A 112345-nucleotide genomic window follows, 5' to 3' on the forward strand; every position below is an offset into this window, starting at 1 on the left:
ACGGCCGACCTTTCGGTCGGCGCCGGGGCGGTGGGGGTGAGCGGGGAATCGCAGTGGTTCTCGGTGACCATCAGTGTCCTCACGGCAGTACCGGTGGATGCGGTCGACACCACGTCGTGTGCGTCCGGTGCAGGGATGCTGCGTACTTGCTGATCTGTCACATATTCGAGGACACCGACCCGCTTGGATCGGCCTGCTAAGTGAAAACTTCGACCAGTGCCGCAACCCTCGTGACTCCACGCCCCACGAGCTCTTCGAGACACCGGGCGCTGCGATGGTTCAGGTTTGCCACCTGTGCTGGTGTGCCATGATCGCGAAGGTGGACAGTGTCGATGATTCCGCTTCTGCGCGCGCCGAGTTCGATCGTCTCGTCGGCCCGCTGCGCGCGGAATTGCATGTGCACTGCTATCGGTTCCTCGGCTCGGTGCACGACGCCGACGACGCGTTGCAGGAGGCATTGCTGCGCGCGTGGCGCTCGCGCGAGAATCTCACCGATACGCACAAGTTCCGGCCGTGGCTGTACAAGATCGCCACGAATCGGTGCCTGACCATGCTCGAGCGGCGCGGCCGTCGCGAATTGCCCATGGACATCGCAGCGGATTCACCTGCGGCCGAACGAGTCTGGCTCGAACCTTATCCGGGCGTCGGTGTCGGCGAGCCAGGACCGGAAGCCCGCTACACGGCGCGCGAGTCTGTCGAATTGGCGTTCGTGGCGATGGTCCAGCAGCTACCGGGAGTGCAGCGCGGTGCGTTGCTGTTGCGTGACGTTCTCGGCTTCACGGCGAGCGAGACCGCCGAATTGCTCGATGTGACCGTGGCGGCGGCCAACAGCGCCTTGCAACGCGCACGTGCCCGCATCGAACAGAGCGTGCCATCGCAGGCGCCCGACGATCCGCGGGCTCGTCTACTTGCCCAGCGCTACGCCGCTGCCTGGGAGGACGCCGACGTGGACGGCATCGTCGCCCTGCTCGCCGCCGACGCCCGATACGCCATGCCGCCGCTGCCCGAATGGTATGCCGGGCACGCCGCCATCAAGGACTTCCTGGTGACCGGCCCGTTGCACTGGCGTTGGCGTTTTCTGCCGACCGTGGCGAACGGGCGACTCGCGTTCGGCACCTACTGGTGGGATGCCGAGCGCTCGTTGTTCGCCGCGATGGCGCTCGACGTACTGACACTGCGTGACGGTGCGATCACCGAGGTCGTGTCGTTTCTCGACCCGACGCTCTTTCCCCGTTTCGCGCTGCCCGACACCGTGGCCGACTGATTTTCCGCCCGACGATTATTTCGGCCCACATCGCTGGGTCATATCGGTAGTGGGATGTTCCCACCTGCCGAGACCCGATCTCGGCACACCGAAGGGAGACCGTCATGTCGCACGACGAGACCCAGATCCGCACCCTGATCCACGAGTGGACCGCCGCCATCCGTGTGGGTGACCTCAAGGCGGTGCTCGCAGACCACACCGCCGACATCGTCATGTTCGATGTGCCGCCACCGCAGAACGGCGTCCGCGGCATCGACGCCTACCGCAAGAGTTGGCCGCCGTTCTTCACCTGGCTCGCCGGCGGTGCGGTTTTCGAGATCGTCGAACTGGAGGTGACGGCCGGGCCCGACGTGGCCTTCGCGCACGCGCTGCTCCGTTGCGGTTTGCCGGAAGACCTTGCCGCACAGCCGGATACACGCCTGCGCCTCACCCTGGGCCTGCGCAAGGACGGTGAACGGTGGGTGATCGCCCACGAACACCATTCGTTCGCGGATACGACCGTCGCAGACCCGACAGCGGCGGCGCGCGTCCAACCGTAAGTGGTGCGGCCCGTCGGTTGCTTCCCCCTTCTACTGTATACACGATTTCGGGCCCTCATGAGGCGCGGATCTGTGGTCCATAATCGCTCGCGAAGACCGAAACCACCAGGTGAGGAGTAGCGGGATGGCCTATGTGCTCGGGTTCGATGAGGTCGATTCGACCCAGGTCGCGGTCGTGGGTGGGAAGGGGGCGAACCTCGGTGAGTTGGCGCGCATAGGCGGTGTCGAGGTGCCGGGAGGGTTCTGTGTGACGACAGAGGCCTTCGCGCGGACGGTGGCGGGGGTGGCGTCGCTCGAGGATCGGCTCGACGAGTTGTCGCGTCTCGAGCCGGGGGACCGGACCGCGATTTCCGTGCTGAGCGCGCAGGTGCGGCGCACGGTCGAGGAATCGGTCGTTCCCGACGATGTGGCGGCCGCGATCCTCGCCGCGCATGCCCGGCTGGGAGTCGAGGGTGCCTATGCCGTGCGGTCGAGTGCGACGGCCGAGGATCTACCGACCGCGTCGTTCGCCGGTCAACAGGACACCTACCTCAACGTCATGGGACCGGCCGCGATCCTCGAGCATGTGCGTCGGTGCTGGGGTTCGCTGTTCACCGAGCGGGCCGTTACCTATCGACTGCGAAATGGCTTCGACCAGAAGAAGATTCAGATGGGCGTGGTGGTGCAGCGGATGGTGTTCGCGCGCGCCGCGGGCATTCTGATGACCGCCGACCCCGTCACCTCCGATCGCACCGCGGTGACCATCGACGCTGGTTACGGACTCGGCGAGGCGCTCGTGTCCGGCCTCGTGAACGCCGATCTCTACCAGGTCCGCGACGGTCACATCACCACCAAGACGATCGCCACGAAGAAGCTCGCCGTCGAGCCGATATCGACGGGTGGAACACAGGTGCGCGACATCGCGGTGGAGCGACGGAACGAGCCGGTGCTCTCCGACGACGAGGTATTACGGCTCGCGCGGCTCGGCCGCCGCATCGAAGCCCATTTCGGTGCCCCCCAGGACATCGAATGGTGTTGCGACGGTGCGGAGTTCCGCATCGTGCAGAGCAGGCCGATCACCACTCTGTTCCCGATTCCTGTCGCCACCGATGGGGAGAACCACGTGTATGTGTCGGTCGGGCATCAGCAGATGATGACCGATGCGATGAAGCCACTGGGGATTTCGGTATGGCAGCTGACGAGCAATGCGCCCATGCGCGACGCGGGAGGCCGGTTGTTCGTCGACGTCACCGCGATGCTGTCCTCGCCCGCGAAAGGCGCCGCCTTGGCAGCGAATCTGGGTAAGTCCGATCCGCTGATGGGAGACGCGCTGCGGACCGTGCTCGACCGCGGTGATTTCGTTCGTCGAGTACCGGACGAGAATTCCGGCACACCGGCCGCGCCGTCGCACGACGCACCCGCGCCGATCGAGACCGATCCCGACATCGTCACCGAGCTGATCGCCGAGAGCGAGGCTTCCCTCGCGGCGATGAAGCGTGACATAGCGGCCGAATCCGGACCGGCACTGCTCGACTTCATCCGGTCCGATATCGAGGGAGAGCTGCGACGGGTCCTGTTCGCGCCGAGGGGTCTACAAGTGATCATGGCCGCGATGGACGCCACGGAACGGCTCAACGAGCGGCTGCGCGAATGGCTGGGGGAGAAGAACGCCGCCGACGCGCTCAGCCAGTCGATTCCTGGCAACGTCACCGCGGAAATGGGTCTGGCGCTGCTGGATGTCGCCGATGTGATCCGCCCGTATCCCGACGTGGTGGCGTACCTGGAGCAGATCGGCGACGACGATTTCCTGACCGGTCCGCCCGACTGTCCCACCGAGGTGCGGTCCGCCATCGAGGACTTTCTCGCCAAGTACGGAATGCGGTGTGCCGGTGAAATCGACATCACCAGGCCGCGATGGAGCGAAAGCCCCGCCACGTTGGTGCCGACAATCCTCGGCAATATCAAGAACTTCGGCCCACACGCGGGCAAGCAGCGCTTCGACGAGGGCCTACGCGACGCCGAGCAACAGAAACAACGAATCCTGGGACGGTTGCGCGCCCTACCGGACGGGGACGAGAAGGTCGCCGAGACCGAGCGATTGATCGAGCGCGTCCGCACCTACGCCGGATATCGCGAGTACCCGAAGTACGGCATGGTCTGCCGCTACTTCGTCTACAAACAGGCGCTGCTCCGCGAGGCCGAACGGCTGGTGGAAGCGGGCGTGCTCCGGGAGCCCCACGACATCTACTACCTGCGATTCGACGAACTGCACGAAGTCGTTCGCACACAGCGAGCCGACCAAAGACTCATCGACGAACGCAAAGCCGCGTTCCGCTCGTACCGGTCACTCACCGCGCCGCGAGTGCTCACCTCGGACGGCGAGGCTCTCACCGGTGTGTACCGGCGCGCGGACCTGCCCACCGGCGCACTCCCCGGCCTGGCGGTGTCGACCGGGACGATCGAAGGCCGCGCCCGCGTCATCGCCGATATCGCGCAGGCCACCCTCGAAGCCGACGACATCCTGGTCACCGCCTACACCGATCCGAGCTGGACCCCGCTGTTCGTCGGCATCGCGGGTCTGGTGACCGAAGTCGGCGGCCTGATGACCCACGGTGCGGTGATCGCCCGCGAATACGGTCTCCCGGCCGTGGTGGGCGTGGAACACGCCACCGACCTGATCCGCGACGGACAGCGAATCCGGGTCAACGGCACGGACGGCTACGTCGAGATCCTCTGACAACGGAGAGTGCTGCCGAATCGAGGCGGCTAAATCCCGCAGGTCCGCGTAGTTGTGCGCCAGAATGTCGCTATGCGGACACTCGTCAAGATGTTGCACGCCGTCACTGCTGGGGTGCTGGTCGTCGCGGCTGGTCACGGCGTTGCGGGGGCCGCACCCTCCGGGAGTGCTGATGGTCTGCTGCCGTGGGCCGCGGCCGGGCCGGAGGGTGTGCAGGCCTCGGGTGCGGCACTGGCCGAGGGGCTCGCCGGGACGGTGGTGTGGTCACGGGAGGCGAACACACCGGTCCCGATCGCCAGTATCGCGAAGGTGATGACGGCGGTGGTCGTGATCGTCAGCGGTGACCTCGAGCGGCCGGTGACGGTGCCGCAGGAAGCCGGCGCCTATTGCGCCAGGGAAAACGGGAGCACCGCGGGCTTGGTTCCCGGCGAGGTGCTCACCGCGCGCCAACTGCTGTACGCGCTGCTCCTGCCGTCGGGCTGCGACGCCGCCTACACCGTCGCGGAGTCGTTCGGTCCCGGTCAGGGCGGATTCCTCGCCAGAATGAACGACACCGCGCGCGTCATGGGTTTGGCGGGAACACATTTCAGCGACCCGGCCGGCATGCCGTACCCCACCGACCACTCCACCTATTCCACCCCGGCCGACCTCGTGGCACTGGGCGTGCGTGCGATGAACCTGCCGCTGTTCCGCGAGATCGTCGGTGCGCGGCACTTCCACGTTCCCGCCGGACCCGCCAACCGCGAACATCACTGGGAAACGACGAACCGCATGCTCGACGAGTATCCCGGGACCATCGGCCTCAAAACCGGCAACACCAACGCCGCCGGACACTGCCTGCTGTTCGAGACCGTCCGCGCGGGCATTCCGCTGATCGGGGTGGTGCTGCACAGCTCCGACCACAGCAGCGCCGCGGCGCGAGACGACGCGGAACGCATGCTGAACTGGGCCTACGACCCGATCCTGCGCGTACTGCAACCGGTCGGCGGCTGAGAACCGGCACGATCCGGGCGCAGCGCTTAGCATTCGGGATGTGCACCGTGGCAAATGGTTCCGGGTCCTCGTGTGTGTCGTCGTGCTCGGCAGTACCGGTGGCTGCGTAGGCGCGGTGGACCGGGCCGAATTCGAGGATCAGATGCGCACGCGCGGCGGCGGATTGGTGAGCGCGCTGCCGCAGGAGGCGGTCGCGGCGCTCGCCCAGCGCACCGGCGCCACCGACCCCGCAGTGAACGTCATCATCCTCAGCCCACCGAACTCGACCCAGTTCCGCCTGACCTTGCGCGACCAACCCGCCCAGATCACCCGGTTCATGGCCGACGATGCTGTGCTGGCCACTTCGTCACCCACCGTCCGGCTGCGCGTTCGACCACCTGATCGTTCGCGGCAACTCGACGACTACTCGTTCACCCTCGGCGAGCTCAGCGCACCACGCCCGGTCCGGGTATCCGCATCCGACGACCTCGACGGTGAGAATTTTACCGTCAGCGAGGTGCCGGGGCTGTCGCGGATCGAAGAGATCGTCGACACCGCCCGTGCGCGGAGCGCGCTGGTCGACGGCCAGGTGACCGTGATCGTGGTGAGCCGTTTCGGCCGCGAGATCCGCATCGTCGCCAATGTGTTGTCGCCACGCTCGGAGCTGGTCGCCGAATTCGATCGCGCCGGCACATTCCTGCGGATGCAGCAGGTATAGCGCATGCGAGGAGTTCTGGCGTCGGCCGTGTCGATTGTCGTCACCGCCGCCTTTGCCACCATCTTGGTCGCCGTTGCCATCTGGCCGGGCGAAGCGAAACTCACCGCACCCCTGTTCTGCTCGGCCCCGACCACCGAACCCATGGTCGTCTCGGACACTTTCTACGACTCCGAAGGCAGGTCGATCAACTACACGCTGTATTGCGTCAGCGAGCGCGGCGTCCTCACCGACGAGGGTTTCGCACTGCCCATGCTGGCGCTACTCGGTGCGCACGTGCTGATCTTGACGGCCCTGGTCGTGCTTGGTGCCCTGATCGGGCTTGCCGGACGCCGACCCGACAGCGCGGACGAGCAGGTCGAACGTCTGCGTGACAGCTGACGGCTCAGCCGATCGCGGGAACCTGCTCGGTGGGCAACGGCGGCGGTGGTGGGGTGCCGTCACCGAAGGGGCGTCCACCGAGTTCCGCACGGTGGTGCGGGGTCAGCCAATTCGACAGATCCGGGCCCGCCGGGATGATTCCGGTGGGGTTGATGTCGCGGTGCACGACGTAGTAGTGCTCTTTGATCTGGCCGAAGTCGATGGTGTCGCCGAAGCCGGGGGTCTGGAACAGGTCGCGGGCGTAGGCCCACAGCACCGGCATCTCACTGAGTTTGGTGCGGTTGCACTTGAAATGGCCGTGATAGACGGGATCGAAGCGAGCCAGCGTGGTGAACAGCCGCACGTCGGCCTCGGTGATGGTGTCGCCGACCAGGTAGCGCTGGCTGCTCAGGCGTTCGGTGAGCCGGTCGAGCGCGGTGAACAGCCGAACGTAGGCGGTGTCATAAGCCTCTTGATCGCCGGCGAAACCGCACCGGTAGACACCATTGTTGATGTCGCGGAACACTTCTCGATTGATCTCGTCGATCTGCGCGCGCAACGATTCGGGATACAGCTGCGGTGCTCCCGGCCGATGATAGGCGGTCCATTCGGTGGAGAAATCGAGGGTCATCTGCGCGTAGTCGTTGGTGACGACCTTGCCGGTCGCGATGTCGACCACTGCGGGAACTGTGATTCCCCGCGGATAATCCGGGAACCGCGCCAGGTAGGCATCGCGCAGCCGAGGGATGCCGAGGACTGGATCGACCCCGCCTGGATCCAGATCGAAGGTCCAGCTCAGCTTGTCATGGGTGGGCCCGCACAGCCCGAGCGACAACACCGATTCCAGGCCCAACAGCCTGCGCACGATCAACGTGCGATTGGCCCACGGACAGGCCCTGGCCGCGACGAGCCGGTACCAACCGGGCTCTACGGCGTAACCATCACGTCCATCGGCGGTGATCCGCGTAGTGATGTAGTTGGTGTCGCGGCGAAACTCGCCCGCCTCGACGTAAGTGCCCGCATCAGCATCGCTCACCTCCTCAGTCTCGCATATTCGAGTACCGAATTCGTTGGGCGAGCGTTCACCTCCGGTGGTCGCCGTATATCTGGCGCCCGGATGAACCCACCAGTAGCGTGTGCCCCGTGATACCGATGGGCAAAGCGCCGGGCGGGGCGGCGCGTCCGCGCATCGCGCTGACCGCAGTCGCGGTAGTGGTGTTCGTGACATTCCTCGACACCACAGTGGTGAGTGTGGCGCTGGGGGACATCCGGCGTGATCTGAGTGCCGATGTGACGATGTTGCAGTGGGTGGTCAACTCCTACACCGTCGTGTTCGCCGGGCTGATGTTGGCGGGTGGATCGCTCGGCGACCGGTGGGGGCGCAAGCGGGTGATGATCATCGGGTTGCTGATCTTCTGCGTGGGGTCGGTGGTGTCGGCGCTGGCGAGCAGCGTCGCGGTGCTCATCGCCGGGCGCGCGATCATGGGTCTGGGAGCCGCGGCGTCGGAGCCCGGAACGCTGTCGGTGCTGCGCCACGTTTTCCCGGACGATCGGGCTCGGGCCAAGGCGATCGGTGTGTGGGCGGCGGTGTCGGGTCTCGCGCTCGCGGCGGGGCCGGTCCTCGGCGGTGTGCTGGTTCATGCGTACGGCTGGCGTTCGATCTTCTGGTTCAACCTGGTGATCGCCGCGGTGGCGCTGGTCGCCGCGGCGTGGTCGATCCCGGAAAGCTCCGACCCGCGCCCCGAGCCCATCGACTGGGCCGGTGCCGTGCTCGGCGCCGCGGCCTTCGGCTCGGTGATCTACGCGGCGATTCTGGGTCAGGATCAGGGCTACACCGCTCCCGCGGTGCTCGCCCTGTTCGCGTTCGGTGCCGTGGCGCTGGCCGCGTTCATCGCCGTCGAAATGCGGGCGCGCGCACCCATGCTCGACTTCCGGTACCTGCGCCTACCAGCGGTGCGTAGTGCGCTGGTGGTCGCCTTCGCCGTGTACTTCGGCATATTCTCGATCTTCTTCTTCACCGCGCTGTATCTGCAAGTGATGCAGTCGTATTCGGGTGCGCGCACCGCGACGATCTTCGCCCCGATGGCCGCCACGATCGTGATCGGGTCCCTGGTCGCGGGCTGGTGGGTGGGTCGGCGTGGCGCCCGCGCCCCCATGATCCTCGGTTGTGTGGTCGGCGCCGGCGGGATTTTGCTGACCCGCCACATGCTGTCCGGTGAAATAAGCGACCCATGGCTGGCGGCCGCGATGGGGGTGGCGGGCTTCGGATTCGGGATCGCGGTGGTACCGCTGACCTCGGCCGTGATGTCGGGTGTTCCGGCCGAACACTCGGGAATGGCTGCCGCGGTGACCAATACGATGCGTCAGGTCGGTTCGGCATTCGGTGTCGCGGTGCTCGGTGCTCTGGTGAGCGGTTTCCTCTCGGCGGACCTGAAGGCGCGCATGACCGAGTTGGGTCTGCCGACCTCGCTACAGCCCGACGCCATCCGCGCCGTCGAACTCGGCAAGATCCCCGAGGGCGTCGACATCGGCCCGTACCTGCAATACCTGTCGAAGGTGACCGAGGTCCTCAACACCGGCAAGGTCGCATTCCATCATGGCCTCGACGTGGCTCTGCTCGTGTCGGCGCTGATGATCCTCGCCGCGGCGGCGTTCACCGCGCTCGACGGGCCACGTGACCGTAAAGCCACCACCTAGACCGCGTATCACCCACAAGCCCTGATTCGACGGGAGTTCCGGCCGACGCTCGGTGCGTCGGCCGGAACCCAGGTCAGGCGGTGACCGAGGCCGTCACTTCACGAGTCAGTCGCGAGGACCAGGGGCACCAGAAACAGCCGGGAAGAAACGCGCCGCACGCCTCGTCGATGAAGTCGTCGGTGTACGGGATGCTCGAATCGCACACTTCGATGGCCATCGTGAAGAAGGTGATGGTGTCGGGGTCCAGGTGGAAGCTCCACTGCGGGTTGTAGCTCTGCTTGGTCTTACGGATCCTGCCCATGACGTGGGTGGACATCGTCTCCTCGCCGGACAGGATCCGACGCGCCTCGGCGATCCGTTGTTCATTGTTGAGCTGGAAAACGAACTCTTTTTCGCTGTGGTCGGTGAATGCAAAGAGCGCCATGACATTTCCCCTTGTCGATGTGTCCGAGCGAGCGGGAGTCGAGCGTGTTGCGAGGTCGAGTGTATCGGCCGATTCGCGGCCACATGCGCGCATTGCCGATGAATGATGTTGGTAAGCAACAGGTTTAGGGAATCAGTCGGTTTCTGTGCGTGAAACGGGGCAACGGCGAGCGCTCATCGGCGCGTCCCTGCGGCGAGCTCCTCGCGACGCGGTGACCGCCGCCCCGAATTCGCCTTTCCCGAGGTGATGATCAACTCGCGGACCGCCATAGCTCCCCGGGCGACAGCGCCGGCGACCCGACCGTCCGCACCGATCAGTACCGCCGACGGCGTCCCCCTGACCCGGTAGCGAAGGGCCGCCTCGTTGCCCTGTTGCACCAGAACCGGGATATCGCCCACCCCTTGTCGGCGGCCCCAGTCGGCGTGTTCGGCGAGATCACCGTTGCCGACCAGCACGATCGTCAGCGTTTCCCGGACGCGCGACTGCCAGCGGGGCAGCTCACGGGCCAGCGCCGCGCACATTTCGCACCCGGGATGGACGAAAACGAGTAGTACCGCTCGCCCCGGCGACAACAGCGACTCCAGGCTGATCCGCCCGCCCTCAACCGCCTGCAACTCGAACTCGGGGGCCACGGCGCCAACAGGCAGGCCCTCGGCGCCGAGCGTCGACATGGCCTGTTCGTCGACCCGTCGACGTAAATCGTGCAACTCGCCGAGTGTCCAGATCACCACCATCGTCAGCACCGCGATCAGCGCGAGCCCTGCCGTGGCTTCGGCCGGCAAACCGGCGGGGACCTGCGGATACCTCAGTGCGCCCACCGTGACCAGTGCGGCGAGCGCCAGCAGGAGTCCGTTCCGCACCAGTGTCACCGGCCCGATAGGCCCCGCACTCGCCGCACCGAAACAGGAACAGTTCGGGTGCTCGCCCCGCAGCAGTAACCGCACGATCGCCGCGGTGAACACCGCCAGCAGCAGAACCGACACGGCGCCCGCGATTCCCGCCGTCCACGGCAGCACCGCCCCCACCGCCACCAACCCTTCGATCACCGGTAACCCGACCGCCACCCAGGGTGCCCACCTGATGTGTATCCCGAAGTCGACCAACGCCTTCCGTGTCGCGGGCCTGTCCGCCAACTTCCCCCATGTCGACAGTCCGAAGGCCCCGGCCAGTACCAATCGCGAACCCCACACTCCGTATTCGATCAGCATTCCGGCACCATCCCACAGGCGAAGTGGTGTGAAATCTGGTTTGCTGGAACAGCCTTCACCACGCAGGTAGATTCGTATCGGGCGGTGCTCGTGTCGGCCTCGGCGAGCGCGTCGCCGATCACGGTGATGATCTTCGGCGACCCCGCGTCGCAGTTGGCCGTGGACCCGCGAGCCCGTATGTGAATCATCAGTAGTAACCGTGTTACTCTCTTTCGGCGCTGGTGTGACAGGCATCATCATCTGTATCTCCGGCGACTTGAATCACTGCGGCGACGACGCAGGCAGTGGTGTCGACTGAGAGGTTGCGATGAAGCGACAGGATCTTCGACGGATGCGGCCACAGGCCGGGCGCATCGTCGCGGTGTTGGTGTTGGCTGCCACGACGGCGGTGGCCGGTGCGGTGACACAGACGCGGGAGGCGGCGGCCGATCCGGTCAGCTCGTTCTACACACCGCCGGACCGGATTCCGCAGGAACCGGGCGCGATCATCAAGACCGCGCCGATGACCTTGGTCCTGACTCCGCCGACCGAGCAGGGATGGCCGGGCCGGGCGCAGCACGTGATGTACACGACGAAGCTGCAGGACGGGTCCCCCGTCGGCGTCAGCGGGACCTACATCGAACCGACCGGTGAATGGCGCGGAGCAGGCCCACGGCCGACGGTGGTCATCGGTCCCGGCACCTCGGGTCAGGGCGACCGTTGCGCGATGTCGATGGCGTTCTCGACCGGGATGACGGTGTCCACCGAGCCGTTGGGGCTCTCGGCGAACCAGGAGCTGCCGTCGTCGGTGGTGTGGAGCGGCCTGGGCGCGCGAGTGCTGGTGACCGATTACGTCGGCCTCGGCACGCCCGGCATTCACACCTACGCCAATCGGTTCGAGAGCGGACACGCCATCCTCGACGGAGTTCGCGCGGCCAACAACCTCGGCGGGGTCGGACCGGAGACACCGGTCGTGCTCTGGGGCTATTCCCAGGGCGGTGGCGCTACCGCGGCCGCCGCGGAGATGCAGCCGAGCTACGCGCCGGAACTGAACCTCAAAGGCACCTGGGCCGGTGGACCGGTCGCCGACCTGCCCGCGATCCTGGAAAAGATCGATGGCGCGCTGATCGGCGGTGCGATCGGGTTCGCGGTCAACGGCATGCTCGCGCGCTACCCCGAGCTGCAGCGTGCGGTCGACCAGGTCGTCAGCCCGCACGGGCGCGCGATGCTCGAGACGCTGAGCAACGCCTGCATCGTCGACTTGATCACCACCTACCCCTTCCTGAAGACCAACTCGCTGACCAGGGACGGTCGCTCGCTCACCGAGCATCTCAGGGAAATGCCCGAAGCCGCACCGGTACTCGCGGAACTACGCATCGGCAACTCCACTCCGACCACCCCGGTCCTGATCACCAGTGGTCTCAACGACGACACCGTCCCCTACGGCCAGGCCCGCCGCCTCGCCGAGGACTGGTGCGGCCAGGGCGCCACAGTCACCTTCCGGACGAACGATCTGCCGCCGATCCTGCCCGGCACCACCATCCCGAACCACTTCGGGCCAGAGATCATCGACGGTTTCGGACCCGACAACGCGTTCATCTATCTTCTCGATCGCCTTGCGGACAAGCCGGCTTCCGGCTGCAGCTTCAACTGAACAGAAGATTCGCAGCTGAATCGGTTCGGTGCCGACACAAGCCGATGTACTAGTGTGACCTGGTGGCCAGAAAGGGCGAAGGTGATCCTGCGCGCAAGATCACCGAAACCACCTTGTCGCTGCTCGAGTCGGAGGGTTACGACGCGGTTCAGCTGCGACGGGTGGCCGGTGTCGCCCACGTCTCGCTGACCACGGTCTACAAGCTGTATCCCAACCGGGACGAGCTTGTCCTGGCCGCCGTCGCGCAGTGGATGGCCACCAATACCTACACCGAACTCGACCCGCCGCGAGCCGACGAATCTCTCGCCGACGTGCTGAAAAGGATCACCCGCTACATATTCGAACCGTGGGAGCGGCACCCGCGGATGCTGGCCGCCTACTCACGCGCCCGATCCGGCCCCGGTGGGCAGCGACTCGACGCCCAGGGTTTCGCCGCGGTGTTGCCCGCCGTAAGCACGATGTTCGTCAGCCTCGACGAGGAGTACGCCGCCGATCTCGCACTGGTGCTGACCAATATGGTCTACGCCCTGCTGACCCGCTTCGCGCACGGCGACCTCGCGATCACCGAGATCCTGCCCGCGCTCGAACGCACCATCGTCCGGCTGACACAGAACAACGCCGCGTTCGCCGCAGCCGCCCGGCGGACCGGCGAGTCCGGTGCCCCGCCGTTCGAATGGGTCTCCGATTTCGGCTCGCCGTACTCCCCGGGAACCGAAACCGACGAGTCGTAGCCGTGCTCGGGCCCAGGCTGGTTCGGTTGCTGGTTCCGCCAAACGTTTTCACGGCCAACCGGAGCAGTTCAAGCTCTGGCAATCCCGGCACGGGACCCTGGGGCTTCGGCGCCGACGCCGTTGTCCAGGAGGGGGAGTCCGAGCGGATGGATCGCCGCGACCGTGAGTTCAGCCGGCGTAGTGTGCTGTGCGCGGCCGGGGCGGCGATCGCGCTGACCGTGGTGGCGCAGCCGACACAGGCGGGGACGATCACCCGGAACCGTTCGGTCGACGTCGGTCCGGGGGAGCGCGCGGACCTGGCGGAACAGGCGATCGTGCAGCGACACGTGCGCTCGCTGCTCGGGCTGGGGGACTATCGGCTCGGGGTGCTCACGTGGCCCGCGGACCTGACGGAACGGTCCATGCTCGGGCGATGGTGTTACTGGTGGCAAGCACACCTGCTCGATTGTGCGATCGATGCCGCGCACCGCACCCGCACCCCCGAGCGCATCGACCGGGTCGTCGCCCTCGCCCGCGGTATCCGAGCGCGCAATGTCACCGGATGGACCAATCGGTACTACGACGACATGGGGTGGTTGGCACTGGCGCTCGAGCGTGCCGAACGGCTGCTCGGCATCCGGTTCGACGACGCGACGGGGGATCTGCGCGACGCGCTGATCGCGGGCTGGAACCCGCAGGTGGGTGCCGTGCCATGGCGCAACGGCGACGACTTCTACAACACCCCCGCGATCGGCCCGACCGGCATCGCGTTGGCACGGCTGGGTGAACTTCCCCGCGCCTGCCAACTGGCCGATTTCCTGCACACGCGCCTGCTCGACACCGACAGCGGCCTGATCCTCGATGGTGTCCATGAGCCCGGCGGGCAGGTGGACCGGACCATCCACACCTACTGCCAGGGCGTGACCATCGGCCTGGAAACCGAATTGGCGCTGCGCACAGGCGAATCGGGCCACCAGCAGCGCGCCGCGGCACTGGTTGCCGCAGTCGAGAACCGGCTCACCGACGCGGGAGTGATCGCCGCGGCCGCCGCGAACGACTCGGGACTCTTCATGGGAATTCTCGCGCGCTATCTCGCCGAAACCGCACTGGCACTGGGCGACACGACCGCGGCGAACATCGTGCACGCCTCTGCCCGGGCGGCCTGGGCCAATCGAGCCGAGGTGAACGGCCTGCCGCTGTTCGGCGCGGACTGGGCCCGCCCGGTGACGGTGCCGGAGCAGCCGGGAATCTTCCTCCAGCTCGCAGACGTGTCCGCGGCGTCGTCGGTGAACCTCAGCCGCGACCTCTCGGTGCAACTGAGCGGCTGGATGCTCATGGAAGCGGACTACCGCCTCACCACCGCGGGCCGCTGACCAGGGGGTGGTGGATAATGTTCGTTGTGAGCCTCGATGAACAGTCCGCGCCGGATGCGGCAGCCGTGATCAGCACAGTAATCGGTGCCGAAGCCTGCACGGGGGTGGGGACGTTTCGCTTCTGGTTCGCTGACGGTCGGTGGGAATGGTCGGACGAGCTGGCCGCCATCTATGGCTATCAGCCCGGTGAAGTCGAGCCGACCACCGAGCTGTTGCTCTCCCATCAGCACCCCGAGGATCAGGAAGACCTGGGGTCGGCCGTCGACGCCGCGGTGAACGCGGGCGACCCGGTCTGCGGTCGGCATCGGATCGTGGACACCGCGGGCCGGATTCACGAGGTCCTCGTCGTGGGCGATCATCTGGTCGACGACGACGAAGTCGTGATCGGCACGGCGGGCCACTTCATCGACGTCACCGAACGGCTCGAGGAGGAACGCCGGGAAGCTCTCGACGAGACCGTGCCGGAACTCCTCGAGGCTCGGGCGGAGATCGAACAGGCCAAAGGCGCGCTGATCCTCATGTACGGAATCAGCGCTGAGCAGGCATTCAAGGTGCTGCGCTGGCGTTCACAGGAGACCAACGTCAAGTTGCGTGACATCGCTGCGCAGATCGTCGAGGGTGTCCGGTCGATCAACCCCCAACTTCCGGGTTGCCGTACCCGCTTCGACCACCTGTTGCTGACGGTTCACCAGCCTCGACGCGAGGGCTGAGGCGGAATCGGAGAACGAGCGGACCGCTCAAGGCATTTCGACCGTTTCGGCCCGGGCTATCTCGTCGATGGCCCGCTGCACGGACTCGTGGGGCGGTGTCCGGGCCAGGTCGGCGAGGTACTCGATCAGCAGTACCGCCGCGGGTTGGGGATCGGTGCGGCCGCCGTCCGGATCCTGCGACTCATCGATCCCGAGCGCCCCGGCCAGCGCGCTGAACACCGCGGCGGCGTCGAGTCGAGGTAGCCAGGCTGACGCTCGCCGCACGACCGCTACCAGCACGGCACGCACATCGTCGCCGGTGAGCCCGTCGGGGTGGGCGGTCTCGAGCAGTTCTCGAACTATCGCCGCCAGTACCGAGGTGACCTGGTCGGCGGGGAGTTCGGCCAGGTCGGCGGTGGCGGCGCCGAACCGGGATTCGTCGGCGTCCCGTGCCGCGGTGACCGCGGCCTCGACGGCGGTCGCGATGGCTCGGGCCGACGAAGGCCAGTCGGACGGCCACATGGGTGGTTCTCCTCGCGGGTCGGTGAGTGTTGCATCACTGCCCGGATGCGGGCTGCTGCCAGCGTAGTCAGTGCGGCGCCGGACTACGGATCAGCGGCCGCGAACTCGTCCGGCAGCGGTCAAGGGCTCGGTTCCGGTAGCTGACATTCCGACACCCTCGGACTCACGCCCAGGTAGTTGAGTGGGCCTGCGAGCACGGTGAGCCCGATCGTGCCCCAGTCGCCGCAGTTGACCGGGGTGTTGGTGAAATAGTCTCGCTGCACGGCGGCCAGCAGCCCGGCCCCGATCCAGACCACCATCAACACCGACAGCAAGAATTGTGCTGTCTGGTGACGTGGCCGGGCCCGAATCTCCCGCACCTCGCGCAGTTGTCGATCCCGTCGATTCCGCCGACCACGCATCGTCATCGATCGCACCTTCCGGCCCTGTGGACATCGCCACGACACGCGCGAGGTTCTGCTCCCATCAACAGTGCAGCCCAGCAACCGCACAGTCAATGGTTGGGCCGGTGCGAGTTGGTTCAGGCCGCCGGTACCGGTTGTTCGCCGATGGCCTCTGTGCGCAAACTGCCGAGCAATCGGGTGAGTTTGCGGGACACGCTCATCTGCGAGACACCGAGGCGTTCGGCGATCTCGCCTTGCGAGAGGGAGTCGTAGAACCGCCAGACCAGCAGTTGCTGTTCTTCGGGTGACAGCCGTGCCAACAGGGGCGCGACGGTGATCGTGTCCTCGGCGAGGCGGTAGCTCGGATCTATGGCGCCGAAGGTGTCGGCGACGGTCATGCCGGGATCGTTCTCGCCCTCGTGTGCGGGAGTGTCGAGGCTGCGGGTCTGGAATGCGTTGGCCGCCACCAGGGTGCGGGTGATATCGGTCACTGTCACCTCGAGTTCGGCGGCGAGTTCGTGCGCGGTGGGGGAGCGTTGGAGCCGACGGCTCAACTCGTCGGTCGCCACGCGCACCTTGCCCTGCAGTTCCTTCTCGCGCCGCGGCACGTGTAGAGGCCAGAGGTGATCGCGGAAGTGCCTGCGCACTTCACCCATGATGGTGGGCACCGCGAAGCCGAGGAACGGTGATCCGGTGGTCACGTCGTAGCGGTCGACCGCCATGACAAGGCCGAGGCGCGCAGTCTGGAGCAGGTCGTCGAATATCTCACCGCGACCGGCGTATTTGCGGGCGATGTGCTCGGCGAGCGGTAGACAGACCTCGATGATCTGTGCCCGTACGACGTCGTATTCGGGGCTGCTCGGATCGATCAGAGCCCAGTGCGAGAACAACGGTTCTGCGTGTTCGTAGGTCCTGTTGTTGGTGGTCTGGGACATCGTGATCAGCTCCTGGCCTTCGAATACTCACCGGGTACTGCGGAGGCGAACCTAAAGGCTGTGCGGGCCGAGCGTTCTGAAGGTCATCACCATTCCCGCGCACAGGCTGACGGCGCCGAAGAGCGCGGCGGGCAGCGATCCGGTCAGGGCGGTCAGGCCGAAGAGGAAGAACACGCAGGTGGCCAACATGATGGTGGTGCTGGTCAGATCCATGCTCGGCGTACTCGTTGTTCGATTACGTGAGGTGGTCATAGATGAAGGGTTCACCGTCGCGGAGGTTATTAAACCGTTATCGGTCGACAGGGGTTGACGGCACGACGATTCAGGACTTAAATGTTTAACCCCTCGTGAGAAGGGGAACAGTCAATTCACCGTGCGCACGCGCACGTCCCGCGCGAGGTGATCACGCTGTTCGACGACCAGGCGACGCAACGCGCTCGGCGCGTCGGCGTTCGCGGCGAGCCACCGATCGACCCCGTCGAGCGAATCGGCGGCGGGAAAGAGCCCGACCACGATGCGGCGGGCGATCTCGATGCTGCGTCGATCCCACACCGTGCGCAGCGCCGCGAAGTACTCGCCGTCGTAGCGCGCGATCAGCTCGCGGTGTCGACCCGCGCGGAAGCCGTCGATGGTGGCGTCGAGGTGGTCGTTGGTCAGGGTGGTGTCGTTGAGCGCTGAGTCCCACGCCGCAGCTTTGACCTGCGCTTGCGGTCGCGCCGCGAGTGCGCGCAGGTGCGCGGTTCGACCCGACGCCGTGTCGTCGCGGTCGAGTTCGGTGTCCAGGTCGTCGGCCGTCGCCTCGCCGGTCGCGGCCAGCGCGGTCCACAGCGACCAGCGCAGATCAGGATCCAAGGCCAGACCGGTCGGTGCCCGGTCGAGCAGGATCGCGCGAATATCGGTGGCACGGCGGCCGTCGACCGTGGCGGCGGCGGCCGTCGCACGTGCCCACGCGAGCTGCGCACCGGAACCGGGCGCCGACGAATGCAGCGTGGCCCAGCATGCTTCGAGCCACTCGCCACGCCACCGGTCCCGTGCCGGATCGGGCAGATAATGGCCGATGGTGAAGGAGGCGTTGGCCAGGACGGCGGTGAGCAACGCCATATTCGTTTCGGTTGGCGCGAAAACGCGAGCCATGGCCAGGTAGCGGTCGGCACCGAGTTCGCCGTCGCGGGTGGCGTTCCACAGCGCCGACCAGATCAGCCCGCGCGCCAGCGGATCGGCCACCCGATCGAGCGAACTCTGGACGGTGGCCAGTGAATCCGCGTCCAAGCGAACCTTCGCGTAGGTGAGATCGCCGTCGTTGAGCAGCCGGAGCGGAGCGGTGGCGAGGGCGACCGGGGTGTGTTCGTCGACGATGTCGAGTTCCACGCGCTCGCGAAGCACCAACTCGCCCGCGGTATCGAAGTCGTAGAGCCCGACGGCGAGCCGGTGCGGGCGCGGATCGGTTTGCACGACCGCACCGTCTTCGAGGGTCAGCGTGGACATGCCGGTCGTCTGCAGCCAGGCCCGCGCCCAGCCCGCCAGGTCGCGGCCGGATTCCGCGGACAATTCGGTCAGCAGGTCGTCGAGGGTCGTGTTGCCGAAGGCGTGCGTCCGGAAATACCGGCGCACACCCGAGAAGAACTGTTCCCTACCGACATAGGCGACCAGTTGCTTGAGGACGCTGGCGCCCTTGGCGTAGGTGATGCCGTCGAAATTGAGTTTGGCTGCCTCGAGATCGGTGATGTCGGCGACGATCGGATGCGTGGTCGGCAGCTGATCCTGCAGGTACGCCCAGGCCTTGCGGCGGTTCGCGAACGCTACCCAGGCGTCGGTCCACTCGGTGGCCTCGGAGCTGGCCAGGGCGCCCATGTAGTCGGCGAAGGATTCCTTGAGCCACAGGTCGTCCCACCACACCATCGTGACGAGATCGCCGAACCACATGTGCGCCATCTCGTGCAGGATCGTGTTCGCCCGGCCCTCGTATTGCGCGGCGGTGGCCGCACCACGGAACACGTAGGCCTCGGTGAACGTGACCAGCCCGGGGTTCTCCATCGCGCCCAGGTTGTATTCGGGCACGAACACCTGGTCGTACTTGCCCCACGGATACGGGTAGTCGAAGTGCTCGGCGAAGAAGTCCAGACCCTGCGCCGTCACCTCGAAGATGGTGTCCGCGTCCAGGTAACGGGCCAGTGAGGCGCGGCAGTAGATCCCGAGCGGGATGGTGAGTTCGCCTCGTGCCCACGAGGATTCGACCCGATGGTACGGGCCTGCCGCGATGGCGGTGATGTATGTCGAGATCGGCAGGGTGGGGGAGAACACGACATTCTGCAGCACGCCGTTGTTCTGGATCGCCGCGTACGGCCGATTCGACACGACCTCCCAACCGGCAGGTGCTGACACCGCGAAGGTGAACGGCGCCTTCATATCCGGCTGTTCGAAGCAGGCGAAAACCCGCCGCGCGTCCGCGGGCTCGTACTGGGTGTACAGGTAGGTCTGGTCGTCGACCGGATCGAGGAATCGGTGCAGCCCCTCACCCGATCGGCTGTAAGCACCGGTGCCACGAACGACAACCACATTCGACTCGGACAAGCCGTCGACCACGAGCCGGGCCCCGTCGTACTCGACCGCGACCTGCGCACCGTTGAGGGTCAGCGATTCCACGGACAGACCGATGAAGTCGAGCCACGTCTGCTCGACGGAGGCGTCGAACTCGACCGTCGTGGTCGTGGCGAAACCTTCCCGGGTCTGATCCGGGGCCGCCGACAGGTCGAGTTCGACGTGGTAGGCGCGGACGGTGACCGTCGCCGATCGCGCGGCGGTCTCGGAGCGGGTCAGGTTCGCGGTGTGCACGCCTCGATCCTGCCAGTCGTCACCGTCGTCGTGTGACGTCTTACTCCACGGTGACGCTTTTCGCGAGGTTGCGAGGTTTGTCGACGTCGCGGCCGAGGGCGATGGCGGTGTGATAGGCGAGCAGCTGCAGGGGAATCGTCAGCAGCATGGGGTCCAATTCCGGTGCGACCCGCGGAACCTGGATCACTTCGTCGGCGGCGTTCGGTGGCAGGTCCGCGTTCGTGACGGCGATGACCGGGCCACCGCGTGCCTTGATCTGTTCGATGGTGCTGAGGTTCTTGGCCAGGAGTTCGTCGTCGGGGACGATCACCACGCTCGGCATCTCTGGGTCGATCAGGGCCAGCGGACCGTGTTTGAGCTCGGAGGCCTGGTAGGCCTCGGCGTGGACGTAGGAGACCTCCTTGAGTTTCTGCGCGCCTTCGCGAGCGACCGGCCACGCCCGGACCCGTCCGATGAAGAACATGCTGCGGGCCTTGGCATATCGATGGGCGATCTCGGCGATGGCGTCCTCGTCGGTCAAGACCTGGTCGATGGCGGCCGGCAGGGCGCGCAGGCCCTCGACGATGCGGTTGCCGTCGGCGGCCGAGAGATCGCGGACGCGGCCGAGCAGCAGGGCCAGCATGGTGAAGGAGACGGTCATGTTGGTCAGTGCCTTGGTCGAGGCGACCGAGATCTCCGGGCCCGCGTGCAGGAACACCCCTGCCCCGCACTGGCGAGCGATCGCGCTGCCGACCACGTTGACGGCACCGATCACCCGGCCGCCCTTGCGCTGGAGTTCCTGCACCGCGGCGAGGGTGTCGAGGGTTTCGCCGGACTGGCTGATCGCGACATACAGCGCGTCGGGGTCGACGACCGGATTGCGGTAGCGGAACTCCGAGGCGGGCTCCGCGACGGCCGGAATGCGGGCCAGTTCCTCGACGAGTTGGGCGCCGAGCTGACCGGCGTAATAGGCCGAGCCGCAACCGAGGAAGACGACCTTGCTGATGCCGCGCAGTTCGCGGGCGTCCATGTTCAGCCCACCGAGGTGGGCGGTGGCGAAGCGGTCGTCGAGGCGGCCACGGAGCGCTCTGCGCACCGCCTCGCCCTGTTCGGCGATCTCCTTGCGCATGAAGTCGGGGAAGCCGCCGAGGGCGTAGTCCTCGGCCACCATGTCGATGGTGGTCGGGATCTTGTCGGTCTGCTCGGAGTCGACTCCCAGTGTGCTGGTACGGAATTCGCCTTCGCGGATCGTCGCGAGCTCGCCGTCGTCGAGGAACACCACCCGCTGGGTGTGGTGGACGAGGGCGGCGACATCGGAGGCCACGAACATCTCACCGTCGCCGACGCCGAGCACGATCGGGCTGCCGTTGCGCGCGACCACCAGCTCGGTCGGACGGCGCGCGTCGAGCACCAGCAGCCCGTAGGTACCGCGGATCCGGTGCAGTGCGACGCGAACGGCGTCCTCGAGGGATTCGGCTTCCTCGATTTCGCGGGCGATGAGGTGGGCGATCACCTCGGTATCGGTGTCGGAGACCAGCTCGATGCCGAGCACGGTGAGCTCGGCCCTCAGCTGTTCGGCGTTCTCGACGATACCGTTGTGCACCACGGCGATTCGGCCGCCGGCATCGGTGTGGGGATGCGCGTTGGCATCACTCGGTTCGCCGTGGGTGGCCCAGCGGGTGTGTGCGATGCCGACGGTGCCGCGCAGGGGAGTGGCGTCGGACTTGTCGCGCAGCTCCTGTACCCGGCCCCGCGTTTTGCACACGCGCAATTTCCCGCGATGGGGCAGCGCCAATCCGGCCGAGTCGTAGCCGCGGTACTCGAGCCGATGCAGTCCCTCCAGCAGCACGGGCACAACTTGGCGGTGACCGATGTATCCGACGATTCCACACATGCGTGACGAACTCCTTACCCGTAGACGATGCGACGTAGTTGCCGTTCGGTGAAGGGCGGGGCCGCGACCGGGCGCTGGGCGAGTTCGGCGTCGAGCTGTCGCCAGATCTCGGCGTTGCGCATGTCCCGTGCCTGCAGCTCGGCGTGCCTGCGCCGAACGAACTGCTCGGCCGTCTCGTCGAAGTAGCCGACGATGTCGGCGACCACCCGGGCTGCCACGCGTTCGGGCAAGCCGGTGGACGCCACTACGTAGCGGACCAGCTCGGTAGGTGCCCCGTCATTCACTCGAACGATCATGCCCCGCCCGACCGGGTTAACCAACTTCCCTGCCCGGATTCGGGCACAGATACCTTCGAAACGGCTATATGGCGACAGTGGCATGTATGCAGACGGCGCAGTGTGTGCACGCCAGGCCGATGCTGTTATCGCCTTGTGAGGTGTGAGCCGCGACTTGCGAACAATTTGCTGGAAGGCTGGCAGAGGCACGGCATACTGCGCATCCGAGTGGAGGTTGTGGTGAGGCGACGAATGGGCGACGCATTCAGTGATCGACTCTATTTCGCCGGCCCCGCGCCGGCCTCGGACGAAGCCGGGAGCCGACCCGAATATGTCGTCGACGCCGCGATCGTGACGATTGCCGAAGAGATCGTGCAGACGGGTTTCGATGCCGACGATACCGTGCATCAACGGCTGCGGAGATTCTGTGCGCACGCGAAAGCTGAAGGTGCGATGGTGAATTGCCTTCTCGGCGCGGCGACCACGGTGGAAGAGGGCGGGGTGGTGCCCTTTGTCGGCCGGGTCGTCGGCAGGCTCGGGCACGCGGAGTTGTTCTTCGATCTCGCGCTGGGTGAATCCGGTATCGATCCGTTCGACGGAAATCCCGTGCAGAATGTGGTCGGTCCGGCCACGATGACGGAGCTGGATTTCGAATTCGTCATCACGCAGGTGAGTGAACTGGTCGATAGCTTGTTGTTGCCGAATTATCTGGCGTTGCTGGAATGGCGCGACCTCACCGGGGAAGCGCCGCGGTCTCGTCGCCCGGAACAGTCGGCCGCGCTGCTGTACGAGTTGAACGAACGGCTCGCGCCGGTCCTCGGCGAGATGCCGCTGGCCTGGCTGTTGCTGCACTATGCGGAGTTCGGCGTCGACCCACTGGCGGATTCGATCCATCGCGCGCTGCTGCGCACCAACGCCGCCGACGCCGTGTCCGCCGCGCGAACGGCGGCAGCGGCGCTCACCGCGATGTCGTTCGTTTCCCCGTCGGCCAGGATCGGCGATCTTCCGGTGGTGTCGCGCCGTCCACGGCATCAGCCGACGCTGGTCACCGGCAATCACGTCATGGCCGATCTCGTCTGCGCGCTGTCGCGGTGCGACACCGCGAACGGCTGGCAGGCCGACGCGAAACTGCTGCGGCCGGCCGACGCGCAGACGGTCGGCTGGCTGCTGGTCGAGGATCGCCGCCATCGACGTGAATCCCGCTGTGGCCGCGGCGATCTCATGGCATCGGCAATCGGGCTCGAGATCATGCTCGGTGTCGAACACACGTCGGGATCGTCCCCCGCGACGGCGCAGGCCCCCTCGCCCACCGCGATCACCGTCGACCTGCTGCGCGTGCTGCGCCTGCCCTGGGACCAGATCCCGGAATCGGCCCACTACACCCCGCACCATCTCGACGGGGTCCTGCGCTTGGCCGGTTGCGCGCTGGAGGCGATGGCCCCCGGCGCCGAGGCGACGTCCGATATCGCGCGCCGCGCGGCCGATCGAGCAGTCCCCGCCCTGAGCGCCCGACCGGAACCGCCGATCTATCTGCAGGGCGCACTGGCACTGCTGGAGGCCTGGCATCGCGGCGGTGCGCCCCGGACCCGCCCCGTGCTCGAAGCCATCGCACCCATCGCGCCCGTCGTCTTCACCACGCTCGTGCTGATCGGTGCGGCGCTGCTCGAAATGCTGGCACAGGAGTTCGACGCGGACGTGGCGAACGTGCTCGACGCCCTCGAGGCGCGACTACGGGCGCGCGACAGATTGGCGGAGTAGCGCCGCCCTCAGCCGAGGTAGGTGGCGAGTTGGGGGACGGCGTCGACGAGGTGTTGGGCGACGATGGGCTGGCCGATCAGGGTGAAGGCCCAACCCTGGTGGGAGCGGTGCAGTTTGCCGAAGACGATGCCGGTGTACAGGCCGACTTCGGCGAGTTCGAGACGGACCAACTCGATGCCGGTGACGTTGTCGACGATGCGGCAGAAGCCGCGGTCGATCTGGCTGAATCGTTGGCCGGAGTAGGAGGTCACGAGGAACACGATCGTGGTGACTTCGGGATCGAGCAGTGTCAGGTCGACCACGATCACCTCGTTCTCGCCGTCGCCGTCACCGGTGACACTGTCCCCGTGGTGACGCAGCGCACCGTCGCGGGAGAGCAGTTGTTCGTGATAGGCGACGTCGGTGAAGTTGTCGCCGACGAACGCCAACGCCGCGGCATTGAGGTCGATGTCCTTGCTGGCCAGGGCCGACGCGGTGGTGTCGGCTGCGGGGTCCCATCCCAGGCCGAAGGTGAGGTGGGCAAGAGGTTCGGTCATGCGGTGCTCCTTGTCGAACGGTCGATCCCGCAGCATCGAGACGATGCGACGGTTGTCGAGAACGAATCCACTCGACCGACCCCGAGCCACGCTACCGACGGACTTCCCGGCATGCCCACCGGTAAACACCTGGGCAACGCCGCGGCCGGGGATGACGCAGATCGCGGAGCCACCGTGACCGCGTTGCTGCGCGCGGGGCACAGGCGAGGACCGGGCATTGTGTGACTAGGTACAACAATGCGGCGAAGTGGTTGCCGTCGGCGTCGATGAGGTCGATGGTCAATATCTGGGAGTAGACGTCCCACACACCGAATCCCCGGCGATCGCCTCATGACCGGCCGGTTCGGGATCGAGCTTTTCGGATTCGACATCGGAGTCAGAAATGAACAGCTTGCTCGACAGCCATCGCGGATGGGTCGCCGATATCTTTGCCGACGCCCCACCGCTGCCCTTCGACGATCGGTGCTCGCGCCGAGAGGAGGAGGTGATCGGTTGGCGGGCACTGTGTTCCTGCGGAGGCTGGCACGGCCGAACCTGGCTACGCACCGACCGCATGGCCGCCCACGCCCCCTCCGCTCGCGTGCTGCACTGCGCGACCGGCCGCCTCGACGCCGACCTGGCCCGCTCGGTCCTGGCCGAATGGGACTACCACCAGCTCGAGATGCAGGCGATGATCCCGGTCCGTCTGGCGTTCGAGGACACGGTCGCGGCGCAGCAGCGGCTCGTCGAAGCCGTCCGGTTCGTGCGCGCCTCAGGCGCGTCGTGGGGAGCGGTCGCCCGGGAGATCGGCGCGCCGTCAGCCGAAGCCGCCGAGCAACGATTCAGTGATCGGACATCGCCGGGACACGACGCGTCGGAAATGCGCATACCGTAATTCCGTCGCGCCGCGGCCTGCTGCCCAGGTCGAGTTGCGCGATCGCCGATTCGGCTCAGCCTGAGTTCAATGCTGGTCGCGGGCCAGTTCCCGGTGGTTTGGTGTGACCAGATCGTCCGGGTTCGAGCGAAAGGCCTTCGTATGTCTGTCGATGTGGTCAGGCTGGGTGCGCACATCGGTGCGCGGATCGACGGGGTGCGGCTGGGCGGCGAGCTGGACGCGTTGTCGGTGAACGCCCTGCGCGCCGCGCTCGCCGAGCACAAGGTGCTCTTCTTTCGCGGCCAGCACCACCTGACCGAGGACGGGCAGTACGAATTCGCGCAGTTGCTCGGCACTCCGACCACCCCGCACCCGACCGTCACCTCGGCCGGTGCGAAGAGCCTGGCCATCGACTCGCACCAGACCCGCTCCAACGTCTGGCACACCGATGTCACCTTCGTCGACCGCGTCCCGAAGGCCTCGATCCTGCGCGCGGTCACGCTGCCCAGCTACGGCGGTTCGACCACCTGGGCTTCCACCGTCGCCGCCTACAACTCACTGCCGACCCCACTCCAGCGTCTCGCCGAGAGCCTGCGCGCGCGGCATTCGAACCGCTACGACTACGCCGCCGAGATCGAGGACCGGTCCGCCGACACCGACCGTGCCTACCGCCGCGAATTCGAGTCCACCTATTTCGAGACCGAGCATCCCGTGGTGGAGGTCCACCCCGAGACCGGCGAGCGTGCCCTTCTCCTCGGCTGCTTCGTCAAGGAGCTCGTCGGGGTGTCGGGCAGTGAGTCGCGGGCCCTGCTGCGACTGTTCCAGGACCGGATCACCCGTCTCGAGCACACCACCCGCTGGAACTGGTCGCTGGGCGACGTCGCGATCTGGGACAACCGCGCCACCCAGCACTACGCCATCGACGACTATGACGGCAGCGAACACCGCAGGCTCACCCGCATCACCTTGGGCGGCGAGATCCCGGTCGGGGTCGACGGCACGGCGAGCACCGTGATCGCGGGCAACGCCGAGCCGTACGCCGCCCCGCTCGAGCGTGCGGCATAGCCATCAGCGATCACCGAGCGCGCGTCCCGGAATCGACACCGGGCATCGACTATTCTTCGACGGCACATTCATCCGATGACCCAGCGCGAACAGGTACCCGCCGGCCCAGCCTGACGAGGGGAATGCCGTGAACTTGTGGAGCTACGTCCAGGGGCGAGGCGAGGTCCTGGCCTTCCTCACCTATCAGCACGCCTCGCTGGCATTGCAGACGGTGCTGGTCGGCACCGTCGTCGCGATCCTCGTTGCCGTGGCGGTGTATCGATTGCCGCTGGCCTCGGCGCTGACCCTGACCTCGAGCCGGGTCGCGTTGACGATTCCCTCGCTGGCGTTGCTGGCATTGCTGCTGGTCCCGTTCGGCCTCGGCGTGGTGCCGTCGTTCATCATGCTGGCGTTCTTCGCGGCACTGCCGGTGATCGGGAACGCGATCGTCGGCCTGCGGTCGGTGCCCGCCACGGTCGTCGAGTCCGCGCGTGGCATCGGATTGTCGCGGTGGCGGATCCTGCTGACTGTCGAATTGCCGATCGCGTGGCCGGTGATTCTCACCGGGATCAGGGTCTCGACCCAGATGATCGTCGGTGTCGCCGCGATCGTCGCGTATGTCCTCGGGCCGGGCCTCGGTTCGCTGATCTTCAACGGTCTGTCCCGCCTCGGCGGCGCCAACGCCCTCGAAATGGCGCTCACCGGAACAATTCTCATCGTTGCCATCGCGTTGGTCTTCGACGCGCTCCTCGTCCTGCTCGGACGCCTCACGATTGCCAAGGGACTGTGATGACCGACGTGACCAGCCGGCCCGCCCCGGCGAGCCCGCAGCGCAATGTGACCGGTGATTCCATCACCTTGGACGGGGTCGTCAAGCGGTACAAGGGCCAGGACGCGCCCGCTGTCCAGCATCTGGACCTCGAGATCGACGCGGGCAATATCGTCGCGTTCGTCGGACCCTCGGGTTGCGGCAAGACGACCACGCTGAAGATGATCAACCGGCTGATCGAACCGACCGAGGGCCGGATCTTCATCGGTGGCCGCGACGTCACCCGCGAGGATCCCGACAAGCTGCGCCAGTCGATCGGCTACGTCATCCAGTCCGGTGGCCTGTTCCCGCACTGGTCGGTCGCCAAGAACATCGGCGCGATCCCGCGAGTGCTCGGCTGGGACAAGAAGCGGATCGCCGAGCGCACCGAATATCTGCTCGACCTGGTGGGCCTGGACCCCGCGACATTCGCCGACCGGCTGCCCAAGGACATGTCCGGTGGCCAGCAACAGCGCGTCGGTGTGGCCCGCGCCCTCGCGGCCGACCCGCCGGTGCTGCTGATGGACGAGCCGTTCGGCGCCGTCGACCCGATCACCCGAGTTCGCTTGCAGGACAGTCTGATCTCGATCCAGCACGAACTCGGCAAGACGATCGTGATCGTCACCCACGACTTCGAGGAAGCCACCAAACTCGGCGACAAGGTGCTCATCCTCTCCGAAGGCGGGCACGTCGAGCAGTACGCGACGCCCGAGGAGATCCTCACCGACCCGGCGACGCCGTTCGTGGAGGAATTCGTCGGATCCGGCGCGAAACTGGCGTATCTGACGGTGTCGCGGGTGCGCGATGTGGAGGTCGACTCGGTGACGACCGCCAGGATCGGGGAGTCGTCGCAGGTCGTGATCGGTCGGGCGAAGGCCGCGGGAAACACCTGGGTTGTGGTCGTGGACGAAGCAGGGCGGCCGCGCTCGTGGCCCTCGCTCACGGAAGTGGCGAGCAAGCCGGAGGTTTCGGACTACCTGGATCGCAGACTGCCCGTGGTGGCCAAGTCCTCAACGCTCAACGACGCGCTCGACGCCATGCTCGCGGCGAGCCAGGGCGCCACCCTGGTGACCGACGGTCGCGGCGCCGTCGTCGGATCGCTCAGCATCGGCTCGGTGACCGACGTGATCCAGACCAAGCTCGCCGAGGGACACGCCGCCGTCGAAGACCTGTCCTACGAAACCTATGTCGACGGTTCCGATCCCACGCCCACCCCGGTCGTCGCCGCCGACGACGAACCGGGATCGGCCGGACCGGCATGAACCGGCTGCGCCGAGTCCCGATCGACGTGTGGTTCGAACCGCTCATCATCGTGGTGATCGGCATCGGCTACGTGCTCTGGTATCGGTCCTCGACCTTCACCGCGGCCGAGCAGGCATCGCTCGCGTGGGCCAATCTGCAGACCACGATCCTCGAACACATCCGGCTCACGGTCGTCGCCACCGCGATCGTGGTCGTCGTCGCGATTCCGTTGGGTATCGCGTTGACCAGACCGGCGCTGCAGCGGCTCGAACCGATCGCGGTCAATATCGCCAACATCGGTCAGGCCGCGCCCGCCGTCGGATTGCTCGTGCTGTTCACGTTCTGGCTCGGCACCGGATTCCGCACCGCCGTCGTCGGTCTCGTCGTGTACGCGATCCTGCCGATCCTGCAGAACACCATCGTCGGGCTGCGGCAAGTGGATCAGCGCACCATCGAGGCCTCGCGAGGGATCGGCTTCTCGGCCGCACGGACCCTCGTGCAGGTCGAGTTGCCCCTGGCCGTGCCGGTGATCCTCAACGGCGTGCGCACCGCGCTGGTCATCCTGGTCGGCACCGCGACGCTGAGTACCTTCATCGGCGCGACCAGCCTGGGCACCCTGATCACGACCGGGGTCACGCTGTTCCTGCCCAAGTTGCTCATCTCCGGCGCCGTGCTCGTCGGGCTGCTGGCGTTGATCATCGATTGGCTCGGCCGACTCGTCGAACTGGCCGCGACCCCACGAGGTGTCTCATGAGGCGAGTCCCGCTGATTTCCGCGCTAGTCGCAACGATGTCCCTGCTCGTCGGATGTGGGTTGGTGAGTTCGTCGGGCACCTTCCACGAGGCCAGTCTGCCCGGCGGTGAACGTCCGTTGGACGGCGCCGAGCTCACGGTCACCTCGAAGAGCTTCACCGAGGGTGTGCTGCTCGGCAAGATCACCGCGACCTATCTGGCCGCGGCGGGTGCCTCGATCACCGATCTGACCGGCGCTCCCGGTTCGGCCTCGTCGCGGCAGGCCCAGCTCAACGGTGACGCCGACGTGCTGTGGGAATACACCGGTACCGGCTGGGTCAACTACCACAACGAGACCGAGACGATCGTGGACCCACAGGAGCTCTGGCAGCGCGTCCACGATGTCGAAAAGCGTGATTACGACCTGGAATGGCTCGCCCCATCCAACTTCAACGACACCTACGCGTTCGGTGCGTCGACACCGACCGCGCAGCGACTCGGCGTGAAGTCGCTCTCGGACGTGGCCGCATTGCCGGTCACCGAGCGCACCTTCTGCGTCGACGACGAATTCTTCAGTCGCTCGGACGGTTTCATCCCGATGCTGCAGAAATACGGCATCCCCTACAACGACCCCAACGGTGTCCCCGCGGGCAATGTGACCCGCATGGACGCCGGCGTCGTCTACACCGCGACAGCCAAAGGCACCCCCTGCCATTTCGGCATGGTCTACACCACCGACGGTCGCGTCAAGAACCTGAATCTTCTTGTCCTGGAAGACGACAAGAAGTTCTTCCTCCCGTACAGCGGCACCGCGGTCGTCCGCGGCGCTGTCCTCGACGCCAACCCCGAACTGCGCCCCTTGCTCGACACGATCTCCGAACGTCTCACCGACGACCTGATGCGAGAACTCAACGGCCGCGTCGACATCAACGGAGAAGACCCCGCCGACGTCGCCTACGACTGGCTGAAAAGCGCGAACCTGATCGCCTAGCGGCTGGTGCCGGACAGACTATTTCGTGAGGGGCGGGCCGGCGGCGATCGACTTCGCGCGCAGCAGGACCTCTTCGATCATCGCGGGGGTCACCCGGCCGGTGGCGGTATTGCGCTGGCTCACGTGGTAGCTGCCGAGAACGGTGACCGATCGGCCGTCGGGATGGGTGATGACGAATTGCGCGCCGTGGGCGAAACGCGGACGTGGGCGTGCGACATTCCAGCCACCTGCCGACAGGACAGTGAAAAGGGCCTGCCAGCCGAAGGCGCCGAGGACGACGATCACCCGCAGCGTCGATCGGAGCAGTTCCAATTCGCGGCTGAGAAAAGGCGCGCAGCGGCGCCGCTCCTCGGGTGTCGGCTTGTTCTCCGGTGGAGCGCAGTGCACGGGTGCGGTGAGCCGGATATTCACCAGTTCGACGCCGTCTTCACGGCTGACCGAATGCGCGCCGCTCGCCAGGCCGACCGCGTGCAGTGCGCCGAACAACACGGTGCCGCTCGGGTCGCCGGTGAACATGCGGCCCGTCCGGTTACCGCCGTGGGCGGCGGGAGCGAGACCGACCACGAGAATCCGCGCGTCAACAGGGCCGAATCCGGGGACCGGGCGACCCCAATACTCCTCGTCGCGGAAGGCCGCACGCTTGACGACAGCGACTTCTTCACGCCAGGCGACGAGTCGGGGGCAGGCACGGCAGGTGGAAACCAGACGATCCAGTGCGGCGATATCGGGGGTGTTCGTCGCCGCCTGCGGGGCCATTTCCGGATCCTCACCGGCCATCGGCACAGTCTAGTCCGCAGTGCCGATGCGCCTTCGAGACAGTTCGCCAGCCGAACCACCTGCGCGGTACCGTCGGTACCACGTACATTCGAGGAATGTTGTCCACCGAGATCGTGAGCGCCGACGGAGTCGTGCGCGGTCGTGCGGGTCGCCGAATCGCCCGCTGGCGTGCCCTGCCTTACGCGGCCCCACCCACCGGAGCGTTGCGCTTGCGCGCTCCCCAGCCTGTTCGACCCTGGAAAGGGGTGCGGTCGGCGACCGAGTTCGGCTTCGCCGCGGTGCAGAACCCGAACGGTGCCCGCATCGGGCCGCGCACGTGGCAACCCACCGGGGAGGATTGCCTGACGCTCAATGTGACCGCCCCGGTGAAGTCCTCGTCGACACCGCGCCCGGTGATGGTGTTCTTCCACGGTGGCGGATACCTGATCGGCACGTCGAGCATGTATTCCGGCGCGCGGCTGGCCGCGCGGGGCGAGGTGATCGTGGTGTCGGTGAACTACCGCCTCGGCGCGCTCGGATACGTCGACTTCAGCGAATTCTCCACGCCGGACAGGCCTTTCGAGTCGAACCTCGGACTGCGCGATCAGGTCGCGGCACTCGAATGGGTGCGTCGCAATATCGCCGCGTTCGGCGGGGATCCGGACAACGTCACCATCTTCGGCGAATCGGCCGGTGCGCACGCGGTGGTCAGCCTGCTGGCCACGCCTGCCGCCCGCGGCCTGTTCCACCGAGCGATCGCCCAGAGCGCCCCCGCCGACTGGACCTCGACACCTGACGAGGCGCGCCGGTTCGCCCGCCGCTGCCTGGACCGGCTCGGCGCCACCCCTGCCGACGCCGCGACCGTCCTGAGCACCGTGTCCGCGAAGGAATTGGGTCGGGCGGGCGACCGAGCGCTGGCACGGTCGCTCCACGAGGAGCCCGGCAGCTTCCCCTTCGCCCCCGTCGCGGACGGCGACTTCTTGCCGGAGACACCCCTGGCGGCGATCGCGGCGGGCCGCGCGCATCCGGTGCCGTTGATCATCGGCACCAACCGCGACGAGGCGACGCTGTTCCAGCGCTTCGCCAAGGCGGCGGTCCCACACACCCCCGCGCAGCTCACCACCATTTTCGGGCGTTATGAGCCCGGCACCGAGCAACGGGTGACCAGCACGTACCCCGGCTATCCGGCAGCCCGGACCGCGGTGCGTGTCGGCGGCGATCACCTGTTCCTGCGCCCGACCCTGGCCGTCCTCGAAGGCCACAGCCGATACGCCCCCACCTACGCCTACCGCTACGACTACGCCCCGCGCGCACTGCACCTGGCGGGCCTCGGTGCCACCCACGCACTCGACCTCGTCCCGGTCTTCGGCTGGGTCGACGGTCCGGTCGGCCGCGCGATGACGGCAGCCGGTGGCAGACGGGCGTTCCTCGCCGTGCAGGACCACATCCAGGACAACTGGCTCAGCTTCGCCCGCACCGGCCGACCGCTGGCACCCTGGCTGCCCTACACCGCCGAACGCCGGACCACCTGCATCATCGACCATCCGCCCCGCGTGCTGGTCGACCCCGATTCCGCGCAACGTGCGGTGTGGCAGGGCATTCGGAAGTTGGAAGCATGACATTGGAGCTCGCCGCGAATCTGCTGGCCGACCGCATCAAGTCGCTCTATGCCGACGACGAGCAGATCCGTGCGGCGCGACCTGCCGAAGACGTGCATGCCATCGTGACGACCCCCGGACTTCCGACTTCGCGCATCGTCGAGACCGTCATGACCGCCTACGCTGACCGTCCCGCACTCGGCACCCGCCGTACCGAACTGGTCGAGGCCGGCGGAAGATCGACGCGAAAACTGTTGCCGGAGTTCGAGTTACTGACCTATGGGCAGGTGTGGGAGCGCACCCGCGCACTCGCCGCCGCCTGGCATCGTGACGGCGTCGCCGCAGGAGATTTCGTCGCGGTGCTCGGGTTCACCAGCGCCGACTACACCGTCCTCGATCTCGCGACGATCCACCTCGGTGGGGTCGCGGTGCCGCTGCAGGCGGGCGCGGGACTCGAACAGTTGCGGTCGATTCTCGCCGAGACCCAGCCGACGGTGTTCGCGGTCGATACCGCGCACCTGGACACCGCCGTCGACGCGGTCCTGGCCGGCGCCAGACCGCGTTCGCTGCTCGTGTTCGACCATCACGCCGACGACGACGATCACCGCGATGCCCTCGACACCGCTCGCGCCCGTCTGCGGGCCGGGGGATCGGACCTCGAACCCAGCACTTTCGACGACACCATCGACCAGGGCCGTCGCGCCGAGGCGGCCCCGCTGAGCGTGCCCGCCGACGGCGAGGATCCTCTCGCCCTGCTGATCTACACCTCGGGCAGCACCGGAACACCCAAGGGCGCGATGTACACCCAGCGCCTGGTCGCGGTGGGCTGGCAGCCCCCGCGGCCGCTGGCGGCGATCACTGTCAACTTCCTGCCGATGAGCCATATCGCGGCCCGGCTCACCCTCAACGGCGTGCTCGCCCGTGGCGGCACCGCGTACTTCGCGGCGGCGCCGGACCTGTCCACACTGTTCACCGACATCGCGCTCGTGCGGCCCACCGAGATCTTCCTGGTCCCTCGCGTGTGCGACATGATCCTGCAGCGCTTCCAGCGAGCGGTCGCCGAACGCGGCGAGGAGGCGATCGATGCGGTGAAAACCGAACTGCGCGAACAGTTCCTGGGTGGTCGGCTGATGTCGGCACTGTGCGGCAGCGCACCGATCGCACCCGAGTTGCGCGGCTTCGTCGAATCGGTCCTGCATCTGCGCCTACACGACGGGTACGGCTCCACCGAGACCGGCGCCGGGGTGATCTTCGATACGAAGGTGATGCGCCCGCCGGTACTGGACTACAAGCTCGTCGACGTGCCCGAGCTCGGCTACTTCGCCACCGACAAGCCGTATCCGCGCGGTGAGTTGCTGCTCAAGACCACCACCATGATCGCCGGGTACTACCGCCGCCCCGAGGTGACCGCCGAGGTCTTCGATGCCGACGGATTCTGCCGCACCGGTGACGTGGTCGCCGAGCTGGCGCCGGATCGGCTGGCCTATGTCGACCGCCGCAACAATGTGCTCAAGCTGTCTCAGGGCGAATTCGTGACAGTATCGCGGCTCGAAGCGGTGTTCGCGGGCGCCGAGCTGGTGCGGCAGATCTATGTCTACGGCAGCAGTGAACGGTCCTATCTGCTGGCGGTCGTGGTGCCCACCGAGGCCGCGCTCGCGGGACCTGCCGACGAGTTGCGTGCGGCGGTGAGTTCGTCGCTGCACCGCGCCGCCGTCGCGGCCGAGCTCGAGCCCTACGAGATCCCGCGTGACTTCATCATCGAGGCCGAACCGTTCTCGACGGCCGACGGGATGTTGTCCGGGGTCGGGAAACTGTTGCGGCCCAAGCTGAAACAGCGCTACGGGGATCGTCTCGAGAAGCTCTATGCCGACCTCGCTCGGGATCAGGAAGACGAACTGCGGCGGTTGCGCCGCGACGCACCAGGACTGCCAGTGTACGACACCGTGGCCCGGGCCGCTCGCGCGGTGCTCGGCGGCGATTCGGCCGATCTCGGCCCGGATGCGCGCTTCGGCGATCTTGGCGGGGATTCGCTGGCCGCGCTGTCGTATTCGACCCTGCTGCGCGAACTTCTCGGGGTGGACGTGCCGGTGAATGTGCTGCTCGGACCGGACAGCGACCTGGCGCGCATCGCCGACTACGTGCGACGCGAACGCGAACCCGGCACGCACCGAACCGATTCCGATGCGGTACACGGTGTCGGCGCTACCGAGATTCGCGCCGCGGATCTGACACTCGAGAAGTTCCTGGATGTCGAAGCGGCAGTGCGCGTGCCTGCGAACGACCCCGCGAAGACGGTGTTGATCACCGGCGCGAACGGCTATCTCGGTCGGTTCCTGCTATTGGCCTGGCTGGAAAAGCTCGCCCCGCAGGGTGGCAGGGTGATCTGTGTGGTTCGTGGCGGTGACGCGGTCGCCGCCCGCGAGCGCCTCGACGCGGCATTCGAGAGCGACAGCGAGCTCGACACCCACTACCAGCTCCTGGCGAAGGACACCCTGGAAGTGCTACCCGGTGATATCGGTGAACCGAATCTGGGTCTGTCACAGTCGACATGGGACCGGTTGGCCGCTGAGGTCGAGCTGATCGTGCACTCCGCGGCGCTGGTGAACCATGTGCTCCCCTACGCGCAGCTGTTCGGCCCGAATGTGGTCGGCACGGCCGAGATCATCCGGCTGGCGCTGACGACTACGCGCAAACCCGTGAGCTATCTGTCGACGGTGGCTGTCGCGGCGCAGGGGGAGTCCTTCGCCGAAGACGGTGATGTGCGAACCATGAGCCCGGTCCGCCGACTCGACGATGGCTACGCCAGCGGTTACGGCAACAGCAAATGGGCAGGCGAGGTTCTCTTGCGCGAGGCAGCCGAGCGGTTCGGCCTACCCGTCGCGGTATTCCGTTCGGACATGATCCTGGCGCACAGCCATTTCCGTGGTCAGCTCAATGTGCCCGATGTCTTCACCCGGCTCCTGCTGAGCGTGCTGGTCACCGGCCTGGCACCGAAGTCGTTCTACCGCACCGATTCCCATGGACAACGCCAACGCGCCCACTACGACGGGCTCCCCGCGGACTTCGTCGCCACGGCGATCACCGAATTGGGCGCCGCCGCGACGAGCGGATACCGCACCTACGACGTCCTCAACCCGCACGACGACGGCATCTCCCTCGACGTCTTCGTCGACTGGCTGACCGAAGCAGGCCACCACATCGATCGCATCGACAACTACGACACGTGGTTCGCCCGCTTCGAAACCGCCCTGCGCGCCCTCCCCGAACCCCAACGCAAACACACCATGCTCCCCGTACTCGACGCCTACCGCAGACCCGGCCGTCCACTGCCCGGCTCAGCCCTGCCCGCCGACGGATTCCACGCCGCCGTCCGCGCCGCCCAGATCGGCCCCGACAACGACATCCCGCACCTACCCAGAGATCTCATCAATAAATACGTCCGCGACCTGACCCGTCTGGGCCTCCTGGGGTGAGGCGTTGATCGAGCGCGGGCATCACAGGCTCGCCGCCGAGAGGCGGCGGGTCGTGTCGTCGACCTGTGCCAGGGCCTGCGTCAGGGCCGCGGCAGGGTCTTCGGGAACCGCGACCGCGCGCCAGGCGATGTAGCCGTCCGGGCGAACCAGCGACGCGCCCGTGCCTGTGAGCCCGTAGGCGGTGCCGAAGACGTCCGACTCCACTGTTTCGACATCGGTCCCGATCTGGACGAACCCGACCGCGACATCGAGCTGCTGGGCGGCGGTCGCGGCGGCAGCGCGCCAACGGGCGTCCTCGGACACCACGACCCACTCACGGCCGAACAGGTCCAGGGTCGAGCTGCTGTCGGAATCGGTGAGGGTCAGGTGCGGAGCACGGGTTCCGGGCTGGCCTGCCCATGCGTCGGGACGCTGCGCGCGCGGCAGCTCGGGACCGGCGCCGATCACGGCCTCGGAGCGGTAGAGCTGGCCGAGTTCGATCGCGTTGTCGTCCAGGACCGGCACCTCACTGCGTGGGCCGTCGAGGTAGGCCTTGTAGTCGGCGCGGGCGAAGATCTGTTCGTGCCGCAGCTCGGCGATCGGACGGCGTTCGGCGTCGTAAGTGTCGAGCAGCGCCGGGCGGGATTCACCCGAGAGCACCGCCGCGAGCTTCCAGGCCAGGTTGTCGACATCGTCGATGCCGGTGTTGGCGCCGAATCCGCCTCGGTTGGGCGGGAGCTGGTGGGCAGCGTCGCCGGCCAGGAACACTCGGCCCGCGGAGAAACGGTCGGCGATCAGTGCCGCCAGTTCCCAACGGCCGCTGGTGATCAGCTCGACGGGGACGTCGTCGCGACCGAGCGCCTTGGCCACCATCGCCTTGTGCTCTTCTTCGGAACGGTCGACGTCCTCGCCGAGCATCACCACCCACCGGCCGTCGGAATAGGTGGTCAGAAACGCCTTGAAGTCGGGCTGCTCGATCTCGAACTGCACCACACCACGTTCGAGGTACTCATCGAGCGGGGCGGTGAACAGGATGCTGCGTTGCACCGACAGCAAACCCTCGCCGCTGCGGGTGATGCCGAGGGCCTCCCGCACCGGGCTGGTCGCGCCGTCGGCGGCGATCATGTATCGGGCGCGGAGCTGGTATTCGTGGCCGTCGCCGCGGCGGCGCAGGGTGGCGGTGACACCGGCCTCGTCCTGGGTGAACCCGACCAGTTCGGTGCTCAGTCGCAACTCGGCGCCCAACTCACGGGCCCGCTCACGCAGGATCGGTTCCAGCTTGTCCTGCGGGATCGCGGTCGCTTTGGCGGGGGAGTATTCGACCCGCGGTCCCTGCCCACGCCCGCCCGGTGTCCAGGGGTATTCCTCGATCCAGTTCCCGGCCAGGCTCTCCACTCGTGCCCGCCGCGGCGGGCCGCTGTGACCCGAGATGGGAACCTCGACGCCCACGCGGCGGAACAGCTCAAGGGTGCGGGTGGTGTAGCCGATCGCACGCGGGTGCAGCGAGCTGCCGGCGTGTTTCTCGACCACTATGACCGGCACGCCGCGCCAAGCCAAGAACGTCGCTGCGGACAGACCGACCAGGCTGCCGCCGATGATGAGAACAGGGATCAGGTCAGGGGTGGTGGCTTCGTCGATGGTGTTCATGATCGTTCTCCTTCGCTGGAGTTGATTTCGGATGGTGAAGTCGGATCCGGCGCCGGTAACTCGGTGGCCACGATCCCGTTGAGCAGGACCGACAGACCCCAGCGCATCCGGGCGGTGCCCGGCCCGGTCAGCAGTAGCGGTCCCAACTCACGGATCTGCGGGTAGCGCCCCGCGTCGGCGTTCTCGATCGCGGCGACCAGCGCGTTCCAGTCGTCGCCGTCCTGGGGATTCTCCCGGCGTGTGGCCTGTTCAGCACCGGTGGCGGTGACGACCTGCAACAGCAGATCCACTGCCCATGCGGCCCTGTCCGCCTCGACGCCACCTTCGCGCAGCAGCGCCACCAACACTTCGACGAGGTCGAGGTAACAGGGCCCCGACGGGCGGGTCAGCAGGGCCGAGCGGGCCAACGGGGGGTACTGCATCAGGACGCCGACGTAGGAGGACAAGACCGCTTCGAGGCGCTCACGCCAATCCCCGGACGCGCCGACCGGACCGAGATCGACACCGGCGAGCAACTCGTCCAGCACTGCGGCATGCAGATCGGCCACATTGCGGAAATACACATACAGCGACGCCGGACCGGTATCGAGTTCGGTGGCCAGTCGGCGCAGTGTCAGCTTCTCCAAACCCTCCGACCGCATCACCGCCATCGCAGCGGCGACAACACGGTCTCGGGTCAATGCCGGCTTGCTTGGTCGCTCCCGGCGACTACGGACAACTCGATGCTCGGTCACGAATTTGATCGTAACGAACATGTTCGCTACGAACAAGATCGTGGCGAATGTGTTCGCTGTGTGCTGAGACACGTGGCCTGTCGGTGGCTCCCGGCCTCACACGCCTGGCCGCACGGCTTGGGCGTGCCGTCCGCTGCCCATCCGGACATTGCCAACTCGATGCTCGACTCATTGCTACGAGGCGGGGGAGTGGGGTGTGCTGCACAGTCTGACCCTGTCCGGGGGAGCGGAAGGACCAAGGGGCAGAAGGGTTTTGAATTGTGCTTGTAGTCGCGATGCGCGGGGGAATGGACGCGGCGGCGATCTTAGATGACTAGTACCTCAGCGCAATAAATCGAGATATTGCGATATGCGCATCTAAACATTTTATCCATATTTGCTGCTGCAACCAGCGCCAAGCAATCAACATTCAAAAACACAAGGAGGCCAGCGGCCATGCGTGCTGGTCAGCCGGGGGAGCGAGGGCGATGGATCTGGATCGCCGGTTGCTACGCCGGGGCGACCATGCGCGCAACGGCTGACACTGTCGCCGCGCGCTGCGCCGCCGTGCGTCCGGCATCGGACGAGCCTGTCATGGTGTGGGTTGCTGACGTGCGGGCCAGGTCGGTGAGCATGCGCAGCATGATCGGGGCCGGGATGTCGGTGGTGATGAGCCCTTCGCGCTGGCCACGGCGGAGTTCGGCGATCTTGGTGTCGATGGTGCGGCGCAGCACCTGCGGTATCTCGCCGGATGGTTCGAGTTCGGCCCAGGCTTGGAGGCGGGCGTTGTCAGGGTGGGCGAGGAAGTGGTCGAACAGGCGGCCCGCGTAGGCGGGCAGGTCGTCGGCGGACATGGCGGCTTCGTTGCTGGTCTCGCTGGTCCAGCGTTCGGTGACGGCCGCGTAGAGCTCGTTCTTGCCGGGGAAGTAGGCGTAGAGCCGGTCCTTGCTGGCGTGTGCGGCGGCCGCGATGCGGTTGATCCGGGCGCCGGCGATGCCGAATTCGGCGAACTCCGCCTTCGCCGCGGTGAGTATTCGCTCCCTGGTTGCCTGACCTGCCGCCCGCATGGGCCGAAGCGTACCCCTTGCCGAACCATCTGGTTCGGAACTATGGTCCAATGCGGAACCGGACGGTTCTGAAATCTGTGAGACGAGGGCTTGATGAGCGCGGACAAACCACGGTGGCAGCAGCTCAGGGAGCAGGCGGACGGAGTGACGACCGCCGAACTGGATCAGCTGTGGACCCGGCTACGACCGGCCCGCGCCGAGGACGTCCTCGGCGAATGGCGCGGCGACGCCTTCCAGACCGGTCACCCGCTGTGTCGCGCACTGCCCGCGAGCCGGTGGTACGGAAAGACCTTCCTTGCCCTCGACGACGCGAAACCGCTGATCTGCCGGGCCGAGGACGGCTCCCTGTTCTCGAATGTCGAACTGGGGCAGGGTGAAGCGACTCTGTGGAACATCGAGTTCCGCGGCGAGGTCACCGCGACCATGGTCTACGACGGCCGCGCGGTGTTCGACCACTTCAAGTGGCTCGACGACACCACCCTGATGGGCATCATGAACGGGCGCCCCGAACTGGTTCTCTCCCGCGGCGAATACTTCTACTTCCTGCTGGAACGGGTCTCCTGATGCGCACGACGGCGGTCCTGTCGCGCGATCCGGCGGCGGAGTTCTCGATCGAGCCGATCGAGGTCGACGAGCCGCGCGGCGGCGAGATCCTGGTCCGGATCGTGGCCGCCGGTATCTGCCACACCGACCTGGTGACCCGGCGGGCAGGTGCGGCGGATCGTCCGATCCTGCTCGGACACGAGGGCGCGGGTGTGGTCGCGGCGATCGGGCCCGATGTGCGCACGGTCCGGCCCGGTGATCATGTCGTGCTGACCTTCCGGCACTGCGGCACCTGTCGCAACTGTGCGGCTGGGCGCCCTGCCTATTGCCACCATGCGACCGCGCTCAATCAATTCGGGCGCCGCGCCCACGACACGCCCCGCATCCTTCTCGACGGCGCTCCGATCCTGGACGGGTTCTTCGGCCAGTCGAGTTTCGCCGGCTACGCACTGACCACCGAGGACAACACTGTGGTGATCGACCCCGCGATCGACCTCACGGTGGCGGCGCCGTTCGGCTGCGGATTCCAGACCGGTGCGGGTGCGGTGCTGAACGCGTTGCGCCCGGAGCCAGGTGCGTGGGTCGCTGTGTACGGGGCGGGAGCGGTCGGGATGGCAGGACTGCTGGCTGCTCGTACTGTTCCCGATGTCCGCGTTGTCGTCGTCGAAACATCTGCTGCGCGAAGGGAACTAGCTGTCGAGCTCGGTGCTGATGCCGCGCTCGACCCCGCCGACGGGCCGACCGCGGCACGCATCCGTGAACTCACCGGGGACGGTGCTACCCATGCGCTCGACACGACCGGCATCGCGACCGTACTCGGCGATGCCGTCGCCGCGCTCGCCGTCGGTGCCACCGTGGTGGCCGTCGGGCTCGGCCGTGGCACGCCACCGGTAGATGTCAGCGATCTCGTATTGCGCGGCAAGGTGATTCGCGGTTGCCTCGAGGGTGACAGCGTGCCGGGCACCTTCATCCCCGAGCTGCTCGACCTGTTCGCGACCGGGCGTTTCCCGGTCGATCGCCTCATCGCCCGGTACCCGCACACCGAGGTCGGCACCGCGCTGGCCGACCAGCGCGCGGGCACCGTCGTCAAGCCGGTGCTCACATGGTGAACACCCTCGAATCCTCGGACGTCTCATGACACTTCTCTACGACGACACCTCGACAACAGAAGGTTCCGAGACGGCGGCCCGGACGCAGCGACGACTCGCGGTGCTGGGCGCAGCGCGTGCGGTGTTCGTCGTTGCGGGCTACCACGGCGCGAGCATGGAGGACATCAGCGTCAGGGCCGGGATGAGCAAGCCGGTGCTGTACACGCACTACGCGAGCAAGATCGACCTGTATCTGGCTGTGTTGCAGGGGTATCTGGACCGGATGGTCGACGGAATCCGGGACGCTCTGGCCGACGCGCACGGGCAAGAGGACAAGGTCCGCCGCGCGGTGCTGGCCTATTTCGACTTCGTCGACGAGGACGCCGGTGGGCACACCCTCGTCTTCGAATCTCCGGTGCCGAGCGAGCCGTGTGTGCGGTGGCGGGTGACCAACGCGATGGGCGAATGCGCGGTGCTGGTGAGTGCGGAGCTCCGCGCGGCGGGGATGGACAACGTCCGTGCCTACGGGTGCGCGTTCGGCGTGGTGGGCGCCAGCCATCTGGCGGCCCGGCACTGGCTCGACGCGGGTCGTCCGATTCCGAAGGGCGAGGCGGCCGACACTGTCGTCGCGTTGTGTTGGAACGGATTGTCCGGGGTGCAGACCACGGCTGAGTAGGCGCGAAACACCTCGGCGAGGGGCGAAGTCGTTCAGCCGGCCGATACCGGCAGTGGACTGCCGTCGAGGAGTTCACTGCTGGGGAGCTGTCCGACGAGCACCGCGAGCGCACGCTTCCATCGGCGCAGCACCGCCTCGCGTTCGCCGAGTGTGCCGGTGAGCATGGCGGTCATCGACAGGCCGGTGAGCAGGTCGATGGTGAACTCGACGAGGACCTCGGCGCGCGGGTCCGTGGCGTAGGGCTCGCCGAGGACTTCGAGGTAGAGCCTGCGCATTTCGGTGAAGACGCGGCGTTCCTCGGTGACGAGCTGGTCGCGGAGTTCGGTGTCGGTGCGCGCGGCGACCCACAGGTCGAGTGCGGTGAAGAAGGCGGGACTGTTCAGGTCGCGCCAGGCCAGGTCTACGACCGATTGCAGTCGGTCGCGGCCGGGTGGCAGGAGTTCGGCTTCGCGCCGGAATTTCGCGAGCCGGATGTCGACCACCTCGGTGGTGGCGGCGATGAGCAGTTCGGCTCTGGTGGGGAAGTGGTGCTGCACGGTGCCGCGGGCGAGCCCGGCGCGTTCCTGGACCGCGCTCACGGTGGTCGCCGCGTAGCCGCGTTCGAGCAGACATTCGGCGGTGCAGGCCAGGATTCTGCCCCGAGTGGAGGCCCGACGTTGCGCCTGGGTCCGGCGTGGTTGTTGCACGGTCACCTCAGAAATCGTACGTGCTGCCGACAAGATTCGGTAGATTGATCGAAAAGTGTCGGCCGTCACCTCTTGACGTGGGTGGATCGAGCTGGTGCAATCAAGAAACCGTACGTAGTAACTGTTTATTTGGATGAAGGGCTGCGATGACGCAGATCTCGACCCTCCGCCGGGGCAGTGGTGCGCCGATCGTGCTCGTACACGGTCTGGGCAGTCGCCGGGAGGTTTTCGCGCCGATCATCGAGCTGCTGGCACAGCAGCACGAGGTCATCGCGATCGATCTACCCGGCTTCGGTGATTCACCCGCGCTGGACTCTGTGCGGCCGGGCCCGCGCGGATACGCCACCTGGCTCACGCAATGGTTGGCAGACAACGGCATTCGACGCCCGCATGTGGTCGGCAGCTCGATGGGCGGCGGTATCGCTCTCGAACTGGGTCGCGCCGGGGTCGCGTCCGGGGTCACCGCGTTCTCTCCGGTCGGCTTCTACGGTCCCGTCGGTCGGCGCTGGACACAGAGCTTGCTCACCAGCATGCGTGGGGCCGCCCGCGTCGCCGGGCCCGCATTGGGTCGGCTGGTCGAGCACCCCGCGGGCCGCGTCGCCTTGCTCTCGTCCATGTTCGGCCACCCCGTCCGCGTCGCTCCCGACGCTGCCAGGACCGACCTGGCCGGATTGGCGGGCGCCACCTCCTTCACGGCCGCACGCGACGACTTCGGCAATTACGTCCTCGATCCCGGCGACGACCGTGGCTCGCTGGGTGAGATCCCGGTGACGATCGCGTGGGGCACCCGCGACATCGTGCTCGTGCACCGCACCCAGAGTGCTCGGGCCCGGGTGGTGCTGCCGTTCGCGCGTCATGTCGACCTCCCCGGCTGCGGGCATCTCCCGTTCAGCGACGACCCCGATACCTGTGCTCGCCTCGTTCTCGAAGGGACCTCATGACACCGTCCATCGCCGTGATCGGCACCGGGTTCGGCGGCCTGGCGGCCGTGATCGAACTGAAGAAGCGCGGCTTCGACGACATCGTGGTGTTCGAGAAGGCCGATGATGTCGGCGGCGTCTGGCGGGAGAACACCTATCCCGGTGCCGCCTGCGACGTGCCGTCCCCGTTCTACTCCTACTCGTTCGAGCCGAATCCGCGCTGGCCGCACCGCTTCTCGCGGCAGCCGGTGATTCTCGACTACATCAGGGACGTCGCGGAGAAATACGATGTCCGCCGTCATATCCGTTTCGGCACCGAGGTGCTCGGCGCCGCGTTCGATGACGTCACCGGGCAGTGGACGGTCCGGCTCAGCGGCGGGGACACCGTGGTGGTCGATGTGCTGGTGTCTGCGGTCGGTCAGCTCTCCCGACCTGCCCTGCCCACGATCGAGGGTCGGGACAGCTTCGGCGGCAACAGCTTTCACTCCGCCGAGTGGGATCACGATGTCGATCTGACGGGCAAGCGCGTCGCGGTGATCGGTACCGGGGCGAGTGCGATCCAGTTCGTTCCCGAGGTCCAACCGCAGGTCGAGAAGCTGACGCTGTTCCAGCGGACCGCGCCCTACATCATCCCGCGACCCGACCGCGAGTTCTCCGCGCGCCATCAGCGGGTGTTCGAGAAGCTGCCGGTGACCGAACTCGCCGAGCGCGGCACCTGGTACGGCGTGGTCGAAGGGCTCAGCGTCGCCTGGGTGTACGCGAAACCGCTGGCCGCCGCGATCAAGGCCGTCTCGAAATGGCACATGCGCAGGCAGACCAAGGCCAAGCCGGGTCTGTTCGAGAAGGTGTGGCCGGACTATCCGGTCGGTTGCAAGCGAATCCTGTTCTCCGACAACTACCTTCCGGCGCTGGCCGAACCGAATGTGGAGGTGGCCACCGAGCGGATCGCCGAGATCACCCCGTCGGGGGTGCGCACCGCGGACGGGCGTGAGCACGAGGTCGACGTCATCATCTGGGGGACCGGTTTCACCACCACCGAGTTCCTGGCGCCGATGACGATCACGGGCGCACAGGGTCTGGAACTGACGCGGGAGTGGGACAGCGGCGCGCACGCCTATTACGGCATGACCGTGCCGCGGTTTCCGAACCTGTTCATCATGTACGGGCCCAACACCAATACCGGTGGCGGCTCGATCATCTATTTCCTCGAGGCGCAAGCGAAGTACCTGGGCGACTACGTCGCCCATCTGGCGGCGTCCGGTCGCGCGCTGACGGTGCGTCCGGATGTGGAGCAGGCCTATGACGACCGGATCCAGGCGCACCTGCGCGGCAGCGTGTGGAGCCAGTGCACATCCTGGTATCGCCAGGCCGACGGCCGGATCACGACCAACTGGCCGCTGCTGGGAATCCAATACAAGAATCAGGCGCGGTTCGATCCCGCCGACTACGAGGTGGTGTCGCGATGAATGACTACGACTACGACGTGATCGTCGTCGGTTCCGGTTTCGGTGGCAGCGTGAGCGCGCTGCGGCTGACCGAAAAGGGTTACCGGGTAGGTGTTCTCGAATCCGGCAGGCGCTGGAACGTCGAGGACTATCCGAAGACCAACTGGAACATTCCCAAGGCCATCTGGGCGCCGCGCCTGGGCCTCACCGGACCGCAGCGGATCAGCGTGCTCGGCAAGTGTCTGGTGTTCAGCGGTTCGGGTGTGGGTGGCGGTTCGCTGATCTATGGCAATACGCTCTACGAACCGCTGCCGGAGTTCTATCGCGACCGCGCGTGGGCGCACATCACCGATTGGAAGTCCGAGCTCGCCCCGTATTACGACCAGGCCGCGCGGATGCTGGGCGTGGTCGAGAATCCGCGGGTGGGGCCGAAGGACGACGTGCTGTTGCAGATCGCGCGTGATCTGAAGGTCGCCGACACCTTCCATCGCACCCACGTCGGTGTCTTCTTCAACGAGGGTTCCGAAGGTGTCGAGGTCGATGACCCGTACTTCGGTGGTGCGGGTCCGCGCCGGGCAGGCTGCATCCACTGTTCGGAGTGCTTCACCGGCTGCAAGCACAATGCGAAGAACACGACCACGCTCAACTACCTGCATCTGGCCGAAAGCAACGGCGCACAGGTGCATCCGTTGACGACGGTGACGTCGGTGGCGCCGGATGGCGACGGCGGTTATCGCGTGGAGACGGTGCAGTCGAACGGTTGGGTGCGCAAGCAGCGTCGCACGTTCACCGCCGAGCAGGTGGTGTTCGCGGCGGCGGCGCTGGGCACCCAGAAGTTGCTGCACACCTTGCGTCGCGACGGCACGCTGCCCGAGTTGTCCGCACGGGTCGGCGAGCTGACCCGCAGCAATTCCGAGGCGATCATCGGGGTGACCAGTAAGTCCCAGCGTGATTTCTCCCAGGGCGTGGCGATCACGTCCTCGATTCACCCGGAACCGCAGACGCATGTGGAGGTATGCACCTACGGCAAGGGTCAGAACGCGCTGTTCGTGCAGACTGTGCCGATGGTCGACGGTGGGGCGTTCCGGTTCCTGCGACTGTTGCTGACGATCTTGTTGCATCCGGTGCAGTTCGTGCGTTCGCAGAATGCGCACGGTGCGTCGGAGCGGTCGGTGATTCTGCTGGTCATGCAGTCGCTGGACAACTCGCTGACCTCGTATCTGAAGGGCAAGCGGTTGGTGACCAAACAGGGCAGCGGTGAGCCGAACCCGGAGTGGATTCCGCTGGCCCACGACATCGCCCGCCGGTACGCGGCCGAATCCGACGGCATCACCGGCAATATCGCCACCGATATCTTCAATATCCCCGCTACCGCGCACTACATCGGCGGCTGCACCATCGGCGACTCCCGCGACACCGGCGTGATCGACCCCTACCAGCGCGTGTACGGCCATCCCGGCCTGCACGTCGCCGACGGTAGCGCGATCACCGCCAACCTGGGTGTGAATCCGTCGCTCACCATCACCGCGCAGGCCGAGCGTGCGATGGCGTTCTGGCCCAACAAGGGTGAGCCGGATCCACGACCTGACCTCGGTGCCGCCTACCAGCGGGTCAGTCCGGTCGCCCCGGTCCAGCCCGCTGTTCCCGCGTCGGCGCCCGGTGCGCTGCGACTGCCTGCCTGATACGAGGAGATTCATGACAATCGACCAACTCACCGCGCTCGAACCCGCGTGCTCGCGGGAGGCGGCGCTGGCCCTGTTCGACAGCCTGGCCCCGGCGCCCGCGACCCAGCTCACCGGGCGGTGGCACGGTCGTGAGCTGGCCACCGGTCATCAGCTGGACGGGCTGCTCGTAGCGTCCGGGTGGTACGGCAAGCAGTTCGACGGTGCCGACAGTGTGCATCCGCTGCTGTTTCGAGATCCGTCGGGAGACGTTTTCGCTGTCGATCCGCAGCGGGTGCCGTTGGGGCTGGTCGGCAAGGTGCCGAGCAAGGCGGTCGAGCGGGGTCGGGGAATGCTCGGGGTGTTGAAGCCGGCCTTGCGCACCCGCCGATACCGGGCGCGGCTGCGGGCGGTCGATCATCGCGGGGTCGTGACCACGGCGATGGTGTACGACCATCTGGCGATCATCGACGTGTTCCGCCGCGTCGATGACGACACCGTGTTGGGTTTGATGGACTACCGGACGTTCCCGGATCCGTATTTCTTCGTGCTCGTTCGCGAGAACGCGCAGGATGCTGCTCGTTTGCCCGAGTGAATCGGGGGTACGCGCCGGATGGGGAGGACCCCTCGTCGCAAGGAGGCCGTGCCATGACCGACTACATCGATCCCCATCAACACAAATTTCCCGACACCGAACGCACGACGCGTTCACACGCGGGTGAGTTGGTCCACGACTCGCTCAATTGGCCGGGACTGTTGCTCGTCGGAATCGGCATCGTGATGCTCGCGGCCACCTTGACGGCGGCCGCTTCCGGGCATGTCGGGTGGGCGGTGACCGCCGGGATCGTCAGCGGTGTGTGCGTGCTGTCCGGAGTGGGGATCGTGCTCGTCGAGCATCGCCGGATCAAGGTCGGTGAGGGTCTGCGTCTGACCGATCCATGTGGTCACTGAGGCACGGAAAACGGCGCCGACTGGGACACTTCTCGCGTTAGCAGCGGACCTCACCTCGATCGAGAAGGCCGGTTCGTCGGCACTGGACCTTTCCGCGCCTAACGACTGGACCCGCGTCCATCTGTGCCGCACTGTTGACGCTCATGAGCGAGCATCCCGCGCAACGGCGCACGCTGGCCGTGTTGGTCGCGGCGCAGATCTTCAGTGGGGCGGGGCTTGCCGCGGGGATCACCGTCGGTGCGTTGCTGGCGCAGGACATGCTCGGGTCCACCGGGTGGGCGGGGGTGCCCAGCGCGATGTTCACGGTCGGGTCGGCGGCCGCGGCGGTGGGTGTCGGGCGGATTTCGCAGCGAGCGGGGCGACGGGCGGGTCTCACTCTCGGATATCTGACGGGTGCGCTGGGAAGTTTCGGGGTGGTGGCGGCCGCGGTGACCGGAAGCCTGCCGCTGCTGTTCGTGTCGTTGATCGTTTACGGGGCGGGCACGGCGACCAGTCTGCAAGCTCGCTATGCCGGTGCTGATCTGGCCCGACCCGCGCATCGGGCACGCGCGATCAGCACGGTCCTGGTGGCGACGACGGTCGGCGCGGTGGTCGGGCCCAATCTGACGACGCCGATGTCGGATCTTGCTGTGCGGTGGGGTATTCCGAGTTTGTCAGGGCCGTTTGTGCTGTCCGGGGTGGCGTATCTGCTCGCAGGGCTGGTGTTGTGGGTGATGTTGCGGCCGGATCCGCTCATACTCGCGCAGGAGATCGAGGAGGCCCGCGAGCCCGAGGAAGGTGTCGTGGCGACCGTTACGACGCGGTGGTCGGCACCGATCGTGGCCGGGACGACGGTGATGGTGGTGACCCAGTTGGTCATGGCTGCCGTGATGACGATGACGCCGATCCATATGCAGCATCACGGGCACGGCGTCGGTGCGGCGGGTTTTGTGATCGGGGTGCATGTGGCGGGGATGTATCTGCCGTCGTTGTTGTCGGGGATGCTCGTCGATCGGTTCGGATCCGGGTTGGTCGCGGTGGCCGCCGCCGCCACCCTGGTTGCGGCCGGATCGGCCGCGGCCCTTGCTCCGCCGAGTTCGGTGGGGGCCCTGGCCGTGGCGCTCGGGTTGCTCGGGGTGGGCTGGAATCTGGGGTTGGTCGCGGGGACGACGATGATCGCCGATGCGACGCCGGTCGCGACCCGTGCTCGGACGCAGGGCACGGTCGATGTGGGGATCGCCATCGCGGGCGCCGGCGGTGGGCTCGGGTCCGGGGTCATTGTGGCATTCGCCGACTTCCCGGGTCTTGCGTTCCTCGGCGCCGGAATTGCACTGCTGATCGTGCCCGCGCTTGCCTGGGCCACTCGCCCCCACCTATCCGCGACGAAAGTTCGCCCGTGCAGGCCGAGAGCTGACGATAGCTCGTCGCGAGAGGTCGCGGGGACCGTGGGATGATCTGGCGATGAAAGGTCAGACGAGTACCGGCCGACTGTTGACGCTGTTCGGCGGCGTCGCCCTCGTGATGCTGATAGTCAACTGGAGTCTGATGCGCGCGGTCGCGTTCGCGGTGATCTGGACGGTTGCAGCGAGTGTGCTCGTCCTGCGGGACCGACGGAACGGCACCGTCCAAGAACCTGCCGTTTCCGATACCGCGGGCTCAGACGCCGACGAGCGCTGAGGCCAGATCCGGCACGTCGAATGCCTGTATGGCCTGCTCGCGCACATCAGGGCAGTGCTGCTTCGTCACCGTATCGATCACCTCGCGATTGCGAGCCACCGCGACGTTGATGCCACCACTACGCACCGCCCAGTTCTGCACCGTGCCGTTGAACGACACGCGAGCAACCGTGGCCCCCTGCGCCCGCCACGTGTCGAGATCCGGCGCCATCATCTCGCACAGGTGCTTGGCGGCCTCGTCGGAGATTTCCGGCGCGTTCGCCGCCGATGGTGGCAGACCGGGATCGGGCGCCTCGGTACTGGTAGCGCACCCGGCCACAACCAGCAACCCGATCAACACGGCGCCTCGTAAGTGTGTGAACACGGGAGGTCCCTCCGGTAGAGGTTTGTCCTTGCACGGTGCGAATGCCCGCTTCTCGAAGGGTCAAACAGCGGTCTGCCGGCCGGAAATCGTTGGAGGAAGAGAGATTTCGCTACCACCTCGCTACCATTCCGGGCGCTATGACGTCGAATGCTTCGGGCCGCAATCATCGTGAGTGCAATCGGTGCCGTGGGTTGTGTGTTCGGCTAACGTTTCTGCGGTCGGGTTCGGTGGTCAGGAGGGTGTGGTGACGGTCGACGTCGATGTCGCGGTGCATCCGTTGGATGATCCGGTGCGGGCTTCGTTGCGGGGGGAGCACCGGCGGTTCGCGCAGTGGGTGGGGCGGATCGGGCGCTACGAGCCGGAGGTGGCGCGGTTCGTTGGGCATCCGGCGGTGTTGGACGGGCAGGACTGGGCTGATCTGGGGTTTGCGCTCGGGTCGGGTGGGAGTGCTGGGATCCGTGGGACAGGGCATGTGCCGCCGGCGGGGTGGACGGTGCTCGCCGAGTTCGACACGGTGCAGATGGAGGGTGCCGGGTTGCGGGTCGGCGTTGATCCCGATCTCGAAACACTCACTGCCGCTGATGTTCCCGAGATTCTGGAGCTGATCGCTCGCACCGAGCCGGGGCCGTACGCGCCGCGGACGATCGAGATGGGCACCTATTTGGGGTTGCGGGTCGAGGGGCGGTTGGTGGCGATGGCGGGCGAGCGGCTGCATCCGCCGGGGTGGACCGAGATCAGTGCGGTGTGCACCGATGCCGAATTCCGGGGACGGGGGATCGCGTCGCGGTTGATCCGTGCGGTCGGGGCGGGAATTCGGGCGCGGGGTGAGACGCCGTTTCTCCATGCGGTCGCGCACAACAGGTCGGCGATCAGTTTGTACGAGACGTTGGGCTTTACCGTGCGAAAGAAGTCGATGCTGACCCTGGTGCAGGCCCCGTAGTCCCAGGGCCTCAGTTGCCGGCGGCACCGTGATAGAAGAAGTCGCCGAGGCCGACGGTGAAGACGAGGATGCCGTAGAGGGCGTGTTCTATCGAGGTGGTGAGCAGCGAGCGGGTGTGCTGGTACCGGATGGCGAACAGCGCGCCCGCCGCGATGCTCAGCAGCACCGAGATCCAGTTGCCGACGATGAAGTGGGCGAAACCGAACGCGGTGGCACTGGCGGCGATCATGCGGGGGCCGTCGCCGAAGATCGGGGTGTAGCGGTGGAAGAGGAACGCGCGGAAGAGCAGTTCCTGCGGGTACACACTGACCAAGGGGTAGAAGACCAGGATCAGCACCCAGATCAGGGGACGTTCGCGAGGTAGATCGAACAGGGAGTCGGGGCGTAAGAGGGCTACCGCGACGGTGAGGACGACGGCCGAGACCGCCCAGAGCGCGAGGATGCCGGGCAGGGCCGGCCGTAGTGCATCCGCTCCCCAGAAGGCGCGGCGGTCGAAACCGGTGCGGCGAAGATAGATCACGATGCCGACGGTGATCACCAGCAAGAAGGGCAGCGGACCCACACCGCGCAGAAATGTCGCGAACAACCCGGTCAGGCCGAAGAACAAGGCGACGAATTCGACGGTGAGCCAGGCCTTCCGGTTGGTGCGGCCGGTCTCGACGATCATGCCCTCGAGCCTACGGGGTGCAGTCGTCGTCCCTACGAAAGGCTATCGCATCTGACTATTGGACGCTAAAGTCTGCCTGGAGTGGACTTACAGCGGAAGGTGGCAGACGAATGACGTCGGCAGCGGTCAAACGGCAGGTACTCGAACTCGGTGGGGCGTTCATGATCTCGCGTGAGGCGAGGACGTTCGGGGAGGCGACCGGGGTGGAAGGATTCCAGGGCGCTTACACGCGCGGACGCGGTGGGGTTCTCGGTGACGTCGACGCCGATGTCGTGACCGCGGCCTTCGGCTTCTTCGAACCCGCAGGTGTGCGCACCGCGTGGGAATCGGTGCCCATGCCCGCTGCCGAGGCCGCGACGGCGTACATGGTCGCGTGCCGTGATTTCGGGCAACGCAAGCTCGCCGCGTTCGACCGGGCCGACCGGCTCGCCGAACTCCTGCGACGCGTGGTCGAGGCCGCACCCTCGACCGGGGTGCCGTTGTTCGCCGGATGGCGGGCGATGCCGGTGCCGCAGGACGGTCGGGCCGCGGTGCTACAGCTGACACATGTGCTGCGCGAACTACGCGGCGGACTGCACCTGATCGCGGTGTTGGCCAACGGGCTCACCCCGCTGCAGGCGATCCTGGTCGCTGGTTCACCGATCTACGACGGACCGGGCCACGCGAAGTTCCTCGGCTGGGCCGAACCGTTCGAGCCGGTCACCGAGGACATCCAGGCGCGCTGGGACGCGGCGGAGCAGCTGACCGACGAACTGATCGCACCCTGTTTCGAGGTCCTCGACGACACCGAGCGTGCCGAGCTCACCACGCTGATGCTCGAAGCGCACCGAGTAGCCCTGAGCCGCTAGAATTTTCAGTAACCGATCACGTCGCGCCCGCGGCCCACGATCTGTGGGTCGGCGGTGCCGACGACCTCGAAATCCTTGTTCTCGTAATCGAACCCGCTCAACACATACCGCATCGCATTGAGCCTGGCCCGCTTCTTGTCGTTGCTCTTGACCACGATCCACGGTGCGTGGTCGGTGTCGGTGTGCTCGAAGTTCTCCTCCTTGGCCGCGGTGTAGGAGTCCCACTTGTCGAGCGAGGCCAGGTCCATCGGCGAGAGCTTCCAGTGCCGCACCGGGTCCACCTGGCGGATGGCGAAGCGGGTGCGCTGCTCCAGCGGCGAGACCGAGAACCAGAACTTCACCAGGTCGATGCCGTCGTCGACGAGCATCCGTTCGAACAGCGGCACCTGCGACAGGAATCGACGATGCTCTTCGGACGTGCAGAAACCCATCACTCGTTCCACACCCGCACGGTTGTACCAGGAGCGGTCGAACAGCACGATCTCGCCCGCGGCGGGCAGGTGCTCGACGTAGCGCTGGAAATACCACTGGGTGGATTCGCGCGCGGAGGGCTTTTCCAGGGCGACGACCCGAGCGCCGCGCGGATTCAAATGCTCCATGAACCGTTTGATGGTGCCGCCCTTGCCCGCGGCGTCGCGGCCTTCGAACACGATGACGACGCGGCGACCGGTCGCCTTCACCCAGTTCTGCAGTTTCAGCAGTTCGATCTGTAGCAGCCGTTTGTCGAGGTCGTATTCCAGGCGCGAGAGACGTTCGTCGTAGGGGTAGCCCTCGCGCCAGGTGTCGACGATGAAGCCGCCGGGTTCGGTGAGCAGGACCGGATCGTCGTCGTCGCTGTCGTCGACGGTGAATCCGCTGGTGTCGGCCAGGTTCACGACGGTCGCGAGATCGGCGATCTCGCTGACGACACGGGGGATCGGGCCAATCTCGACATCGGTCATCCTTCGGACGCTAAATGATGTGCGTGTCGCCCAGATGAACACGCGGTGCCCACCCAACACGGCGATGGGGACGCGCGCTCGCGAGTTCCGGCAGAAGCCACCGCAGACGGGGCACACTGAGATCTGATTCATGCCGCTATTCGCGAGGCGCTGATGCCCGCCGTGGAGAGGACGACGCCGATGCACGATGGAGGCTCCTTCACCGACCAGTCCGCACTTCCCGACGGCGAGCCCGCCTCGGGCAGCCGCGTTGTCCGGATCGCGTCGGTCGCGGCGCTGGGCGGATTGTTGTTCGGCTTCGACAGTGCCGTGATCAACGGCGCGGTCTCGGCGATCCAAACCGAATTCGATGTCGACGACGCCGTTCTGGGCTTCGCCGTGGCCTCGGCCCTGCTCGGTGCCGCCGCGGGTGCGATGACCGCGGGCCGGATCGCCGATCGCATCGGCAGGCTCAAGGTGATGCGGATCGCCGCGATCCTGTTCTTCATCAGCGCCGTCGTCACCGCCTTCGCTCCCGATGTCTGGATCCTGGTGCTCGGCCGGGTGATCGGCGGTGTCGGTGTCGGCGTGGCCTCGGTGATCGCCCCGGCCTACATCGCCGAGACCTCGCCCGCGCGCATCCGCGGCAGGCTCGGGTCACTGCAACAACTCGCCATCGTGCTCGGTATCTTCCTGGCGTTGCTGGTGGACTACGTGCTCGCCGAGTTGGCGGGTGGCGCGAGCGAGACGCTGTGGCTGGGCCTCGAGGCGTGGCGCTGGATGTTCCTGTCGATGGTGGTGCCCGCCGTGGTCTACGGCGTGCTGGCCTCCACGATTCCCGAGTCACCGCGCTTTTTGGTCGCCACGCACAAGATCGGCGAGGCGCGCCGGGTGCTGTCGATGCTGTTCGGTGCGAAGAACCTCGAGATCACCATCGGCCGCATCGAGGAGAGCCTGCGCAGCGACACCAAACCGTCGTGGAAGGACCTGCGCCGCAACGGTGGCGGGCTCTACCCGGTCGTGTGGGTGGGACTGATGCTGTCGGTGTTCCAGCAGGCCGTTGGCATCAACGTGATCTTCTATTACTCGAACGTGCTGTGGGAGGCCGTCGGTTTCGAGGAATCACGGTCGTTCCAGATCAGCGTGTTCACCTCGGTGGTCAACATCGCCACCACCATTGTCGCGATCATGCTCATCGACAAGGTCGGGCGTAAACCGCTGCTGCTCACCGGTTCGATCGGCATGACCGTCACCCTGGCCACGATGGCGATCTGTTTCAGTTCCGCCGATCAGGTACCCGACGCCGAGGGCGTCATGGAGCCGCAGCTGACCGGCGCGGCCGGCCCGATCGCCCTGGTCGCGGCGAACCTGTTCGTCGTGTTCTTCGGGATGAGCTGGGGCCCGGTGGTGTGGGTGCTGCTCGGTGAGATGTTCCCGAACCGGATCCGTGGCGCGGCACTGTCGCTCGCCGCGGCGGGGCAGTGGGCGGCGAACTGGGCGATCACCGTCTCGTTCCCCAGCCTGAAGACCTTCTCGCTCGGTGTCGCCTACGGTATGTACGCGGTGTTCGCCCTGCTGTCACTGGGTTTCGTCGCCAAGTTCGTGTCCGAGACCAAGGGAATGTCGCTCGAGGACATGGACGAGGCCACCGGCTACGAACGGCCTACCGCCAGCGCCTGACCGACGTGTGTGCGTCACCCTCGACGAGGAAGGCTGGGCGATGCATCTTCTCGATTCCGCGACCTGGACGGTCATCGAGGATGGTTGGAACCCGCAGCGCGCCAACTACTTCGAGACGATCTTCACCGTCGGCAACGGACGTCTGGGTACCCGGGGGTCGCTCGAGGAACGCCACACCGGGGCGTTGCCCGGCACGTTCATCGCCGGTGTCTACGACGCCTACGACTGCCCGGTCATCGACCTGGTGAACGCGCCGGACTGGCTCGACAGTGAGGTCTTCGTCGACGGTGTGCGCCTGGACACCGAGACCGCGCAGGTCGTCGAGCACCGCCGCGAACTGGACCTGCGCAGTGGAGTCCTGCACCGCGACACGGTCTTTCAGCTGCCCGACGGTACGCGGGCGCGGCTGCGCACACAGCGGTTCGCCAGCACCGCCGATCGTGACCTGTGCGGTGTGCGGATCGAGGTGAGCTGCCTGGATCGGACGGCGTCGGTGACGGTGCGGACCGGGATCGACGCGAACCGGCGCAATCTCGAACGACTGCCGACCTACCGTGAGCAGACCGCGTTCGGCTACGAACGCAAGTGGGACAAGTGGGCCAAGTCCACGCATCTGGTGTCGGTCGGTGCGGGGTTCGACGGTGAGGTCGGTGTCATCGAGAGCCGCACCATCGACAGCGGCATCGACCTCGTCTACGCCTTCACCTGCACCGCCGACGGCGGGCGGCGCCAGCAGCGGTTCCGGCACCACGCGATCGAGATGGAGTGGCAATTCGATACCGGCGCGGGCGAATCCGTGCGAGTCGACAAACTCGTCGGGATCGCGACCAGCCGCGACTATCGGGCATCGGCCCCCGTGCGTGCACGAGCGGTCGACACGGTGACGCGGGCAGCCACCTTCGATCTGGCGGCCGAAGCGAACCGTGCGGCGTGGGAGCGGCTGTGGGCCGTCGCCGACTGCGAAGTGGTCGGCGACGACCGGGTGACCCGGGCGCTGCGGTTCGCGATCTATCACCTGCTCATCGCCGCCGACCCCGACGACCCGACCGTGAGCATCGGCGCGAAATCGCTGTCCGGCGAAGGCTATCGAGGCCATGTCTTCTGGGACACCGAGGTGATGTTGCTGCCGTTCTTCCTGTTCACCCAGCCGCGCGCGGCCCGCGCGCTGCTCGGCTACCGTCACCACACGCTGCCGGGTGCGCGAGAAGTGGCCGCCGACAACGGAACCGGTGGTGCTCGCTTCGCGTGGGAGTCCGCCGATACCGGCCGGGAGGAATGCCCGCAATACACCCCCGACGGTAAAGACCGTTTCTACACGCGTGAAGAAGAACTGCACATCACCGCCGATGTGGCCTACGCGATCATGCGGTACGCCACCATCACCGCCGATGACGACTACCTGTTCGGCGAAGGTGCCGAGATCCTGTTCGAGACCGCTCGGTTCTGGGTGCACCGGTGTGTCGAAGAGGGGGATTCGCTCGTTATCCGGGCGGTGATGGGTCCGGACGAATTCCATTCCCACGTCGACAACAATGCCTTCACCAACAAACTGGTGCACTGGCATCTGCACCAGGCTGCAGCGGTGTACGAACGGATGTCACAGGAGCGGCCCGATCAGCTGCGCGACCTCGTGACCGCGATCGGGCTCGACCCGGGCGAACCGGCCCAGTGGCTGGCTACCGCGGACCGGCTGCGGGCACCGACCGATCCCGACTGCGGTGTCATCGAACAATTCGACGGCTATTTCGATCGCACGGTCGTGCCCATCGTCGAATGGGACGACCACGATATGCCGGTGTACCCGGTCGGTGCCGACCATTTCAACTGGGAGAACACCTCGCTGCTCAAACAGCCCGATGTGGTGATGTTGCTGCACATGCTGCCCGACGAATACTCGCTGTCCACCCGTCGGCGCAACTACGAGTTCTATGAGCAGCGCACCATGCACAAGTCCTCGCTGAGCCCGTCGATTCACGCGATCGTGGGTGTGCAGGTGGGCGATTTCCGCACGGCGGAAAGGTATTTCGGGCGGTCGGCGTTCGTCGATCTCGAAGACAACCAGGGCAATACCGAAGAGGGAATCCACATCGCGTCGGCCGCGGGCACGTGGCAGGCCGCGACGCACGGTTTCGGGGGCTTGCGGGCCACCGCCGACGGGATACGTTTCTCGCCCGCGCTGCCGGCGTCCTGGCAACGGCTGCGGTTCTCGGTGCACTGGCGTGGGCGCACGGTGCGGGCCGATCTCGGGCATCGAGACGCGCGATTCGAACTGGTCGGGGCGGGGTCGGCGGTGCGGATCACCGTGTGGGGTCGGCCGGTGGTTCTCGAACCCGGCGTCGTGGTCGAGGCGTCATGACGGGCGTCTTCGCCTCGCAGGCAGTGCTGTTCGATCTCGACGGTGTGCTCACCGACACCGCGGCGGTGCATCGGCGGGCGTGGTCGGCGCTGTTCACCGAGTTCCTGCCGAGAGTCGCACCAGCGGCCGCGCCGTACACCGATGCCGACTACTTCGCACTGGTGGACGGCAAGGCGCGGGCGGCGGGCGTGCGGTCGGTGCTCGATTCGCGGGGCGTCGACGTGCCCGACGGTGAGCTGGACGACCCGCCCGACACGGACACCGTGCACGGGCTGGGCAATCGCAAGAACGTCCGCTTCACCGAGATCATCGGTCGGGACGGCGTCGAGGTGTTCGAGGGGTCGTTGCGCCTGGTCGACGCGCTCGCGGCCGCCGGTATCCCGCTGGCGGTGGTGTCGAGCTCGCGCAACGCGGTGCTCGTGCTCGACACGGCCGGTCTGCGGGACAGGTTCGCGGTGGTCGTCGACGGTGTCGTTGCCCAGGACGAACGCCTCGCGAGCAAACCGGCGCCCGACATGTTCCTCACGGCCGCACAGCGTGTGGGGGCGGAGCCGGCGCACACGGTGGTCATCGAGGACGCGGTGTCGGGGGTCGAGGCGGGTCGGCGGGGCGGATTCTGGGTGGTCGGTGTCGACCGGGGGAGCGGCGCGTCGGCGTTGCGTGATGCCGGCGCCGACATCGTCGTCAGCGACTTGGCGGAACTACTCGACACCCCGGTGCCGGAGGTTCGACCGGGGGTCGGCTGAGCAACTCCACGGAGACCGCCCACGCGTCCACAAGTGGGCACGCGGCGTGTCGATCGTGTGCGGTGTCATTTCAGTCGCTGTGCACGGTCTATGCTGCGGCGCGACATGTCAGTGTGCTTCGATCAGGTCAGTTGTCCAATAGAGCCACTCTCCAGAAGGTGACCATGCGCGATCAGTTCTCGTCCGGAATCGGCCGTCGTGACGTCCTGGCCGGGGCCGCCGGTGTCTTCGCGGGCATGTCGCTGGTGGGGCTCACACCCGCCGCGGCGGTGCCTGCCGAGGTGCCCAAATTCGCCCCGAAGGCCGGACGCACCGCACGGATTCTGATCACCGGCGACGCGGGCACCGGCACCCGCACCCAGTGGGCGGTCGCCGACGCGGCCCGCGCTCTTCACGCCCGCGAACCGTTCTCGATGGCGGTCGGACTCGGTGACAACATCTACGACTCGGGACCCAGCGGCCCCGACGACATCCAGTTCGCCACCAAGTTCGAGGATCCCAATGCGGGACTGGACTTTCCGTGGGCAATGGTGCTGGGCAACCACGACACCTCCGGGGTGTTCCCCGGTGACGGCGGCTGGCTCGCGCGCGGCAATCACGAGGTCGAATACCACGCCAGGTCCCCACGATGGTGGATGCCGAGTCGCTACTACTCGGTGCGGGTGCCCGAACAGAACCCGGTCGTCGAGTTCTTCGTCCTCGATCTCAACCCCCTCGCGGCCTATATTCCGCCGCTGCTGGACCCCTACTGGGCAGTGGACGGCCCGTACATGAACGCCCAACGCGCCTGGCTCGACAGCGCGCTGGCCGAATCGAGTGCGCAGTGGAAGATCGCCTGCACCCACCACCCGTACCTCAGCAACGGGCCGCACGGCGACGCGGGCAACTACGAGGGCCTGCCGATCGAGCCGCTCAACGGCGTGCACGCCAAACGGTTCTTCGAAGACCATGTGCTCGGCAAGGTCTCGTTCCTGCTCTCGGGCCACGACCACACCTTGCAGGTACTGGAACCGACACCGGCGACCAAGGGCACCCGCCAGATCGTCTCGGGTGCGGCGGCCAAGACCTCGGGCGGTCAACCGCGGCTCACCACCGGCGGACACGGCGCGCTGTTCGACACCCAGCACGAACTGGGGTTCATGGTCATGGACCTGACCGCGGACTCGGTGAATCTGCGCGTGCTCACCGTCGACCCGGCCTCGGGCGCGAGTACGAAGGTCTTCGACCGCCGCCTCGGCTGAACCGGACCGCTGGCGGGAGGAGGATGATTCAAAGATGGGCTTCTACACCGACCGGATCCTCCCGCACATCACCGACAAAGTCTGCGGCGGTGCCCAAAACGGGCCACTGCGCGAGCGAACCTGCGCCGGACTACACGGCGCGGTACTCGAAGTCGGCTTCGGCTCGGGCAACAACATCGGGTTCTATCCCGCCGCCGTGGAGCGGGTCAGCGGGGTCGAACCCGCGGACACGGCATGGAAGATCGCCGCGAAACGTGTTGCGGCCAGCTCGATTCCGGTCGAACGGGCCGGTCTGGACGGTCAGTCGCTGCCGTTTCCCGACGCCACCTTCGACACCGCGCTGTCGACCTTCACCCTGTGCACCATCCCCGACGTCGCAGCAGCGCTCGCCGAGATCCGCCGGGTACTGCGGCCCGGCGGGACCCTGCACTTCGTCGAACACGGACTCGCGCCGGAGGAGTCGGTACAGACCTGGCAGCATCGACTCGACCCGATTCAGCAGAAGGTCGCGGGGGGCTGTCACCTCAACCGTGACATCGCGGGGCTGATCACCGACGCGGGCTTCGAGATCGCCGAACTGGACCGGTTCTACCAGCCGGGTGCGCCGAAAGCGTTGGCGGCGTTGTCACTCGGTGTCGCCGGGCGGCGGTGAGGGCGCTACCACGATTCGATCAGCGCGGCGTCGTGCTCGCTGCGCTGCCACTGCTCGGCCAGGCGGGCCAGTCTCGTCGGTGCGGCGATGCTGCGCAGGCCCGCGATCTTGTCACCGCGGATCTCGATGATCGCGATGCCCAGAATGCGGTCGTCGAGCGTGAAGGCCATGGCCGGGCAGCCGTTGACCACGATCGCGTGGATCGAGGGTGAGCCGCCGACGAGTCGGCGCTTGGCCGGAGTCGGGGTGAGGCCCGCCTGCACCGCGCGGGCGAGGCGCTGCGGGGTCAGGTAGTGGATCAGCTTCGTGGCCAGGCCGCCGACGCCGTCGGAAACGCCGGTCGCGTCGTCGGTGAGCAACGCGATCAGATCGTCGATGCGGCCCGAGGAGGCGGCATCGACGAACGCGGCCACAATGCGACGCGCGGCTACCCGGTCGATACCGGTGGTGTTGCGGGCGACGGTGATTCGCGCACGGGCCCGGTGCAGGTGTTGCTGACTCGCCGAGACGGTGATGTCGAGGATCTCGGCGATCTCGGCATGCCGGTAGGCGAAGGCCTCGTGCAGCACGTACACGGCGCGTTCGACCGGCGAGAGCCGTTCCATGAGTGCCAGCACCGCCAATGTCACCGATTCGCGCTGCTCGACGGTGTCGGCAGGGCCAAGCATCGGGTCGCCGTCGAGCAACGGTTCGGGCATCCAGGTGCCGACGGAGCGTTCGTGGCGCGCCTTGGCCGACCTGAGCCGGTCGAGCGCGAGGTTGGTGACGATCTTGGTCAGCCAGGCCTCTGGCACCTCGACATAGGTCCGGTCAGCGGACTGCCACCGCAGGAACGCGTCCTGCACGGTGTCCTCGGCGTCGGCGGCCGAGCCCAGCAGGCGGTAGGCGATCGAGGCCAGCCGATCACGGCTGGCCTCGAAACGCTCGACGGTGGCAGTGTCCATGAGCACGACTCTAGGCGGGGACCACGGTGTGTTCGCCGGTGCCGGCCGCGCGGTATCGGCGGCTCGGCATGCCGAAGGTCGGATGGGCCAGGCTCCACGGGTTGGCCCCGAGGACGGCCGCTTTGACGCGAGCGGCCGTCCGGCCGCGCAGGGCCCACGACTTCGATCGCGCGTCACCGTCGACCGCCTGGACGAGCCCGTCCTTGCGGCCCAGGCTGATGTGGTTGCCCACATACGACAGCGAGGTCGTCGAGATCTTGCGCCCGGTCCGGTCCCCGATGATCGTGGCCGTGGCCTGCATGCTGGTGAATCCCGCAGAAGCGCACGACATCGGCAACGGTTGACCGTTGTCGCCGATGACGAAGGCGCTGTCACCGGCGGCATAGACATCGGGGTGCGAGACCGAACGCATCTGCCGGTCGACCGTGATCTGGCCGTTGGGTTCCACCGCGAGACCGCTGGCCGCGGCGATCGGAGGCACCGCGAACCCGGCCGCCCACACCGTCGCGTCGGCGGTGAAAGTGGTGCCGTCGACCGCCACGGCGCCCCCGGCCTCGACGCGCGCGACGGTCGTGTTCTGGTGCACCGTGATACCGAGCCGGTCGAAGGCGCCGAGCAGGTGACGGCGGGCCTTGCCGCCCAGCCAACCGCCGAGTTCTCCGCGGGTGACGAGGCTGATTCGCAGCTCTGGATGAGATTCGGCGATCTCGGTGGCGGCCTCGATCGCGGTCAGGTTGCCGCCGACCACCAGCACGGTGCCGCCCTCGCCCAGGCCGTCGAGGTGGGCGCGTAGTCGCAGTGCCGCCGGACGTGATGCGACGTGGAAGGCGTGTTCGTCGACACCGGGGACAGCGTGGTCGTCGGCGGTGCTCCCGAGGGTGTAGAGCAGGGTGTCGTAGTCGAGCCGGTCGGTGCTGCGTCCGTCGGTGATGGTGACCCTCCGGTGCTCGACGTCGACACCGGTCACCCGCGCTACCCGAAGCCGGATGCCGGTGCCCGCGAACATCTGCGCCAGCGGCAGGTGACGCAACTGTTGCCCCGCGGCGAGTTGATGATTGCGCAGCCGCTCGGCGAAGTCGGGTTCTGCGTTGACGACAGAGATCTCGAAGTCGTCGGGATGGAGTCGACGGGCCAGGGCTCCGGCGGAGAATGCTCCGGCGTATCCGGCCCCGAGGACGACGATGCGGTGCTTCATGATTCGCTCCTGTCTGGTCAGCGTGCCCCCTGAACGAGACAGCGCGCGATTTCCTGACAGGATCGATGAGTGATGTGGGTCACTCTGGTTATCGGCGGCCGGCTGTCGTGGTGGCGAGGAAGTCGGTGACAGCGGCGGTGACGGCGGCGGGCTGGTCGAGCATGGACAGGACATAGGCGTCGTCGATCTCGACCAGGCGCGCGCGGGGAATGAGGGCGGCGAGACGGCGGCCGTGCTCGCGCGGCATGACTTTGCCCGCCGAGGACCAGAGGATGAGGGTTTCGCCGGGGAAGTGCTGTAGGGCTTCGGTATTGGCGATGAGTTCGCGCTTGTCGAAGCCGGAGCGGGTGTAGGCGAGCAGGTCGGCGCGGATGCGGGGGTCGCGCAGGCCCGGTGCGGTCCAGGCGTGGACGAGGGAGTCGGGGAGGGGTGATTTCGCCATCCAGCCGAACATCAACGGACTGCGCCGGAGCCAGCCGATGCGCATCTGACGCAACGCCAGGGTGAAGCCCCCGGGTAGCGCTGAGGCGAGGGTGGCGGTTTTGCCGGGCAGGCCGGGTGGGAAGTTGTCGAAGGCCTCGCTGGGGAAGATGATCAGACGGCCGACGCGATCGTCGAGGCCGTAGGCGGTGAGAAACAGGGCGCCGCCCCAGTCGGAGTGCACGAGGGTGACCTCGTGCAGGTTCAGCGCGGTGAGGAAGTCGGCGACGACCTGGTTGAGGCCACGCAGACTCAAATCGGTGCCCGGGCGCAAGGGTTCGGGGTGCGCGCCCAGTGGCAGGTCGGGCAGGACGTAGTGGAAGCCGGTGGGCAGCTGGTCGATGACCGCGTCCCAGACCGTGTGGTTCATCAGAAGTCCGTGCAGCAGGACCACCGGAGGTCCTTCGCCGCGTTCGCGGTAGTGGATCCGGCCCGCATCGATATCGACGGTCGGCATGGCGCCCTCCTCAGGCTAGAGCGTTCACTCTAGTGTGTTTGCTCTAGTCTGGTGGAGTGAGCGAGCAGATGTCAACGAGTACCCGCGACCGACTGGTGACCGCGGTCGCCGAACTGATGCGCGTGCACGGGTACAACGCGATCACCGTCAAACAGATCACCGCCACCGCCGAGGCGCCGATGGGGTCGCTGTATCACCACTTTCCGCAGGGCAAAGTGCAGATCGCGGCCGAGGCACTGCGCAGCACCGGCGCGGCCTACATCCAGCTACTACCGCTGCTGTTGGACCCTCACGAGGATCTCCGCGTTGCCGTGCCCGCCGCGTTCGATGACGCTGCCCGCACACTCGAGGAATCCGGGTGGATGAACATGTGCCCGGTCGGCACTGTCGCGGGGGAGATCGCCGACAGCGAACCGGTGTTGCGCGAGGTCGCCGCCGAGGTGATGCGCGACTGGATCGGCCAGGGCACAACATATTTCGTCGATCGCGGAGTCGAGGAGGCCGCGGCGCGCGAGCTGATTCTGGCGATGCTGTCCGCGCTGGAAGGGGCGTTCGTGCTGGGCCGCACCCTGCGTTCGGCCGAACCGTTGCGCGCGGCCGGTCACGCGATGGCGGCGCGGGTGGCGCTCGTGCTCACCGGGAGCTCCGCCGTGGATCGTTGATCACCTGACACCACGATGGCCGTGTCACGGGCCCTGTGACACGGCCGTGGTTGCGCCAGTCGATGTTTCATCACGCGGCGGGGATTCTTCAGCTGTCTACGGAAGCGGTCGTCTCGATCTCGCGGACGGCGTCGGCGATGGCGCGGAAGTCCTTGCGCAGGATGGCGCCGTGGTTGCTGGGGACCTTCGCGCTGATGCGGATGTTCGGGTTGGTGGCGAGCACGTCGTTGAGGCCGGCGCGGATCTTTTCCTGCTCGTCACCCTTGCTGCCGAACGAGGTGCCCGAAGCGACCACGTAGCGCACCGGGACGGTGATGGCATTCAGTACCGGGCCCAGTTGGCTGACGCTGGAGAGCTTGCCGAGTTCGATATTGCTGTCGGCCTGCTGCTGTGCGGTCAATCGGGGCGCGAGGCCGGTGGGGCGAGCCAGCGGCAGGACCCAGCTCAAACGCTTGAACAGCTTGCGGATTCGCAGCTCCATCGCCTCGTCGAGCCAGTCGTAGGGGAAGGCGCCGTCGACGAGGACCGCGCCGATGGCGGCGCCGGGGTGGCGGCTGGTCCAGTGCGCGCCGAGGTAGGCGCCGTAGGACCAGCCGACCACGATCGGCTTCTGGGTGACGCCCCTGGCGGCGAGGATCGCGTCGATATCACGCACGCAGGTGTCGAAGGAGTAGTCGGCCGACTTCTTCGACTTGCCGCGGGCCCGCTCGTCGAAGGTGATGTGGCGGTAGCCGGGGCCGAGGTCGGCGATGACCCGGCGCCAGTAGCCCTGGGTGGCGAACTGGCCGTTGAGGTAGATCACCGGTGTGCCGGTGCCGCCGGTGTCGGTGACGGCCAGTTCGGTGTCGTCGATCGCGACCGTGCCGGTCCATGCGGCGGTGGTCGTGCTGGTGGGGTTCGAGGAAGTCATCGCCATGCCTTTGCGTTTCGGTGTTTGCTATTTACTGATGACTAAAATATAGATTGCGTTCATGAATCTGTCAACAGATCGGGTCGCTCAAAATGCATGGTAGAGACTGATATAGATGCATTGTTGCAATGAATATGACAGTGAATGCAACGGGACTGCTGTGGCTACTTTGCAATGAACTGACACTGAATGCATACTGATGCTGGTGCGGGCTACCAGCTCCGCACCGGCCTACAGAGAGGTGACCAGCAGCGATGCCCGGAGGCAGACTCACCGACGCGGACCGCGAGCACATTGCCGCGGGACTGGCCGAAGGACTCGGCTACGCCGAAATCGGGCGGAAACTGGGCCGACCCGCTTCGACCGTCATGCGCGAGGTCACCCGCAACGGGGGACCCGACGACTACCGGGCCGAACGCGCACAGGAGGACACCCAGCAGCGCGCACGCCGACACAAGCAGGCCAAGACCGACGCGCCCCCGATTCCCGACGGCGGTTACGGCCGTGACCCCCGGGCAGTCGCCGACTTCGCCGAATCATTCACCGCCCTGCTCATCGAACAGGGTCTGCCCCGCATGGAAGCCAGAGTGCTCGCCTGCCTGCAGATCACCGACTCCGGGGCGCTCACGGCCGCCGAGTTGGTCGCGCGACTGCGCGTGAGCCCCGCCTCGATCTCGAACGCAGTGGCCTTCCTCGAACAGCAGGGCATGCTGCGCCGCGAACTGATCCCCGGCGAACGGCGCGAACGCTACCTCGTCGACGACGACATCTGGCTGCGCAACCTCGTCGCCTCGGTCCAGATGCAGAACTCCCTGTCCGCCATGACCCGGCGTGGTGTCGAGATCCTCGGCCCCGACACCCCCGCCGGTGCCCGCTTCGAACAATCGGCCGAATTCGTCGCCATCGTCGGCGCGGCACTGCGCCAAGCCATGGAACAGTGGCGAGTGCGCCTTGCCGAACGCGACGCCGAGAACAGGTGACTAGCCGACGGTGGTGAGGACTATCCGGGCGACCAACGCTCGGTGGTCGGCGCCGGGCACAGCGACAGTGTCGACACTGGTGGCATAAGCGTTCGCGAGCAGGAAGTGGTCGATGCCCACCAGTGGCGGGATGCGCTTGTCGGTCGGGTAGGTGACCAGGTGTCCCGCGCCGGCCTGGACCGCGGCATCGGCGAAACGGCCCGATGCCATGGCGCGAAAGCGAGCATGATCGTAGGTGGCATTGAAGTCGCCACCGACGATCGCGGGACGGTCGGCCAGGGCTCGGCGCAGGATCTCGTGCAGGCGGGACAGCTCGTCTGCCCAGACGCCGGTGTCATAGACGGGCGGGACCGGGTGGAAGGCGTAGATCGAGACCGGGCCGACGTCGGGGACGGTGGCGGTGGCCGAGACCTGGTTGAGGACATAGCCGTCGTATTCGACGGTGTCGGACAACGGGAAACGGCTCCAGATACCGGTGCCGCTGGCAGTCCGACCAGGGGCGAGGAAGCGGTGGGGCAGGAGTTGGTCGAGGCCGGCGCTGGTCAGGCTTTCCACGGCGGTGCGGGTCAGTTCGTTGACGGTGAGGATCGCGATATCGCGCGTGCGCACCTGCTCCACCAGCACCGTCGGATCGGCACCGTCGAAGAGCAGATTGGCCTGCATCGCCATGATCGGTTGGCCGTCACCGCCGGGTTCCGCGAAATACAGCGGCGCCTGGGTGGCGATACCCGCGGCCACCACGACCACCGCCACACCGGTCGCGATCCACTGCCTGATCGCCGCGAATCCGACGGCCCCGAGCACGGCACCGCAGATCAGATACGGCGCCCCCGAGGCTGCCAGCACGAGCGGTTCCAGCGGCCACCGGATGAAATGCAACCCCACACCCGTGGCCCCGGCCAGCGTCGCCGTCCCCGCTACCAGGCCGACAGCGATCCGGACTACCTGCGCTCTCACTGCGCAAGCCAAGCACGCGAGGGGGTGGTGCGCGAATCTGCGCTCGGTCGACGCGGGGGAGTTCTGCTCACCCCGAGTCTGGGGCGCGAGCTGCGGCGCAGGCGCGGACCGACCGGGAGGTGGCGCGGTGGGTGCGTAAATGGTGGTAGGAAAGGGGGCGTGTCGGCATCTGGCGAGAATTCTGGTTCGAACGGGCGGTCCCGCGCGGAGGACGAGGTGGTGGAACTGGTCAGCAAGCTGATCCAGTTCGACACCTCCAATACCGGTGAGCTGTCCACCACCAAGGGCGAGCGGGAGTGCGCCGAGTGGGTGGCGCGGCAGTTGCACGAAGTCGGCTACGAGACCGAATACGTCGAGTCGGGTGCGCCGGGGCGCGGCAACGTCTTCGCGCGATTGAAGGGCGCCGACTCGAGTCGCGGCGCGCTGATGATCCACGGGCACCTCGACGTCGTGCCGGCCGAGGCCGCCGACTGGAGCGTGCACCCGTTCTCGGGTGCGGTGCGCGAGGGCTACGTGTGGGGGCGCGGCGCGATCGACATGAAGGACATGGTCGGGATGACCCTGGCCCTGGCCCGCCAGTTCAAAGCCGAAGGCACCGTGCCGCCGCGCGATCTGGTGTTCGCGTTCCTGGCCGACGAGGAGAACGGCGGCAAATGGGGCTCGCAGTGGCTGGTGGACAACCGGCCCGACCTGTTCGACGGCGTCACCGAGGCGGTCGGTGAGGTCGGCGGCTTCTCGCTGACCGTGCCGCGCCCCGACGGCACCGAACGCAGGCTCTACCTGGTGGAGACCGCGGAGAAGGGCCTGGGCTGGATGCGGTTGCGCGCCAAGGCCCGCGCCGGACACGGGTCGTTCCTGCACGAGGACAACGCCGTCACCATCCTCGCCGAAGCCGTCGCCCGCCTGGGCAGGCACACCTTCCCGGTGGTGCTGTCGGATTCGGTGGCAGAGTTCCTCGCCGCGGTGAGCGAGGAGAGCGGGCTGGCGTTCGATCCGCACGGTCCCGATATCGAAGGTCAGCTGGCCAAGCTCGGCACCATCTCACGCATCATCGGCGCCACCCTGCGCGATACCGCGAATCCGACCATGCTGCAGGCCGGTTACAAGGCCAATGTCATCCCGCAGACCGCTGAAGCCGTGATCGACTGCCGGGTGGTGCCGGGTCGGCAGGCGGCGTTCGAACGCGAGGTCGACGAGCTGATCGGACCCGACGTCGAACGGGAATGGATCACCAAGCTCGACTCCTACGAGACCACCTTCGACGGCCACCTCGTCGACGCCATGAACGACGCGGTCCTGGCCCACGATGCCAACGGGCGCACCGTTCCCTACATGCTCTCCGGCGGCACCGACGCGAAAGCGTTCGCGCGCATAGGGATTCGCTGCTTCGGCTTCGCGCCGTTGCAGCTGCCGCCGGAGCTGGATTTCACCGCCCTGTTCCACGGGGTCGACGAGCGGGTGCCGGTGCAGTCACTGGAATTCGGGACCCGGGTGCTGGAACACTTCCTTCTGCACAGCTGAGCGGCCGAGAACCCGCGGGCCGGCCGCCGAACAACACGGAAAGGTCTTTGATGAGCCACAACCCGTACGACGCGTTGCCGCAGGTGCCGTCGTTCACTGTCACCTCCGCCGACATCACCGACGGTCACCCGTTGGCCAACGATCAGGTCTCAGGGGTGTTCGGTGCCGGCGGCAAGGACATCTCGCCGCAGCTGAGCTGGTCCGGATTCCCCGAGGGCACACAGAGTTTCGCGGTGACGGTGTACGACCCCGACGCACCGACAGCGTCCGGGTTCTGGCACTGGGCCGTGGCCGACATTCCGGCGTCGGTCACCACCCTCGACGCCGGCGCGGGCAGCGAAGGCGGGAGCTTGCCCGCCGGTGCGGTGAGCTTGCGTAACGACGGCGGTTTCTCCGGCTTCGTCGGTGCCGGACCGCCGAAAGGTCATGGCCCACACCGGTATTTCGTGGTCGTGCACGCGGTCGACGTCCCCGCACTCGAAATCGGACCGGACGCGACGCCCGCCTACCTCGGGTTCAACCTGTTCTCCCACACCCTGGCCAGGGCCACCCTGATCGGTACCTACGAACAGAACTGACTCACGAAAACAGCGGTGGCCCCGAGACTTCCGGGGCCACCGCTGTTTGTCGGTACCTACTTCACGTTGACGACATGCTCCGGCGGAGTCGCCGCGTAGAGCTCCTCGATCGTCTCGGCGTACTTGTTCGCGATCGGGGTCCGCTTGAGCGACATCTTCGGGGTCAGCTCGTCACCGCCCGGCTCCCACAGGTTGTCCACGATCACGAAACGCTTGATCTGCTCCACCCGGGACAGCTTGCCGTTGCCCGCGAGCACCGCTTCCCTGACCTCGTCGACGATCTCCTTGCGCCGGGCCAGTTCCGCGTGGGTGGCATCGGTGGCACCGAAGTCCTTGGCGCGCAACGCCGCGACATCGGGATCGAGCATGATCAGGGCGGTGATGTACGCGCGGGCCTCGCCGATCGCGACAGCCTGACCGATCATCGACGAGGCCGCCTTCATGGCGTTCTCGATATTGGAAGGGGCGATGTTCTTGCCCGCTTCGCTGATGATCAGTTCCTTCTTGCGGTCCACGATGCGCAGATAGCCGTCGGCGTCGAGGGTGCCGATGTCACCGGTGTGCAACCAGCCGTCACTGTCGATGGCTTCGGCGGTCTTGTCGGGCATGTTGCGGTAGCCGGGGGTGATGATCGGGCCACGCAGCAGCACCTCACCGTCGGCGTCGAGGCGCAGTTCGCACCCGTCCATCACCCGCCCGACCGAACCGGGGCGCGGCTTGTCGAGCTCGGTGTAGGTACCGACGCCCGCGGTTTCCGACATCCCCCACACCTCGGTGACAGCGAAGCCGAGGCCGAGGAAGTATTCGAGGGTCTCCGGCGGTACCGGCGCGGCACCGGACGCGGCGCACTTCAACTCGTCGAACCCCAGCGCCGCGCGCAGCTTCGACAACACCAGGGCGTCAGCGATCTTGTGCTGCACGCCGAGCAGCAGCGAACTCTCACCGGCCAGCTTCGCCTTGGCCTGCGCGACACCGACCTTGATCGCCCAGTTGGCCAGCGCCTTCTTGACCGGGCTCGGTTCGACGGCGAGCTTGTTCTCGATGCCTGTTTTGATCTTCTGCCACACCCGCGGCACACCGAAGAACACCGTCGGGCGGGCGTCGGGCAGCGCGGCGGCGATCTCGCGCGGATCAGTGACGGTGGTGATCTGGATGCCGGTGAGCAAGCTCATCGCGTGCGCGGAGATGCGGTCGGCGACGTGCGCGGCGGGCAGATACGACACGGCGCGGTCGTCGAAACCGACCGGCAGCGGACCCGAGACCAGGCCGACGACCTGGGCGATCACATTGCTCTGGGTCAGCTCGACGCCCTTGGACGGGCCGGTGGTGCCCGAGGTGTAGATCAGGGTGGCTATATCGCCGGACTGCACGGCCTGCCAGGCCGCATCGAAATCGAAGTCCGGTGCGGGCTCGGATTCCAGCTCGGCCAGGGTGATCGTGCCCTCGGCGGTGCCGTCGACGACCACGGTGTGCTCGACGCCGGTACCGGCGGCGCGCAGGGTGTCGAGGAAGGCCTGCTCGGTGATGACCACCTTGTTGCCCGCATTGGCGAACACGTGCGCGATCTGCTCGGTGGAGCTGGTGTTGTACACCGAGAACGGGACGGCGCCCAGGTGCAGGGCGGCGGTGTCGACGAGGTTGAACTCGGGCCGGTTGGTGAGCATGATGCCGACCGCGTCGCCGTGGCGCACCCCCAGCTTCGCCAATCCGCCCGCCAACGCCTTGACCCTGGTCGCATACTCGGACCAGGTGATCTCCTGGGTGCCACCGACCGTCCGCAAGGCGATCTGGTCGGGCCGCAAGGCGGCAGTCTGCTGGAAGGCGGCGGGCACGGTGTGCACCGTGACGCCGGATGCGTGCGCGAAACCGATGTCTGTCATATTCCTGTTCCCATAGGCCGAGCTGGATGCCGAGCCAATGCAAGTGAAACTGCCTCATTATCTCGAGACAGAGACATCAGCAGTGGCGTAGCTCACTCATCGTAACCGGACATACGGGATTGTGAGCGGGGTTACCGGCGACGTCCGATGGGCAATCGGCGCCACCATCGTGGCCGGACCTGGTCCGCGGGCGGGTTCGCTACCTCGGTCGTTGTGTTCGGCAAGGGCGCCCACGGCGCGAAATCACGGGGGATCATGTGCTTGCGGCGGCGGACTTTGGCATCGAGGTAACGGCGGCCGCGTTCGGTGCCGAGCTCGATCGCCAGCGGGATCACTTCGACCGCTATTCCCGCGTCGGTCAACGCCCGTACCTTCTCCGGGTTGTTGGTGAGCAGGCGCACCTGGGTCATGCCGAGGTCGCACAGCGTCTTTGCGACCAGTTCATAGCGGCGGGTATCGGGATCCAGGCCCAGCCACTCGTAGCTGTCGAAGGTGTCGATGTCGAGTTGCTCGCTGGTCCGGTAGCCGATGGCCTTCCAGATCAAACCCGCGCCGCGCCCCTCCTGTTCGAGATACACGAGCACCCCGGCACCTTCGTCTTGGATCATGTTCATCGACAGAGCCAGCTCAGGGCCGCAGTCGCAGTCGTCGGATCCGAGGGCGTCACCGTAGAGGCAGCGGGAATGCACGCGCACCAAGGGTTTGTCCTGACGCTGACACGCCGTGTCGATGTCGCCGAACACCAAGACGTAGCCGCCGTCGGTAGGGCTGTCGATGGTGTGTACCTGCACCTGCATCTGAGTGCCGTTGCGGCTGAATTGATGTACCGGTCGCAAATCGTCAACGCCTCGTCCGTTCGCCGTTTCCGGCGTGGTACGGACGGGATCGGTGATCGTCAAGCGCTCCTCCGAGGCTGTTCCGGCATCGGGAAACCCGCTGCGTGGACGGTATGTGCAGGGCAACGGCGCGACTCTACTCGGGGCAGACGGTGAGACAGGTCACTTGGGTGTCACGTCAGGGTTAAGCGTGTCAGTGTTCTCGCGTGCGTACAGGCGCACGATTCGGTCGATCTCGGAGACGGTCGGCATCGACACCGCCACCGCACCCAAATTCTGGGTGGGAATCATCGCTGCGGTGGCCCACACGAAATCGTCTGCGGTAAGCGGTGCTTCGCAGTTCACGAGCCGGTAGGCCAGCGCACCGGTGAAGGCGGCGGCCGCACCGACGGAGGCTTTGAGTACCTGCGGAAAGTGATCGATGACGACCTGGACCGTGTCGGAGGCGACGACACAGGAGAAGTTCTCGACGGTGCAGACGGTGCCCACACCGAGGCCACGCAGCAATCGGGCGATGTCGCCGTTGGATTCGACAGGTGCGTTCGGCAGTAGGGCTTCCAGGTCCTCGGCCGCACCGACGAGATAGTCGACCGCGCCCAGATGCTGGTAGAGGGTTTGCGGAACTGCCATGGCCGGTGTCGGGCACACGATGACGGGTGGTTTCGGGCGCATCTGCGACACCATCGACAGGACCTGCTCGATCACTGCGGGAGGTTGTTCGAAGCTGAGGATCACCACGTCGGAGGCGTCCAACGCGGTGCGCAATTCGGGGCGGTGTAGGTCTTCGTCCTGGAGTTGGACGCGGCTGTCCCGGCATCCGATGATGCGGGACTCACCGTTGGGGGTGATCACCACTGCGGTGACCAGCGACGGTGCGTACGGGACGACCTTGACCAGATCGAGGTGCACGCCCTCGGTTTCGATGAATTCGAGGATGCGACGGCCGTATTCGTCGCCGCCGACCGCGCAGACAAGGTGGACGTCGATGTCGAGGCGGGCCGCAGCGACCGCGCGGTTGAGGCCCTTGCCCCCCGGATGTCCAGTGAAGCTGCCGTGTGCCGCGTCATCGGCGGCGGGGAAGGCGTTCACCCGGTAGAGGTGATCGATGACCGCGTCACCGAAAACGGTGACCACACCGTGCCGCGTCAGCGCGGGACCGGTGGAATGCGCAGTGGACGGCCCTGCCGAATCCGTGGCGAGCAGGCCGGCCAGCGCGGTGAACGCGCTGTGCTCGGAGGACGTGCGCAATCGCTTCACCGTGGGCGCCTCGGGAACAGGGTCGACATCGAGCAGGGTGTGCAGACCAACCCACTGTTCTGTTAATGCCTCTCGACGTTCCCCGAGGTTATCTGCATAAAGGCGTTCGATATCGATACCGACGCCGACCCGGTCCCGCAGCAGTCCCAGCGACAGCACCGCATCCACGATCAGGCGGTCCGTGGGCGGTAGCCAGTGCGCGACCTCGCACACCACCGGCAGGATCGACTCCTCGACGGTGACCCCGGTGCGCCGGGCATGTCGTCGCACCGACACCAGTTCTAGCAGCGGCGCAGCGTCGATCTCGGTGTGGCGCAAGCGTTCTGCGCTCAGGCCCGCGTACTTTCCCAACCTCGCCAGGATGGAGCGGATCGCGGCGACGCGGGCATCCTGGGGAACCATCGACATGTTGCCTCCCGTGAACTCTCGACATACCGGGCGCCGGAGCGGGGCGGACGCCGGACTGCGATCGCCACAATCGGGGGTTTGCCACCCTCAGATTCCGGCAATTACCAACGTACAACGGCAATTGACCTCAGCGAAGGGCAAATGCCACACTGAAAGTGGCGATACAGCGAGTTCACCACGCTACGGCGAGCTCGAGGTGCAGTCGGCGCCACCGCTGATGCACGTGCCGAACGCGAGATGGCGGGCGCGTCGGCGCATCTGGAGGAACCGGGAGCCCGAGCTCCCTTGCTGGAATCGGAGAATCCGATGACCATTCACCTGACCCCGGACGACATGCGCAGTACCCGCAGCCCCGAATACGCCGTGCGTGTGGTCGCGGACCCTGAACTCTGGCAGCTGAGCTGGTTGCCCGAACGCGAGCTCACCCGTGCACAGGCTCACGCGGGAATGCTGCTCGACGAGCTGATCAGCGATGTCACCGCCACCCACGACCGCATGTCGCACGCCCAGATCAGTGCGTACGCCGACACCCTCGGGATCGTGTGGGAGCAGGCGATCATTCGGCTGTACAAGCGGATGATCGCGCGGTGCGACAACGACGACCCCGAGGAGGTAGCTGATCGGGCGGTGTCGGCGGGCGGCCCGCGGACCGCACCGCAGTTGTTCGGGCACGGTAACGCGAAGCGGCGCGTCTACTTCGGGTAGTTCAGACCGAGTGGGCGCGATGTTCGGCGCCGACCGCGTCGGACAGTGACGCGTAGCCACCGGCGCGCAGGTTCGCGGCGATGCCGCGGTGGATGCGGGTGGTCCAGAACGGGCCGCCGTAGATGAAGCCGGTGTAGCCCTGCAGCAGGGTGGCGCCGGCGAGGATGCGGGCCCAGGCTTGCTCGGGGGTTTCGATGCCGCCGACGGAGATCAGGACCACCTGGTCGCCGACGCGGGTGTAGAGGCGGCGCAGGACTTCCAGGGAGCGGTCGGCGACGGGGGCGCCGGACAGGCCGCCTGCGCCCATGGCTTCGACCTCGACGGCGGGGGTGTCGAGCCCGTCGCGGCGAATGGTGGTGTTGGTGGCGACGATGCCCGCCAAGCCCAGTTCGACGGCGAGGTCGGCGACGGCGTCGATGTCGTCGTCGGACAGGTCGGGGGCGATCTTCACCAGGACCGGCACCGAGACGCTGTCGAGCACGGCCTGCAGGATCGGGCGCAGGGATTCCACGGCTTGCAGGTCACGCAGGCCGGGAGTGTTGGGGGAGGACACGTTGACGACGACGAAGTCCGCGAGCGGGCCGAGTAATCGAGCGCTGGTCGCGTAATCGCCTGCCGCGGCCTCGGGTTCGGTGATCTTGGTCTTGCCGATGTTCGCGCCGATCGGGACGGTGGGGTGCGCGCCGTGCAGGCGGGCGGCCGCGGCGGCGGCACCGTGATTGTTGAAACCCATCCGGTTGATCAGCGCGTGGTCGGCGGGCAGCCGGAACAGGCGCGGTGCCGGGTTGCCGGGCTGGGCGTGCGCGGTGACGGTGCCGATCTCGGCGAAACCGAAACCCAGTGTGCCCCAGGCGTTCGCGCCGTCGGCGTTCTTGTCGAAACCGGCGGCCAAACCCAGCGGAGCGGGGAAGTCGACACCGAACGCGGTGGTGGCCAGGATCGGGTCCCCCACCACGGTGAGCTTGCGGGCCAGCCAGCGGGTCGGCGCGAACCAGGTGGCGAAACGCAGGGCGGCGAACACCAGGTGATGGACCCGCTCCGGCGGGATCAGGAACATCAGGCGTAGCAGGAGGGCGTACATGGTCGGCTCACAATCCGGGTTCGGGCACAGGCAGGACGGCATTTTTGCGGCGGCGCAACAGCACCCGGCGACTACCGTCGGTGTAGGCGCGCACCCGGGACAACTCCCAGCCACCGAATTCGGCCTGGATGGCCAGTCGCATCGAGGCGGTGACCCGGTTGACCTCGGGTGGCAGCCGCAGCGGCACGTATTCGTAGTCGTCGTTGCTGGTTTCCCAACTCGGCGGTATCGCCGAGCGCGAACTGCGAGGTGTGGCCATCACTGCCCTCTCTTCTGCTCGTCCGCGCCGATCCGCTGCAGGCCCTCGCCCGTGGCGGAGGCCACGTACAGGTCGCCGGTGCGTTCGTCGACGGTGATCGCGTCGGGTTGGCGCAGTGTCGCGAACCTGGCCACCTCGACACCGATGCCGGTCGACAGGTCGTAGCCGACGACCTCGTTGCTCTGCGTGGCGCTCACCCACACCAGCTCCGAGCGCGGGTCGTAAGCGAGCGCGTAAGGCGACGATAATACCGGGAAACGCTGACGCAGCACGAGCGGACCGGCCGAATAGACCAGCAGCTCACCGCCCGCGGTGTCGGCCACAATGATGCGACCGTGCGGGTCGGTGATGGCGTTGGTGGCGCCGTCGCCCGCGCGCAGCATCAGCCCGAGTGCTTCCTCGCCCACTGCCACGACGGCGGTTTGCCTGCGGTCGAGGACCGTGATGTTCTCGCCGGTCACCGCGATCACGTCGGCCGAGACCAGGCCGGTGATCGTGCGGGTGACGGTGCCGTCGGCGGTCAGTTCTCGCAGGGTGCCGTCGGCGGTGCCGACGACGAGCGTGCCGTCGGTGCGAACTTGCACGCTGTGCACGTCACCGTCGACGGGGATCTCGGCAACGGTGCCCGTGAGCGCGTCGACCCGCAGAACCCGGTCGGGGGCGGCGACGAGGACTTCTCCGGGTTTGCCCTGGGCAAGCGACGCACCGGCGGCGGGCAAGGTGACCGGGCGCGGGGCGGTCGGTGAGCCGGGATCGATCAGTGACAGCGTGGTGCCCGCGGTGTCGAGGGCGGCCAGCCGACCCGTCGACCGTTCGGCGAGCAACGCTCTGGTCGCGGCCGCCGGGAAGACCTGCCCGGCCGGGTTCGCGGCAGCAGGGGACACGGCTGCGGTGGCAGGCGCCCTGGTCGGGACATCGGGACCGCTGTCGTCACCACCACACCCGGTCAGCATCACCACAACCACCGCGCCGACCAACGCAGAGGCGACCGAGCCACGAGGGCGCATGCACCGAACTCCTTCAATCCGCACGAGGTGACTGCCTTGATCACCATCTGACCATGATGACTCACCAGTAGCTCCGACCGGGTAGCGCGCGTCGGAGGTGTCGGTGACGCGCGTTACTGTTGACGCGTCGACAAATTTGTTGCCAGGCAACGGCAGGAGAAGCGCACGATGACCGACCGGACGCCAGTGGGTTTCGGCATCGATGACATTTCCGTCGGCCCGTTCGCCCACGGCTTCGGCACCACCGACGACGGCTACCCCTTCGCCTTCCGCACCCACCGCGCCACCCTGACCGTGCAGATCTATCGCGCCGACCTGGGCGATGCGGTACCCGGATCCGATGATGTGGTGGCCCAAGCGCACGCTCAGGTGACCGATATCGACCTCGGCGACGAACGCAGCGTCAGCGCTTTCGTGCGTGATCTGCTCCCCGACGCCGACCCGGTCGCGGCGCCCGTTTCCAGTGACATCTCCACAGTTCGGGCCATCCTGGGACGGATCAGTGCCGTCATTGATGGTATGTAGATGGTGATGCCTTCCACACTTTCCGCCAGGGCCGCTGCGGCCACCGCCTGCCTCACGGCCCTCGTCGCCCTCGCCGCGTGCGGGGGAACCGCCGATGAGGCCTCGGTCGACGCCGCACGGTCTTCGGCCAACGCCTCCCTCGCTTCCTCCGTCGCGATCTCGGCCAGCAAGGCCAATGTGCCGCTGCCGAGCGCCCAAGAACTCGACGCGCAGATCAAGCGCGCGCTCGACCCGAACCTGCCCGATGTGGAGCGCACCGAACTGATCGAGGACGGTGCCGCGTTCTCCGACGCCATCCCCGACATGTACAAGGCGCTGCGCGACAACCCCCAGGCGGTGTACGGCGTCGTCGACCCGGTGTTCGACAACCGGGACGGCACGCTCACCGCGACCATGCGGCTGGACAAGGACGGTTCGGGCACCAATGTCCGCACCACCATCGTGCATTTCGTGCTGCTCGACGGTAAGTGGAAGATTTCGCGCACCGACCTGTGCGGCATTCTGCGCTCCGCGGACTATCGCACCGCCGCCTGCGGCTGAGATGGGCGAATCTCGATCCATGCGGTGGGGCAGGTTCGTCTACCGGCACCGATTCCTGGTGCTCGGCTTCTTCGTGTTGACCGTGCTGGTCTCGGGGTGGTTCGGTCGTGATCTGGCCGACCGGTACACCCAGGAAGGCTGGTTCGACGAGTCGAGCCAGTCGGTGGCGGCGTCGAAACTGGCCGACGACATCTTCGGCCGCGACACCGACGGCGATCTGATCGTCATCTACACCGCCCCACCCGGCACCACCGTCGACGATCCCGCCGTGCGCGGACCCGTGACATCGGCGCTGGCGCAGCTGCGCAAAGAGCACGGCGAGCGGATCCACAAGATCGACAGCTACTGGGACAGCCCCTTCTCAGCGAATGCCTCCGACCCGACCAAACAGCACGCGTTCGCCAGCATCGGGCTGGCAGGCGGCGGAGGCACCGCGACGGTCAACAACTATCTCGCGTTGAAACCGCACCTGGACGCCGGTGTGCCCGGCGGTGGGCCCGGCGCGACGACGGTGCAGCTGGCGGGGCTGCAGCCGGTGGTCGAGGGCATCAATATCGGGATGCAGCACGACATCAAGCGCGCCGAGATCATCGCCCTACCGATCGTGGCGATCCTGCTGTACTTCGTGTTCGGCGGGGTGATCGGGGCACTGCTGCCGGTGTTGATCGGTGGCCTCACGATCCTGGGCACCTCCGGGATCTTGCGGGTGCTCACCGCGCAGATCGAGGTCAACGTGTTCGCCAGTGCGGTGATGACGCTGGTGGCGCTGGGGTTGGCGATCGACTACGGACTGTTCACGGTGACCCGGTTCCGGGAGGAACTGGCCGCCGGGCGCTCGGTCGAGGACGCGACCGCGCGCACGGTCGCGACGGCGGGCCGCACGGTGCTGTTCTCCGCGGCGATCATCGCGGTGAGCTTGGGTGCGCTGTTCATCTTCCCGAACGGTGTGTTGCGGTCGGTACCCTACGGCGGCATCTCCGCGGTGATGTTGGCGGCGCTGCTGTCGGTGACCGCCCTGCCCGCGGCATTGAGTATCGCCGGACACCGGGTCGACTGGCTCGGCTGGAAACGCTTCTCGCGCAGCAAAACCGAGGCCCAGATCGACGCGGGATTCTTCTCGCGACTGGCACAGTGGGCGATGCGACGGCCGTGGGCGGTGGTCATCCCGATCGTGCTCGGTCTGCTGGCGTTGAGTATTCCGTTGCGCCACATCGAGTTCGGTGGGATCAGCGAGAAGTACCTGGCCGCCGACAACCCGGCGCGGGTGGCCCAGGAAGACTTCGACCACCTGTTTCCCGGATTCCGCACCGAACCGTTGAAACTCATCGTGGTCGGTGCCACACCAGAGCAGTTGAGCGATATCCGGTTCGAAGCCAATCAGGTTCCCGGGCTGACCGGGCGCTTCGAACCGGCGGCGGCGACCAAGGACAACGTCAACGTGCTCTCCGCCGGGCTCGGCGACAAACGCGACGCCGACCGGGTGATCGACACCCTGCGGTCATTACCCGCGCCACCGGGCGTGCAGGTGATGGTCGCCGGCATCCCCGCGCTCGAACGCGACAGCATCAACGGATTGATCGACGGGCTCCCGCTGCTGTTGGCGATCCTGATCGCGGCGGCACTGGCATTGATGATCGTGGCGTTCCGGTCGGTGATCCTGGCGGTGAAGGCCGTCGCGATGAGCGCGCTCAGCCTGGTCTCCACCCTGGGCGTACTGACCTGGATCTTCGTGGAAGGGCACGGGTCCGAGGCCTTCCAGTTCACGCCGGGACCGTTGATGTTCGCGGTGGTGGCGTTGATCGTGACGGTGATCTTCGGCTTGTCCACCGACTACGAGGTGTTCCTGCTGTCACGAATCGCCGAGAAACGCGCTGCGGGCGCCGATGCCGCCGAGTCGATCCGCTACGGCGTGGCCCACACCGGCGGCGTGATCACCTCGGCGGCCGCGATCCTGATCGTGGTGACCGGGGCATTCGGATTCTCGGATCTGGTGCTGATGAAATACATCGCCTACGGGATGATCGTGGCGCTGATCATCGACGCCACGATCATCCGGATGGTGCTCACCCCCGCCCTGCTGAAGATCATCTGGAAGTAGCCGCCTCAGAACTGCTGGTTGCCGTAATCGCGGAACCAGGCCACGATCTGGTCGTGGTCGGTGGTTCTGGCCAGCGCCAGCAGGAGCAGCAGGCGTGCCTTCTTCGGTGCGAGGTCACCGCCGCTGACGACGCCCATTTTCGGGTCGACGGTGATCGCGCCGGAACCGTAGGCGTTGGTGGCGACCAGGGCGACACCCTTGGTCGCCATCGCGGCGCCCGCCTGATTGGGCGAGGGAGTGCCCGCGAACACGATGCCCTTGGCACCCGCGGTGGCGGCCGCGGTGATGGGCTCGGCGGGTGCGTCGAGATAGCTGTGGGCGATGTCGACGCGCGGGAGGGTGTCGCGGTGGATCGTGGTCAGGTCGAACGGGGTCGTCCAGCGGGCGGGATCGTCGCAGCGTTGGACGCGAGCGGGAGCGCGCTGCAGGCGGATTCCCGCCTGGTCGATCGTGCCGAGGTCGCCGTATTCGCGGGTGGTGAAGGTGTGCACGCGGGTCGAGTCGGTTTTGGTGGCGTCGCGGGCGGGCAGGATCTGGCCGTTGAGGGCGATGACCGTGCCGAAACAGGTGGTCCGGTTGCTCGCCGCGAGCCGGATCGCGTTGTACAGGTTGACCGGTCCGTCGCTGCCGATCGCGGTCCACGGTCGCATCGCACCGGTCACGACCACCGGTTTCGTGCTGCGCACAGTGAGGTCGAGGAAGTAGCTCAGCTCCTCCATGGTGGCCGAACCGGTGCTGACCACGACCGAATCATGATCTCGGAGGCGGCTTTCCACCAGCCACGCCAGATCGTAGAGGTCGGTGACGGTGTAGTCGCCGGATCCCTTCTGCCCGAAATCCTCGGTCGACACGGCGGCGACCTCACCGATTTCGGGGCGCAGGGAGTCGACGAGTTCAGCGATCGGCCGGGTGCCGGGCAGATAGGTTTCGAAATCGGTGCGCCGGTCGGAGGTGCCTGCGATGGTGCCCCCGAGACCGATCACCGCCACTCGCGACGCCGTGGTGGAATCGGCTGAGCTGACACCGATTCCGGCACCGGCGACTGTTCCGGCGAGCGCGATCGTGGCGGCGATTTTCGAGACTGAGGGCATGCGGCTCACGCTACGAACGGCCCGTACCCGACCACATCACTCTCACGCAGTACCTCGATCCAATACCGAGGTACTGTCGACGGCAACGATCGGGGATACCGAGGTCGACGGGCTGCGGCTGGTGACGCTCGGATCAAGCGCTTTCCTGGGCGGCTGCACGGCCGGTTTGCCTGCCGGAGAACAGGCAGCCGCCGAGAAAGGTGCCTTCCAGCGCGCGGTAGCCGTGGACACCGCCGCCACCGAAGCCCGCGACCTCGCCCGCGGCGTAGAGCCCGGCGATGGGATTGCCGGTGGCGTCGAGAACGCGGCCGGAGAGATCGGTTTGCAAGCCGCCGAGGGTTTTTCGGGTGAGGATGTTCATCCGGATCGCGATGAGCGGACCTGCCGCGGGGTCGAGAATTCGATGCAGCGAGGTGGTGCGGACCAGGGCATCGCCGATGTAGGCCAGGGAATTTCGGATGCCGATGATCTGGGCGTCGGTGCTGTTGGGGTTGTCGACCTGCTGGTCGCGCAGGGAGATCTGGGTGTGCAGATCGTCGAAGTTGATCAGGTCCGAGCCGGTGAGCCGGTTCATGCCCGCCACGAGCTCTGGTAGTGCGTTGGCGGTCACGAAGTCCGGGCCGTGGTCGATGAAGGCTTTGATCGGCGGGGGTGTGCTGTTGGTCAGGCGGCTGAGGAGGTAGCCGGGGATGTCTTTGCGGGTGAGTTCGGGATTCTGTTCGGATCCGGAGAGCACGAACTCTTTGTCGATGATCCTTTTGTTCAGCACGAACCAGGAGTAGTCGTAGCCCGATCGCATGATCAGTTCCAGCGTGCCGAGTGTGTCGTAGCTGGGGATACCGGGGGACGGGAAGCGGCGGCCGGTGGCGTCGAACCACATCGAGGAGGGCGAGGCGAGCACACGGATGCCGTGGTCGGGCCAGATGGGCGTGTGGTTGATGAGCCCTTCGGTGTAGTGCCACATCCGATCACGGTTGACCAGCCGAGCGCCGGCCGCTTCGCTGATCGCGAGCATGCGGCCGTCGACGTGGGCGGGTACGCCGGTGGCCAAGCGGGCGGGCGGGGCGCCGAGGCGCGGCGGCCAGTTGCGGCGGACGAGGTCGTGGTTGGCGCCGATGCCGCCGGAGGTGACGATCACCATCGGGGCGTGCAGCTCGAACTCGCCGACCTCGGTGCGGGAACTGGGTGTGCCGCGGGCCGCGTCGCTGGGTTCGAGCACGCTGCCGTGTACGCCGGTGACGGCGTTGCCGGTGGTGATGAGCCCGTCGACCCGATGGCGGAACCGGAACGAGACCGCGCCGCGGGACTGCGCGTCGCGCACGAGTTTCTCGAACGGTTCCATGACACCGGGACCGGTCCCGAGGGTCAGATGGAAACGCGGAACCGAATTGCCCGGTCCGCCCGGACTCTTGTCGCCGCGCTCGGCCCACCCCACGTAAGGCACCCAGCGCATCCCGAGCCCGGCCAGCCATGACTGCTTCTCCCCGGCCGCGAACTGCAGGTAGGCCTCAGCCCAGCGTGTGCCCCAGTAGTCTTCGCCGAGCGGGTCGTCGGGCCCGCGGTCGAAACCGGCGGCGTTGAACCAGTCGTGTCGCGCCAATTCGAGCGAATCGCGGACCCCGGCGATCCGCTGCTCGAGGGAGTCGATGAAGAACAACCCGCCCAGCGACCAGAACGCCTGACCGCCGAGACTGGTCTCGGGTTCTTGATCCACTAGTAGTACGCGCCGACCGGCGGCGACCAGTTCCGACGTCGCCACCAGTCCGGCGAGTCCGGCACCGACGACGATGACGTCGGCGTCGTCCGCGGGGCCGGCGGACGCGCGGCCCAGGCTCAGTGCGCTCAGCGTGGTGGCCGCGGCGGCGGTTGCCAGCAGTCGGCGGCGGCTCAGGCCGGTCAAGCTCTGCTGTGCAGGCGGCATGTCAATTCCTCTGCGGGACAACGCAATAAAATTCATAGCAGCCCGAGCAACTGGTCGAGCGGTTGGCGCCGCGACCGATAGTAGGAGACACGCCGCTGTCTTTTGTAGCCCCGGCTCGCGATTGTGGAAGGTCACTGTCGCTGGCGAGTGCGCTTACCGACCGGGCACGAACCGCCCTCGGCGACTCTGGTCCGGTGCAGAACCTGCGTGTGCAGCTGTCGGTGGGCCCCAGTGGGTCAGGTAAGGACATTTCCCTGCGGCGGCCACGCTCGATCACAACGCCGGTGGCTGCGTCAGTTGTGGCCGCGTTCGGGCAGGACGAGTTGGGCGCCGGTGATCGGGTGATCGAAGACGTCGACGGGGTGGTGGTAGACGGTGGTGAGTAGTTCGCGAGTGAGGATCTCGCGGGGGAGGCCGTCGGCGGCGACGCGGCCTGCGTCCAGGACGGTGACGCGGTCGGCGTAGGCGGCGGCCACGCCGAGGTCGTGGACGACGACGACCACGGCGGCGCCTTCGGCGGCGCGAGTGGCGGCCAGGCGAAGGACGGCTTCCTGGTGGCCGAGGTCGAGGGCGGCGGTCGGTTCGTCCAGGAGCAGGGTGGCGGTGTCCTGAGCCAGGACGCGAGCCAGGGCTACGCGAGCACGCTCGCCGCCCGACAGCGATGGGAAGACACGCGTGGCGAGATGGGTGACATCGGTCGCGGCCAGTGCCGCGGTGACGAGTGCGTCGTCGTTGTCGGCGGCGGGGGTGTGCAGCCACGGGGCACGGCCCATGGCGACGACCTCACGGGCGGTGAAGGGGAAGCCGACAGCGTGGGATTGGGGCAGGACCGCGCGGCGGCGGGCCATGTCGGCCGGGGTCCAGTGCGAGAGCGCGTGGCCTTCGAGCTTCACGGTGCCCGCGCTGGGTTCGAGTTCCCCGGCGAGGGCGGCGAGCAAGCTGGACTTGCCCGCACCGTTCGGACCGACGAGCGCGACGATTTCGCCTGCCGCGACCTGGAAGTCGACAGCTTCGAGGACGGTGCGCGCGCCGCGACGGACGGTGAGCCCGCTGGCACGCAGGGTGACGGTGCCGAGTTCGGGGCGCGCGGGCACGTCAGGGGTTCGGGCGAACAGCGAACGCCAGGAGACCCGGCGTTGCAGTGCGGTTTCGGCGGTGTCGATCTCGGTCATCCCCAACCTCCTGCGCGAGCCCTGGTGCGGCGCAACAGCCAGAAGAAGAACGGGCCGCCGATCAGGGAGGTGAGCATGCCCAGCGGCAGGTCGGCGTTGTGGACCAGGGTGCGGGCCACGACGTCGGCGCCGAGCAACACCACCGCGCCCAGGATCGCGCTGAGCGGGACGAGTACCCGGTGACCGGGGCCGACCATCATGCGCACGAGGTGCGGCACGATCAGGCCGACGAACAGAATGATGCCGCTGAATGCCACGCCCGCGGCGGTGAGCACGGCGACTACCACGATCACCTGCCTGCGCAGTCGTTCCACGTCGACCCCGAGGTGGCGGGCCGCGGAATCACCGAGGGCGAGCAGATCCAGGCGTGGTGCGATGAGGATCGCGGCCAGGATGCCGACCGCGGCCAGCACCGCCACGATCGCCACCGACGGCCAGGTGGCGCCGTTGAGACTGCCGAGCTGCCAGAACACGATCTGATCGCGGGCGGCGGGGGTGGCGACGAACAGCAGCAGCGCGATCAAGCCACCGGCGAAGGCGTTGATCGCGACACCGGTGAGGATCAACGTCACCACTTCGGTGCGCCCGTTCGATCGCGAGAGCACATAGACCAGCGCGGTGGTGATCAGGCCCGCGACGAACGCGGCGGCCGCGACCGACCATGCGGCCACGAACGCGCCACCGACCACGATGACGGTGCCCGCCCCGACCGCCGCACCCGCCGACACCCCGATCACCCCGGGTTCGGCGAGCGGATTGGCGAACACGCCCTGCAACAACGCACCCGCCGTCGCGAGCGAAGCCCCGACCAGGATCGCCAAAGCCACCCGTGGGAACCGCACCTCCCAGAGCGTCACCTCACCGGCCGGATGGGCGGGCACGGTCCCGATATCGAGGCCGATCCGGTGCGCCACACTGCCCAGCACCTCGGCGGCCGTCGTCGGCACCTGCCCGAGGACGGCCGACACCACGGCCAGCACCACCAGGGCGAGCAGTGCGACGGCGAACACCACGGTCACACGCGTCCCACGGTGACTCGTGGGTGGCAGGGGATCGGGTGTGGCATCAGTGATCCGCGGGCTGTCCGCGGATTTCGTCAGGTCGGGCACATCGCTCATGCCGGTTTGCCGTAGACGGCGTCGGACAGCGCGGAGATGACGCGGCCGGTGTTGGGGCCGAAGCTGAGGATCACCGCGTCGGACATGTCGACCACGCGCCGGTTGCGCCCGGCGGGGGTCTGGGCGATGCCGGGTACCTTCTCCAGCCCGTCGACGCCACCGACCGATTTCAGCCCGTCCGACATCACCAGCAACACATCCGGGGAGGCGGCGATCATCGCCTCGCTCGTGATGGTGACGAACGGCTCGTTCACTCCGGCGGCGGTGCCCGCGTCGACGCCGCCGATCGCGGTGACCAGCGAATCGGCGCCGGATCCGCGGCCCGCGATCATGGTGATCGCGGCGCTGCGCAGGTACAGGAAGGCGATCTTGGGCTGCGGATCCTGCTTCGGCACGCGGGCGGTCGCGGTGGCGATCTCGTCGTGGGTGCGCGCGCCGAGCTGCTTGCCCGCCTCGGGAACGCCCAGCGCGGTGGCGACCGCCTCGATCTGCGGGACGACACCGTCCATGCTGCGATCGGGGTCGAAATAGACCACGGTCACCCCGGCTGCCCGCAACTGTTCCCGCACGGCGGGCGCCGCGCTGGTCGTGTCGGTGAGAAACACCGACGGGCGCAGGTTCAGGACCGCTTCGACGCTGAGGCTGCCGTTGCCGCCTGCCACATTGGGCACGGCCGCCACGGCGGGAAACGAGGCGGAGGTGCTGCGGCCGACGAGGTTCGCGCCGAGACCGAGCGCCCACACGGTTTGAGCGAGGGTGCCGTAGCGGTCGACAGCGATGATCCGCGAGGCATCGGCGACCGTCACGTCGGTGCCGTCATAGGACTTCACCGTCGCGGGCAGCCGCGGCGTCGGTGCGGGCCCGATCGGAACCGGGTCCAGGTCGGCGAGCTGCGCGGTCACCGGCCCGCCGGAATCGGCAGTCGATGCAGGATTGCTCGGGGTGCACGCGACGGCACCGGTCAGCACCGTCGCCGCGAGCATCGCCGTCAGCACACCACGCAGTTTCATGCAGGTAAGGCTAGCCATCATTCGGAACGGGCGCTCACATCGTCCAGTGCCGCCGCGATCGCCCGCGGCAACTCGAGGGTCTCGGCGGCCAGCACACCGGTGAGCTGACCGATATCGCGGGCACCGACGATCATGCTCGCGATGCCCGGCCGATCACGGATCCAGGCCAGCGCCACCGCCAGCGGTGACGTGCCGAGCCCGTCAGCGGCGGTGACCAGCGCATCGACCACTCTGGTCGCGCGATCGTCGTCGAGCCTGCGCCGGATCTCGGCCGCTGTCGCCTCGTCGGCACCGCGCGAATCCGCGGGCACACCGTCGCGGTACTTGCCGGTCAGGATTCCACCGGCCAGCGGCGCCGACGCGATGATGCCGACCCCGTGGTGGCGGGCGGCGGGAATCACCTCGTTCTCGGTGGCACGCGCGAGCAGCGAGTACGGGGTCTGCGCGGCCGTGATCGGCGCGATCGCGGCCAGACTCGCCAACTGCCACGCCGCGAAACCACGCACCCCCGCGTACCGGGTGCGGCCGGTCCGCACCGCGGTGTCCAGGGTCGCCGCGACCTCGTCGAGCGGGGTGTACGGATCCCAGGCGGCGATGCTCCAGATGTCGAGATGGTCGGTGCCGAGTTCCAGCAGGGTCCGGTCGAGTTGTTTGAGCAGCGTGCGCCGCGACGCGTCGACCACCGGGCCCACCGCCGCGGGCGCGGGTACCGAGTCGCCGACCCCGGCGCCGGGCGCGTGCATCACCACACCCGCACTGCCACTGAGCACCAATTCGTCACGCGACACCAGGTCGCCGAGCAGGTCCGCCAGGATCCGCTGCGCCGCGCCCTCGCCGTAGACGGGCGAGATGTCGACGAGCGTGCCACCGGCCTCGGTGAACGCCGCCAACTGCACCGATGCCTCGTCGGCGTCGGTATGCGTGCCCCAGGTATGGGTCGCCAAACCGATCCGCGACACCCGAAGTCCGTTGCGTCCCACCGTTCGCTGTTCCATCACCGCGCCCGCGCTTTCGTCACGGCGACAGCCTAATGCGCGCACCAGCACAACCCCGCTCGGCGACCCGTACCACGGCGCGGCAGAACCCGATCGCGGCGACGGGCAGGCGGCGCGGCGGCGGCGGCGACAGGTAGGGTCGCTGCGAGATCGTGGCCTCACGGCCGGGTATGAAGCAAAAGCCCAGGAGGACGCCGTCTTTCGGGCGCGAGTCAGCAGGAGGACGTGGTGGGCGAGTCGATGACCTGGTTCCAGGCATTGGTACTCGGATTGGTGCAGGGACTCACCGAGTTCCTGCCGATCTCCTCCTCCGGACACCTTCGGATCGTCTCGGGCGTGTTCTTCGGCGACGACGCAGGCGCCTCGTTCACCGCCGTCACCCAGCTCGGCACCGAACTCGCGGTCCTGGTGTACTTCGCCAAGGACATCTGGCGCATCCTCGTCGCCTGGTTCACCACTCTCGGCATGCGGTGGCGGGAACGGTCACAGCGTGAAGTAGCGGTCGGCGACCGGGTGACCACGAAACTGCCGGTGATGGACCGCAGCGCCCGCGAAGCGCACGAACGCGACACCCAGCGCGAACTCGACTACCGCGTCGGCTGGTACGTGATCATCGCCACCATCCCGATCGGAGTGTTGGGGTACCTGTTCAAGGACGAGATCCGCACCGGTGCCCGCAATCTGTGGCTGGTGTCGTTCATGCTGGTCGCGTTCGCGCTGGTCATCGCCGCCGGTGAGTACTTCGGCAAGAAGGAACGGTCGATCGAACAGCTCACCACCCGCGACGGCATCATCATGGGCCTGGCGCAGTGTCTCGCGCTGATCCCGGGCGTCTCCCGCTCCGGCGCCACCTCCACCGCGGGCCTGTTCCTGGGCTTGAAGCGGGAGGCGGCGGTGCGGTTCTCCTTCCTGCTTGCGATCCCCGCGGTGACCGCCTCCGGGCTGTTCAGCCTGCCCGACGCGTTCGAACCGGCCGGTGAGGGCCTCAATGCCAGTGGTCCGCAGTTGCTGGTCGCGACCATTCTGGCGTTCTTCGTCGGTTATGCCTCGGTGGCCTGGCTGCTGAAGTTCGTCGGCAACCATTCGCTGTACTGGTTCGTCGGCTACCGGATAATCGTCGGCCTCGCTGTGATGGGCCTGCTGGCCGCCGGCGTCGTCTCCGCGACCTGAGCAAGACACTATTCAATGGTTAGGCGTACCTCCGCATTCGCTCCGGCCATGCGCGAAACGACTAGGGAACGCTCCGCGACTGCGCCCACTAGGCTGGTCCCATGACGGTGATCCTGCTCCGGCACGGAGTGTCGACCTCCAATACCGCGCGTACCCTCGCGGGCCGCGCCCCCGGCGTCGAACTCACCGAGCGCGGCACCGAACAGGCCGCCGCGGTGGCCGACCGGCTCGCGATGCTGCCGATCGAACACATCGCCAGCTCCCCGCTGCTGCGCTGTCAGCGCACCGTGGCCCCGCTGGCGGAGAAGCTCGGCCTCGAACCCGACCACGACGAACGGCTCATCGAGGTCGACTACGGCGACTGGACCGGGCGCCCGATCGCCGAACTGATCACCGAACCGCTGTGGCGGGTCGTGCAGGGGCACGCCTCCGGTGCGGTGTTCCCCGGTGGGGAAGGGCTGGCCCAGGTCCAGCAGCGTGCGGTCGCCGCGATCCGCGATATCGAACGCACGCTGGCCGACAAGGCCGGCCGCGATGTGTTGTGGGTGGCGTGCGCGCACGGCGACGTCATCAAATCGATCCTCGCCGATGCGCTGGGTCTGCACCTGGACAGTTTTCAGCGGATCGCGGTGGAACCGGCCTCGATCAGCGTGGTCCGCTACAGCCCGCACGGTCCCTCGGTGTGGAAGTTCAACGACACCGGCTCCGATCTTTCCGCGCTGGCCGCGGCCGCACCGCCGACACCGACCCCCGGTGGAGAGGTGCCGACAGAATCGAGCGCGGATAATGGGAATGCGGGGCACCGCGATTCTCCTTAGAAGAGTGTGTTCGTGAGTGTCGATCAGGGTCACGTATCAGGAGGTGCATGTGTCACGCGCAATCCATGTATTTCGCACCCCCGATCGTTTCGTCGCCGGGACCGTCGGTGAACCGGGCGATCGTTCGTTCTACTTGCAGGCCGTGCAGGATCCGCTGGTGGTGAGTGTGCTGCTGGAGAAGCAGCAGGTGAAGGTGCTCGCCGACCGGATGGGTCTGCTGCTCGACGAGGTCGCGCGCCGCTTCGGCGCCGAGGTGCCACCGGAAGGGGAGGACGTGCGCGATGTCGCGCCGCTGGTCACCCCCATCGACACCGAGTTCCGGGTCGGGACCATGGGTCTGGGCTGGGATTCCGACGCCAATGCCGTCGTGGTCGAGTTGCTCGCCATCACCGAGACCGAGGTCGACGAATCGGTGGTGCTCGACGACACCGACGAAGGCCCCGACGCGGTGCGGGTGTTCCTGACCCCGATCCAGGCACGCGAGTTCGCGTTGCGGTCGGCGCGGGTGATCGCGGCCGGGCGCCCACCGTGCCCGCTGTGTGGGGAACCGCTGTCCTCGCGCGGGCACATGTGTGTGCGCACCAACGGGTACAAGCGTGGCGAGATCTTCGGCGCCGCCGAACTCGAAGAGGAGTGATCGCGTGCCGGTGATCACCGAAGGCGAACTCGACATCGTCGGGCGGGTCGGCGTCGCCAGCAATCTCACGCTGGTGTGTGAGATCGCCGCACCCGAACCCGACGGTGCCCCGCTGCGGGTGGTCTACAAGCCGGTGCGTGGTGAACGACCCTTGTGGGACTTCCCCGACGGGACCCTCGCCGGCCGCGAGGTCGCGTCGTATCTGATCTCCGAACATCTCGGCTGGGGTGTCATTCCCGAAACGGTGCTGCGCGACGGGCCGTTGGGGCCGGGCATGGTGCAGCGCTGGGTCACCTCGGTCGACAACCGCACCGACTCCCGTCAGCGCCTGGACCTGGTCGACCTGTGCACACCGGGGACCGTGCCCGAGGGGTTCTGCGAAGTGCTGCGCGCCCTCGACGAGCAGGGCAACGAGGTCTCCCTCATCCACGCCGACGATCCGCGCCTGCAACGGATGGCGGTGCTCGATCTGTTGCTCAACAACGCCGATCGCAAGGGCGGGCACGCGCTGGAAGGGGTCGACGGTCAGGTCTACGGCGTCGACCACGGCATCTGCCTGCACACCGAACCGAAACTGCGCACCGTGCTGTGGGGCTGGGCCGGGCGACCGGTGCACGGGTCACTGATCACCGACATCACCACCTTCGCCGCGAGTCTGCCCGGCGCCGTGGCCGATTCACTGGCACCGCACATCACCGACGCCGAGATCACCGCGCTCACCGAACGCGCGAAAGCGCTGCTCGACCACCCCGTGATGCCGATTCCGAACTCCTCGCGCCCGATTCCCTGGCCCGCCTTCTGACCACCGGCCGATAATCGGTCGTGCTCGCCCCGGCCTGTTCGGTCCGATGAGTTTCGAGCGCGAAGGAGGTCTACACAGTCATGAGGAAACTGATCTATGGATTCGGCGTGTCCCTGGACGGCTACGTCAACGACCGTGACGGCAGCATCGACTGGACCGACCCCGACGACGAACTGCACCAGTTCCACAACGACCGCTTCGGTGGGCTCGAGGTCGCGTTGAACGGTCGCCGGCTGTACGAGCTGATGGCCGAGTACTGGCCGCACGTGCCCGAGGACGCGCCGCTCATCCAGCGCGAGTTCGGCCAGCTCTGGACGGCCAAGCCCAAGGTCGTCTTCTCCCGGACGCTCACCGAGGTCGGGTGGAACAGCACGCTGGTCGGTGCGAACGCGGTCGAGGAGGTCCGCAGGCTCAAGGCCGAAGGCGATGGGGTCATGGAAGTCGGTGGTGCGAGCCTGGCGGCCTCGCTGATGCCGCACGGGCTCATCGACGAGTACCAGGTGTTCGTCTCGCCGGTGGTGCTCGGCGGCGGCACACCGATGTTCCCGGCACTGGACAAGCGCATCGCCCTACGATTGGTCGAGACGAGGCGGTTCACCACCGCGGTACTGCTGCGCTACCTCGTCGACTGAGGTGTTCTCGCGGCCGCGCAGGCCTGTTGCCTGATCAGTGCCGGTGCTAGTGTGCTCCAAGCACTTTCGTTGTCCCCGCGAGATCTGAGGAACCACATGTCGACCCGTTCTGTTGTCACCACCTCCGCCGCCGCGCTGCTGCTCACCGGTGCCGCCGTGGCCATTGCCACACCCGCGCAGGCGTTTCCCAACGGCTGGTGGGGGGAGAAGACCTACGTCTGCTCGTCCACCAACCATGCCGGTGCGCCGCTGCCGGACCTCACGGTCAAGGCAGGCAACGAAGTCGGTGCCGCCTTCTACGCAACGCAGCAGCTCCCGGACGCGGCCCAGATGCAGTGCCGCCCGCTGTGATGTGATCCTGTTCGATGTCGCCGCACGTCGGGGAGCGGTGGCATCGACGCTTGATCAGGCATGCGCCTGCACGAATTCCCGTACCGCCGCAGTCTGATTCAGCAGGCCGTGTCCGACGCCTGGAAGCAGACGAACCTCGCCTCGCGTGAAAGCACCGCGGGCGCGTTCGGCGGTGCGTGCCGAGTCGAACAGGGCGTCGCGTTCGCCGACGATTACCAGGACCGGGATGTCCACCGCGCGTAGTTGCTCGTCGCGGAAGATCGGTAGTTTTCCCGGGCGGGGTGAGAAGTGGGTGAACGTCAGTTCGATGTCATCGATGATCGGGTCCGCTGCGGGCCCTTCCAGGCCGAGGCCGGTGCGGGCCATGTCACGCACGTTGTGCCTGCCGATCATCCGCAGCCCGATCGCCTTCACCAGCCAGCCGTAGCGATGCTTACCCAGCCCACCCGGGCACAGCAGGACCAACGTCGTGACCCGGCCCGGCCTGCGCAGCACATAATCGAGTGCGGTCCACCCGCCCAGTGACATGCCGACCAGCGCCACGGTGTCCAGGCCCAGTCCGTCGATGACGTCATCGAGCCAGTTCGCGGTCGCATCGCTGTCCAGCGCCAGCCGGGTGGGCGCGCTGAATCCTGGTTCGCCGGGCAGATCCACCGCGTACACGCGGAAATTTCTCGACCAGTCCGCGATGTCGGCGCGCCAGGTGCTGGTGTTGGCTCCTGAGCCGTGCAGCACGACCAGCGGCGGTGCGTCCGCGGGGCCGGAGACCACGACGAACGTTTCGCCTGCGCCGGTGTCGATCCGTCGTTCTTCGCGCGGGACCGGCCAGGCGTCGAGGTGGTCGCGGTAGCGCTGCTCGATCAGCTGTCGGCCTTCGTCGGACTTGTAGATCATGAGCTGAGGATTCCGTCCAGGTAGTCGAGCAGGCGGGCACTGTCGGCGAGGCTGCCGAGCAGGATCACTTTGAGGCGGCGGCGGGCCGGGTCGTAGCTGGTTTCCACGCGCATTCGCTGACCGCCCGCGCCTCGGGTTCCGGCGGTGGCGGTGAGCAGGGTGGTGATCCGGTCGACGGTGGCGCGGTCGATGTCGTCGATCTCGACGATGCAGGACGACTCGGCGTGCCGGTGGGGTGCTGGCTGCGGGGTGGTGATCGGTAGTCCGGTGAACGCCTCGAGGTCGTCGTGGGTGATGCGGTACTGCTTGCCGATCCGGGCAGCGGGGAGTTTGCCCTCGCGCACATAACTGCGCACGGTGCGGACATGGAGCCCGAGTAGTTCGGCGACTTGTTCCACCGAATAGAGACTATCAGCCATAAAACAACCTTAAACGTATGTACTGATAGGGATCAATAGAGATGTTTGAGAGATTGTGGACTGTGACAATGATCGCGATGGCAACCGTTCGCCCAGATCACGACGCACACTGGGCGCGAAACGCCCGAATCGACCCGCTACCGCCGTGACCAGCGGATCTGCCTGAGCGCAAACCTTGACGTCGGCGCCGGAACACGTTTGTGTGCAGGTAGCGGGCCGTAGCGCGACACCGCGAGCAACCCCATGAGCCGGGCCGCGAGCCGAGCACATCGACAGGGGCTCTACCCTCGAAGACATGCAGTCCTGGTCCGATATCGCCCTGCCGACCGTCCCCGGAACAGGGCCGCCGTTGCGTTTGTACGACACCGCCGATCAACAGATCCGCCCGGTCACCCCCGGCGAGACCGCGAAGATGTACGTCTGCGGCATCACCCCCTACGACGCCACCCACCTCGGCCACGCCGCCACCTATCTGACGTTCGACCTGGTCAACCGGATCTGGCGCGACGCGGGCCACGACGTGCACTACGTGCAGAACGTCACCGACGTCGACGACCCGCTGTTCGAACGCGCCGCCCGCGACGGCATCGACTGGCGCGACCTCGGCAGTCGCGAGATCGACCTGTTCCGCGAGGACATGAGCGCACTGCAGGTGCTGCCGCCGCGCGACTACATCGGTGCCATCGAATCGGTCGAAGAGGTGGTGGAGCTGGTGCAGAAACTGCTCGCCGCCGGCGCCGCGTACACCGTCGATGATGACCAGTACCCCGATATCTACTTCCGCACCGACGCCACCGAACAGTTCGGCTACGAATCCGGCTACGACCGCGCGACCATGGACACACTGTTCGCCGAACGCGGCGGCGACCCCGACCGGGCAGGCAAGCGCGACACCATCGACGCCCTGCTGTGGCGAGCCGAACGCCCCGGCGAACCGTCGTGGCAGGCACCCTTCGGCGCGGGCCGCCCCGGCTGGCACATCGAGTGTGCGGCGATCGCGCTCAACCGCATCGGCGCCGAGTTCGACATCCAGGGCGGCGGCTCGGACCTGATGTACCCGCACCATGAATACTCCGCCGCGCACGCCGAGGCGATCACCGGCGCGCGCCGCTTCGCCCGCCACTACGTGCACGCGGGGCTGATCGGCCTCGACGGCGAGAAGATGTCGAAGTCCAAGGGCAACCTCGTACTCGTGTCGACGCTGCGCCGCTCCGGTGTCGACCCCGCCGCGATCCGCCTCGGCCTGCTCGCCGGGCACTACCGAGCCGACCGCATGTGGACCGACGAGGTGCTCACCGCCGCACAGACCCGCCTCGACCGCTGGCGTGAAGCCGTGTCACTGACCGCGGGCCCCTCGGCCACCGACACCGTCGCCCGGTTGCGTCAACACCTGGCCGACGATCTCGACACCCCGAAAGCACTCGACGCCATCGACAACTGGGCCGAACAGGCCATCGCCTACGGCGGCACCGATACCGAAGCCCCGGCCCTGATCCGCACCGCCGTCGACGCCCTCCTCGGCATCACCCTCTGAACAGTTGGGGTGATCATCGACCGGTGATCGCCTGGCGCTATGTCGTGGAACGCCTCAGTTGCTCGCAGTGTGCTGCGCTTATACTGTGGGCCACAGCGCAGCTGACCTGCCGTCGATCGGAGAGCGTCACATGGGGTGCTACCAGCGGGTCGTCGTGGGAACCAACGGGTCGGAGTCCGCGCAGACGGCGGTAGCGGTGGCGGGGGAGTTCGCGGTGCGTCTCGGTGTTCCGGTCGCCGCGGTGAGTGTGTGGAACGCGGGGCGCAAATCGGGCACCGATGTCGCGTGGGCCGAGGAGAACACGCGCGCTGCCGCGCAAGCGCTTCTCGACGCCGGTGTGGACGAGGTCGCGCGCATCGAACTCGACGGCACGACAGGGGCGTTACTGCTCGAGATCGCCGAACGCGAACCCGGCACCGTGCTCGTGATCGGTGGTGGCAGCCTGGGCAGCTCCAAAGCCCGGCTGCTCGGCTCGACGGCCAATCACGTGTCCCACCACAGCCGGACCGACGTCGTGTTCACCCACAAGATCCCGAAACGCTGGACCACGGTCGGTCTCACCACCGACGGTTCGGCGAGTTCGCTGACCGCGGTCCAGCGTGGCTACGACGTCGCCGAGGCGCTCGGCGCGCGCCCGTTCCTGGTGACCTCCGCCAAAACCGACGACGACGGTGTCGACACCCTGATCGAAGTGGAAGCTCAGATCGCGGTCGAGGACCCGGAACTGTTCGGCCGTGACGTCCTCACCGGCGTCCCCGCCGCGGAGGCGATCTGCAACTCGGCCTGGAAATATGACCTCGTTGTGATCGGCAACCGCGGAATGAGTGGCCCAGCAAGACTTTTGGGCTCGGTGGCCAACAAGGTCACCCACGACATCGACACCAACCTGCTGCTCGTCAACACCACGCACTGACTTTGTCGTTGCCGTCGAACAGGCTCGGCAAGAGTGACGCGTCCGGCCATTCCCGGTGTTTGCTCCGATATAGCGGGTAACGGTGGAACTTGCCCGGACCGGGGACTTCGTTCGCCTATGATGGCCATACGTGCGATGTTCGCCACACAACGAAGTGGACGCCGGATGAATGCTGGGATCGAGGCGGCGGGTTTCTTCGGCCTGCTGGACTGGGAGAAGACGACCGGTCTGAGCAGGTTCTGGGTCGACATGATCACCATCCCGATCTTCAGCGCCATGGCCGGTCTGATCACCAACTGGACCGGGGTGATGATGCTGTTCGCGCCGGTACGTTTCACCGGCTTCTACGTACCGGGTCTGAAAACGATCTTCCCGCTGCTGCCGCGCAAGGTGCAGATCCTGCCGACCTTCGCCCCCGGCGGGATCCTGGGCTTTCAGGGGTTCATTCCGGCCCGCTCGGAGAAGATGGCGAGCCTGATGGTCGACAACGCCGTCGCCAAGATCGGCACCGCCAAGGACTTCTTCGACCAGATGGATCCGCGCAAGATCTCCGCGCAGGTCGCACTGGTGGCGCTGCCGAATGTGCGCTCGATGGTCGACTCGATCATGGTCGCCGAGCACCCACAGTTGTGGGCCGACATGCCGCCGCGCGCACGCGAAGCCGTGTACTCGCGGGTGGAAGCCGAGCTGCCCGCGATCACCGATCGCGCGTTCGATTTCATCGGCGAGAACATCGACCAACTCCTGGACGTGAAGCTGATGGTGGTCGGCTATCTGCGGCGGCGGCCCGAGCTGCTCAAGGATGTGATCTACGGGCTTGGCGCGCCGGAGCTACGGTTCATGACGCGCAGTGGGGTGCTGGGGTTTCCGTTCGGGGTGATCGTGGCACTGTGGTTGTTGCTGCTGCACTACAGCACACCGCACGGCGAGACCCCCGCGGTGATCTCCACGCCCGGCTGGCTCTACGGCATCCTGCATTTCCTGCCCCCGTGGGCGTGGGTGCTCGCCGGTGGCGCGGCGGTGGGCGTGCTGGTCAACATCATCGCGATCAAAGTCGTGTTCGAGCCCGCCGTGCCGCAGCCGCGCTACAAATATCCCTGGCGGGTCGCGAAATTCGCGAAACGGCAGTACCAGGCCGCGGCGGATCTGGGGCATGCGATCGGGTATCAGATCGTCACCCTCGACGTCGTCACCGAACAACTGCTCGACGGGCCCAGCGGTGACAAGACCCGCGCGGTCATCGCCCATTTCCTCGAAGCCGAGATCGACCGGATCCTCGGCCCGCTGCGCTCGGTGACCCGGCTCGCGATCGGCCCACGCCAATTCGACGCCATTCAGGCGACCGCGGGCGCGAACCTGGCCACCGAGATGAAGCCATGGCTGGTCGAAGACATCGAGTTCTCCCAGACCACCGCGGCCAGCGTCGACCGACTCGCCACCGAGAAACTGCGCGAACTGCCGCCGGAGGAGTTCGTCGAAATGCTCTACACCGCCATCGAACAGGACGCCTGGCTGCTGTATCTGCACGGTGGCGTGCTCGGTGCCCTCATCGGCGCACTGCACCTGCTGATCTTCGGAGCGTGAGCATGCAACCCAGACCTGATCGCGAACCCGGGATCCCCACCGATCTACTGGGACTGGCGCGCATCGCGGGACTGTCGTTGCGCCACATCGTCGGCGCGGTGACCAAGGGTGCGGTGCACTCCGCCACCGATCTCGTCGACGACATCCGCTCCGGCGAACCGATGTCGCAGATCTTCGACGAACGAGTAGACCTGTTGCGCCGCACCGCGTTGAGCGCGCTCGGCCTGACCAGCACCGCCAACGGTGTCTACGGTCCGACCGAGGCCAAGGTCGACGCCGCCGATCTCAAGGCGATGGGCGACGCGATGATCACCGAGGGCTGGGACTGCGCGCAACAACCACGCGAGCTGCACCCCTCGTTCGTGCCGATCCTGCACGACCTGACTCCCGACGAGGCGCGCATCCTGCGTTTCCTCGCCGTCGCCGGACCGCAGCCCGCGATCGACATCCGCACCAAGGCCCCCTTCGGGATCGGCTCGCAACGGCTGGCCGACGGCATCAACATGATCGCCGCCATGGCCGGGTGCGCGCTGCCCGACCGCGACCACCACTACCTGGGAAATCTGAGTCGCCTGGGGCTGGTTCGCTTCTCGACCGAACCGGTCGCCGATTTCCGCCGCTACGCGTTCCTCGAGGCGCAACCTCCGGCGCAGGCGGCCTACAAGTCGGTGAAGATGCGCGCGATAAGCTCCTACCGCAGCATCTATTTGACGGTCTTCGGAAAGCAGTTCTGCGACGCGTGTTTCGTGCTGGGCGACTACACCGGGGGCGGTTGGGCAGGCGATGACCGTGGCGACATCTACCTGGGCAAAGGCCCCCGGCTGCCCTGATCGGTTCAGGCGCTGAGCTCAGTCGCGGTTGCGCAACGCGTCCAGGACACCGGCGAACATCACCGATTTGATCGCCGTCATGGTGGTCTGGTCCTTGCCGCCCAGCGGTGCGACCAGAGCCAGTGCGGCATCGAGGACTTCGCCTTCGGCGGCGGTGGCGTCCACCAGGTCCAGGGCCAGTGCGTCGGCGCCACCGAAGCGGCGAGCCGTGGTCATCGCGGCGACGGCGGTCTTGGGGGTGGTCTTGGCTTGGATGAGCGCGGCCATGCCGTTGGTGAAGGGGATGCGGATGTCGGCCTCGGGGAAGCAGAAGTAGCCGCGGTCCGCGCGCATCACCCGGTAGTCGTGGGCCATCGCCACCATCGCGCCCGCCCCGAAGGCGTGTCCGCCGATCGCGGCGACCGTGGGCATCGGCAAGGTGAGGACCCGGGCGAACAGGGTGTGTACCGCGGCGACGTATTCGGCGGCCCGGTCACCGTTGGCCGAGAGCCAGTCCAGGTCGAGGCCGTTGGAGTAGATCTTGCCGGTCGCGGTGGTCACCAGCGCGGAGGCGCCCTCGGCGACGACCGCGTCGAGGTGGGTGTTCATCTCGTCGAGGAAGTCGGGGGAGAAGCGGTTCTCGCCGTCGCCGAGGTCGAGCACGGCGATCGAATCGTGGTGGCGCAGTGTGGGCATGGGTTTTCCTTTTCAGTGGGGACCGAGATCGAGGACGGCACGCACGGCAGCACGCAGCTGGGCGCGGGCCAAGGGATCGGTGAGCCGGTCGCGACGCAGCAGCAGCGCGGTGGGCAGGTCTACCAGGCAGGCGGTGACGGTGGCGACGCCGCGCCGATCGGCGCGACCCCACAGGGCGCGCGCGAGCCGGTTGAGTGCGGCGACGAGCGCCTTCTCGGTGTCGGCGATCTCCTGCGCCAGCGCGGGCGGAATGTCGCCGGCGAGCAGTTCGGCACGGTCGACGAGCAGTAGCAGGCGCGCGGAGTCGGGGTGGTCCTCGGCCAGGCGCGCCGGTGTTTCGGCGGCGTCGAGGACCGCATCGATGCGGGTGTCGGGGTCGGTGGCCTTGACGGCGCGGTCGATGTCGGCGGTCTGGAGGGCGAGGAATCGGTGCGCTGCGCGTAACCAGGTGCGCGCCAGCACAACCTGGCGCGACTGAAATGTGTGATAGAGCGCGCCATTGGATACTCCGGTGGCGGCGGCGACCGCGCGCACGGTGACAGCGGCGGGACCGGCACCGGCCGCGAGCTTTTCGGCGGCGTCCAGGACGGTCTCCGGGTCGTGCGTGCGCGGTCTCGGCATGAACAAAAGTTTACAGAGCGTCTGCTCTGCTATTCCGTTCGGGTGCACTTTTGGCCCTTTGTGCACGTATTTCGTTCCGCCACTTGGTATTTCGTCGGCCGATCGGCCGATTCGAGCACAGCGTAGACAACGTTACGTACGCGCGGGGGCTCGATACGATGGGGTACTGTTCGCATTCTTCGGCCCTGCCCGCACGAACAGAACGGCATCGCGATGTCCCGAGTGGTCACCAAGGAGCAGTACTTCGACACCGCGGTGGCGGTGCTCGCCGAGTTCGGTTTCAAAGGTCTCAACATCGGGGTGCTCTGCCGTCGCCTCGGCGTCACCAGCGGCTCGTTCTACCACCACTTCGGCTCCTGGCAGGGCTTCGTCGACACCCTGCTGGAACACTGGGAGAACCGTCAGATGGTCGAGCTACGCGCGCTCGACGTCGGCCACGGCGACGCCGACGCCGACGTGCGCGCCATGTCGGTACTCGCCAGCGGACTCGAACACGGCGCCGAGGCCGCGCTGCGCGCCTGGGCGGCCAACGACGAATCGGTGCACGTCACCGTCAAACGGGTCGACGAGTCACGCAGGCGCACCGTGCACCGCGTGATCGACGGTGTCGTCGACGACGCGGCCACCGCCACGGTCGTCACCGAATTCGGCATGGCGATGATCATCGGCTACCAACAGCTCGCTGCCGCAGGCGAATCCACCGAACTCGACCACTTACTCGCCGAGTACGCCCGCCTGATCTACTCCCACCGCGGTTAACCGGCCGAGGGCCCGGAGTCATCCGAGCAGTTGGTCGATGTAGCACCAGCGCCAGGCTTCGCCCGGCTCCACACTGCGCATCACCGGGTGCGCCGAGTTCCGATAGTGGGCGCTCGCGTGATCGCCGATCGAGGACTCGCAGCAGCCGATGTTGCCGCAGGCGGTGCACATGCGCAGATGCACCCACCGCAGACCCTCCTCGACACACGCCTGGCACACCAGCTCACCGGCAGGCTCCACCGACAGCGGCGCCTGGTCCAGATGTGCGCACCCCTGCGCCCCCGCCGCGGTCGACAGCGGTTCGGCGCGGCGCTCGTCATCGTTCTCGTCGAAGCGGTCGATCATCGACTCCTCGAGATCGAGCCGGGCCAGCACATGTTGCAGCACTTCGTAATCCACCGACCCCGCGTCGCGGACCCGCAGCACCGCATCGCGTTCGGCGGCCAGCATCGCCAGCCGTAGCCGCCGGTACTCGGCGGTCGGTGTCACCAGTTCGGCTTCCGGGCGGCCCAACCGCTCCCACGCGGCATTGGACCGCCAGATCAGTCGCTGGCGCAGCGACTCGATCACCGGTTCCGGGGTGTCCGGCCCGATCCGGCGGTCCAGTTCGGCCAGACCGGCGGTCGAAGCCTGTTGCAGCAGATCGGCTTTCACGAGGGCGTCCTCCTCGCGGCTGGGCCCGCGCAACTTCAACAACCGGACCAACCACGGCAGCGAACTGCCCTGTACGAGCAGCGTGCCACCGACCACCACCAGCGCGAGCAGTTCCAGCACCGGCAACTGCGGCGTCGAATCGGGAAGCAGCAGTACCGCCGCCAATGTCACCACCCCGCGCATCCCCGCCCACGACACCACCGCCGCATGACTCAAAGGCTCGGTCGCGCGCCCGAACAGCCTGGCCACCAACACCGGCGTGAACACCCACACCGGACGCGCCAGCATCACCGCGGCCAGCACCCCGACCGCCGCGACGGCGAGCGTGCCGTGATCCAACCCGCTGCCCCAGGCGGCCTCGACGATCCAGCGCACCTGCAACCCGATGATCAAGAACACCGCGCTCTCCAGAATGAACTGGATGGTGCGCCAATTGGTGCGCTCGGCGACGCGCGAGGCAGCCCCCTGCCACCGTTGCGCGCCGTGACCGAGGATCATCCCGCACGTCACGACCGCGATCACCCCCGAGGCGTGAAAGTGCTCGGCGGGCAGATACGCCAGGAACGGGGCGAGCAGCGACACCGAGGTATCCAGCACCGGATCGGTGATCCGCCTGCGCAGCATCGCCAATGCCGCCGCGACGACGGCTCCGATCACAGCGCCACCGACGGCGGCCAGCAGGAAATCGCCGCCGATCTGCCATGCGGTCACCGCACCGGCCATCGCCGCGATCGCCGACCTCAACGCCACCAGCGCGGTCGCGTCGTTGAACAGCGACTCGTCCTCGAGCACGGTCACGATGCTGCGCGGCATCCCGGTGCGCCGCGCCACCGCGGTCGCGGCGACCGCATCCGGGGGAGCGACCACCGCACCCAACGCGACCGCCGCCGCGAACGGCACCGGCAGCAACCACCACACCACCAGCGCCACCGCGAACGTGCTGAACAGCACCAACCCCACCGACAGCGACGCGATGGTGCGCAGGTTGTCCTTGAAATCGACCAGCGAGGTGCGCAGCGCGGCGGTGTAGAGCAGCGGCGGCAGCAGGCCGAGCAGCACCACTTCCGGCTCGAGGTGCACCTGCGGCACCATCGGCAGATACGACGCGGCCACTCCCGCCAACGTCAGCACCAGCGGTTCGGACACCCCGAATCGCCGCGCCAGCGCCGCCAGCGCGGTCGCCGAGCCGATGAGGACAACCAGACCGATCGCGACATCCACTCGCGCATTCTCCCACCGGCGAACCGGTCAGTCCGTTCGGCGCCGCGTCGGCACCGATACGCCCTACCCGGTGTCCTCGACCGACGCGAGGTGGTCGACCGAGCCCCACACCCGCAACGCCAGTCGCGGACCCTCGCGCCGCCACTGTGACACCGACGCGTTGGGCACCGGTTCGAGCGAATCCGGTACCGGCGCACCGAGTCCTTCGAGGATGTAGCGCAGCGACATCACCACCGCGTCGTGGGTCACCACCAAGACCTGTTCGCCCGCGGCCACCACATCCAGCTCGTCGAGGAAGCTGCGCACCCGCAGCGTCACATCGGCCAACGATTCCCCGCCAGGCGGTCGATACACCCAGTTGCCGACCCGTTCCCGACGCAGGCCCTCCTCGGGTGCACGTCGCCGGATCGCCCGATACGGATGCAGTTCGAACACCCCCATCTCGCGATCGCGCAACCGCTCATCGACCAGGGTGCGGATCGGGCGCAGGCTTCGATTGCGGTCGGCGGCGGCCTCGGCCATCACCGCCCAGGTGACCCTGGTACGCAGGAAGGGGGAGCAGACCACCAGCGTCGGACGCTGGACTCCGGCCAACCCCGCTAGCCAACCGCCGAGACGTCGCGCCTGCCACTGCCCGTGTTCGGTCAGCTCCACCGTGGCGTCGGTCCCCGGCATCGGCCGCTGCTCGGTCGCCGGGTCGGCGAACCAGCTATTGGCCGTGCTCTGCGCGTGCCGTACCGCCCACAATCCGCCCAGCGCGCGCGGCACCACCAATCCTTCGGGCACCTGCACCCACCCCCTTCGCTGCTCGAACCCCATCGATGTCCTTCGTGCTCGTCCCGTCGTGCCCGGACGCGCCAGGGAATAGCGGCTTCGTTGCCCGCGTTGTATTCCCCGAATTCGAACGCCTGTCCAGAACTGTCCGGCGGGCCGCCGCAACACCGTCGATGCGCCGCAGGAGGCCCGCTTGAGCACCAGAGTAGAGATCTGGACCGACATCAACTGCCCGTTCTGCTACCTCGGCAAAGCCCGCTTCGAACAGGCGCTGGCCGGCTTCGCGCACCGTGACGACGTCGAGGTGGTGCACCGGTCCTTCGAACTCGATCCGACCCTGCCCGCCGGGTCCACGCGCCCGGTCATCCCGGCGATCGCCGAGAAATACGGCATCACCGTCGATCAGGCCGCTGCCAACGAACGCGGCATCGGCGCCCAAGCCGAGGCGATGGGCCTGCCCTACCGAACGGCAGGCCGCGACTCCGGCAACAGCTTCGACATGCACCGACTCCTGCACCACGCCTTGGACCAGGGCAAACAGGAAGCCATGCTCGACGCGCTCTACGCAGGCAATTTCGCCGAGCCCGAGCCCGTCTTCGGTGACACCGAACGTCTCGTGGCCTTGGCCGTGCGCGCGGGTCTGGACGAGAAGCCGGTGCGCGCGGTGCTCGCCGATCCCGACGCCTACGCCGACGCGGTCCGCCGCGACGAAGCCGAAGCCGCCGCACTCGGCGCCAGGGGCGTCCCGTTCTTCGTCTTCGACGGCAAATACGCGGTCTCCGGCGCCCAACCCGCCGAAACGTTCGCTCAGGCACTGAACACGGCCTGGAACGATCGACCCGCGCCGACGCTCATCGCCGACGGCGACGCCTGCGGCCCCGATGGTTGCGCGATCCCCGCGACCGAGTCCGCGACGGCCGACTGACCACCGCGGACTCACGGAGTCAGGCCAGATCGATGACAACCTTGATATCGGACCCACCCGCGTCGAAGGCCTCCGTCGCCCGCTCGAGCGGGAGTCGCCGGGTGATCATCCGTTCCAGCCACCGCGGGTCCGCCTTCGCCAGCGACTGGGCCGCCAGCTCGTAGTGGTGACGGTTCGCATTCACCGAACCGAACACCAGCGCGTTGTCGAGCACGATGTTGCGGTTGAGCGCGCCCACATCGACCTCGGCCTCGTTGCCCGGGGTGGACACCCCGGTCAGGCAGACGATCACGCCCGGATTGTTGATCTCCGCGGCCTGCAGGGCGACCGCGGGCGCGCCGGTCGCCTCGATCACGACATCCGGGTCGATCTGCTCGGCCACCTCCGCCGCCGAACCGGTGTGGAAGGTGCCACCGAGATCGGCCACCAGCCCGGGCTTTGGCCCCTCGGTCGACCGATCCAGCACGTGCACGTCGAGCCCTCGCTGCACCCCGAGCAGGGCCGCCAGCAAACCGATCGGTCCCGCACCGGTGATCAGCGCCGTCTTCGGCTCGAACCAGGCACGCCGATTGATTCTCTCGATCTGATCCCACGCCTTGGCCACCACTGTGGTCGGCTCCATCAACACCCCGACGCGCTCGAGCGACGGATCCAGCTTCACCGCGTAGTCGGCGAGCACCACCCACTGGCTCGACCCGTACCCGTCGATCTGCTTGATCCCGCGCTCGACGTACTGCCCGTTGCGGCACATGTCGAACTCGCCGCGCGCACACGCACCACACGGCACCGGGTCCGGCCTCCGCACGATCCCGACGACGAGATCGCCTGCGGCGAAGCCACTTCCGTCCGGCGCTGTGCGCACCCGGCCCAGCGATTCGTGCCCGAGAACCAGGCGCTCGCGTCCCGGCGGCGCCCACCCGTAGGTGCCGGTGGCGATCTCGCGATCGGTGCCGCAGATACCCAGCGAGATCCCGTCGACGAGAAGTTCGTTCGGCCCCGGGACCGGATCGGGCACGTCCTGGATGCTCAACGATCCGGCCTGATACGGAACAACGGTCAAAGCGCGCATGTCGGTTTCCCTTCCGCCGAAACGGGCGATGGTGTCAGAACCTGCGAACTACCTGCGACAACGGTACGGGAAGCAGCATCGATCGCACAGCATCGCCGAGATCGCGAATCGTTTGCGATCCCGCCCGCGAGCGCGCCCACGCTGTCGGACTCGTCGGCTACGGTGGAAGCCGCTCGCACCGATCGACCGTGGCCTGCTGGAGGCGTCTTGCGCATCATCGTCCGGATCCTGCTCGTGCTCGCCGCGTTCGTGTGCGCGCTCGCCCCGGCCTCGGGCGCCCCGGCGGTCGACGACGCCTCCGCACGCAAGATCGACGAACTTCTCGCCGTGCGCGCCGACGCGGGCAACCTCGGACGTGGCGAGCTCATCGAACGCCTCTCCGCACGCCTGCTCGGCACTCCTTACGGTGCGAACATGCTGATCGGCTCGGCCACCGAACCCGAACAGCTCGTCGTCGACCTGCGCCGCGTCGACTGCTTCACCTATCTCGACTACATCGACGCCGCGTCCCGTTCCGCCGACCGTGACCAGTTCCTCACCAACCTGGTCACCACCCGCTATATCGATGGCCGTGTCGAATTCGCCCAGCGCAAGCACTTCTTCACGGATTGGGCCGCCCGTGAGCGCCCGGCCGCCACCGACGTCACCGCGAGCCTGAGCCCCGCTGCCGTCACCACCACCAAGCACCTCAACGCGAAAGCCGACGGCGGGTTGTACCTGCCCGGCGTCGCTGTTCTCGACCGCGCCGTCACCCACATCCCGTCGGCGGCCGTCGACGGAGGCGTCTCGGCTGCCCTTCGCACCGGCGACTACCTCGGCGCCTACACCCCCGAGGCCGGTCTCGACGTCACCCACGTCGGCATCATCGTCGAAACCTCGGCCGGTCCCGTCTTCCGCAATGCCTCCTCCCTCGCCGCGCACAACCAGGTCGTCGACACTCCCTTGGCCGACTACCTCCGGACTATCCCCGGCATCGTCGTCCTGCGCCCGCTCTGACCGCCGCGATCCGCCCGACCGAAGAAGAGCTTGACTTCAGGTCGACTTGAACACGCACGGTGGTCCCATGACCACTTTCGGATACGAACAGAGCCTCGGTTACGACCGGCGCGCCACCCGACTGCTCACCGGCCTCTACCGCCGGATCGCCGCCGACGTCGACACCCGCGCCCCTGACTCGGCCACCGTCATCGACCTCGGCACCGGCCCGGGAAAACTGTTGGCCCATTTGGCAACTCGACGACCCGACCTGCACCTGCACGGCATCGACCTGTCTCCGCACATGATCGAGATCGCCCGCCGCGCCTTCACCGAGCAGGCGGTCGAACTGGCCGTCGCCGACGTCGCCGAGTTGCCCCACCCCGACGCGAGCATCGACGTCGCCGTCTCGAGCCTGAGCATGCACGAATGGCCGGACCTGCCCGCGGCCGTCGCCGAACTGCGTCGAGTGCTTCGCCCCGGCGGCGGCGCCGCGATCTACGACTTCCGCTTCGCCCGCACCCGCGAGATCCGGCGCGCACTCGGTGCGGTCTTCGGCACGGTGGAGATCGAAACAGTCCGTCTCCCTTGGCATCCGGTCGCCGTGATCACCTGTTACCGGGTCACCGCATAAGCTCGGTGAATGGCCGACGAACTCACGACGATCGGTGCGGTGGCGGCACAGTTCGGGCTCGCGACCCATGTCCTGCGCCACTGGGAAGACCGCGGACTGCTCGCTCCACCGCGTGACTCGGCCGGGCGCCGCCACTACCGCGGCACCGATATCGACACGATCGCGATGATCGTCCTCGGCAAGAAGGCAGGCTTGGCCCTCGACGATCTCGCCATCCTGTTCCTGCGAGCACCCGACCGCACCACCCGCCGCGCAGTACTCGAGGCCCACCGGGACCGCCTCGCCGACCAGATCGCCCGCACCCGCGCCGCCCTCGACGCCGTCACCCACGTCCTCGACTGCGACGCCGAGGACTTTCGCGCCTGCCCGCACTTCCGCGCCGAACTCGCCCAGGTCCTCGAAACCTGACGCGCCCTGTCCTGCCCACCACCCGACGTGGGACGATCGCTCAGGTGACCGCGAAACCCGACTACCTGCGCGATCTCGCGCTGCTGCGTCGTGTGCGTGACCGCATCGACCGCGAATACGCCCAACCGCTCGACGTGGAGGCACTCGCGCGCGGGGTGCACATATCGGCCGGGCACCTCAGCCGTCAGTTCCGTCTGGCCTATGGCGAATCGCCGTACTCCTACCTCATGACCCGGCGCATCGAACGCGCCATGGCGCTGCTGCGCCGCGGTGATCTCAGCGTTACGGAGGTGTGTTTCGCGGTCGGTTCGTCGTCGCTGGGCACCTTCAGTACCCGCTTCACCGAGCTCGTCGGCGTGCCGCCAAGCGTCTACAGACAGCAGCAGGACGAACAGACCGTGGGAATGCCGTCGTGCGTGGTCAAGAAGGTGACCAGACCGATCAGGAATCGAGAAGCTTCCGCTTCGACCGGCAATTAGCGTGGTCGCCATGAACCTCACCATTCACCAGACCTACCTGCCCCAGGACGACCCCGACGCCGCCCTCGCCTTCTACCGCGACGCGCTCGGCTTCGAGGTGCGCAACGACGTCGGCTACGACGGCATGCGCTGGATCACCGTCGGCCCCGTGGGCCAGCCCGACACCTCCGTTGTGCTGCATCCCCCGGCCGCCGACCCCGGCATCACCGACGAGGAACGCCGCGTCATCAGCGAGATGATGGCCAAAGGCACCTACGCCGGCATCAACCTCGCCACCGAAGACCTCGACGGCCTGTTCGAAAAGCTGCAGGCAAGCGACATCGAGGTCGTCCAGGAACCCACCGATCAGCCCTACGGTGTCCGCGACTGCGCCTTCCGCGACCCCGCCGGAAATATGGTGCGCATCCAGCAGGTCAAGTAAGCCAGCGCGCCGGTAGATTCGATATCCGGCGATGTCGACTGATCGAGGGAGACCCATGAGCACGGCCAAGAAGTCCGGCACGACCGTAGAGCCTGCGGACAGCCACGATGTGATCCGCGTGCACGGCGCGCGCGTCAACAACCTGCGCGATGTGAGCATCGAGATCCCCAAGCGCAGGCTCACGGTCTTCACCGGCGTTTCCGGGTCGGGCAAGAGCTCCCTGGTCTTCGGCACCATCGCCGCCGAATCGCAGCGCCTGATCAACGAGACCTACAGCGCGTTCGTGCAGGGCTTCATGCCCAGTCAGTCCCGTCCCGACGTCGACGTGCTCGAGGGCCTGACCACCGCCATCCTCGTCGACCAGTCCCGTCTGGGTGCCGATCCTCGCTCCACGGTCGGCACGGTCACCGACGCCAATGCGATGCTGCGGATCCTGTTCAGCCGCCTCGGCGACCCGCACATCGGGTCGTCGCAGGCGTTCTCGTTCAACGTCGCCTCGATCAGCGGTGCCGGCGCGGTCGAGGTCGAGAAGAACGGCGTCACCGTCAAGGAACGCCGCAGCTTCTCCGTCACCGGCGGCATGTGTCCCACCTGCGAAGGCAAAGGCACGATCAACGACATCGACCTCACCGAGCTCTACGACGAGAATCTCTCCCTCGACGACGGCCCGTTCAAGATCCCCGGCTACAGCATGGACGGCTGGATGGGTCGCATCTTCAAGGGCTCCGGCTTCTTCGACCCGGCCAAGCCGATCAAGAATTACACCAAGAAACAGCTCGCCGACCTGCTCTACAAAGAGCCGACCAAGGTCAAGGTCGAGGGCATCAACCTCACCTACGAAGGGCTCATCCCCAAACTGCGCAAATCGGTGCTGTCCAAGGACATCGATTCGCTGCAAGCGCATGTGCGCGCCTTCGTCGAGCGCGCGGTCACCTTCGGTACCTGCCCCGACTGTGCGGGTACCCGGCTGTCGGCCGCGGCCCGCTCGTCCAAGATCAACGGCATCAGCATCGCCGACGCCTGCGCCATGCAGATCACCGACCTCGCCGAATGGGTCAAACAGGTCGACGACCCGTCGGTGGCGCCGCTGCTGGAATCGCTGCGCCAGACCCTGGACTCGTTCGTCGAGATCGGCCTCGGCTACCTGTCGCTGTCGCGTCCCTCCGGCACCCTGTCCGGCGGTGAAGCCCAGCGCGTCAAGATGATTCGACATCTCGGCTCCTCGCTCACCGACGTCACCTACGTCTTCGACGAGCCCACCGCGGGCCTGCACCCGCACGACATCCAGCGGATGAACGGGCTGCTGCTGCGGCTGCGCGACAAGGGCAACACCGTGCTCGTCGTGGAGCACAAGCCCGAAACGATCGTCATCGCCGACCACATCGTCGACCTCGGACCCGCCGCGGGCTCCAAGGGCGGCACCATCTGCTTCGAAGGCACCGTCGACGGGCTGCGTGCCAGCGACACCGTGACCGGCCGCCACTTCGACGACCGCGCCTCGGTCAAGGACTCGGTGCGAAAGTCCACCAGCGCCTTGCAGATTCGTGGTGCCACCGCCAACAACCTCGACAAGGTCGATGTCGACATCCCCCTGGGGATCCTGGTCGCGATCACCGGCGTCGCCGGCTCGGGCAAGAGCTCGCTGGTGCACAGCTCGATCCCGATCGACGAAGGCGTCATCTCCATCGACCAGGCCCCGATCAAGGGCTCGCGCCGCAGCAACCCCGCCACCTATACCGGCCTGCTCGACCACATCCGCAAAGCCTTCGCCAAGGCCACCGGCGCCAAACCCGCCATGTTCAGCGCCAATTCCGAAGGCGCGTGCCCGAACTGCAACGGTGCGGGCGTGGTCTACACCGACCTGGCGATGATGGCAGGCGTGTCGACCATGTGCGAGGTGTGCGAGGGCAAACGCTTCATGGCCGAAGTCCTCGAATACACCTTCGCGGGCAAGAACATCAGCGAAGTGCTCTCCATGCCCGTCGACGAGGCGCGCGAATTCTTCGGCGAGGGCGAGGCCCGCACTCCCGCCGCCCACAAGATCCTCACCCACCTCGCCGAAGTCGGCCTGGGCTATCTGACCATCGGCCAGCCACTGACCACCCTGTCCGGCGGCGAACGCCAGCGCCTCAAGCTCGCCACCCACATGTCCGACAAGGGCGGGGTCTACATCCTCGACGAACCCACCACCGGCCTGCACCTGGCCGACGTCGAACAACTCCTCGGGCTGCTCGACCGCCTCGTCGAAGCCGGCAAATCCGTCATCGTCGTCGAACACCACCAGGCCGTCATGGCCCACGCCGACTGGATCATCGACCTCGGCCCCGGCGCGGGCCACGACGGCGGCCACATCGTCTTCGAAGGCACCCCCGCCGACCTCGTCGCGGCCCGCTCCACCCTCACCGGCGAACACCTCGCCACCTACGTCGGCGCCTGAGAATCGCGGCCGGCGCTCGGGGTGAGCGTCGGCCGCGATCCTGCACGCGCCCCCACCTATCCTGGACCGATGCTCGAGATCTCCACCGATCCCGCCACCGTCGACCTCGACTGGCTCCACCACCGCCTGTCCACCGACGCCTACTGGGCCCTCGGCCGCAGCCGCGAGCGCGTCCAACGCCTGGTCGAGAACTCCCTGCCCTACAGCGTGTTCGACGACGGCACCCAGATCGCCTTCGCCCGCCTGATCACTGACCGCACCACCTTCGCCTGGCTCTCCGACGTCTATGTCGACAGCCCCCACCGCGGAAAAGGTATCGGCAAACTCCTCCTTGACCGCATCATGGCCGACGCCGACACCTGGGGCCTGCGCCGCATGCTCCTGGCAACAGCCGACGCCCAAAACCTGTACCGCCCCTACGGCTTCGCCCCCCACCCCAAACCGGACCAATTGCTGGAAAAGAACTGGCCCGACAACCCCTTGTGAACCCGATGATCTCCCCGATGTGACCTATCTCGCCGCCTTCGGCTATGGCCTCCGTTGTGAGAACAGGCATAGCCTGGGTCATCGAGTACAGGCGAAATCGATTGCGCTAGAAGAATATTCGGGGCAATTCGGGCAGTTGTGTCCAGTGAACGGTTCGCTGATTTCGACGTGCGCGCACTGCCGTCCCGGAACGCGTCATCTCGCCGGGCCGACGGCAGAATCCTGGTAAGGAGCTGCACCGGTGTCGGTTGGTCAACATTGCGCGAGCCCCGTTCGATCCGTCGTGACCCGGCGCAGTGCCCTCGTCGCGCTGGCGCTGCTCGCGGTGGCCGGCTGCGGCGGATCCGTGGCCGCCCACGAACCGCACTGGGATTACGACGCCGAGGGCCCCGACCACTGGGCCGACCTCGACCGCGGCTACGCGACCTGCCGAGCCGGTCACGCCCAATCACCGATCGCCCTGGACAGCCCCGCCGAAATCCACCCCGCCGACCACATCGAGGTCGACTACCGCCCCATTCCGTCTGTGAATCTGCTCAACAACGGCCACACCATCCAGGCGAGCGTCCCGGCCGACTCGGGAAACGCCATCGTCGTCGACGGCACCCGATTCACTCTGACCCAATTTCACTTCCACCTACCGAGCGAACACACCGTCGACGGCGGCGAGACCGCCATGGAGCTACACCTCGTCCACACCGCCACGTCCGGCCGCCTGGCAGTACTCGCCGTCCTGCTGAGCGTCGACAGTGATCCGACGCCGCTGAGCCGAGTGCTCACCGCGTCGCCGGATCATCCCGGTCGCACCGGAACAGTCACCGCCGTCGATCCCCGCGAATTCCTACCGATCGACCTCGCCCAATTCCGCTACCAGGGCTCGCTGACGACACCTCCCTGCACCGAGGGCGTCGAGTGGACCGTGTTCCGCCACTCAGCTCCGGTTTCCATCGCCGACGTCGACAGTTACCGCGCGCTGTTTCCACACAGCAACCGACCGACGCAACCACGCTACGGACGCCCGGTAGTCCTCGCCGGACCCAACTGAAATCCGGGCGCTGTCCGCGGTTACCGGTTGTCGACGCAGTGATCTCGTTTTCGTCAGTGGGGTGTCGACCGGGGGAGTAGGCCCAAGGTCAGGTGGCTGACCAGGTCGTCGAGTAGCTGTTCGGAGTCGAAGTCGGCGGTGTAACCGGAGCCGATGAAGGTGGCCAAGCCCTGCAGGGCCGCCAAGGCACTCAGCCCGAGGCGCCGCGGATCGCCCGCGACGATCTCGCCTGCCGCTTGACCTTCAGCGATGAGCGCTATGGGGACCGCGAACGCACGGTCGACGGCTTGCTGGATGTCGGCGGAGGTGGAGCTGTGTCGGCGCGCGAACATCAGCGGCAGGAGCTCGGGGTTGTCGACAGCGAATCGCAGGTAGGCGTAGGCGACCGTTTGCAGGCGTGTCGTGATCGGTCCCTCGATCACCGCCTGCTCGAAGCAGGCGCCCAGACGGTGCAGTCCGGTGACGGCCAGTGCGTCCAGTAGTGCCTGCTTGTCGCGGAAATGCCGGCTCGGAGCCGCGTGGCTGACCCCGGTGTCGCGGGCCAACTGCCGCAGCGAAAGCCCGTCGACACCGGCCTCGCGCAGCGTCGCCTCGGCGCGCGTCAGCAGCGCGGCGCGAAGGTCTCCGTGGTGGTACGGGGTGTGCAGCGACATGGTAGGAGCAGGATATCCGACACCCAACCAAATGTTTGCGTTGACTACTTTGTTGTCACTGACTACATTGGCAAAGGCCATGACTGACAACACCGCGCCCACCCGCACACAACGCAGCATGCCGATCCGCGAATGGCTGGCCCCGATCACCCTGGTCACCATCCTGGCGGCGCTGCTGGGCACCATGTACCTCGGCTACACCGCCGACCCCGAGAAGCATCTCCACGACTTCCCGATCGCCCTGGTCAACCAGGACGTCGGCGACACCGTCGGCGGAAAGCCGACCGATATCGGCGAGCAGATCACCTCAGCACTGCGCGACAACATCCCCGCCGACAAGATCGACCTACGCCCACTCGGCCTCAACGAGGCTCAGCAACAGCTGCAGAACGGCGAGGTCTACGGCGCCATCGTCATCCCCGGCGACTTCACCAAGCGCGTCGCCATCCTCGGCGCCGCCTCGATCGTCCCGGGCCAGGTCGAGCGGCCGATGATCTCCGTGCTGACCAACCCGCGGGCAGGCACCCTCGCCGCGCAGATCATGAACACCGTCGCCGACCAGGCCATGACCCAGGTGAACAGCACCGTCGGCGCCCAACTCGCCGAACAGGTCAGAACCGCGGCAGGCACGACACCACTGAGCGGCGCGGCGCAGCTGCAACTCAGCGAGCCGATCGACATCGTGGTCACCGCCTACCACCCGCTCCCCGAAGGCACCGGCCAAGGCCTGGCGGCCTTCTTCTACACCCTGGTCCTGCTGATCGTCGGTTTCAGCGGCGCCATGATGATCAATTCGCTGGTCGACGCCTCACTCGGCTACATCCCCGCCGAATACGGCCCATGGCACAAGGCCACCACACCAGCCCCGATCAGCCGATGGCGCACCCTGCTCATCAAGTGGGGGATAGCCGCGATCAGCGCCCCACTGGCCTCCGGCGTGTTCCTCGGTGTCGGCACCCTGCTGAACATGGCGATCGAGCGACCACTGATGCTGTTCCTCTATGGAACTCTGGCCGTCGCCGCCATCGCGGTCACCGCCCTGTCGGTGATGGCCGCCTTTGGCACGGCAGGCCTGATGATCAACCTCATCGTGTTCGTGGTGCTCGGAATCCCGTCATCGTCGGGCACCATCCCGCTCGAGGCGACACCGCGCTGGATCGCCGACATGGCCACGTTCGAACCCATGCACCAGATCTACCTGGCCGTGCGCGCCATCCTGTTCTTCGACGGACACCTCCAGGCAGGCATGGCACAGGGCCTGTGGATGACTCTCGCCGGACTGGCGATCGGTCTGATCCTCGGCGCGGTCGCCACCAACGCCTACGACCTGCGCGGCATGCTGCGTCTCGGCATCGAACACGCACCCGCGCGGTAACTGATCAACCGAGATTGGTCACTGACACCGCAATCCCGAACCTCTGGCTGTTACGTCTAACTAATTACCCCGCACCGCAACCGAATCAACCCCGCGAGTTCGTATTCTCTCCTGGACCGCGCCCCGCGCGGCACCAGAACAGGGGTTGAAAACAGCAGATGGCTATATCTGACGTCGAGGCGTACACGCATCTCTCGCCGACCGACAT

General features: G+C 67.1%; 111 protein-coding genes (1 of these 111 only partly in view). 66 read left to right on the top strand and 45 right to left on the bottom strand.

Features of this window, described 5'->3' with window-relative positions; translation table 11 throughout:
• Window positions 1–71 carry the beginning of a hypothetical protein gene (locus ACLJPD_RS16725; RefSeq protein WP_410873086.1) on the bottom strand. It extends 223 nt beyond the left edge of the window, so the window shows 71 of its 294 coding nt (coding positions 1–71); its start codon is at window positions 69–71; the stop codon falls past the left edge of the window.
• 248 nt (window positions 72–319) lie between these two features.
• On the opposite strand from ACLJPD_RS16725, the gene ACLJPD_RS16730 reads away from it, so the two are divergent.
• The 6 genes from ACLJPD_RS16730 (at window position 320) to ACLJPD_RS16755 (ending at window position 6587) form a co-directional block, all read left to right on the top strand.
• Complete coding sequence (locus ACLJPD_RS16730; RefSeq protein WP_410873087.1) at window positions 320–1264, top strand: RNA polymerase subunit sigma-70; 945 nt, start codon at window positions 320–322, stop codon at window positions 1262–1264.
• A 104-nt stretch (window positions 1265–1368) separates the two neighbouring features.
• Window positions 1369–1803 (top strand): YybH family protein, encoded by a 435-nt coding sequence (locus tag ACLJPD_RS16735; protein WP_410873088.1) that lies wholly within the window; start codon window positions 1369–1371, stop codon window positions 1801–1803.
• Window positions 1804–1927: 124 nt separating this feature from the next.
• The gene (gene rph, locus ACLJPD_RS16740) at window positions 1928–4519 is read left to right on the top strand and encodes a rifamycin-inactivating phosphotransferase (RefSeq protein ID WP_410873090.1); all 2592 of its coding nucleotides are present in this window, start codon (window positions 1928–1930) and stop codon (window positions 4517–4519) included.
• A gap of 72 nt (window positions 4520–4591) precedes the next feature.
• Window positions 4592–5512, top strand: a complete 921-nt coding sequence (locus tag ACLJPD_RS16745; protein WP_410873092.1) for a D-alanyl-D-alanine carboxypeptidase family protein — start codon at window positions 4592–4594, stop codon at window positions 5510–5512.
• A gap of 40 nt (window positions 5513–5552) precedes the next feature.
• Window positions 5553–6209: a hypothetical protein gene (locus ACLJPD_RS16750; RefSeq protein WP_410873093.1), complete on the top strand. Its 657-nt coding sequence runs from the start codon at window positions 5553–5555 to the stop codon at window positions 6207–6209.
• 3 nt (window positions 6210–6212) lie between these two features.
• Window positions 6213–6587 (top strand): hypothetical protein, encoded by a 375-nt coding sequence (locus ACLJPD_RS16755; protein WP_410873094.1) that lies wholly within the window; start codon window positions 6213–6215, stop codon window positions 6585–6587.
• A 4-nt stretch (window positions 6588–6591) separates the two neighbouring features.
• Here ACLJPD_RS16755 and ACLJPD_RS16760 read toward each other — a convergent pair whose 3' ends face one another.
• Window positions 6592–7602, bottom strand: coding sequence for a glutathione S-transferase family protein (locus tag ACLJPD_RS16760; RefSeq protein ID WP_410873095.1), 1011 nt, complete (start codon window positions 7600–7602; stop codon window positions 6592–6594).
• Window positions 7603–7718: 116 nt separating this feature from the next.
• Between ACLJPD_RS16760 and ACLJPD_RS16765 the strand changes: the two genes are divergently transcribed.
• Window positions 7719–9263 (top strand): MFS transporter, encoded by a 1545-nt coding sequence (locus ACLJPD_RS16765; RefSeq protein ID WP_410873096.1) that lies wholly within the window; start codon window positions 7719–7721, stop codon window positions 9261–9263.
• Between the two features lie 73 nt (window positions 9264–9336).
• On the opposite strand, the gene ACLJPD_RS16770 is transcribed toward ACLJPD_RS16765, so the two are convergent.
• Window positions 9337–9687, bottom strand: coding sequence for a calmodulin (locus ACLJPD_RS16770; RefSeq protein WP_410873097.1), 351 nt, complete (start codon window positions 9685–9687; stop codon window positions 9337–9339).
• A 173-nt stretch (window positions 9688–9860) separates the two neighbouring features.
• Window positions 9861–10895, bottom strand: a complete 1035-nt coding sequence (locus tag ACLJPD_RS16775; RefSeq protein WP_410873098.1) for a MauE/DoxX family redox-associated membrane protein — start codon at window positions 10893–10895, stop codon at window positions 9861–9863.
• A 307-nt stretch (window positions 10896–11202) separates the two neighbouring features.
• Between ACLJPD_RS16775 and ACLJPD_RS16780 the strand changes: the two genes are divergently transcribed.
• The 4 genes from ACLJPD_RS16780 to ACLJPD_RS16795 all read left to right on the top strand — a co-directional run bounded on the left by ACLJPD_RS16780 (window position 11203) and on the right by ACLJPD_RS16795 (window position 15321).
• Complete coding sequence (locus ACLJPD_RS16780; RefSeq protein ID WP_410873099.1) at window positions 11203–12528, top strand: lipase family protein; 1326 nt, start codon at window positions 11203–11205, stop codon at window positions 12526–12528.
• Window positions 12529–12590: 62 nt separating this feature from the next.
• Window positions 12591–13259 (top strand): TetR family transcriptional regulator, encoded by a 669-nt coding sequence (locus ACLJPD_RS16785; protein WP_410873100.1) that lies wholly within the window; start codon window positions 12591–12593, stop codon window positions 13257–13259.
• A gap of 146 nt (window positions 13260–13405) precedes the next feature.
• The gene (locus ACLJPD_RS16790) at window positions 13406–14611 is read left to right on the top strand and encodes a glycoside hydrolase family 76 protein (protein WP_410873101.1); all 1206 of its coding nucleotides are present in this window, start codon (window positions 13406–13408) and stop codon (window positions 14609–14611) included.
• A gap of 26 nt (window positions 14612–14637) precedes the next feature.
• Window positions 14638–15321 carry a PAS and ANTAR domain-containing protein gene (locus ACLJPD_RS16795; protein WP_410873102.1) on the top strand — a complete coding sequence of 228 codons (684 nt, stop codon included), beginning with the start codon at window positions 14638–14640 and terminating at the stop codon, window positions 15319–15321.
• Between the two features lie 27 nt (window positions 15322–15348).
• Here ACLJPD_RS16795 and ACLJPD_RS16800 read toward each other — a convergent pair whose 3' ends face one another.
• The 7 genes from ACLJPD_RS16800 to ACLJPD_RS16830 form a co-directional block, all read right to left on the bottom strand.
• A complete protein-coding gene (locus ACLJPD_RS16800) occupies window positions 15349–15822 on the bottom strand; it encodes a hypothetical protein (RefSeq protein ID WP_410873103.1) in 474 nt (157 codons plus the stop codon).
• 119 nt (window positions 15823–15941) lie between these two features.
• Complete coding sequence (locus ACLJPD_RS16805) at window positions 15942–16229, bottom strand: hypothetical protein (protein ID WP_410873104.1); 288 nt, start codon at window positions 16227–16229, stop codon at window positions 15942–15944.
• A 113-nt stretch (window positions 16230–16342) separates the two neighbouring features.
• Window positions 16343–17140, bottom strand: a complete 798-nt coding sequence (locus tag ACLJPD_RS16810; protein ID WP_410873105.1) for a SigB/SigF/SigG family RNA polymerase sigma factor — start codon at window positions 17138–17140, stop codon at window positions 16343–16345.
• Window positions 17141–17191: 51 nt separating this feature from the next.
• Complete coding sequence (locus ACLJPD_RS16815) at window positions 17192–17353, bottom strand: hypothetical protein (protein WP_410873106.1); 162 nt, start codon at window positions 17351–17353, stop codon at window positions 17192–17194.
• Window positions 17354–17503: 150 nt separating this feature from the next.
• Window positions 17504–19972: an aminopeptidase N gene (pepN, locus tag ACLJPD_RS16820; protein WP_410873107.1), complete on the bottom strand. Its 2469-nt coding sequence runs from the start codon at window positions 19970–19972 to the stop codon at window positions 17504–17506.
• Window positions 19973–20012: 40 nt separating this feature from the next.
• Window positions 20013–21845, bottom strand: coding sequence for a glutamine--fructose-6-phosphate transaminase (isomerizing) (gene glmS / locus ACLJPD_RS16825; protein WP_410873109.1), 1833 nt, complete (start codon window positions 21843–21845; stop codon window positions 20013–20015).
• Between the two features lie 14 nt (window positions 21846–21859).
• Window positions 21860–22129: a hypothetical protein gene (locus tag ACLJPD_RS16830; RefSeq protein ID WP_410873111.1), complete on the bottom strand. Its 270-nt coding sequence runs from the start codon at window positions 22127–22129 to the stop codon at window positions 21860–21862.
• Window positions 22130–22372: 243 nt separating this feature from the next.
• On the opposite strand from ACLJPD_RS16830, the gene ACLJPD_RS16835 reads away from it, so the two are divergent.
• Window positions 22373–23878, top strand: a complete 1506-nt coding sequence (locus tag ACLJPD_RS16835) for a hypothetical protein (RefSeq protein WP_410873112.1) — start codon at window positions 22373–22375, stop codon at window positions 23876–23878.
• An 8-nt stretch (window positions 23879–23886) separates the two neighbouring features.
• Here the strand turns inward: ACLJPD_RS16835 and ACLJPD_RS16840 are convergent, their stop codons facing one another.
• On the bottom strand, window positions 23887–24414 hold the full coding sequence (locus tag ACLJPD_RS16840; RefSeq protein ID WP_410873113.1) for a TerD family protein: 528 nt from the start codon (window positions 24412–24414) through the stop codon (window positions 23887–23889).
• 382 nt (window positions 24415–24796) lie between these two features.
• Between ACLJPD_RS16840 and ACLJPD_RS16845 the strand changes: the two genes are divergently transcribed.
• The 6 genes from ACLJPD_RS16845 (at window position 24797) to ACLJPD_RS16870 (ending at window position 30083) form a co-directional block, all read left to right on the top strand.
• A complete protein-coding gene (locus ACLJPD_RS16845; RefSeq protein ID WP_410873114.1) occupies window positions 24797–25288 on the top strand; it encodes a hypothetical protein in 492 nt (163 codons plus the stop codon).
• A 141-nt stretch (window positions 25289–25429) separates the two neighbouring features.
• On the top strand, window positions 25430–26332 hold the full coding sequence (locus tag ACLJPD_RS16850) for a TauD/TfdA dioxygenase family protein (RefSeq protein ID WP_410873115.1): 903 nt from the start codon (window positions 25430–25432) through the stop codon (window positions 26330–26332).
• Between the two features lie 127 nt (window positions 26333–26459).
• A complete protein-coding gene (locus tag ACLJPD_RS16855) occupies window positions 26460–27101 on the top strand; it encodes an ABC transporter permease (protein ID WP_410873116.1) in 642 nt (213 codons plus the stop codon).
• Complete coding sequence (locus tag ACLJPD_RS16860; RefSeq protein WP_410873117.1) at window positions 27101–28381, top strand: ATP-binding cassette domain-containing protein; 1281 nt, start codon at window positions 27101–27103, stop codon at window positions 28379–28381. Before ACLJPD_RS16855 ends, ACLJPD_RS16860 begins: the two co-directional genes overlap by 1 nt.
• On the top strand, window positions 28378–29115 hold the full coding sequence (locus tag ACLJPD_RS16865; protein ID WP_410873118.1) for an ABC transporter permease: 738 nt from the start codon (window positions 28378–28380) through the stop codon (window positions 29113–29115). Before ACLJPD_RS16860 ends, ACLJPD_RS16865 begins: the two co-directional genes overlap by 4 nt.
• Complete coding sequence (locus ACLJPD_RS16870) at window positions 29112–30083, top strand: glycine betaine ABC transporter substrate-binding protein (protein ID WP_410873119.1); 972 nt, start codon at window positions 29112–29114, stop codon at window positions 30081–30083. Before ACLJPD_RS16865 ends, ACLJPD_RS16870 begins: the two co-directional genes overlap by 4 nt.
• An 18-nt stretch (window positions 30084–30101) precedes the next feature.
• Here ACLJPD_RS16870 and ACLJPD_RS16875 read toward each other — a convergent pair whose 3' ends face one another.
• Window positions 30102–30860: a uracil-DNA glycosylase gene (locus ACLJPD_RS16875; protein ID WP_410873120.1), complete on the bottom strand. Its 759-nt coding sequence runs from the start codon at window positions 30858–30860 to the stop codon at window positions 30102–30104.
• 95 nt (window positions 30861–30955) lie between these two features.
• Between ACLJPD_RS16875 and ACLJPD_RS16880 the strand changes: the two genes are divergently transcribed.
• Window positions 30956–32458: a carboxylesterase/lipase family protein gene (locus tag ACLJPD_RS16880; protein ID WP_410873121.1), complete on the top strand. Its 1503-nt coding sequence runs from the start codon at window positions 30956–30958 to the stop codon at window positions 32456–32458.
• The gene (gene car / locus ACLJPD_RS16885) at window positions 32455–35910 is read left to right on the top strand and encodes a carboxylic acid reductase (protein ID WP_410873122.1); all 3456 of its coding nucleotides are present in this window, start codon (window positions 32455–32457) and stop codon (window positions 35908–35910) included. The genes ACLJPD_RS16880 and car overlap by 4 nt, the downstream gene beginning before the upstream one ends.
• A gap of 21 nt (window positions 35911–35931) precedes the next feature.
• On the opposite strand, the gene ACLJPD_RS16890 is transcribed toward car, so the two are convergent.
• The 3 genes from ACLJPD_RS16890 to ACLJPD_RS16900 form a co-directional block, all read right to left on the bottom strand.
• On the bottom strand, window positions 35932–37536 hold the full coding sequence (locus tag ACLJPD_RS16890) for an FAD-dependent monooxygenase (protein ID WP_410873123.1): 1605 nt from the start codon (window positions 37534–37536) through the stop codon (window positions 35932–35934).
• Entirely contained in the window at window positions 37533–38270 is a 738-nt protein-coding gene (locus ACLJPD_RS16895; RefSeq protein WP_410873124.1) for a TetR/AcrR family transcriptional regulator, read from the bottom strand. The genes ACLJPD_RS16890 and ACLJPD_RS16895 overlap by 4 nt, the downstream gene beginning before the upstream one ends.
• A 488-nt stretch (window positions 38271–38758) precedes the next feature.
• Window positions 38759–39316 (bottom strand): TetR family transcriptional regulator, encoded by a 558-nt coding sequence (locus ACLJPD_RS16900; protein ID WP_410873125.1) that lies wholly within the window; start codon window positions 39314–39316, stop codon window positions 38759–38761.
• A 93-nt stretch (window positions 39317–39409) separates the two neighbouring features.
• Between ACLJPD_RS16900 and ACLJPD_RS16905 the strand changes: the two genes are divergently transcribed.
• The 3 genes from ACLJPD_RS16905 to ACLJPD_RS16915 are packed head-to-tail and all read left to right on the top strand — an operon-like array spanning window position 39410 to window position 41623.
• Entirely contained in the window at window positions 39410–39880 is a 471-nt protein-coding gene (locus ACLJPD_RS16905) for a DUF4334 domain-containing protein (protein WP_410873126.1), read from the top strand.
• Window positions 39880–40968, top strand: a complete 1089-nt coding sequence (locus ACLJPD_RS16910) for an NAD(P)-dependent alcohol dehydrogenase (RefSeq protein WP_410873127.1) — start codon at window positions 39880–39882, stop codon at window positions 40966–40968. The genes ACLJPD_RS16905 and ACLJPD_RS16910 overlap by 1 nt, the downstream gene beginning before the upstream one ends.
• Window positions 40969–40993: 25 nt before the next feature.
• Entirely contained in the window at window positions 40994–41623 is a 630-nt protein-coding gene (locus ACLJPD_RS16915; protein ID WP_410873128.1) for a TetR/AcrR family transcriptional regulator, read from the top strand.
• 32 nt (window positions 41624–41655) lie between these two features.
• On the opposite strand, the gene ACLJPD_RS16920 is transcribed toward ACLJPD_RS16915, so the two are convergent.
• Complete coding sequence (locus ACLJPD_RS16920) at window positions 41656–42315, bottom strand: TetR/AcrR family transcriptional regulator (RefSeq protein WP_410873129.1); 660 nt, start codon at window positions 42313–42315, stop codon at window positions 41656–41658.
• Window positions 42316–42455: 140 nt separating this feature from the next.
• Here ACLJPD_RS16920 and ACLJPD_RS16925 point away from each other — a divergent pair, with 140 nt between their 5' ends.
• From ACLJPD_RS16925 to ACLJPD_RS16955, 7 genes are all read left to right on the top strand, one after another.
• Window positions 42456–43250, top strand: coding sequence for an alpha/beta fold hydrolase (locus ACLJPD_RS16925; RefSeq protein ID WP_410873130.1), 795 nt, complete (start codon window positions 42456–42458; stop codon window positions 43248–43250).
• Entirely contained in the window at window positions 43247–44695 is a 1449-nt protein-coding gene (locus ACLJPD_RS16930; RefSeq protein ID WP_410873131.1) for a flavin-containing monooxygenase, read from the top strand. The genes ACLJPD_RS16925 and ACLJPD_RS16930 overlap by 4 nt, the downstream gene beginning before the upstream one ends.
• Window positions 44692–46356, top strand: a complete 1665-nt coding sequence (locus tag ACLJPD_RS16935) for a GMC oxidoreductase (protein ID WP_410873132.1) — start codon at window positions 44692–44694, stop codon at window positions 46354–46356. Before ACLJPD_RS16930 ends, ACLJPD_RS16935 begins: the two co-directional genes overlap by 4 nt.
• 13 nt (window positions 46357–46369) lie before the next feature.
• Window positions 46370–46930: a DUF4334 domain-containing protein gene (locus tag ACLJPD_RS16940; protein ID WP_410873134.1), complete on the top strand. Its 561-nt coding sequence runs from the start codon at window positions 46370–46372 to the stop codon at window positions 46928–46930.
• 53 nt (window positions 46931–46983) lie between these two features.
• Window positions 46984–47286, top strand: coding sequence for a hypothetical protein (locus ACLJPD_RS16945; RefSeq protein WP_410873136.1), 303 nt, complete (start codon window positions 46984–46986; stop codon window positions 47284–47286).
• A 143-nt stretch (window positions 47287–47429) separates the two neighbouring features.
• Window positions 47430–48719, top strand: a complete 1290-nt coding sequence (locus ACLJPD_RS16950; RefSeq protein ID WP_410873137.1) for an MFS transporter — start codon at window positions 47430–47432, stop codon at window positions 48717–48719.
• A gap of 7 nt (window positions 48720–48726) precedes the next feature.
• Window positions 48727–48942, top strand: a complete 216-nt coding sequence (locus tag ACLJPD_RS16955; RefSeq protein ID WP_410873138.1) for a hypothetical protein — start codon at window positions 48727–48729, stop codon at window positions 48940–48942.
• Here the strand turns inward: ACLJPD_RS16955 and ACLJPD_RS16960 are convergent.
• Window positions 48922–49305 carry a hypothetical protein gene (locus tag ACLJPD_RS16960; RefSeq protein ID WP_410873139.1) on the bottom strand — a complete coding sequence of 128 codons (384 nt, stop codon included), beginning with the start codon at window positions 49303–49305 and terminating at the stop codon, window positions 48922–48924. The genes ACLJPD_RS16955 and ACLJPD_RS16960 overlap by 21 nt on opposite strands.
• A 241-nt stretch (window positions 49306–49546) precedes the next feature.
• On the opposite strand from ACLJPD_RS16960, the gene ACLJPD_RS16965 reads away from it, so the two are divergent.
• Window positions 49547–50245: a GNAT family N-acetyltransferase gene (locus tag ACLJPD_RS16965; protein ID WP_410873140.1), complete on the top strand. Its 699-nt coding sequence runs from the start codon at window positions 49547–49549 to the stop codon at window positions 50243–50245.
• Between the two features lie 10 nt (window positions 50246–50255).
• Here ACLJPD_RS16965 and ACLJPD_RS16970 read toward each other — a convergent pair whose 3' ends face one another.
• On the bottom strand, window positions 50256–50912 hold the full coding sequence (locus ACLJPD_RS16970; RefSeq protein ID WP_410873142.1) for a CPBP family intramembrane glutamic endopeptidase: 657 nt from the start codon (window positions 50910–50912) through the stop codon (window positions 50256–50258).
• Between the two features lie 110 nt (window positions 50913–51022).
• Between ACLJPD_RS16970 and ACLJPD_RS16975 the strand changes: the two genes are divergently transcribed.
• On the top strand, window positions 51023–51760 hold the full coding sequence (locus tag ACLJPD_RS16975) for an SCO6745 family protein (RefSeq protein ID WP_410873143.1): 738 nt from the start codon (window positions 51023–51025) through the stop codon (window positions 51758–51760).
• A gap of 5 nt (window positions 51761–51765) precedes the next feature.
• Here ACLJPD_RS16975 and ppk2 read toward each other — a convergent pair whose 3' ends face one another.
• Window positions 51766–52701 carry a polyphosphate kinase 2 gene (gene ppk2, locus ACLJPD_RS16980; RefSeq protein WP_410873144.1) on the bottom strand — a complete coding sequence of 312 codons (936 nt, stop codon included), beginning with the start codon at window positions 52699–52701 and terminating at the stop codon, window positions 51766–51768.
• 180 nt (window positions 52702–52881) lie between these two features.
• On the opposite strand from ppk2, the gene ACLJPD_RS16985 reads away from it, so the two are divergent.
• The 5 genes from ACLJPD_RS16985 (at window position 52882) to ACLJPD_RS17005 (ending at window position 59355) form a co-directional block, all read left to right on the top strand.
• The gene (locus tag ACLJPD_RS16985) at window positions 52882–54360 is read left to right on the top strand and encodes a sugar porter family MFS transporter (RefSeq protein ID WP_410873146.1); all 1479 of its coding nucleotides are present in this window, start codon (window positions 52882–52884) and stop codon (window positions 54358–54360) included.
• Between the two features lie 40 nt (window positions 54361–54400).
• The gene (locus ACLJPD_RS16990) at window positions 54401–56716 is read left to right on the top strand and encodes a glycoside hydrolase family 65 protein (protein WP_410873148.1); all 2316 of its coding nucleotides are present in this window, start codon (window positions 54401–54403) and stop codon (window positions 56714–56716) included.
• On the top strand, window positions 56713–57462 hold the full coding sequence (locus tag ACLJPD_RS16995) for an HAD family hydrolase (RefSeq protein ID WP_410873149.1): 750 nt from the start codon (window positions 56713–56715) through the stop codon (window positions 57460–57462). Before ACLJPD_RS16990 ends, ACLJPD_RS16995 begins: the two co-directional genes overlap by 4 nt.
• Before the next feature lie 164 nt (window positions 57463–57626).
• Window positions 57627–58703 carry a metallophosphoesterase gene (locus tag ACLJPD_RS17000; protein ID WP_410873432.1) on the top strand — a complete coding sequence of 359 codons (1077 nt, stop codon included), beginning with the start codon at window positions 57627–57629 and terminating at the stop codon, window positions 58701–58703.
• Between the two features lie 34 nt (window positions 58704–58737).
• A complete protein-coding gene (locus tag ACLJPD_RS17005) occupies window positions 58738–59355 on the top strand; it encodes a class I SAM-dependent methyltransferase (RefSeq protein ID WP_410873151.1) in 618 nt (205 codons plus the stop codon).
• A gap of 5 nt (window positions 59356–59360) precedes the next feature.
• Here ACLJPD_RS17005 and ACLJPD_RS17010 read toward each other — a convergent pair whose 3' ends face one another.
• The 3 genes from ACLJPD_RS17010 to ACLJPD_RS17020 all read right to left on the bottom strand — a co-directional run bounded on the left by ACLJPD_RS17010 (window position 59361) and on the right by ACLJPD_RS17020 (window position 62431).
• Window positions 59361–60299 (bottom strand): sigma-70 family RNA polymerase sigma factor, encoded by a 939-nt coding sequence (locus tag ACLJPD_RS17010; protein ID WP_410873153.1) that lies wholly within the window; start codon window positions 60297–60299, stop codon window positions 59361–59363.
• A gap of 10 nt (window positions 60300–60309) precedes the next feature.
• A complete protein-coding gene (locus ACLJPD_RS17015; RefSeq protein ID WP_410873154.1) occupies window positions 60310–61494 on the bottom strand; it encodes an NAD(P)/FAD-dependent oxidoreductase in 1185 nt (394 codons plus the stop codon).
• An 88-nt stretch (window positions 61495–61582) separates the two neighbouring features.
• On the bottom strand, window positions 61583–62431 hold the full coding sequence (locus ACLJPD_RS17020) for an alpha/beta fold hydrolase (RefSeq protein ID WP_410873155.1): 849 nt from the start codon (window positions 62429–62431) through the stop codon (window positions 61583–61585).
• A gap of 56 nt (window positions 62432–62487) precedes the next feature.
• Here ACLJPD_RS17020 and ACLJPD_RS17025 point away from each other — a divergent pair, with 56 nt between their 5' ends.
• Window positions 62488–63093: a TetR/AcrR family transcriptional regulator gene (locus ACLJPD_RS17025; RefSeq protein ID WP_410873157.1), complete on the top strand. Its 606-nt coding sequence runs from the start codon at window positions 62488–62490 to the stop codon at window positions 63091–63093.
• An 88-nt stretch (window positions 63094–63181) separates the two neighbouring features.
• On the opposite strand, the gene ACLJPD_RS17030 is transcribed toward ACLJPD_RS17025, so the two are convergent.
• Window positions 63182–64003, bottom strand: coding sequence for an alpha/beta fold hydrolase (locus ACLJPD_RS17030; protein WP_410873158.1), 822 nt, complete (start codon window positions 64001–64003; stop codon window positions 63182–63184).
• A gap of 254 nt (window positions 64004–64257) precedes the next feature.
• Between ACLJPD_RS17030 and ACLJPD_RS17035 the strand changes: the two genes are divergently transcribed.
• A complete protein-coding gene (locus ACLJPD_RS17035) occupies window positions 64258–64983 on the top strand; it encodes a helix-turn-helix domain-containing protein (protein ID WP_410873160.1) in 726 nt (241 codons plus the stop codon).
• Here the strand turns inward: ACLJPD_RS17035 and ACLJPD_RS17040 are convergent, their stop codons facing one another.
• On the bottom strand, window positions 64984–65940 hold the full coding sequence (locus tag ACLJPD_RS17040; RefSeq protein ID WP_410873161.1) for an endonuclease/exonuclease/phosphatase family protein: 957 nt from the start codon (window positions 65938–65940) through the stop codon (window positions 64984–64986).
• Window positions 65941–66099: 159 nt separating this feature from the next.
• On the opposite strand from ACLJPD_RS17040, the gene ACLJPD_RS17045 reads away from it, so the two are divergent.
• Complete coding sequence (locus ACLJPD_RS17045) at window positions 66100–67461, top strand: M20/M25/M40 family metallo-hydrolase (protein ID WP_410873162.1); 1362 nt, start codon at window positions 66100–66102, stop codon at window positions 67459–67461.
• A gap of 50 nt (window positions 67462–67511) precedes the next feature.
• The gene (locus ACLJPD_RS17050) at window positions 67512–68039 is read left to right on the top strand and encodes a YbhB/YbcL family Raf kinase inhibitor-like protein (protein ID WP_410873163.1); all 528 of its coding nucleotides are present in this window, start codon (window positions 67512–67514) and stop codon (window positions 68037–68039) included.
• Between the two features lie 56 nt (window positions 68040–68095).
• On the opposite strand, the gene ACLJPD_RS17055 is transcribed toward ACLJPD_RS17050, so the two are convergent.
• From ACLJPD_RS17055 to ACLJPD_RS17065, 3 genes are all read right to left on the bottom strand, one after another.
• A complete protein-coding gene (locus tag ACLJPD_RS17055) occupies window positions 68096–69919 on the bottom strand; it encodes an AMP-dependent synthetase/ligase (RefSeq protein WP_410873164.1) in 1824 nt (607 codons plus the stop codon).
• A 131-nt stretch (window positions 69920–70050) separates the two neighbouring features.
• Entirely contained in the window at window positions 70051–70716 is a 666-nt protein-coding gene (locus ACLJPD_RS17060; protein ID WP_410873165.1) for a GTP cyclohydrolase II, read from the bottom strand.
• 201 nt (window positions 70717–70917) lie between these two features.
• Window positions 70918–72420 (bottom strand): PfkB family carbohydrate kinase, encoded by a 1503-nt coding sequence (locus ACLJPD_RS17065; RefSeq protein ID WP_410873166.1) that lies wholly within the window; start codon window positions 72418–72420, stop codon window positions 70918–70920.
• Between the two features lie 306 nt (window positions 72421–72726).
• Between ACLJPD_RS17065 and ACLJPD_RS17070 the strand changes: the two genes are divergently transcribed.
• Window positions 72727–73125, top strand: coding sequence for a hypothetical protein (locus ACLJPD_RS17070; RefSeq protein WP_410873167.1), 399 nt, complete (start codon window positions 72727–72729; stop codon window positions 73123–73125).
• Window position 73126: 1 nt separating this feature from the next.
• Here ACLJPD_RS17070 and ACLJPD_RS17075 read toward each other — a convergent pair whose 3' ends face one another.
• From ACLJPD_RS17075 to ACLJPD_RS17085, 3 genes are read right to left on the bottom strand one after another with little or no spacing between them, the layout of a single operon-like run.
• Entirely contained in the window at window positions 73127–74206 is a 1080-nt protein-coding gene (locus tag ACLJPD_RS17075) for a quinone-dependent dihydroorotate dehydrogenase (protein WP_410873169.1), read from the bottom strand.
• A 7-nt stretch (window positions 74207–74213) separates the two neighbouring features.
• Window positions 74214–74465 carry a DUF5703 family protein gene (locus ACLJPD_RS17080; protein ID WP_410873170.1) on the bottom strand — a complete coding sequence of 84 codons (252 nt, stop codon included), beginning with the start codon at window positions 74463–74465 and terminating at the stop codon, window positions 74214–74216.
• Window positions 74465–75472, bottom strand: a complete 1008-nt coding sequence (locus ACLJPD_RS17085) for a YncE family protein (RefSeq protein ID WP_410873171.1) — start codon at window positions 75470–75472, stop codon at window positions 74465–74467. Before ACLJPD_RS17085 ends, ACLJPD_RS17080 begins: the two co-directional genes overlap by 1 nt.
• 168 nt (window positions 75473–75640) lie before the next feature.
• On the opposite strand from ACLJPD_RS17085, the gene ACLJPD_RS17090 reads away from it, so the two are divergent.
• Genes ACLJPD_RS17090 through ACLJPD_RS17100 form a run of 3 tightly spaced genes read left to right on the top strand, consistent with a single transcriptional unit; the run spans window position 75641 to window position 78635 of the window.
• Window positions 75641–75997 carry a hypothetical protein gene (locus tag ACLJPD_RS17090; RefSeq protein ID WP_410873172.1) on the top strand — a complete coding sequence of 119 codons (357 nt, stop codon included), beginning with the start codon at window positions 75641–75643 and terminating at the stop codon, window positions 75995–75997.
• Between the two features lie 6 nt (window positions 75998–76003).
• Complete coding sequence (locus ACLJPD_RS17095; RefSeq protein WP_410873174.1) at window positions 76004–76537, top strand: hypothetical protein; 534 nt, start codon at window positions 76004–76006, stop codon at window positions 76535–76537.
• A 19-nt stretch (window positions 76538–76556) separates the two neighbouring features.
• Window positions 76557–78635 (top strand): MMPL family transporter, encoded by a 2079-nt coding sequence (locus tag ACLJPD_RS17100; RefSeq protein WP_410873175.1) that lies wholly within the window; start codon window positions 76557–76559, stop codon window positions 78633–78635.
• A 5-nt stretch (window positions 78636–78640) separates the two neighbouring features.
• On the opposite strand, the gene ACLJPD_RS17105 is transcribed toward ACLJPD_RS17100, so the two are convergent.
• The 6 genes from ACLJPD_RS17105 to ACLJPD_RS17130 form a co-directional block, all read right to left on the bottom strand.
• On the bottom strand, window positions 78641–79726 hold the full coding sequence (locus ACLJPD_RS17105) for an asparaginase domain-containing protein (RefSeq protein ID WP_410873176.1): 1086 nt from the start codon (window positions 79724–79726) through the stop codon (window positions 78641–78643).
• Window positions 79727–79859: 133 nt separating this feature from the next.
• On the bottom strand, window positions 79860–81647 hold the full coding sequence (locus ACLJPD_RS17110) for an FAD-binding dehydrogenase (protein WP_410873177.1): 1788 nt from the start codon (window positions 81645–81647) through the stop codon (window positions 79860–79862).
• Between the two features lie 293 nt (window positions 81648–81940).
• Complete coding sequence (locus ACLJPD_RS17115; RefSeq protein ID WP_410873178.1) at window positions 81941–82819, bottom strand: heme ABC transporter ATP-binding protein; 879 nt, start codon at window positions 82817–82819, stop codon at window positions 81941–81943.
• Window positions 82816–83937, bottom strand: a complete 1122-nt coding sequence (locus tag ACLJPD_RS17120) for a FecCD family ABC transporter permease (RefSeq protein WP_410873180.1) — start codon at window positions 83935–83937, stop codon at window positions 82816–82818. The genes ACLJPD_RS17115 and ACLJPD_RS17120 overlap by 4 nt, the downstream gene beginning before the upstream one ends.
• Window positions 83934–84947: a hemin ABC transporter substrate-binding protein gene (locus tag ACLJPD_RS17125; protein ID WP_410873181.1), complete on the bottom strand. Its 1014-nt coding sequence runs from the start codon at window positions 84945–84947 to the stop codon at window positions 83934–83936. The genes ACLJPD_RS17120 and ACLJPD_RS17125 overlap by 4 nt, the downstream gene beginning before the upstream one ends.
• A gap of 17 nt (window positions 84948–84964) precedes the next feature.
• A complete protein-coding gene (locus ACLJPD_RS17130) occupies window positions 84965–85942 on the bottom strand; it encodes an aldo/keto reductase (protein WP_410873182.1) in 978 nt (325 codons plus the stop codon).
• Window positions 85943–86182: 240 nt separating this feature from the next.
• Between ACLJPD_RS17130 and ACLJPD_RS17135 the strand changes: the two genes are divergently transcribed.
• The 6 genes from ACLJPD_RS17135 (at window position 86183) to ACLJPD_RS17160 (ending at window position 90352) form a co-directional block, all read left to right on the top strand.
• Complete coding sequence (locus ACLJPD_RS17135) at window positions 86183–87112, top strand: undecaprenyl-diphosphate phosphatase (RefSeq protein ID WP_410873433.1); 930 nt, start codon at window positions 86183–86185, stop codon at window positions 87110–87112.
• Window positions 87113–87213: 101 nt separating this feature from the next.
• Window positions 87214–87930: a histidine phosphatase family protein gene (locus tag ACLJPD_RS17140; RefSeq protein WP_410873183.1), complete on the top strand. Its 717-nt coding sequence runs from the start codon at window positions 87214–87216 to the stop codon at window positions 87928–87930.
• Between the two features lie 49 nt (window positions 87931–87979).
• Window positions 87980–88567 (top strand): DUF3090 domain-containing protein, encoded by a 588-nt coding sequence (locus tag ACLJPD_RS17145; RefSeq protein ID WP_194828260.1) that lies wholly within the window; start codon window positions 87980–87982, stop codon window positions 88565–88567.
• A gap of 4 nt (window positions 88568–88571) precedes the next feature.
• Window positions 88572–89369, top strand: a complete 798-nt coding sequence (locus ACLJPD_RS17150) for an SCO1664 family protein (RefSeq protein ID WP_410873184.1) — start codon at window positions 88572–88574, stop codon at window positions 89367–89369.
• Window positions 89370–89449: 80 nt separating this feature from the next.
• Window positions 89450–90001, top strand: a complete 552-nt coding sequence (locus ACLJPD_RS17155) for a dihydrofolate reductase family protein (RefSeq protein ID WP_410873185.1) — start codon at window positions 89450–89452, stop codon at window positions 89999–90001.
• 96 nt (window positions 90002–90097) lie between these two features.
• Entirely contained in the window at window positions 90098–90352 is a 255-nt protein-coding gene (locus ACLJPD_RS17160; protein ID WP_410873186.1) for a hypothetical protein, read from the top strand.
• 54 nt (window positions 90353–90406) lie between these two features.
• On the opposite strand, the gene ACLJPD_RS17165 is transcribed toward ACLJPD_RS17160, so the two are convergent.
• Both ACLJPD_RS17165 and ACLJPD_RS17170 read right to left on the bottom strand, forming a co-directional pair.
• On the bottom strand, window positions 90407–91246 hold the full coding sequence (locus ACLJPD_RS17165) for an alpha/beta fold hydrolase (RefSeq protein WP_410873187.1): 840 nt from the start codon (window positions 91244–91246) through the stop codon (window positions 90407–90409).
• Window positions 91243–91665 carry a helix-turn-helix domain-containing protein gene (locus ACLJPD_RS17170; RefSeq protein WP_410873188.1) on the bottom strand — a complete coding sequence of 141 codons (423 nt, stop codon included), beginning with the start codon at window positions 91663–91665 and terminating at the stop codon, window positions 91243–91245. Before ACLJPD_RS17170 ends, ACLJPD_RS17165 begins: the two co-directional genes overlap by 4 nt.
• Window positions 91666–91960: 295 nt before the next feature.
• On the opposite strand from ACLJPD_RS17170, the gene mshC reads away from it, so the two are divergent.
• The 4 genes from mshC to ACLJPD_RS17190 all read left to right on the top strand — a co-directional run bounded on the left by mshC (window position 91961) and on the right by ACLJPD_RS17190 (window position 96526).
• Entirely contained in the window at window positions 91961–93199 is a 1239-nt protein-coding gene (gene mshC / locus ACLJPD_RS17175; protein WP_410873190.1) for a cysteine--1-D-myo-inosityl 2-amino-2-deoxy-alpha-D-glucopyranoside ligase, read from the top strand.
• Window positions 93200–93329: 130 nt separating this feature from the next.
• On the top strand, window positions 93330–94112 hold the full coding sequence (locus tag ACLJPD_RS17180; protein ID WP_410873192.1) for a universal stress protein: 783 nt from the start codon (window positions 93330–93332) through the stop codon (window positions 94110–94112).
• A gap of 165 nt (window positions 94113–94277) precedes the next feature.
• Window positions 94278–95696, top strand: a complete 1419-nt coding sequence (locus ACLJPD_RS17185; RefSeq protein WP_410873193.1) for a hypothetical protein — start codon at window positions 94278–94280, stop codon at window positions 95694–95696.
• A 2-nt stretch (window positions 95697–95698) separates the two neighbouring features.
• Window positions 95699–96526, top strand: coding sequence for an Abi-alpha family protein (locus ACLJPD_RS17190; RefSeq protein WP_410873194.1), 828 nt, complete (start codon window positions 95699–95701; stop codon window positions 96524–96526).
• 18 nt (window positions 96527–96544) lie between these two features.
• On the opposite strand, the gene ACLJPD_RS17195 is transcribed toward ACLJPD_RS17190, so the two are convergent.
• Together ACLJPD_RS17195 and ACLJPD_RS17200 are read right to left on the bottom strand one after the other, a co-directional pair.
• Window positions 96545–97201: an enoyl-CoA hydratase-related protein gene (locus ACLJPD_RS17195; RefSeq protein WP_410873196.1), complete on the bottom strand. Its 657-nt coding sequence runs from the start codon at window positions 97199–97201 to the stop codon at window positions 96545–96547.
• 12 nt (window positions 97202–97213) lie between these two features.
• A complete protein-coding gene (locus ACLJPD_RS17200) occupies window positions 97214–97822 on the bottom strand; it encodes a TetR family transcriptional regulator (protein WP_410873197.1) in 609 nt (202 codons plus the stop codon).
• Between the two features lie 213 nt (window positions 97823–98035).
• Here ACLJPD_RS17200 and ACLJPD_RS17205 point away from each other — a divergent pair, with 213 nt between their 5' ends.
• Window positions 98036–98581: a TetR/AcrR family transcriptional regulator gene (locus ACLJPD_RS17205; RefSeq protein WP_266288598.1), complete on the top strand. Its 546-nt coding sequence runs from the start codon at window positions 98036–98038 to the stop codon at window positions 98579–98581.
• 18 nt (window positions 98582–98599) lie between these two features.
• Here the strand turns inward: ACLJPD_RS17205 and ACLJPD_RS17210 are convergent, their stop codons facing one another.
• Entirely contained in the window at window positions 98600–100456 is a 1857-nt protein-coding gene (locus ACLJPD_RS17210) for a Na+/H+ antiporter (protein ID WP_410873199.1), read from the bottom strand.
• 63 nt (window positions 100457–100519) lie between these two features.
• Complete coding sequence (locus ACLJPD_RS17215; RefSeq protein WP_410873201.1) at window positions 100520–101242, bottom strand: histidine phosphatase family protein; 723 nt, start codon at window positions 101240–101242, stop codon at window positions 100520–100522.
• 181 nt (window positions 101243–101423) lie between these two features.
• Between ACLJPD_RS17215 and ACLJPD_RS17220 the strand changes: the two genes are divergently transcribed.
• A complete protein-coding gene (locus tag ACLJPD_RS17220) occupies window positions 101424–102155 on the top strand; it encodes a DsbA family oxidoreductase (protein WP_410873202.1) in 732 nt (243 codons plus the stop codon).
• A 19-nt stretch (window positions 102156–102174) separates the two neighbouring features.
• Here ACLJPD_RS17220 and ACLJPD_RS17225 read toward each other — a convergent pair whose 3' ends face one another.
• On the bottom strand, window positions 102175–103224 hold the full coding sequence (locus tag ACLJPD_RS17225; RefSeq protein ID WP_410873203.1) for a glucose 1-dehydrogenase: 1050 nt from the start codon (window positions 103222–103224) through the stop codon (window positions 102175–102177).
• A 207-nt stretch (window positions 103225–103431) separates the two neighbouring features.
• On the opposite strand from ACLJPD_RS17225, the gene ACLJPD_RS17230 reads away from it, so the two are divergent.
• The 8 genes from ACLJPD_RS17230 to ACLJPD_RS17265 all read left to right on the top strand — a co-directional run bounded on the left by ACLJPD_RS17230 (window position 103432) and on the right by ACLJPD_RS17265 (window position 110109).
• Entirely contained in the window at window positions 103432–104220 is a 789-nt protein-coding gene (locus ACLJPD_RS17230) for a DUF1460 domain-containing protein (RefSeq protein ID WP_410873204.1), read from the top strand.
• A gap of 67 nt (window positions 104221–104287) precedes the next feature.
• Window positions 104288–104833, top strand: a complete 546-nt coding sequence (locus tag ACLJPD_RS17235) for a class I SAM-dependent methyltransferase (protein WP_410873205.1) — start codon at window positions 104288–104290, stop codon at window positions 104831–104833.
• A gap of 9 nt (window positions 104834–104842) precedes the next feature.
• Window positions 104843–105241 carry a MerR family transcriptional regulator gene (locus ACLJPD_RS17240; RefSeq protein WP_410873206.1) on the top strand — a complete coding sequence of 133 codons (399 nt, stop codon included), beginning with the start codon at window positions 104843–104845 and terminating at the stop codon, window positions 105239–105241.
• A 35-nt stretch (window positions 105242–105276) separates the two neighbouring features.
• The gene (locus ACLJPD_RS17245) at window positions 105277–105720 is read left to right on the top strand and encodes a helix-turn-helix transcriptional regulator (protein WP_410873434.1); all 444 of its coding nucleotides are present in this window, start codon (window positions 105277–105279) and stop codon (window positions 105718–105720) included.
• Between the two features lie 10 nt (window positions 105721–105730).
• A complete protein-coding gene (locus ACLJPD_RS17250) occupies window positions 105731–106141 on the top strand; it encodes a VOC family protein (RefSeq protein WP_410873208.1) in 411 nt (136 codons plus the stop codon).
• 55 nt (window positions 106142–106196) lie between these two features.
• On the top strand, window positions 106197–108578 hold the full coding sequence (locus ACLJPD_RS17255) for an ATP-binding cassette domain-containing protein (RefSeq protein ID WP_410873210.1): 2382 nt from the start codon (window positions 106197–106199) through the stop codon (window positions 108576–108578).
• Between the two features lie 69 nt (window positions 108579–108647).
• Window positions 108648–109064: a GNAT family N-acetyltransferase gene (locus tag ACLJPD_RS17260; protein ID WP_410873211.1), complete on the top strand. Its 417-nt coding sequence runs from the start codon at window positions 108648–108650 to the stop codon at window positions 109062–109064.
• A 283-nt stretch (window positions 109065–109347) separates the two neighbouring features.
• Window positions 109348–110109 carry a carbonic anhydrase gene (locus tag ACLJPD_RS17265; RefSeq protein ID WP_410873213.1) on the top strand — a complete coding sequence of 254 codons (762 nt, stop codon included), beginning with the start codon at window positions 109348–109350 and terminating at the stop codon, window positions 110107–110109.
• Between the two features lie 53 nt (window positions 110110–110162).
• Here ACLJPD_RS17265 and ACLJPD_RS17270 read toward each other — a convergent pair whose 3' ends face one another.
• A complete protein-coding gene (locus ACLJPD_RS17270; protein WP_410873214.1) occupies window positions 110163–110762 on the bottom strand; it encodes a TetR/AcrR family transcriptional regulator in 600 nt (199 codons plus the stop codon).
• Window positions 110763–110841: 79 nt separating this feature from the next.
• Between ACLJPD_RS17270 and ACLJPD_RS17275 the strand changes: the two genes are divergently transcribed.
• A complete protein-coding gene (locus ACLJPD_RS17275) occupies window positions 110842–112137 on the top strand; it encodes a DUF3533 domain-containing protein (protein ID WP_410873215.1) in 1296 nt (431 codons plus the stop codon).
• Window positions 112138–112345: the final 208 nt, after the last annotated feature.

Source organism: Nocardia sp. A7, assembly GCF_046549215.1.
In the GTDB taxonomy this organism is placed as follows: domain Bacteria; phylum Actinomycetota; class Actinomycetes; order Mycobacteriales; family Mycobacteriaceae; genus Nocardia.

Bases quoted from the DNA above. Each gene is read 5' to 3' on its own strand.
- ACLJPD_RS16805 (WP_410873104.1), bottom strand. From the start codon at position 16,229: ATGACGATGCGTGGTCGGCGGAATCGACGGGATCGACAACTGCGCGAG.
- ACLJPD_RS17195 (WP_410873196.1), bottom strand. From the start codon at position 97,201: ATGCCCACACTGCGCCACCACGATTCGATCGCCGTGCTCGACCTCGGC.
- ACLJPD_RS17255 (WP_410873210.1), top strand. From the start codon at position 106,197: ATGAGCACGGCCAAGAAGTCCGGCACGACCGTAGAGCCTGCGGACAGC.
- ppk2 (WP_410873144.1), bottom strand. From the start codon at position 52,701: ATGACCGATGTCGAGATTGGCCCGATCCCCCGTGTCGTCAGCGAGATC.
- ACLJPD_RS17010 (WP_410873153.1), bottom strand. From the start codon at position 60,299: ATGGACACTGCCACCGTCGAGCGTTTCGAGGCCAGCCGTGATCGGCTG.
- ACLJPD_RS16945 (WP_410873136.1), top strand. From the start codon at position 46,984: ATGACCGACTACATCGATCCCCATCAACACAAATTTCCCGACACCGAA.
- ACLJPD_RS16970 (WP_410873142.1), bottom strand. From the start codon at position 50,912: ATGATCGTCGAGACCGGCCGCACCAACCGGAAGGCCTGGCTCACCGTC.
- ACLJPD_RS17225 (WP_410873203.1), bottom strand. From the start codon at position 103,224: ATGCGCGCTTTGACCGTTGTTCCGTATCAGGCCGGATCGTTGAGCATC.
- ACLJPD_RS16990 (WP_410873148.1), top strand. From the start codon at position 54,401: ATGCATCTTCTCGATTCCGCGACCTGGACGGTCATCGAGGATGGTTGG.
- ACLJPD_RS16860 (WP_410873117.1), top strand. From the start codon at position 27,101: ATGACCGACGTGACCAGCCGGCCCGCCCCGGCGAGCCCGCAGCGCAAT.
- ACLJPD_RS17065 (WP_410873166.1), bottom strand. From the start codon at position 72,420: ATGTCGATGGTTCCCCAGGATGCCCGCGTCGCCGCGATCCGCTCCATC.
- ACLJPD_RS16840 (WP_410873113.1), bottom strand. From the start codon at position 24,414: ATGACCGAACCTCTTGCCCACCTCACCTTCGGCCTGGGATGGGACCCC.
- ACLJPD_RS17085 (WP_410873171.1), bottom strand. From the start codon at position 75,472: ATGCGCCCTCGTGGCTCGGTCGCCTCTGCGTTGGTCGGCGCGGTGGTT.
- ACLJPD_RS17205 (WP_266288598.1), top strand. From the start codon at position 98,036: ATGTCCCGAGTGGTCACCAAGGAGCAGTACTTCGACACCGCGGTGGCG.
- ACLJPD_RS17270 (WP_410873214.1), bottom strand. From the start codon at position 110,762: ATGTCGCTGCACACCCCGTACCACCACGGAGACCTTCGCGCCGCGCTG.
- ACLJPD_RS17095 (WP_410873174.1), top strand. From the start codon at position 76,004: ATGCCTTCCACACTTTCCGCCAGGGCCGCTGCGGCCACCGCCTGCCTC.
- ACLJPD_RS16955 (WP_410873138.1), top strand. From the start codon at position 48,727: ATGAAAGGTCAGACGAGTACCGGCCGACTGTTGACGCTGTTCGGCGGC.
- ACLJPD_RS17060 (WP_410873165.1), bottom strand. From the start codon at position 70,716: ATGCAGGTGCAGGTACACACCATCGACAGCCCTACCGACGGCGGCTAC.
- ACLJPD_RS17200 (WP_410873197.1), bottom strand. From the start codon at position 97,822: ATGCCGAGACCGCGCACGCACGACCCGGAGACCGTCCTGGACGCCGCC.
- ACLJPD_RS16975 (WP_410873143.1), top strand. From the start codon at position 51,023: ATGACGTCGGCAGCGGTCAAACGGCAGGTACTCGAACTCGGTGGGGCG.
- ACLJPD_RS16745 (WP_410873092.1), top strand. From the start codon at position 4,592: ATGCGGACACTCGTCAAGATGTTGCACGCCGTCACTGCTGGGGTGCTG.
- ACLJPD_RS17180 (WP_410873192.1), top strand. From the start codon at position 93,330: ATGGGGTGCTACCAGCGGGTCGTCGTGGGAACCAACGGGTCGGAGTCC.
- ACLJPD_RS16900 (WP_410873125.1), bottom strand. From the start codon at position 39,316: ATGCGGGCGGCAGGTCAGGCAACCAGGGAGCGAATACTCACCGCGGCG.
- ACLJPD_RS17115 (WP_410873178.1), bottom strand. From the start codon at position 82,819: ATGACCGAGATCGACACCGCCGAAACCGCACTGCAACGCCGGGTCTCC.
- ACLJPD_RS17130 (WP_410873182.1), bottom strand. From the start codon at position 85,942: ATGGAACAGCGAACGGTGGGACGCAACGGACTTCGGGTGTCGCGGATC.
- ACLJPD_RS16890 (WP_410873123.1), bottom strand. From the start codon at position 37,536: ATGAACACCATCGACGAAGCCACCACCCCTGACCTGATCCCTGTTCTC.
- ACLJPD_RS17155 (WP_410873185.1), top strand. From the start codon at position 89,450: ATGAGGAAACTGATCTATGGATTCGGCGTGTCCCTGGACGGCTACGTC.
- car (WP_410873122.1), top strand. From the start codon at position 32,455: ATGACATTGGAGCTCGCCGCGAATCTGCTGGCCGACCGCATCAAGTCG.
- ACLJPD_RS16865 (WP_410873118.1), top strand. From the start codon at position 28,378: ATGAACCGGCTGCGCCGAGTCCCGATCGACGTGTGGTTCGAACCGCTC.
- ACLJPD_RS16935 (WP_410873132.1), top strand. From the start codon at position 44,692: ATGAATGACTACGACTACGACGTGATCGTCGTCGGTTCCGGTTTCGGT.
- ACLJPD_RS16985 (WP_410873146.1), top strand. From the start codon at position 52,882: ATGCACGATGGAGGCTCCTTCACCGACCAGTCCGCACTTCCCGACGGC.
- ACLJPD_RS16880 (WP_410873121.1), top strand. From the start codon at position 30,956: ATGTTGTCCACCGAGATCGTGAGCGCCGACGGAGTCGTGCGCGGTCGT.
- ACLJPD_RS17015 (WP_410873154.1), bottom strand. From the start codon at position 61,494: ATGAAGCACCGCATCGTCGTCCTCGGGGCCGGATACGCCGGAGCATTC.
- ACLJPD_RS17000 (WP_410873432.1), top strand. From the start codon at position 57,627: ATGCGCGATCAGTTCTCGTCCGGAATCGGCCGTCGTGACGTCCTGGCC.
- ACLJPD_RS17090 (WP_410873172.1), top strand. From the start codon at position 75,641: ATGACCGACCGGACGCCAGTGGGTTTCGGCATCGATGACATTTCCGTC.
- ACLJPD_RS16835 (WP_410873112.1), top strand. From the start codon at position 22,373: ATGGGCGACGCATTCAGTGATCGACTCTATTTCGCCGGCCCCGCGCCG.
- ACLJPD_RS16940 (WP_410873134.1), top strand. From the start codon at position 46,370: ATGACAATCGACCAACTCACCGCGCTCGAACCCGCGTGCTCGCGGGAG.
- ACLJPD_RS16850 (WP_410873115.1), top strand. From the start codon at position 25,430: ATGTCTGTCGATGTGGTCAGGCTGGGTGCGCACATCGGTGCGCGGATC.
- rph (WP_410873090.1), top strand. From the start codon at position 1,928: ATGGCCTATGTGCTCGGGTTCGATGAGGTCGATTCGACCCAGGTCGCG.
- ACLJPD_RS17110 (WP_410873177.1), bottom strand. From the start codon at position 81,647: ATGCCGCCTGCACAGCAGAGCTTGACCGGCCTGAGCCGCCGCCGACTG.
- ACLJPD_RS16755 (WP_410873094.1), top strand. From the start codon at position 6,213: ATGCGAGGAGTTCTGGCGTCGGCCGTGTCGATTGTCGTCACCGCCGCC.
- ACLJPD_RS16735 (WP_410873088.1), top strand. From the start codon at position 1,369: ATGTCGCACGACGAGACCCAGATCCGCACCCTGATCCACGAGTGGACC.
- ACLJPD_RS17235 (WP_410873205.1), top strand. From the start codon at position 104,288: ATGACCACTTTCGGATACGAACAGAGCCTCGGTTACGACCGGCGCGCC.
- ACLJPD_RS17260 (WP_410873211.1), top strand. From the start codon at position 108,648: ATGCTCGAGATCTCCACCGATCCCGCCACCGTCGACCTCGACTGGCTC.
- ACLJPD_RS16870 (WP_410873119.1), top strand. From the start codon at position 29,112: ATGAGGCGAGTCCCGCTGATTTCCGCGCTAGTCGCAACGATGTCCCTG.
- ACLJPD_RS16800 (WP_410873103.1), bottom strand. From the start codon at position 15,822: ATGTGGCCGTCCGACTGGCCTTCGTCGGCCCGAGCCATCGCGACCGCC.
- ACLJPD_RS17030 (WP_410873158.1), bottom strand. From the start codon at position 64,003: ATGACTTCCTCGAACCCCACCAGCACGACCACCGCCGCATGGACCGGC.
- ACLJPD_RS16875 (WP_410873120.1), bottom strand. From the start codon at position 30,860: ATGGCCGGTGAGGATCCGGAAATGGCCCCGCAGGCGGCGACGAACACC.
- ACLJPD_RS16910 (WP_410873127.1), top strand. From the start codon at position 39,880: ATGCGCACGACGGCGGTCCTGTCGCGCGATCCGGCGGCGGAGTTCTCG.
- ACLJPD_RS17190 (WP_410873194.1), top strand. From the start codon at position 95,699: ATGCAACCCAGACCTGATCGCGAACCCGGGATCCCCACCGATCTACTG.
- ACLJPD_RS17165 (WP_410873187.1), bottom strand. From the start codon at position 91,246: ATGATCTACAAGTCCGACGAAGGCCGACAGCTGATCGAGCAGCGCTAC.
- ACLJPD_RS16905 (WP_410873126.1), top strand. From the start codon at position 39,410: ATGAGCGCGGACAAACCACGGTGGCAGCAGCTCAGGGAGCAGGCGGAC.
- ACLJPD_RS16915 (WP_410873128.1), top strand. From the start codon at position 40,994: ATGACACTTCTCTACGACGACACCTCGACAACAGAAGGTTCCGAGACG.
- ACLJPD_RS16995 (WP_410873149.1), top strand. From the start codon at position 56,713: ATGACGGGCGTCTTCGCCTCGCAGGCAGTGCTGTTCGATCTCGACGGT.
- ACLJPD_RS17075 (WP_410873169.1), bottom strand. From the start codon at position 74,206: ATGTACGCCCTCCTGCTACGCCTGATGTTCCTGATCCCGCCGGAGCGG.
- ACLJPD_RS17020 (WP_410873155.1), bottom strand. From the start codon at position 62,431: ATGCCGACCGTCGATATCGATGCGGGCCGGATCCACTACCGCGAACGC.
- ACLJPD_RS16815 (WP_410873106.1), bottom strand. From the start codon at position 17,353: ATGGATCTGACCAGCACCACCATCATGTTGGCCACCTGCGTGTTCTTC.
- ACLJPD_RS17120 (WP_410873180.1), bottom strand. From the start codon at position 83,937: ATGAGCGATGTGCCCGACCTGACGAAATCCGCGGACAGCCCGCGGATC.
- ACLJPD_RS16810 (WP_410873105.1), bottom strand. From the start codon at position 17,140: ATGTCCCAGACCACCAACAACAGGACCTACGAACACGCAGAACCGTTG.
- ACLJPD_RS16790 (WP_410873101.1), top strand. From the start codon at position 13,406: ATGGATCGCCGCGACCGTGAGTTCAGCCGGCGTAGTGTGCTGTGCGCG.
- ACLJPD_RS17050 (WP_410873163.1), top strand. From the start codon at position 67,512: ATGAGCCACAACCCGTACGACGCGTTGCCGCAGGTGCCGTCGTTCACT.
- ACLJPD_RS17035 (WP_410873160.1), top strand. From the start codon at position 64,258: ATGCCCGGAGGCAGACTCACCGACGCGGACCGCGAGCACATTGCCGCG.
- ACLJPD_RS16765 (WP_410873096.1), top strand. From the start codon at position 7,719: ATGGGCAAAGCGCCGGGCGGGGCGGCGCGTCCGCGCATCGCGCTGACC.
- ACLJPD_RS16930 (WP_410873131.1), top strand. From the start codon at position 43,247: ATGACACCGTCCATCGCCGTGATCGGCACCGGGTTCGGCGGCCTGGCG.
- ACLJPD_RS16770 (WP_410873097.1), bottom strand. From the start codon at position 9,687: ATGGCGCTCTTTGCATTCACCGACCACAGCGAAAAAGAGTTCGTTTTC.
- ACLJPD_RS17080 (WP_410873170.1), bottom strand. From the start codon at position 74,465: ATGGCCACACCTCGCAGTTCGCGCTCGGCGATACCGCCGAGTTGGGAA.
- ACLJPD_RS17185 (WP_410873193.1), top strand. From the start codon at position 94,278: ATGAATGCTGGGATCGAGGCGGCGGGTTTCTTCGGCCTGCTGGACTGG.
- ACLJPD_RS17135 (WP_410873433.1), top strand. From the start codon at position 86,183: ATGACCTGGTTCCAGGCATTGGTACTCGGATTGGTGCAGGGACTCACC.
- ACLJPD_RS17070 (WP_410873167.1), top strand. From the start codon at position 72,727: ATGACCATTCACCTGACCCCGGACGACATGCGCAGTACCCGCAGCCCC.
- ACLJPD_RS16925 (WP_410873130.1), top strand. From the start codon at position 42,456: ATGACGCAGATCTCGACCCTCCGCCGGGGCAGTGGTGCGCCGATCGTG.
- glmS (WP_410873109.1), bottom strand. From the start codon at position 21,845: ATGTGTGGAATCGTCGGATACATCGGTCACCGCCAAGTTGTGCCCGTG.
- ACLJPD_RS17055 (WP_410873164.1), bottom strand. From the start codon at position 69,919: ATGACAGACATCGGTTTCGCGCACGCATCCGGCGTCACGGTGCACACC.
- ACLJPD_RS16845 (WP_410873114.1), top strand. From the start codon at position 24,797: ATGAACAGCTTGCTCGACAGCCATCGCGGATGGGTCGCCGATATCTTT.
- ACLJPD_RS17100 (WP_410873175.1), top strand. From the start codon at position 76,557: ATGCGGTGGGGCAGGTTCGTCTACCGGCACCGATTCCTGGTGCTCGGC.
- ACLJPD_RS17005 (WP_410873151.1), top strand. From the start codon at position 58,738: ATGGGCTTCTACACCGACCGGATCCTCCCGCACATCACCGACAAAGTC.
- ACLJPD_RS17125 (WP_410873181.1), bottom strand. From the start codon at position 84,947: ATGAAACTGCGTGGTGTGCTGACGGCGATGCTCGCGGCGACGGTGCTG.
- ACLJPD_RS17105 (WP_410873176.1), bottom strand. From the start codon at position 79,726: ATGCCCTCAGTCTCGAAAATCGCCGCCACGATCGCGCTCGCCGGAACA.
- ACLJPD_RS16775 (WP_410873098.1), bottom strand. From the start codon at position 10,895: ATGCTGATCGAATACGGAGTGTGGGGTTCGCGATTGGTACTGGCCGGG.
- ACLJPD_RS17275 (WP_410873215.1), top strand. From the start codon at position 110,842: ATGACTGACAACACCGCGCCCACCCGCACACAACGCAGCATGCCGATC.
- ACLJPD_RS17250 (WP_410873208.1), top strand. From the start codon at position 105,731: ATGAACCTCACCATTCACCAGACCTACCTGCCCCAGGACGACCCCGAC.
- mshC (WP_410873190.1), top strand. From the start codon at position 91,961: ATGCAGTCCTGGTCCGATATCGCCCTGCCGACCGTCCCCGGAACAGGG.
- ACLJPD_RS17140 (WP_410873183.1), top strand. From the start codon at position 87,214: ATGACGGTGATCCTGCTCCGGCACGGAGTGTCGACCTCCAATACCGCG.
- ACLJPD_RS17240 (WP_410873206.1), top strand. From the start codon at position 104,843: ATGGCCGACGAACTCACGACGATCGGTGCGGTGGCGGCACAGTTCGGG.
- ACLJPD_RS17160 (WP_410873186.1), top strand. From the start codon at position 90,098: ATGTCGACCCGTTCTGTTGTCACCACCTCCGCCGCCGCGCTGCTGCTC.
- ACLJPD_RS16780 (WP_410873099.1), top strand. From the start codon at position 11,203: ATGAAGCGACAGGATCTTCGACGGATGCGGCCACAGGCCGGGCGCATC.
- ACLJPD_RS16950 (WP_410873137.1), top strand. From the start codon at position 47,430: ATGAGCGAGCATCCCGCGCAACGGCGCACGCTGGCCGTGTTGGTCGCG.
- ACLJPD_RS17170 (WP_410873188.1), bottom strand. From the start codon at position 91,665: ATGGCTGATAGTCTCTATTCGGTGGAACAAGTCGCCGAACTACTCGGG.